Here is a 115,343-nt window from a genome sequence, read left to right on the forward strand (position 1 = left end):
CGCCATCACCGAGGCGTTGGCCGAGGCGACCAGCCGCCCGGACGCGGTCCGGCAGATCGCCTACCGCCAAGCCCGGCTCACCTTCGCGACGCCGGAGATCATGCCGGTCTACTACGCCGAGTTCAGCAATCTGCCGCAGGCCGAACAGCACAAGCTGCGCGCCATCCAGCGCCAGAACGTGCTGGAGTGGGCCAACCTGCTCGACGGCGACCAAGTCGAGGCGCGCTTCCGGGTGCACGCCGCGATCGCGCAGATCATCGACGTCGGCCGCCTGACAAAGTTCGACACCCGCCCCGAGCACGTCGCGCGGGTATGCGCGCTGATGGAAGCCGTCCTGCTCGGGTGAGTCCAGCCGGGACCCCTGTGGATCCCGGCGTCAGCTCAGCGGCCGTGTCGCATTCGGAAGATGGTTTTCGCGGCGCGCAGATGCCGTCGATGGCGGTCGAAGGTGGACAGGTTCACCGCCGCGCGGTAGCGCTTGCGGGCGATGGCCAGCGTCCGGCTGAATTCGCGCAGGCCCTGGTCACCGTGGTGATGTCCCTGCCCGTATTCGCCGACGCCACCGAACGGCAGTGCGGGTATCCCCTGGGCGGTCGAAGAATTCACGGTCACAACGCCGACCCGCAACCGTTCGGCGAACGCTTCGACGCTGTGCACGTCGCGGGTGAATACCGATACCGCGACGCCATTGCCGACCGCGTTGATCCGCTGCGCCGCCTCGTCCATATTCGCGACCTTGTTGACGATGAGCACCGGCCCGATGCCCTCGCCGGTGATCGCGACACTCTCCTCCGGTACCTCGGCGAGCACGATGGGTTCGATATAGGGCTCGCGAATCGAGTCCAGCCCGCCGACCACCGCGCGCCCGCCGCGGGCCAGTGCGTCGCGCACCTGTTTGCGCACCACGTCGACCTGTGACTCCAGAATCATCGGACCGTAGGAGGCGCGCCGGTCCGCGCCGGGCCGCAGCCGCCGCGCCTGCTCGACCACCAACTCCAGGAATCGGTCGTAGACGGAGTTGGCGACGTAGGCCCGCTGGATGCCGGTGGAGTTCTGGCCCGCATTGGCCATCGCGCCGAAGACCGCGGCCTCGGCCGCGTCGTCGAGTTTGGCGTCGACGTGAACGACCATGGTGCCCTTGCCGTTTCGCTCGACGACCACCGGTGTCATGGTCTGCGCGCACAGCGTGATCACCTCGCGCGCGCCCGAATCGGAACCGGCATAGGCGATTTTGTCCACCTTGGCCCGGCAGAGTGCGGCCATGGTGGCTTGATCACCGGTGACCACTTGCAGCACAGGCTGATTCGGCGCCAGCTTGTTCCAGCTGTCGGCCAGCCAGACCCCGACGCCGGTGGTCAGTTCGTCGGGTTTGAACACCACCGTGTTGCCCGCGGCCATCGCGTAGGCGATCGAGCCCATCGGCGTGAAGACCGGGTTGTGCCACGGCCCGAGTACGCCGACCACGCCGAGCGGCAGGTAGCCGACGGAGGCGCGCTGATTGCGGTTCAGCCAGGAGGATCCGAGCTTGCGCCGGTCCAGCACCCGGGCCGCGTTGCGCGCCGCCCAATCGAGATTCTCGACGGCGAGCATCACCTCTATCGCCGCGTCCGCCTCCGGTTTTCCGGTTTCTTCACACAGGATCTCCACCAATTCGCCTGCGCGCCTGGCAATGCTGCGTTTCCAGTCCAGCAGCCAGCGCTTGCGGCCGGTGAAACCCAGTTCCGCCCACCACTTTTCGGCGGAGCGCGCTTCGCGCACGGTGCGATTGATTTCACCGGCGCCCATCACGGCGTAGTTGCCGACGATTTCGCCGGTTCGTGGGTCATACGATGTCAGCACGTTCGGTCGGCCCGATCCTCCCGTATGCGCCGCCGTCCTGGACTGCGCGGTCTCGGCCATGGTCACCTCTTGCAGGGTCGATCCGCCGCAGACCGCTGAACGCTTGGTGAAGCAGCGCTGCCGCAAACGAGTGAGTGCGTGTTTCCCCCACCTAGCAGACTATGGTCGCCGCGACGGCCCGTAAAGACGCCGTTGCCGCCCCTACGCTGCCCCTGACGGGCCGCCACCAGCGACGATCGTGTGCACGGCGGATCGATTGCGGGAAATGTGAGTAAGGACACACTTAGGTTGCGGCTCAGTGGGGAAAGCGCGGGCCTGCCTTGTGGAATGCGTGTGCCCGGTAACATCGCGCCCGGCGGTACGGATCACCAACCGGGACGTCCTCATGCCGACCTCGTCGCCGCCCCGGCCACGCGAACGCCGCCGATCAGACACACAGTGGAGAGTTGATGCCGAGCTTGAACCAAGCGGATTCGCACGCCAGCGAGCCACCGACCGATAGCGGCGGCAACCCCGCCGTTGTCGTCGAGGACGTCCGAAAGTCCTTCGGCGATGTGCACGCGCTGCAGGGCATCAGCTTCACCGCCGAGCGGGCCAGCGTACTCGGCATTCTCGGCCCCAACGGCGCGGGTAAGACCACCATGGTCAAGGTGCTGTCCACGCTGCTGCGCCCGGATTCCGGCTCCGCGGTTGTCGCGGGCCACGATGTGCTCGAGGATCCGGCGGGCGTGCGGCGCTCGATCATGATGACCGGTCAGTACGCAGCGCTCGACGAGAACCTGTCCGGACGGGAGAACCTGGAACTGTTCGGTCGCCTGATGGGTCTGGGCAAAGCCGCCGCCCGCAAGCGCGCCGACACCCTGCTCGAGGAATTCGACCTGGTCAGCGCGGGTCGTCGTGCGGTGCGCCACTATTCGGGCGGTATGCGTCGGCGCGTCGACATCGCCTGCGGACTGGTGGTGCGCCCCGAGGTGGTGTTCCTCGACGAGCCGACCACCGGCCTGGATCCGCGCAGCCGTCAGGGTGTGTGGGATCTGGTGACCGCGCTGAAGAACCAGGGCATCACGGTGCTGCTCACCACGCAGTACCTCGAGGAAGCCGATGTGCTCAGCGACAACATCATCGTCATCGATAAGGGCACGGTGATCGCCGAGGGCACCGCCGACGAGCTCAAGGAGAAGACCGGCGGCAGCTACTGCGAGGTGGTGCCGCTGGATCCGACGCATATCGGCAAGGCCGCCATCGCGCTCGGCGATCTGGTGCCCGCCGCCGTGCTCGCCGATCTCGGTGTTGTTGCGAGCGACCCGCAAGCAGTCGCCAGCGGCGGCGGGGACCGGATTTCCATCCCCGCGCCCGATGGGGCCGCCACCCTCTCCGAGGCGCTGCGCAGGCTCGACGCCGCCGGGGTCCAGTTGGCCGATATCGCGCTGCGCCGGCCCTCGCTCGATGATGTGTTCCTGTCCATCACTGGTCATTCGGGTGGACACGCGTGAGGGAGCGTAGCGAGCGAACCGAGAACACAGCACGGCATCCGGCCGCGACGGAGCCGAGCGTCAGCGAGGCGCAGTCGTGACGGCTCCTGCTGTTGAGCGGTCCGACGCGACATCGCTCTTCGCCGAACTACCCGTGGCCCGGCTGTCCTCGTTCGCGCAGTGGCGGGCACTGACCGGACGCATCGTGCGGACCATGGCCGTCAAGGGCGAGTTGATCATCGCGATGGTCACCCCGCTGGTGTTCACCCTCGGTTTCTATCTGCCGCTGCGGTACGTGATGAAGTTCCAGGGCATCGATTACGCCCAGTTCGTCATGCCGATCATCGTGCTGCAGACCATGGCGTTCACGATGATGTCGAATGCGCAGTTGTCCGCGTACGAGGCCCTGACCGGTCTGAGCACGCGGCTGCAGACCATGCCGATCGGCATGCTGGTCCCGTTGAGCGCGCGGGTCGCCGCCGGGTTGGTTCGTTCGCTCACCTCGCTGACCGCGGCGATCTTTTTCGGCTACATGATCGGCTTCCGTTTCGTCGCTGGTCCCGGTCAGGCCGTGTTGTTCTGCGCATTCTCGATCGCGGTCGGGACCGTGCTGGCGCTGGGCGCGGACGCGCTCGGCAGTTTGACCAAGAGTCCGGAATCGCTGAGCCAGGCATTGACCTTGCCCACTTTGATCTTCGGCATGCTGTCCTGTGGGTTCGTCCCGGAAGGCAGCTTCCCGCTGTGGATCCGGCCGTTCGTGCGCAATCAGCCGATCTCCCAGTTCTCCTTCGCGATGCGCGATATGGCCCAGGACGGGGTGGGCTGGAATGTGCTGTGGGTGCCGCTGACCTGGCTGGTCGGTATGGCGATCGTCTTCACCCCGTTGGCGGTCTGGGCGAGCGTGAGGCGGTCATGAGTTCTGTCGAGGCTTTGGAGCGCGTCGAGGTGACCGGGTTCGATCCGCTGCCTCGGGTGACCCCGCCGTCCGAACGCGCGCTGTCGACCTGGGTGTCGCACAGTCTGATCCAGTGCAAGCGCCTGCTGCTGGTGTGGGCGCGCGATCCGGCGACGACGATCCAGACACTGATCTATCCAGCACTGACCCTGTTGATGTTCCGCATCGTGCTCGGTAATTCCATCACCGCGGCCACCGGTAGGCCGAGCATCTATGGTCAGGTCGCGCTGATCACCTTGGTCGCGGCGATGTCGGGTGCGGTGGTCAGCGCGCTGGGCTTCAAGGAGGAGAAGTACACCGGGCTGCTCGGGCGGTTCTGGACCATGCCGGTGCATCGGGCGGCGGGACTCACCGGCCGGTTGTTCGCCGAGGCGATCCGCGTACTCGTCACCACGCTTTTCGTGGTCGTGGTCGGTTTCACCCTCGGCTTCCGCTTCGGCCAGGGCCCGCTCGCGGCGATCGCGCTGATCGGCATTCCGGTGCTGTTCGGCGTGGGTTTCGCGGTGCTCGTCACCACGCTGGCGACGATCACCGAGGGGGTGATGCTGGTGAGCGTCATCGGCATCGTCAATACGCTGCTGATGTTCTTCAATACCGGATTCGTGCCGATCATCGCCTATCCGGTCTGGCTGCAGGATGTGGTCGCCAATCAACCGATGAGCTGTGCCATCGATGCGATGAAGGGCCTGTCCTATGGCGGCGCGGTCGCCGAACCGCTGCTGAAGACCGTCGCCTGGGTGGTCGGCCTGATAGTGCTGTTCGCCTACCCCGCGATCCGCGGCTACCAGCGCGCCGCCGAAACCGGCGCCTGATTCGGCACTGGCGAACGCCACGTTCGGTGACTCCTTCGAGTTACCCGACGTGGCGTTCGCTGCGTTCGGACGCCGCCGCGAACGGGTAGTCGAGCCAGCGGTTGCGGTTGGTCCAGCCGACCAGGTCGTAGCGCCAGCGGAAGGGCCAGGTGTGGGCGACGGTGTTGAACAGGACCGCGCCGAGGGCGGTGTAGTCGTCGTGGGCGGAGAGCAGGGCGCGCTGGCCGCGCGGTGATTCGGTGAAGAAGGCATCGAACATGGCGATGGACTGTTCGGTGGTGAGGCGGCCGAGGCCCCAGAGTCCGCGCATGCGCATCCAGTAGGTGAGGCGTGCCTGCCAGGGCCACAACTCGGCGATGGGGTCGCGGCCCTTTCGCAGTGCGGTGATCGCGGTATCGACCAGCGCGAGCGAATCCGCGACGCTGTACCCGGTGCACGGGTGCATCATGCCGCCGCGTGAGCCGAACGGAATCGCCTGGGCCGTACCCTTTTTCGGCGGCGGCTGATCCAGCGGGTAATGCGCGGCCTCGCTCGGCTCCACACCGGTGAGGGTGATCCCGTGCGCGGCCAATCGGCTCAGCGTGCGCTTGCGCAGTTCGTGCTGCGGCATGCCACCGCGCAGCCCGAGGCTGGTCTCTTCGAAGATCACCGTGCCGTCGCCGAGCGGAACCGCGTAGAGGAACGATGGCGGCTCGTCCGGTCCCGCGCCGTTCTCCGGCCGCCAATCCAGCAGCAGCCCTTCACCTTCGGTCACCATCGGCGCCGCGGTCTCGGCATCGACGAAGATGCCGTGCGCGCTGGCGGCCCGGCGCTGCCCGAGTGTCGGCAGCCCGCGGGTATCGAAAACCGTTGCGGCCCTGAGGGTCATACCGTCGGCCAGCTCCACCTCATGGGCCTCGACCCGGGCGGTCCGGTCTGCCAGCACCGTGGCGTCGTCGAGCGGCAGCGCATCGCGCAACCCGGTCTTCGACAACACGCAGTAGGGGCGATCGATCCGATGCTCGGCCGTGGTCCACACCGTCGGATTCGGGATGCGCGCGGCAATGGCGCTGGGTGGCAACCACGTCGGCAGCTCATCGATCCAGCAGGAGAAGGTCGGCGGCCAGAGCCGGTCGGGCCGCGGATCGACCGCCGCGACCCGGAACCCCGCGCGCATCGCCCGGTGCGCCAGCGCCCGACCGGTTGGTCCGAGCCCGACCACGCAGACATCGAATTCCCGGACCGCACCGTCACTCATGAAACGCATTCAATCCGCTCCGCCCGCGTCCCGGCAACACCGCCCTACTTCGGGGTGACCCAGGTGGTGATGTCGGCGTGCACGACCTCGAGCCCGTGCTTGTCGTAGATGGAAACCGGCACGATCAATTCCTGGCCCTCGGTGATCTGTGCGAAGTCCGGCACCTCGGCCAGCTGCGCCACCGCCCGCAATCCGGTCTCGGCTTTGGCCAGGTACTGCACGTTCATGGCCTTGGGAATCCAGCGATGGGTGTCGGGCACCGTCGCCTCGCTCAGCATTCCCATCGCCACCTCGGCCAGATTGCATGCCGCGATCGCGTGGAAGGTGCCCAGGTGGTTGTGGATACCGAACCACTTCGGCGAGGTCACCTCGCACAGTCCGGGTGCCAACCGCACGACGCTGGGCAGCACGGTCCCGAAGTAGGGCACCCGGGCGACCATGCCCAGCGAGAACAGGGTGTGCCCCAGCCGGTTGTCCGGCAGCTTCTTCCAGACGCGATGAGTCGCGGTCGGTTTCGTCATGCCCCTATCTTACTCAGAAGTAAGTTTCCCGGTAGTGGGAGCGCGGCATACTTCTGCGCCGTATATGGGTTCTCGACCTAGGGTGGTTGCGTGTGCTGAGGAATCGGCTTATCGGATTCGGTGTCGTTGTAGTCCTGATCGTGGTGATCATCATCGGTGTCGTCTCCGTTGGAGACGCGAAGATCTACCTGACCGGCGAGAAGGTCACCGCGCACGTCGATAGCTGCGGTTACGGCAGCCGGTCCATGGGGGCGGGGTCCAGCGGGATCATCGCGGCACCCGAGGCCCGGCGTCGCGGGGGTGGGGGATCGTCGTCGAAAACCTGCTACGGCACCTGGACGTACCGCAACGGCGGCACCGGCAAAGGTGAGCTTCGTGGCGTGGACTCGTACGCCGGCGCCAACGTCGTCGTGCGCGCGAAGGGCAATGTGGCTGTCGCGGATAGCCTTTGGAAGAATCTGTTCGCGCCGGTCGCCGGCCTCATCGCATTCATCGTCCTGATCGTGCTCGGCATCCTTTGGTGGCGGCGACGCGGTGCCGCCGACGGCGCTGACCCGTCCGGTGGTGGCGCGCCGCCCGCGGGGCATCCGCAGTGGGCCCAGCAGCCGCCCGTCGGATACCCGTCGAATGCTGCCCCCGCGCCGTATGGCGCGCCGCAGCCCGCGCCCTATGGTGGACCGCAGGGAAATCCGCAGCAATGGCAGCAGCCCGTCGGTGGCTACCCACAGCCGGGTGGCGGCTACCCCGCACCGGGCGGCTACCCCGCACCGGGCGGGTATCCGCAGGCTGGTGGCTATCCGCCGCCTGGTCAGTACCCGCCGCCCGGCAGCCCCGGCGCATATCAACCCCACGCCTGATCTGACCGCCGTCGGTCCATCGACGGTTCTCGCGGCCCCGCATATCGCCTCTGATCGTCTGCGGCCAGGTAGCATGGGCGCGCCCGGGATTCACGCCCTGACCTGCTGGCGAAGTGTTGGTGGGGGGCGGATTTGAAGTCGCCAACGCGGTCGGGCATACTGTTCGGGTTGCCTTGCACCGGGTCATGCCGTTCCGCGGCCGTGACGGGTGGTGAGGCGAGCAACACCCAATCGTGTACCTCACTGGATTCCAGTGTGGGTGCGTCCGGGACAACGTTCCAGGCCAGGTGAAGTTTCGAACCGGGGCTGAGGAATGAGCGGATGCGTTGAATGCCGATCGAAGATCGGAGCGACACGCCCGACCGCGTGGACCGGAGAACCATGACAGATGAACAGCGGCGAATGATCGGGCGTGCCCGGTCGCGGTCTCTTACTGTGTTGGATTTTGCCCGAGCGGGGGCCCTGCGTGGTTGCGCAGGCTGCCTCCTCCGGGCCTGACCCACTCGGGCTGAGACGTCTTCGTGTGTTCGGGCTGTGCAACTGAAGGTGGTACGGAAGCCCAGCTTCCGGATCACGAACGATAAGCGGAGAAAAGGACACTTAGCGTGGCGGGACAGAAGATCCGCATCAGGCTCAAGGCCTATGACCACGAAGCGATCGACGCGTCTGCACGCAAGATCGTGGAGACGGTGACCCGCACCGGGGCCCGTGTGGTCGGCCCGGTGCCGTTGCCGACCGAGAAGAACGTGTACTGCGTCATCCGTTCGCCGCACAAGTACAAGGACTCGCGCGAGCACTTCGAGATGCGTACGCACAAGCGGCTGATCGACATCCTCGACCCGACGCCGAAGACGGTTGATGCCCTCATGCGCATCGATCTCCCGGCCAGCGTCGACGTCAACATTCAGTGACGGGGACTCGAATCATGACTGATAACAAGAACAGGCCTGCGGCGGGCATCCTGGGCACCAAGCTCGGCATGACCCAGGTGTTCGACGACAAGAACCGCGTCGTCCCCGTGACCGTCATCAAGGCCGGACCCAACGTCGTCACCCAGATCCGCACCGTGGAGCGCGACGGCTACAGCGCCGTCCAGGTCGCTTTCGGCGCTATCGACCCGCGCAAGGTGAACAAGCCGGTCTCCGGCCAGTTCGCCAAGGCCGGTGTCACCCCGCGCCGCCACGTCGCCGAGATCCGCGTCGCGGACGCCTCCACCTTCGAGGTCGGCCAGGAGCTGACCGCCGAAGTGTTCGAAGAGGGCGCCTACGTCGATGTGACCGGCACCAGCAAGGGCAAGGGCTTCGCCGGCACCATGAAGCGTCACGGCTTCGCGGGTCAGGGCGCCTCCCACGGTGCGCAGGCCGTGCACCGTCGCCCGGGTTCCATCGGTGGCTGCGCCACCCCCGGCCGCGTGTTCAAGGGCATGCGCATGTCGGGCCGGATGGGTAATGACCGCGTCACCACGCAGAACCTGTCGGTTCACAAGGTGGACGTCGAGAACGGCCTGCTGCTGATCAAGGGAGCGATCCCGGGTCGTCGCGGCAACGTCGTCGTCGTCAAGAGCGCCGTGAAGGGTGGTGCGCACGCATGACCAGCGTTGAGAAGAAGACCAACCTGACCCTCCCGGTCAAGGAGCTCGGCGGCAAGACCAATGGCACTGTCGAACTCCCCGCGGAGATCTTCGATGCCACCGCGAACATCTCGCTGATGCACCAGGTGGTCATCGCGCAGCTGGCCGCGGCTCGCCAGGGCACCCATTCCACCAAGACCCGCGGTGAAGTCCGCGGTGGTGGCAAGAAGCCGTACCGGCAGAAGGGCACCGGCCGCGCCCGTCAGGGCTCGACCCGCGCGCCCCAGTTCACCGGTGGTGGCACGGTCCACGGCCCGCAGCCGCGTGACTACAGCCAGCGCACCCCCAAGAAGATGATCCGCGCGGCTCTGCGCGGCGCACTTTCGGACCGGGCGCGCAACGAGCGCATCCACGTGATCACCGAACTGGTCGCCGGGCAGGCCCCGTCGACCAAGACGGCCAAGAGCTTCCTCGCGGAGCTTTCGGACCGCAAGAAGTTCCTCGTCGTCCTCGGACGCGAAGATCTGGCGGCCTGGAAGAGCGTGCAGAACCTCGAATTCGTGCACCCGATCGCGCCGGATCAGCTCAACACCTACGACGTGCTGGAAAGCGACGAAGTGGTGTTCAGCGTCGAGGCCTTGAACGCCTTTGTGCACGGCCCCGCCGAAGCTGCACAGGAGGAGAGCAAGTGACCACCATCGCCGACCCCCGCGACATCCTGCTGGCGCCGGTCATCTCGGAGAAGTCCTACGGACTGATCGAGGAAGGTACCTACACCTTCATCGTGCACCCGGATTCCAACAAGACGCAGATCAAGATCGCCGTCGAGAAGGTTTTCGGCGTGAAGGTGACCAGCGTCAACACCGCCAACCGTCAGGGCAAGCGCAAGCGGACCCGCTTCGGTTACGGCAAGCGCAAGGACACCAAGCGCGCGCTCGTGACCATCTCGGCCGACAGCAAGCCCATCGAGATCTTCGGAGGCCCGGTCGCGTAAGCGCCTGGGAATCCAGAAAGCAGAGAAGAACTCATGGCAATCCGTAAGTACAAGCCGACTACGCCGGGCCGTCGTGGCTCCAGCGTCTCGGACTTCGCTGAGATCACTCGGTCGACTCCCGAGAAGTCGCTGATCCGCCCGCTGCACAGCAAGGGTGGTCGTAATGCGCACGGTCGCATCACGACTCGCCACCGCGGTGGCGGCCACAAGCGTGCCTACCGTCTGATCGACTTCCGTCGACTGGACAAGGACGGCATCCCGGCCAAGGTCGCGCACATCGAGTACGACCCGAACCGCACCGCCAACATCGCGCTGCTGCACTACATCGACGGCGAGAAGCGCTACATCATCGCGCCGAAGGGCATCGCGCAGGGCACCCCGATCGAGTCCGGCCCCACGGCCGACATCAAGCCGGGTAACAACCTGCCGCTGCGCAACATCCCGACCGGTACCACGATCCACAATGTGGAACTGCGTCCGGGCGGTGGCGCGAAGATGGCCCGCTCCGCCGGTGCCAGCGTGCAGCTGCTCGGTAAGGAAGGCCCCTACGCCACGCTGCGTATGCCCTCGGGTGAAATCCGCCGCGTCGACGTGCGCTGCCGCGCCACCGTCGGCGAGGTCGGCAATGCCGAACAGTCGAACATCAACTGGGGCAAGGCCGGTCGTATGCGGTGGAAGGGTCGCCGTCCCACGGTCCGTGGTGTCGTGATGAACCCGGTCGACCACCCGCACGGTGGTGGTGAAGGCAAGACCTCCGGTGGTCGCCACCCGGTCTCGCCGTGGGGCCAGAAGGAAGGCCGCACCCGCCGCCCGAACAAACCGAGCGACAAGCTCATCGTCCGCCGCCGCAAGTCCGGCAAGAACAAGCGCTGAAGGAGGAGGTAAGAAATGCCACGCAGCCTCAAGAAGGGCCCGTTCGTCGACGACCACCTCCTCGCGAAGGTGGACGTTCAGAACGAAAAGGGCACCAAGCAGGTCATCAAGACCTGGTCCCGTCGTTCAACCATCATCCCCGACTTCATCGGTCACACCTTCGCCGTCCATGACGGTCGCAAGCACGTGCCGGTGTTCGTCTCGGACAACATGGTCGGACACAAGCTGGGTGAGTTCGCGCCCACCAGGACGTTCAAGAGCCACGTCAAGGATGACCGGAAGAGCAAGCGGCGATGACCACTGAGACTCAGAATTCGACTGCGCGCGCGACCGCCAAGCACGTTCGCGTGACGCCGATGAAGGCTCGTCGTGTCGTGGACCTGGTCCGCGGCAAGCGAGTCGAGGACGCCCTCGCGATCCTGCGGTTCGCACCGCAGGCCGCGAGCGAGCCGGTCGCCAAGGTCGTGGCCAGTGCCGCGGCGAACGCCGAGAACAACCTCGGCCTGAACCCGTCGACCCTGGTGATCTCGACTGCCTACGTCGACGAAGGCGCGACCATGAAGCGGTTCCAGCCGCGTGCCCAGGGCCGTGCGTTCCGCATTCGCAAGCGCACCAGCCACATCACCATCGAGGTCGAGAGCGTGCCCACCGCCGGTGGATCCACTCGTAACCGCCGGAAGGGAGGGGCAAAGTAAATGGGACAGAAAATCAACCCCCATGGCTTCCGCCTCGGTATCACCACCGACTGGAAGTCGCGTTGGTACGCGGATAAGCAGTACGCGGACTACGTGAAGGAAGATGTCGCCATCCGTAAGCTCCTCGCCACTGGCATGGAGCGGGCAGGCATCTCCAAGGTCGAGATCGAGCGCACCCGTGACCGGGTCCGGGTGGATATCCACACCGCTCGTCCCGGCATCGTCATCGGCCGCCGCGGCGCCGAGGCCGATCGCATCCGCGCCGAGCTGGAGAAGCTCTCCGGCAAGCAGGTGCAGCTGAACATCCTCGAGGTCAAGAACCCCGAATCGGATGCGCAGCTCGTTGCCCAGGGTGTGGCCGAGCAGCTGTCCAACCGTGTGGCGTTCCGTCGCGCGATGCGTAAGGCCATCCAGTCGGCCATGCGTTCGCCGAACGTCAAGGGCATCCGCGTGCAGTGCTCGGGCCGCCTCGGTGGCGCCGAAATGTCGCGCTCGGAGTTCTACCGTGAGGGTCGTGTCCCGCTGCACACGCTGCGCGCGGACATCGACTACGGCCTCTACGAGGCCAAGACCACCTTCGGTCGGATCGGCGTGAAGGTCTGGATCTACAAGGGCGACATCGTCGGTGGCAAGCGCGAGGTCACGGCTTCGGCCGCGCCCGCCGCGGGTGACCGCCGCGAGCGTCGTGAGCGGCCGAGCCGCCCGCGTCGGTCCGGTTCCGCCGGCACGACCGCGACCAGCACTGAGGCCGGGCGTGCAGCCACCGCCACTGCGGTTGCCGACGCCCCGGCAGAAAAGCAGGAGGGCTGACGCATGTTGATGCCACGGAAGGTCAAGCACCGGAAGCAGCATCACCCGGGTCGTTCCGGAATGGCAAAGGGCGGCACCTCGGTCGCGTTCGGTGAATACGGCATCCAGGCTCTCGAGCCCGCCTACGTCACCAACCGGCAGATCGAGTCGGCTCGTATCGCGATGACCCGCCACATCAAGCGTGGCGGCAAGATCTGGATCAACATCTACCCGGATCGCCCGCTCACCAAGAAGCCTGCCGAAACCCGCATGGGTTCGGGTAAGGGTTCGCCCGAGTGGTGGATCGCGAACGTCAAGCCCGGGCGCGTGATGTTCGAAATGAGTTACCCCAACGAGGAGACCGCTCGCGAGGCCCTGCGCCGCGCGATGCACAAGCTCCCCATGAAGTGCAGGATCGTGACCAGGGAGGAGCAGTTCTGATGGCTACCGGTACACCAGCCGCAGAGCTCCGCGAGCTCAATGAAGAGGAGCTCGTCGCCCGCCTGCGCGAGTCGAAGGAAGAGCTGTTCAATCTGCGCTTCCAGATGGCGACGGGACAGCTGGACAACAACCGTCGTCTGCGCGTCGTGCGTCACGAGATCGCGCGCATCTACACGGTCATGCGTGAGCGCGAGCTCGGCCTGGCCACGGCACCCGCTGGCAAGGGAGATGCGGCATGAGTGAAGAGACAGTGACCACCGAGGTCAAGCGCGGCAGCCGCAAGGTCCGCATCGGCTACGTGGTTTCGGACAAGATGAACAAGACCATTGTGGTCGAGCTGGAAGACCGTACGCGGCACAAGCTCTACGGCAAGATCATTCGCTCCACCACCAAGGTGAAGGCGCATGACGAGAACGAGATCGCCGGCGTCGGCGACCGCGTTCAGCTGATGGAGACCCGCCCGCTGTCGGCCACCAAGCACTGGCGACTGGTCGAGGTTCTCGAAAAGGCCAAGTAGCCCGTAGCGACTGCTTGCAGGTCGCTCGAAAGGGTCAGCCTTTCGTTTCGAAAGGGCCGTCCCCCGGAATATCCGGCGGGACGGCCCTTTTCGTTTGCTCGGTAGTTCCCTCGCTGGAGTCGCCATTGATACGGGCGGATTCCCCGCGGGTTTCGCAGCGGCCGGAGTCCTGGGCCTCGGTCTGGGTGTGGGGTTGGCGCTATTGGTCCGGCTGCGGGGCGGACACAAGAGTTCGGTGGTGGAGCTCGCGGGCGCGGTCTGAATCGGTCGCGGCGGCTGCGCGCTAGGGCTTGCGTTATACGTATACATCTACTTATAGTGATTCCAGGCCGACGAGCGCAGCCGCTCGATCGGAAAACAGGAGATCAACTCACTACAGCGGGCCGAATCGGGGTCCGCTGGCGCTGAACGCATGCCTGATTGCGCATGCATTTATGAGATGGGGTAATCATGACCACCGATTCACAGACCGCGACCGAGGTCGACACCACCGAGGAGCGGTCGACGATCGAGTTCGACAAGAGCGCCTCCGGAGAACTGCACGAGGTGCTGCTGAAGGTCGGTCCGGGCGGCGTGCACCGTCAGCGCTTCCTCGGACGGCAGCTCGGCGAATCGCGCGAGTTCACCAAGGCGGGCTTCGAGGTGATCCGGGTGTACCTCAGCCGCAAGGGCAAGTACGTGGTGCACCGTCAGCGCTGCGACTGGGCCGATTTCGCGTTGGCGACGAACTGGGCCAAGGAGTGGAAGAACTGGCGCGAGATCTTCGATGTCGACGATCAGACCTGGGCCGAATACACGGTGGAGATCATCGACACGCTGGCGGAACTCGGCGAGCGGATCCCGGCCCGGATCTACCGCGGACTCGTCGACGTCACCACCGCGCATCCGCAGACCGAGGACCTTGACATCTGAGCTGGGCTCAGCACCAATACCCGAAAGGCGCTCTCCCTTATGTTCGCTCGTCTCGGCGCGATCGTCGTACACAACCCGTGGAAGGTGATCGGCCTGTGGCTGCTCATCATCGTCGCGGTGGTGGCCTCGGCGCCGCAACTCACCTCCACCACCGACCAATCCGAGTTCCTGCCATCGCATTACGAGTCGATTCAGGCAATGGAATTGCAGCAGAAGGCATTTCCGCAGCAACAGTCACCCGCGGCACTACTCGTCTTCGTCCGCTCGGACGGGGCACCGCTGTCCGCGGGTGATTCGGCGAGCGTGCAAACGATCGCGTCGAAGCTCAGCGACGCCAGAATCAAGGATGTCACCAGCATTCAGGCCGTACCGGCGTCAGAGAACCGGTTGGTGCAGATCGCCGCCGTGCAGATGACCAAGGTGACCAATGCCGGCGATACGACGCAGAGTGACGCGGTCAAGAAGCTGCGTGACGCATTGCGCGAGCAAGTGCGCGACACCGATCTGAAAGCGGGCGTCACCGGGCCGGCGGCGCAGATGCTGGATCAGACGGAGTCCGGTCAAAAAGGCATGGCCATCATCGGCATCGCGACGGTGGTGCTGATTCTGCTGCTGCTGCTGGTCATCTTCCGCAGTCCGGTGATCGCGTTGCTGCCGGTTATCGTGATCGGCGCGATCTCCAGCACCGTCGGCGGCCTGATCGCCATGGTCAGCAAGGCTTTCGACCTGAAGGTCGACAGTTCGGTGAACTCCATTCTGCTGGTGGTGCTGTTCGGCGTCGGCACCGACTACATCCTGTTCCTGATGTTCCGATACCGGGAGCGTCTGCGCGCCGGCGAGGATCCGAAGACCGCGATGGTGAGTGCGGTCACCAAGGTCGGCGAGGCCATCACCTCGGCGGCGGGCGCGGTGATCATCGCGTTCATGGCGCTGACGCTCTCCACACTCGGCATGTTCCGTGCACTCGGTCCGGCGCTGGCGATTGCCGTCGCGGTGGCTTTGGTGGCCGGACTCACGCTGGTGCCCGCCGTGGTCTCGCTGTTGGGCACCAAGGTGTTCTGGCCGTCGAAGGCATGGCGGCAGGAGCCGAAGGGTGCGCGGTTCGGCGCCATCGGGGCGGCGATGGGACGGCGCCCCGGTGCGTTCGCCGCGGTATCCGGTGGCCTGCTGATCGCATTGGGCATGCTGGCCTTCGGGTTCCATCCGACCTTCGACCTGAGCTCGGGGTCGACCTCGGACTCCTCCGAATCAACGGTCTACAGCAAGGAATTGCTCAAGGGGATGCCCGCTGGGGCGACGCAGCCGTCCGAGGTGCTGTTGCGTGCCACCGATGGTAAGCGGCTCGACGGTGACCAGCTCGCGGATTATCGTGCGGTTCTCGCCGCGGTGCCTGGTGTGAATCAGGTTGGTGCGCCGACGGTTTCGAGCGATGGCTCGGCGGCCGACTTCCAGGTGACGCTCACCGGCGCACCCGAATCCGATGCGGCGCTCGATACGGTTCGTGATCCGTTGCGGAGTGCGGCGCACTCGGCGGCACCGGCGGGTACTACCGCCGTTGTCGGTGGGATCTCCTCGGTGTATGTCGATTTCCAGGATGCGATGGTGCACGACTACAAGATCGTGTTCCCGGTGGCGGCGATTCTGATCATGATCGTGCTCGCGCTGCTGCTGCGCAGCCTGGTGGCGCCGTGGTACCTGATGGCCTCGGTCTTCCTCGGCTTCGCCGCGACGCTCGGGGCCGCGGTCCTGGTATTCCAACACTTCCAGGGCAACTCGGGCCTGATCTTCACCCTGCCGGTGATCATGTACCTGTTCGTGGTCGCCCTCGGCACCGACTACAACATCCTGATGGTCGCTCGGTTGCGTGAGGAGGCGCGAGCCGGCAATGAACCGAAACAGGCTGCGGCCCTCGCGGTTCGGCATACCGGGCCGACGGTCGCGGCGGCGGGTGTCATCCTGGCGGGTACCTTCGCCTCGATGATGTTGGCGGGCAACAATGTGCTGTCGCAGATGGGGTTCGCCATCTCGGTCGGCATCGCCATCGCCGCGTTCGTCATGGCGATGTTCTTCACCCCTGCCGCAACCGCGTTGATCGGCCATCGCGCCTGGTGGCCCGGGCATGGGGACCGGGATTCGACAGGCGGTTCGGACGACACGAAGTCGCACGGATCACGCGGGGGCCAGTACACGGACGGCTACTCCACCCCGCAGCGCGATGGCGATGAGCAGGCGTCGGTCGGCGGTTCGACCTGGGGTTCGAACACCGGCTGGCGCAGGTGAGGCCGGTCGCCGAATAACAGAGGCCGCCCACTCGGAAGATCCGAGTCGGGCGGCCTTTTCGTACTCGTGTGATGGGTGCTGTGGGGGTTGTCGCACACCTAGTGACCGCGTCACACAGTTGGCGCCTGTGTGAGGCATTCACTGGGTGTGCGCGAGCACTGGGAGCGAGCGCTGTCGGGACTGGTGCCGTCGAATCTCCGGCGGGGGAGCGGCGTGCGCGTTTCATCCGCAGCTGTACTTGCTCGCCGCACTCGAATCCGTCGGGCCATGGGGTGCGCGCCGACAGATTCGCCGTGGCTGTGACTCCAAGGCTCCGAAGTGACCGATCTGGATCGGTGGCTAACTGCTGATTGCGTAGGGGCGGCGGACCTTTCTGGCGAACTCCAGTACCTGGGCGATGGCGGTGCGGGACAGGCCGACCTCCGCGCCGATGCTGGTGGGGGTCCACGATTGATCGGCCAGCATGAGGATTTCGGCGAGTTGCTCCACCGGGATGACCGACAGGCCGCGACCCGCGATCGCTCGAGCTACCGACCACACCTCGACGTCATCGCTTTCGGAGCCGAGGGTGGGGTTCTCGATGAGCAGATCTTCGGCCGAAAGCGATTGAACGACATCGCTGATCACCTCGCTGGTGGTGCGGCGGTGCGAGCGGTCGTCGGCGACGAGCGGCCTGACTTCGGCTTCGGCGGTTTCCTCGGTGCGGCTCGGCGGATCTTGGTGATCGGTCGCGGAGCGCTCGACGATCGAGGGTTGTTGTACCGCATGTGGTGTCACGGCCGCCCGCACAATGTGCCCGTTCGTCTGCGGTTGCGCCGCAGTCCGGGTGTTGCGCTCATTCGCTCGCGGTTCCGCTGCCGTTTCCGTGCTGTGCTGGGGTGCCTGCGGCTCCATCGACATCCGCGCGCTGCGCTCGGCCGGATTCGGTGCGGCGGAGCTACGGTCGGTGTTCCGCGCTGCCGCGGATGAGTCTGTGCGCATGGCGGTTTCGACGCGACGGCTGGATTCCGCAACGCGAGTCAAGTCGGCGGGTACGCGGTTCCCGTTCGAGCCACCAGCTTCGGCCCGCAGTTCCGGCTCGACGGTCGCGACATCGAAGTTGATGCTCAGCTGCGATTCCACCGAGGGGCCAGGAGCGGTGACCACGTGCGGCTCAACTTCTGCGGCAACAGAATTCGTGCTCTCGCCATATGCATTAGCGCTGCTCGCCGACACGGTGTACAGCTCGTCGCCTGCGGTGGCACCGGTCGCGCGCCCGTCCACGGAACTCGCGCCGGTCGTCGATGCCGTGTGCGTTTCGGCGCTTGCGCCCGCGTGAGCTGTCCGGCCACCCATGTAGCTCGCGCCAGTTGCTGCCGTGTGCGTTTCGATGTCTGCGGCAGAATGAGCCGTGCGCTCGTCCGGACGGCCCGCGGCGGTATCGAACGCGAGTCGGGGGTCGACGTCGGGACCGTGAATCACGTTCTCGCCGTCCGGGTTCGCGGCTGTTGCCAACCAGTGGTTCGGCTGCGCAGTGCCTTGCGCGTGAGCAACGGCGTTGGTCGCGACTACGGGGCTGTCAGGGGTCGTCGGGGATCCGCTGAGCATCGCACCGTTGGTCGCGGTGGGTGTGTCGCCCACGGCGCCGGTAGGCCGAGAACCACCGGCGACCATTGCGTCATCCCGAGCTGTCGCGTTGCTAGCCGACGAAGGGATGCGTTGAGATGCGCTACGCAGGTGCGCTGCGCTGTTGGCGGGGATGTCGTCCATGGTGGAGGCCGGGGTGTGGGTAAACCTCGGGTCGCCGTCGACTATTGCGCCGTTCTGAGCTGCGGAGTTGGGGGCCGACGAGGGCCAAGAACCACCCTCGACCATTGCACCGTTTTGAACTGTTGTGTTCGCGGCCGACGATGGGATGCGCTCGCCAGGTTCCCTGGGAATGGTTGCGGCGCTGGGCATTCCGCTGTTGGAGGGCGTGACGCCCATAGCGTGGGTCGGCCTAGGGGCTTCGGCCATCGTGCCGTTTGGAGCAGTCGCCTTGGTGGCCGACGACGGGGCGTATTCACCTGGTGCGCTCGGAGCGGTCGTGCTCGGCGTTGCGCGCGCAGCGGTATCGCTGCCTGCGGTTACCGAGTTGGTGGCGATGTAGTCCGAGATGGGTTGGGTGGCCGGGCCGTTGAATGATCGTGCCGGATCCCGGTGATCGGGGCGGTTGTATTCGTCTACGGTTGGGATCGGTTGGGGGAGGCGGCCGTTGGTGGAGCGGGTGCTCTGGGCGTGGTAGACGAGGGTTTCCGTGCAGTCGAGTCGGGAGACGGGGACCGTGTCGGCGGGCTGGGGGGTGCCGTGCACAGCCGGCTCGGCAAGGTGGGGTTCGGTCATATCGACCGGGAAGCGGACGCCCGCTTGGTCGAGTAGGGGGTCGAAACCCGTGGCGGCGAGCAGTTCTCGGCGGTCGGCCGGATCGTCGGCGCGAAAGGTGGTGATCGGTGCGCCGCGCTCGGTGGTGACCCGGTGTCGAGTCGGCAGGTCTGGTTCGTCTTCGACCATCGGGACGCTGTCGATGAGCAGGGCATAGCGCGCGGAAACCCAGGCGTGCAACCAGATCACCACGCCGACCATGACGGGCGCGATCGCGTATTCGGCGGCCTGGCCGAAGGCGCCGGCGGCCAGGTGCGGGCCCGCGTTGAGGGCGACGGTGGTGCCGAGCAACGCGGTCTCGAAGAAGACGACCTTGCCCCGATCGAGTTCGCGCCCCCACCGTGCGGCGGTGGTCGCGGCCACCATGATGGTGATGATGGGGATCGAGATCATCGCCTCGATGCCATAGCTCAACCAATACAGCGGATCTGCCATGTTCCCGCTGGGCACCAGATTGTGCTGTACGTTCACGCCGGCCCACACCATGCCGAGCACCACGACCGCGATCAGCGCACGCGAGGACCATTCGGCCCGGCGGTACAACTGGGCAAGGCGCGCATCCTGATTCGACACCCGCCGCCGCGCCGCCAGCGCCCGCCGATGCCACCGCGCGTCCGCGTCATCGGCGCGCTGGATCGCGGCCATGGTCCGTCGATCGCGCGTCTCCGTCGAGAGCTCGTCCTCGACGGCCCGCTTCCGCTGCCCGCGCCGCTGGGCCCGAACCCATTCCGCGAGTTCACGTTCCGCATCGATCTCGGCATCCGACAACACCTGCACCAGCGCCGCGTCATCCTGCAGCGGCAACCGACCTCGCGCATTCGCGACCCGTTCGGCCAATGCGGCGACTTCGGACCTACCGCTCGACTGTTTGTCGCGCATAGCGAGCCTTCCCAGGAGCAGGTGTCATCTCGACGCAGACCTACTTGCTCGAACATATGTGTGATCGCACCGAGATTAAACCGCTACCCGCCCGAGGTCAATGCTCCCCGCCCGAAAAATCGAACAAACGCGCGAACCGAGAGGCATCAGTCGACGTGGACCCAGATAGCCATCAGCACATGGATTTCGCGCTGTCGCTCCAGGCCAGGTATGTCGCCAGTCCTTCCTGATGTCGGCAGAAGGGCATGTTCGTACGGGCGCATCGGGATTCGCATTATTGAGCGATTCGCCACTCCACGGGCTGACCCCGAGGACGACGCGCAGTTCTGCGTAGTCGGACGATGCGTGTGCGGGCAGGTTATCGATCTGTTGGTGCACATCCGGGTCGGTCTCGACGCGGTACACCTACATATGGCTCGTGCGGTCGAGACACGCGGGCAGATCGTTCGAGGTCAGGTCAGGGTGGTGTGCCAGACGATGGCGGCGGCGAGGGCGCCGGCTCCGTTGACCGACCAGTGCAGGGCGATGGGGGCGAGCAGGCTGCCGCTGCGGCGGCGCAGCCAGGTGAAGACGACGCCGGCGGCGGCGGTGGCCACGACGGCGAGCAGGATGCCGACGATCTGGGCCGCCGCGCCGCCGCCGAAGAAGCCGCTGAGTCCGCGGTTGCTGCTGGTCAGGCCGAGCGAGGAGGCGATATGCCAGAGGCCGAACAGCAGTGAACCCGCCGCGAAGACACCGCGCACGCCGTAGACGCGGTCGAGGGTGCCGTGCAGGACGCCACGGAAGGCCAGCTCCTCCGGGATCGCCGTCTGCAACGGGATCACGATCATCGACGCGATGAGCGCGCCGGAGATGGTGGCGTAGCGGTCGGCCAGGAAGAACGGCCGGGTGATCGGCAGGATCGCGCCGATCGCCACCACCGTGAGCACCAGAGCCACCGCGCCGATCGCGTAGAGCGTGCCGCGGCGCCACTGCCGCGGCGAGAGCCCGAGTTCGGACCAGCCGAGTCCGCGTCGGCGCATCAGTGCGAGCAGCACGACGGCGGCGATCGGAACGGTCAGGATGCTCGCCCACGCGGTGGTGAAGTGGGCGATCAGATTCGTGCCCGCCAGGACGACCACCACAACGGCCACGTCGAGATAAGCATGCAGTTTGTGGCGGGGCGGTGCCGTTTCGAGCGACCTGCAAGCAGTCGCTAGCGGTGCCGTTTCTTCGAGGTCCTGGTGAAGCACCCGGCCCAGTCTACGGATGCGCGCAACCGGCGCCGGGGGTTCGAGGAGCTGAGCTGCCATCATCATGGTCGTATCCGTTTTCGCATCCGGTACACCCGGCGTTAACCTGACGGGCTCCGCCAGCCGTCCGGATCCGCCCATGCCCGCAGCGAACGGGTGCTTTCGAACCGACGTGACACGCCACTGATCGGGTCGGTGAATTCGAGTGACGTGGCCAGCAATTGCAGCGGCCGTGTGAAATCGTCCACAGGTTTGTCGGTGAGCGCCGGATAGAAGTCGTCGCCCAGGATCGGAATGCCCAGGCCGTTCATATGCAACCGCAGCTGATGGGTGCGCCCGGTCAGCGGCCGCAACCGGTAGCGGCCGAGTCCGTCGCGCTGCTCCAGCAACTCGATCCAGGTCTCCGCATTGGGTTCGCCCGCGACCTCCTGGGCGGCGAGTACCTGTTTCTCCTTGATGATCCGGCTGCGCACCGTGCGCGGCAGCGGCAGCTCGGGATCGAACGGCGCGATCGCCTCGTACTCCTTGCGCACCGTGCGCTTGTGGAACATCGTCTGGTAGGCCCCGCGCCGGGCCGGATTGATCACGAAAAGCACCAGTCCCGCGGTGACGCGATCGAGCCGGTGCGCCGGAATCAGATCGGGTAGCTCGAGTTCGCGGCGTAGGCGCACCAGGGCGGTTTGCAGGATGTGCTGACCGCGCGGAATCGTCGCGAGGAAGTGCGGCTTGTCCACGACGAGCAGATCGTCGTCGCGATGGACGATGGGGATATCGAACGGCACCACGGTTTCGTTGGGTAGATCGCGATGGAACCAGACCGCGCCGCCCGGCACATATGGCGCGTCCGGCGTGATCGGACCGGCTAGGTCCACGATCCCGCCCGCGTCCAGGAGTTCGTCGATGCGCGCGGCGGAAACTCGGGGCAGCCGCTCCACCAGGTGATCACGAATGGTCGCCCAGTCACCCTGCTCCGGCAGGCGGAGCCGGGCCGGATCCAGGCCGTGCCGCTTGGGCAACGGCGGCTGCTGCCTCCTTCTCATCGGTAATGACCCTAGTCGCCGACGAAATGCCAGCTCACGGCCGGGGCCGGGGGCGGTTGGTGTAGTCGAACCGCTGCCGGGGGCGGTCGTCGGCGGTCCGAGGGTTGTTCTGCTCCAACTGAGTCACCGCCAGCCCGAGGACGTGTACATGGAGCCGGTCAGAATCCGCGCAGGCGATCCGGGGTGACTCGCAGCACAACCGAGTACTCGGCATGGAACTGTGCCTCGGTCATCGAGATGGAGACGAGTCCCTCGGCGTATTTCTCGGTGTACGCGGCGATTTCGTCGGCTGCCGCGCCGGCTTCGTCGATCCGGGCGGTACCGGTGAGAACCACGACGTCGCCACCGTGCTCGGTGCTGTTGAGGTTCAGCGATACCCGTGTATTGCGGGCGATATTGCGCACCTTGGGCTTATCGGCCTGGCTGAAGATCAGGAACTCGCCGTCGCGCCATTGGAACCACACCGGATTCGGCTGCGGTGTCCCGCTGGGGCCGACGGTGGTCAGCCAGATGACATTTTCCCGCGCCAGGCGATCGGCGACCTTGGCGCCGAATGCGGTCCCGGTATCGACGACGGGCGTAGCGGAGCGATCGGTGACTGTCATGTTGTGCACAACGCCCGCACCACCGAGTCGATTCCACCGACTACGGCTCCGCGCGTTCGTCGAGGACCATCCGGCGCGATTCCACCAGCGTCTGCCTGGCGCGGCGGCGCACCCGGCACAGATCGACACTGCAATACAGATGCACTTGCATCGCGCGGTGCGCCTGCTCCTTGGAGAATTTTCAAAAGGATGGTCAATGCGAGGACACCCCAGAGCGCGAGATGGGCTGCTTGCCAAGGGCTTAAGCCACTGTCGTCCCGTGCGCTTGAACAGGGCCTGCAACGAAAGTACCCGAGAAAATGCCCGGTCGGAGATCACGACGTCCGGATTGCGGCACGCTGGCCCACCGGCAGGCGGGCACGGCCACCGCTTCGAGCACCGCCTGGCAGCAGTGGTGAGTCGTTGGTCTGTCCGGGCGTGAGCAGCACGGCCACCCCGCGCCCGGCGCCGTCGGTGGCCAGGTGCGCCTTGGTGGTCCACCCGCCGCGGGATCGCCCGATGGCGCTTTAGGGCCGGGAGGAAGCGATTCTGTGTTGCGCGAGCGCGCAGCGCGGCTGGTGGGTGTCGCTTTCGTGGGCTCCGGTCGTTTCTGGTTGATGATGTATTCGGCGATAGTCGTGAGGGGGCTCCTCGTGCAGAGGCGGCGAAGTAGGGCGGTGACCAGAAGTGGTTGCCCCACAAGTATTTTTGGATGTGGTCGGGGAACTCTTGGCGCAGGTATCGGGCGGAGACGCCCTCGAGGCTGTTGACAGGGTGGACAGTTGCACGGTCGGCGGGTAGCGGATCAATAGGTGGGACATGGTCGGCTTCTCCGTTGAACTCGGTCAACATCGCGCCGAACTTGTCATACCCCTCTGTCATGATCTGTTTGCAGCGGGTGAGTATCGGGTCGGGGAGGGGTGGGTGGTGAAGCAGGTCGTTGTCGTCAAGCTGACTCCCACCCCGGAGCAGTATGTGGCGTTGAAAGCGACACTCGAGTTGTGTAATGCCGGGGCGAATATGGTCGCGCGGTTCGCGCACACCGCCGCCGATCGTCGCCCGTTCGCGCTGCAGAAACACGTGTACGCCGACCTCAAAGCATCCGGGTTGTCGGCGCAACCAGCGATCCGGGTGATCAAGAAGGTCGCCGATGCGTATGCGACCCGGCCAGCGAACCTGGCGGGCGGGAATTACGGCCCGCCGGGTTCGAAGCGGTATGCGAAGGTCGTTGGTAAGCCGATCAGGTTCCGTCAGGACGCGGGCCAACCATTCGACGACCGCTGCCTGTCGTGGCAGATCGATCAGTCGACGGTGTCGATCTGGACCACGACTGGGCGTCTGCGGGGTGTCGGGTTCGTGTGTGCGCCATGGCAGTTGAAACTGCTCACCGCCCGTAAGGGTGAGTCGGATTTGGTCTTCCGCGACGGTCACTTCTACCTGCACGCCACGGTCGACACCGACACTCCGGCCCCGCTGGTCCCGGCGGATGATCCCGCCGGGTGGTTGGGTGTGGATTTGGGGATCGTGAACCTGGCGGTGACCAGTGCCGATGACCCCACGAACCTCGATGCCCGGTGGTCTGGTGGTGCGGTTACCGCCCGCCGGAAGAGGAACCAAGCCTTGCGGGCCGCTTTGCAGAAGGTGGGGACCAAGTCCGCGAAACGGAAACTGAAGGCCCGGCGTAGGAAGGAAGCCCGGTACGTCACCGACGTCAATCATCAACTTTCGAAATCTGTTGTTGCCCAGGCACAACGCACCGGTCAGGGGATCGCGGTAGAAGATCTATCGGGTATCCGGGACCGGGTACGGCTCGCCAAAGCGCAGCGGCAGCAACTACATTCGTGGGCGTTCGCGCAGCTGCGTGACCAGATCACCTACAAGGCGCAGGCCGCGGGACTGCCCGTACAGGTGGTCGACCCGCGTAACACCAGCAGAACCTGTCACCGCTGCGGGCACTGCAACCGGGCGAACAGACCCAGCCAGGCAGTGTTCCGGTGCCGTCATTGTCGCTGGAGCGGCCACGCCGACCACAACGCAGCCGTCAACATCGCCGCACTCGGATATCAAAGCTATCGGGCCGCCCAATCAACCGTGCCTAAAACAGCCACCCCTCTAACAGCCAGTTAGAACGTGAGCAGCAAACCCGCGTCCTTCAGGACCGGGTAGTTGATGCAACCTTCCGCAGCACGTCGAACGCTGGAAATCAGCGTGTCCGGGCTGGTCGTTCGGCCGAAAGCCCCGCGTGGTCCGGATACCCTGGAGGGGACGTCGCAGGCGTTGTCGCGAGTCCGTGCGGTTTCCGAGCGTTCCCGAGTTATCCATGCGATGAATGGGGGATCGAATGAATACCGAACTATTGGAAGAGCTTTGGCGATCGTGGGCCGACCGGGGGTCGGGTTTCACGGCGGCGGATTGGGCGACGCAGACCAGGTTGCCCGGCTGGTCGGTGCACGCGCTGTTCGCCCATGTGGCGCCCGATCCGGCGGTGCTGCGAGCACTGCGCGCGGCTCCGGTGCCGGACGGACATACCGTGACCAGCGGCGCGGAGATGCTGCGAATCTTCAACAGCCCCGGCGGGATCGCGCACACCGCGGCCGACGATATCGAGAAGGCGGCGCGCCGTGCGGCCGAATCGCTCGGCATCGATGAGCTGTTGCGCCGGTTCGACAAGGACGGTCCGGCCGGTCTGGCCGAACTGGACGCGGTGCGCCCGACCGAGGTACTGGCGCATCCGATAGTGGGTCGGGTGACCTATCGCGCGTTCGCCGAGGTCGCCGTTGTCGATGTCACCGTGCATCTGCTCGATCTCATTGCGGCGGTGGGCGGTCCGCCGGTACCCGAACCGGCGTTGCGGTTCACCAGGGAGGTACTGGCCGCGGTGCCCGCGGCGGTCGATTTCATCGAGGCCGCGACCGGGCGGTCGAAAGTCGCTGTGCTGCCGGTCATGCGGTAGTCGGCAGCGCGATCGCGGTCGCCCGTAGTACTCGATCGGTGGCTGCCGAACGGTTCCGGTGACATCGCCGAACCTGGCCTGCGATCGGTCGATCACCCGTCGCGGCACCGGCTCGATCAGCTCGGTGCGACTCGGAAAGTAGTGCTGCAGATAGCCGATGCGCACCGCGGCCGCGGTGGCGGCGCGCATAGAGGTCTGCGCGTAGCCGACCGCCGTGAGCAGTCCTTCGGCGGGCCCCGTACTCACCACCGCCCGCGCCGCGGCGCGAAAGGCGGTGCTGTCGGCGGGGTCGCCCCGCATCGTTTTCGAATGGGATCGGATGAACCGTTCACTGGGATTCAGGTGTCGCCGAGGCGAACTCGGCGCTACGGTGTTCCGCATTCGATTCCGAAGGGCAGCGGGATCGGGGCCGGGAGGTACCAGCGTGTGCTACCTCGAAATGCGTATCCAGGGCAGGCCGAGCCATGCACATCGAACGGTTCTGGCCGAACATCGCCGCACCCGATGCGGCGCGGATCATTTGCGCGAGGGGAAGTTCCGATGTCAGTAGGGCTGACGCCGTCGATCGTACGAGAGTGTACCGCCGACAAGTACACGAAGGGGTTCGAAGTATTCGAAGAATGGCAACTACGCCGTTACAACCGGGAGAGTTACCTCGGGCATCCGCTGCGCTCGGTGCAGCTGGGAATGCGCTATCTGACGCTCCCGCATTATTTCGGCAGAGTGCCACCGGTTCGACTGTGGTTGCGGCGCTTCGGCGGGCCGCGCGTTCTACCGGATTTCGCCTGTGTCGGCGCGTTGAAGAGCGGCACCACCGATCTGGCCAGCTATCTCATGCAGCATCCGAGCATCCTGGCGCCGCTCACCAAGGAGATCGGGCACGGCTGCCCGCAATTCTGGGGGCCGTTCTTCCCGACGCAGCGGCAGAAGGCCGAGGTGGCTCGATGTACCGGCCAGGCGCTGGCGGGCTATTTCGATCCACTGCTGCACGATCTTCCGTTGATCGACAACTACAGTGCGGCCCGGCCCGACGCCAAGATCGTGATGATGTTGCGCGATCCGGTGGATCGTGCCTACTCGCATTACAAATGGGATCTGTTCCTCAGTAACAAGGACGGCCTGCGCGCCGTGCCGTACGGCCAGACCTTTGCCGACTACATCGGCTACGCGCTGGACATGTTCCCCGCCCCGCCGCCGCCGACCACGCTGCCCGCCATGCCGGTGCTCGGCACCGGCGTCTACGTGAATGCGGTGGCCCGCTGGCTGAAGGCCTTCGGCAAGGACAACGTTTATATCCTCTCCGCCGAGGACTTCTTCGCCGATATCTCGAAGTCGGTGTGCGGCATCCACGAATTCCTCGGTCTGCCCGCCGTCGAGCCGGTCCGCCATGACGTGCTGAACCGCAATCCGCTCGAAGTCCCGGAACCGGACGCCGATTCGGTGGCGCGGCTGCGCGAGTTCTACCGACCGTGGAACGAGCAGCTGTTCGAGGTCATCGAGCGCGACCTCGGCTGGAACGACCGATTCATCCTGGAGGAGGACATGTGCGGCTAGCTCTAGCTCTTGCTATGTAACTTAGCCTAACCTACCTTTTCTGCCCGGTGTGTGTGAAGATGGGTGCGATTCTGGCGAGCAACCCACGATGGGTCGAGAGGCGGGGACACATGACGGTGGAACTCGCGCCGCTGCCGGCGGCGGAGACAGGGAACCGGCCACCGAAGGCGGTGCTGAAGGCACGCAAGCAGCAGGAAGCCCTGGCGCGCAAGGAAATCCTCGCGCCGGTGCAGCGAACACTGACGCTCGCGAGCATCGTCGTGGCTATCGCGTCGGTGTGTACTGTCGTCCCCTTCGTGCTGATCGTGGCGGCCTGTCGGGAACTGCTCGAAGACCAGGCGGATACCGATCTGGTGTGGCGGCTACTGCTGGCCGCGGTGATCGTGCTCGTGGTGCGCGGCCTGCTGCAGGCGGCGGCGCTCACCTGGTCGCATCTGGTCGATGCCGGTTATCAGCTGACGGTGCGCCGACTGCTCGCCGCGAAACTGACCAAGGTGCCGCTCGGTTGGTTCGGTGAGCATGCCTCCGGCGAGGTGAAGAAGTATCTGCAGGACGATGTCGAGGCGCTGCACTATCTGATCGCGCACGCGCGGCTCGAATTCGTCGGCGCGCTGGTCGCGCCGCTGGTCACCCTCGGCTACCTGTTCACGGTCGACTGGCGGCTCACCCTGGTGCTGCTGATAACGCTGCTGGCCTACGCGATCGTGTTGAAGAACATGATGAATCAGGAAAGCCAGGACCGCCTCGCCATCTATACCCGCCGGGAACGGCGGGTCCAGGAGGCGACCATCGAGTTCGTCGACGGCATCCAAGTCGTGCGCGCGTTCGGTCAGGCGGGCAAGGCGCACAGCGAGTTCCAGGAAGCGGCGGATGAGCAGGCGCGCAGCCTGGACCGCTGGAAGACGCCGATGATCCGGTTGCAGTCGGCCTCCGACATCCTGGTCTCGCCGGTGTTCGTGATGCTCGTCATCGTGCTGGCGGGTCTGGCCGCGGTGGGGCTGGACTGGCTGGCGCCGGTGGACGTGCTGCCATTCCTGCTGGTCGGCCTCGGCGTCGGTGCCGCGCTGCTCGGCCTCGGCTACAGCAGCCAGGCGTTACGTGCGGCGGGCGAGGCGGCGGTGCTGCTGTACGAATTGCGGCAGACACCCGAATTGAGTTCCGGCTCGGGCACTTCGGTGGCGCCGCAGGGCACGGCCGAGGCCGGACTCGTTCGCTTCGAGTCGGTCGGCTTCGGCTACCGCGACGATCATCAGGTGCTGCGCGATATCGACCTCGAATTGCGGCCGGGCACCATCACCGCGCTGGTCGGCCCGAGCGGTTCGGGCAAGTCGACGCTCGCCAAGCTGCTCCCGCGCTTCTACGATGTCGGCTCCGGCCGAATCACCATCGCGGGACGCGACATTCGCGACTACGCCACCGACGAGCTGTATCGCACGGTCGGTTTCGTATTCCAGGATGTGCGGCTGATCCGCGGTTCCATTCGCGAGAATCTGCGATTGGCCAAGCAGGATGCCGACGACAGCACGCTGGAAACCGCCGCACGCGCCGCGCAGATCCACGACCGGATCATGGCGTTGCCGCGCGGCTACGACTCCGAGATAGGCGTCGATGCCAGCTTGTCCGGTGGTGAGGCGCAACGGCTTTCGATCGCCCGTGCGCTGTTGGCGGACACCCCGGTGCTCGTACTGGACGAGGCGACAGCCTTTGCCGATCCGGAGTCGGAGGCAGCGGTGCAGGATGCGCTGGCCGTCCTGGTCGCCGGGCGGACGGTGCTGGTCATCGCGCATCGCCTGCACACCATCACGGGGGTCGACCGAATTCTGGTGCTGGAGAACGGAGCCCTGGTCGAGCAGGGTGACCATCAGACCCTGCGGGATGCGGGCGGCACCTATCAACGGCTCTGGGAGATCAACGAGGCGGCGCTGAGTGATGTCGCGCTGGTGGAACGTGAGGAGGCGCGATGATTCGCAAGTTACTCGGGCTGGTTCCGGACGAGTTCGCCCCGCTGACACCGAAATTGCTGGCCGCGATCATCGCGCAGGCGCTGTGTCAGGCACTCGCCTATCTGCTGCTGGTGCCGGTGCTGGAGGCGCTGTTCGCCGATGACCTCGGACGTGCGTGGCTGTGGGCACTGGCGATGCTGGCCGCCGTCGCGGCAGTGGTCGTGCTCGGAAATGTCCACACGATGATGGGTATGCGGATCGCGGTCGGCATGCAACGCGGGTTGCAGACCAGGATCGGTGATCATTTCAACGCGCTACCGTTGGGCTGGTTCGAAACTCGCGACACCGGGCCGCTATCGCGCATCGCCGTCGAGAATGTGCGTGAGATCCAAGGCGCGCTCGCCCATTTGCTGGGCAAGACGATCACCAGTGTGGTGGTGCCACTCGGTGTCGCGGTGGGCATGCTGTTCATCGACTGGCGGATCGCGTTGGCCATGCTGCTCGCCGCCCCGGTGCTGCTGCTGGTCAACCGCCTGGCCGGCCTTGCCTATGCCCGGTCCGACGAGCAGGCGCGCGCCGCCGCGGCCGAGGCCGACTCGCGGGTGGTGGAATTCGCGCAGGCACAGCCGGTGCTGCGAGCCTTCGGTGCGGTCGGCGACAGTAATCGAGCGCTCGATGCCGCGCTGCGTCGGCAGCGGTCGGCGAATACCCGGATGACGTTCACCTCGGTGCCGGGCATCATCGTGTTCGGCCTGCTCGTGCAGGCGGTCTTCCTGGTGCTGGCCTATATCGTGGTGAGCCGGGTGACGGACGGGGCCATTTCGGTTGCCACCGCTATCGCGTTGGTCGCGGTCAGTTCTCGCTTCATCGAGCCGCTGAGCCAGGTAGCGCAGCTGGGCAACGGTGTGCGCGGGGCCACGGCCGCCATCGACCGCGTCACCGAATTTCTCGCCGAAGCTCCCCTGCCGGAATCGGATACGCCCGTTACCCCCGGTGCGCCGACCGTCGTGTTCGATAATGTCTCGTTCGGCTATCGGCCGGGCGAGCCCGTCGTTTCCGAGCTGACCTTTAGTGTGCTCGCGGGCAGCACCACCGCGATCGTGGGGCCCAGCGGTGCAGGCAAGACCACACTGCTGCGGCTGGCCGCGCGGTTCTACGATGTCGAGTCCGGCCGGGTGCAGGTCGGCGGACATGATGTGCGGGAGCAGCCGTCGGAGACGCTGTTGAATCAGGTGTCGCTGGTCTTCCAGAATGTCTATCTGTTCAACCGGTCGGTGGCGGACAACATTCGCACCGGCAGGCCGGACGCCACCGATGCCGAGGTGCGCCGGGTCGCGGAGGCTGCCCGGGTGGACGAGATCGCCGAGCGGCTGCCGGATGGCTTCGACAGCACGGTCGGCGAGGGCGGCGCCACCCTGTCCGGTGGTGAGCGGCAACGGGTTTCGATTGCCCGCGCGCTTCTCAAGGACGCCCCGATCGTGCTGCTGGACGAGGTGACCAGTGCGCTGGACCCACAGAGCGAGGCGGTCGTCGTCCGTGGTGTGCACGAAGTAACCAGGGACAAGACGGTGTTGGTCGTCGCGCACCGGCTCTCGACCATCGCACATGCCGATCAGATCCTCTTCCTGGACGGTGGCCGGATCGTCGAGCGCGGCACCCACAGTGAGCTGGTGGAGCTCGGCGGCCGCTACGCCGATTTCTGGGCCGAACGTTCGCGGGCGAGTGGCTGGCGCCTGGAACCGGCAACGGCCTAGGGGGATGGGAGTAGTGGACAGACTTCTGGTGGTCGGTGCGGGGCCGAAGGCGATGGCCGTCGCCGCGAAGGCACACGTGCTACGCGAACTCGGCCTGCCCGCACCCCGGGTGACCGTCGTGGAATCGCATGCGGTGGGCGGTAACTGGCTGGCCAGTGGCGGGTGGACCGATGGTCAGCACCGGCTCGGCACCAGCCCGGAGAAGGATGTGGGCTTTCCGTACCACTCGACCTGGGCGCGCGGGCGCAACCGCGCGATCAACGACGCGATGATGGCGTTCAGCTGGACGTCGTTCCTGGTCGAGCGTGGCACCTACGCCGAGTGGATCGACCGTGGTCGCCCGAGTCCGCACCACCATGTCTGGGCCAAATACCTGCAGTGGGTCGCCAGGAAAACGGATATCGAGTTCGTGCTCGGCACCGTGCGCAAGATTTCGGCGGCGGCGCAGGGCTGGCTGGTCTCGGTCGCCGACGCGGACGGGGTTGTCACCGAGGTCGACGCCGAGCGACTGATGATCACCGGACCGGGCCACAGCAGACGCGCGCTGGTCGACCATCCGAAAGTGCTGAGCATCGCGGACTTCTGGGATCTCGCGGGGCGCCGCCGGTTGCCGGCGTCATCGCGGGCGGCGGTCATCGGCGGCGGTGAAACCGCGGGCTCGGCGATGGACGAACTTGTCCGCCACGATGTGCTGACCGTCTCGGTCATCTCGCCCGCTGCCACCATCTATACCCGCGGCGAGAGCTACTTCGAGAACTCGCTCTACAGCGAGCCCATCAAGTGGCGGGCGCTGAGCATCGAGGAACGCCGCGATGTCGTCCGGCGGACCGACCGTGGCGTGTTCTCGGTGCGGGTCCAGGAGAACCTGTTGGGTGACAGCCGGGTCCATCATCTGCAGGGACGTGTCGTGCGAGTCGCCGAACACGGTGCGGGCGTTGCGCTCACGCTGCGTAATGAGCGGCGCCCGGACCAGGTGCACGCCTTCGATCTGGTGGTCGACGCCACCGGCGGTCAGCCACTGTGGTTTCTGGAGATGTTCGAACCGGACGCGATGGACCTGGTCGAGCTCGCGATCGGCGGGCCGATCACCCAGGCGCGGATCGAGGCATCGATCGCCCATGATCTGGCGGTGACCGGGCTCGAGGCGAAGCTCTACCTGCCGAATCTCGCGGGCCTCGCGCAGGGCCCGGGATTTCCGAATCTCAGCTGTCTGGGCGAACTTTCGGATCGAGTGCTGGCCTCGGGCTCGAGCGGTACCGAGTCGGCCGCGCAGGTCACTTCGGCACACCTCAGCGTGTAGGGTAGGCTACCCTTAGTATCTGTCGAGGGTGAGGTTCGGTTCATGCGTATCGTGTCGTTCGGCTTCCAGACCTGGGGTTGCAAAACCCTTCAGGCCCTGATCGATTCGGAGCATGAGGTGGCGCTCGCGGTCACCCATCCGAGCAGTGCGCAGTCCTACAAGGCGATCTGGTCGGATTCGGTCGAGGAGCTGGCCCGCGCACACGGCATCCCGGTGCACCTGACCGAACGGGCCGATGCGGCGACCATCGACCTGGTCAAGCGAGCCGAGCCGGACGTCATCGTGGTGAACAGCTGGTACACCTGGATGCCGCCGGAGCTGTACAACCTGCCACCGCACGGCACGCTCAATCTGCACGATTCGCTGCTGCCGAAGTTCACCGGCTTCTCGCCGGTGCTCTGGGCACTGATCAGCGGCGAATCCGAATTCGGGCTCACCGTGCACCGGATGGATGAGCAACTGGACACCGGCGACATCCTGGTGCAGCGCTCGCTGCCGATCGGGCCGACCGCTACCGGCACCGAGCTCGTCGAGGCGGGGATGGCACTGATCCCGGACGCACTGCGGGAGGCGCTGTCCGCGCTGGAGTCCGGCACCGCGGTGTGGCGGCCACAGCACAAGGCCGAGCGAACCTACTTCCACAAACGGTCCGAGCGGGACAGCCGGATCGATTGGGCTTGGTCCGCGGTCGATGTGGAGCGCTTCGTGCGTGCGCTGTCCGAACCGTATCCGCGTGCGTTCGGTTACTACCGGGGCGAGCGGGTCGAAATTCTCGCCGCGGCAGTGTCGGCCGCCTGCTACGGCGGCACCGCGGGCCGGGTGGTCGTCCAGGAGGGCGGTGCGGTCGTGGTGTGTGGTCCCGATGCGATTCGCGGACGCAACCCCGGCTTGTTGATCACCCGGGTGCGGACGGCGAACGGCGCCGAACATTCCGGAGCCGAATTCTTCGCGCGCGGCGGCTATCTCACCGATACGCCGGCGTGATCCGTGGTCCGGTAGCGAGCCTCGGGGCCGCCGACCGGAATCAAGTTCAACCCGGGGGCGAAGGAATCCATGTCGACCACAGCCGATGACACGCAACGCCTACTGCACCGCCGATCCGGTCGGCGGCTGATCGAAGCTATCCAGAAACCAACCGTGCCAGATGTGGCGGACGTGCAGCGGGCCGCGCTGTCATCGGGTCAACGGCGTGCCTGGTTCCTGCAGACCCGCGATCCCGATGACACCACGCTGAATATCGGTATCGCGTATCGGCTGACCGGCACGTTGGACACCGAACGCCTGCGCGCCGCCGTCGAGGCGGTTGCCGCGCGGCACGAGATCCTGCGCACCACATATGGACTCGGCGATACGGGCGAGCCCTACCGGATCGTCCGGAACGAGCCGCTGAGCTGGCAGGAGCACGATCTGTCCGGGCTGCCGGAATCGAGCCGGACCCGCAGGCTGGAGGTGCTGTCCCGACGCGAACTCGGTCGGCCGTTCGAGCTGGCAACCGAGGCGCCGATACGAATCACCCTGATCCGCACTGGCGCCGGTGAATTCGTCTTCGTACTCGTGGCACACACCATCGCCTGGGACGACGATTCGTGGGGCGTGTTCGCCGCCGAACTGAACGCCGCCTATCACGGTGCGGTACTGCCCGAACCGCGTGGACAGGCGGTGGCCGCCGACACCGACGCCGACGCCGCCGCGGTGGAGTACTGGCGCGATCTGCTGCGCCCGCTGCCGGAGACGCTGGAGCTACCGGGCAGGGCCTTATCCGTCGATGGCGCACGTCGGACCCGGCGGTGTTCGGTGCCGCTGTCGCGCGAACTGCTCGCCCGGGTGGACGCCTTCGCCCGCGAAAGCGTGTCCACCCCGTTCGCGGTGCTGCTCGCGGCCTTCGACGCGGTGATCCACCGATACACCGCGGCAACGGATTTCCTGGTCGCGGTCCCGGTCAGCACGCGCGGCGCCACCGCGGTGTCGGTCATCGGCTACTTCGGCAACACCCTGCTGCTGCGTGCCACACTGCGATCGGCGGACACCTTCGCGAATTTCGCGGCGGCCGTGCGCGAGCACTGTGCCGATGCGTTCGCGCATCGGGAGGTCGGTATCGATCGAGTCGTGCACGCCGTCAATCCGAATCGCAGTGGCCGCCGCGACGGTTTGGAACAGCTGGTCCGCGTCGGTTTCGGCGTCACCGAGCGCGAGCACGGGCTGGCACTCGACGGTGTCACCGCGGCCCGGCTCGAGCTCGGCAGCCCGGCGGCACCGGTCCCGCTGCGGTGCACTGTCGTGCTCGACGCGGACGGTCCGCGGGTCGAGGCCCAGTACTGGGACGACCAGCTCGCGCCCGGACTGGTCGAGCGGCTGATCGCGCACTACGTGCAGCTGCTGGACAACGCGCTCACCGAACCGGGCCACCGCATCGGTGATATCGACATATTCGGCGACGACGATCGAGCACGGCTGCTCGCCCAGTCGCACGGCGCGCTCGTCGGTACCCGGCCGACCACCATGGTCGCGCTGTTCGAGCAGCGTGTGGCGGCGGCGCCGCAGGCGCTGGCGATCGTCGCACCGCGTGGCGATGGCCCGCCCGACGTGGAGTTGAGTTACGACCAGCTCAACCGCCGCGCGAACCGCATGGCGCACTGGCTGATCGGACAGGGCATCGGCGCGGAGGATATTGTCGCGCTGCGGATTTCCACGTCGGTGGAGTTCGTCGTCGCTGCGCTCGGTGTGCTCAAGGCGGGTGCCGCGTACTTGCCGATCGACCCGGCCTACCCGGATGAGCGCATCGATCTCGTCGACCGGGATGCCCGGCCCCGGCTGCTGCTCGGCCGCGTCGAAGCGGTGGCTGCGGAGGAGTCCGCGATCGCGCTGCCCGAACATGATCCCGCCGACGCCGATCGCGTGCGCCCGTTGCGTCCCGGCAATCTCGCCTACGTCATCTACACCTCGGGATCGACCGGACGGCCCAAGGGCGTGCCGGTTTCGCACGCCGCCATCGCCGATCATCTGGAATCCTTCTGCGCGGAGTGGGGGATGACCGCCGCGGACCGGTTGCTGCAGTCGTCGTCGGTGAGCTTCGACGCCTCGCTGCTCGATATCTTCGTCACGCTGACTGTCGGTGCGCGCCTGGTGATTCCGAAACCCGGTGCGTTCGGTGACATCGCGTATGTGGCCGATTTGATCGCCCGGTGCGGGGTCACCGTGCTGCACATGGTTCCGTCGATGCTGAGTACCTTCCTGCTGCTGCCCGAGGTAAGTGAGTGGCGGGCGCTGCGGCATGTCCCGGTCGGCGGCGAGGCGTTGCCGGGCGAGGTCGCCGACCGGTTCGCGGCGGTCTTCGATGCCGAACTGCGCAATCACTACGGCCCCACCGAGGCGGTGGTCTCCGCGACCCATATGAGGGTCGAGGGCCCGCAGGGCACCCGGATCGTGCCGATCGGAACGCCGAACCGCAATGTCTACGTATATCTGCTCGACGAGCGGCTGCAGCTGGTCCCCGCCGGTGTGGTCGGCGAAATCTACCTGGGCGGTCCGCAATTGGCGCGCGGCTACCTGAATCGCTGTGGGTTGACCGCGCAACGGTTCATCGCCGACCCCTTCTGCACCGGGCAGCGGCTGTACCGTACCGGCGATCTGGCGCGCCGCACCGGTGACGGCGTGCTCGAATTCATCGGCCGCGCCGACGAACAGGTGAAGATACGCGGTTTCCGCATCGAACTGGGTGAGGTGGAAGCCGTGATCGCGAGCCATCCGGACGTCGGTCACTGTGTGGTGGTCGCGGTGTCGGATGCCGCACTCGGGATGATGTTGGCCGCGTACGTCGTCCCGGCCGGTGCCGCGGGCCCCGACCTCGACCGGGTGCGCGCGCACGCCGCGGTGAGCCTGCCCGACTACATGGTGCCCTCGGCGTTCTCCGTCATCGACGAGATTCCGCTCACCAGGCACGGCAAGCTGGACAAGAAGGCGCTACCCGAACCGGTGCCCGCCGCGGGTCGCGACCACCGGGAACCGCGCACTGCCAACGAGATGCGCGTCGCCGAGCTGTACGCGGAGATCTTCGGCCTGAGTCGAGTCGGTGCCGACGACTCGTTCTTCGAACTCGGCGGCCACTCGCTGCTGGCCAATCGGCTGGTGTCGCAGCTGCGCGCCGAGTTCGGTGTCGAGATCGACGTGCGTGTCCTGTTCGACACCCCGACCGTCGCCGGACTCGCCGCGCTGATCGAGGCCACCCCCGTTGCCCTTTCGGATGTGCTGACCGCGGCCGAACGACAGCGGGTGCTCGGTGAGTGGGCGACCGGGGTGGAACTGTCCGACGTGCCGCAACTCCCCGAGCTGATCCGCCGCGGCCGTGCGATTCCCGGCCTGCGGTCCGCGGTTCGTTGTGGCACACAGACTCTCACCTACGACGAGCTGTTCGCCCAGCTGGACGCCGGATCGGTAGTCGGCGGATCGACAGGGGTATCGGTCGACCGGCTGGTTCGCCTGTTCGGCACACTCGCGACAGCCATTCGGGATCCGGATGCCATGGTCGGCGCGGGGTCGACGACGCGGTTGCCCACTGCGGCCGCGCTGGCGGCGGCCGTCTGGGATCGTCGTGTCGTTGCCGCCGAAAGCCGTTGTCGGCGTGTGGATCCCGCGTACGGCTGGGTGGACGTGCGGCTGATCGCGGCCGAGTGGAGCGACGCACAGGTGGCGGTCGAACTGCTGGCCGCCCTGGCCGACGGTGCGACACTGATCGTCGCCACGCCGGCGCAGCAGGCGAATCCGGGCGCGCTGGTCGAGCTCATCGCGGCGCATGCGGTGACACATGTGGTCGCCACCGCGGCGAGCCTCTCTCGTATCGTGCCCGCCGACGGCGCGACGTTGCCGACCATCCGGCGCTGGGACGTCACCGGAACCGATTCGGCCCCAACGCTTCCCGGTCGGCTCGCCGCCGTCGCACCCGAATCCGTCGCCACCTTCGCCTACACCGTGCCGGCCTGCGCGGGCGCGGTGGCGCGCGGCTCGCTCGACGGGAGCGGACGTGCTCGCCCGATTCCCGGGGCCCGGATTCTGGTGCTGGACGAGTCGCGACAGCCGGTGCCGCCCAATGTGATCGGCGAGGTGTATGTCGGCGGTGCCACCCTCTCGATCGACGCATTCGCCGTGGACCGCTCGGTGGACGACCCGTTCCTGCCGGGTGGCCGGTTGTTCCGCACCGGCGACCGAGCCCGGTGGACAACCGACGGATGGCTGATATTCGGGTAGCTCGGCGATGAGTACCGCACATGCGTAGGTTGGTTAGGCTACCCTAGGTTTCATGGGTAAAGGTATAGATGGCCTCATGCTGAAGGCATGGCGCGCGGACGAATACAAGTTGACCGTCACCTCCGTCAGAACTATCACCGACAAGTATCAGCGCATCGGCTTCACCGCCGAGAATCTGCTCGATGACCACCCCGTTCACCCCACGCAGTGGATTCGGATCTGGTTCGAGGACGACGAAGGCAAGTTGCGCCAGCGCGGCTATACGCTCGTGGATCCCGATCCGGCCACGAACAGTTTCGATATCGAGTTCGCGTTGCACCACGGCCCGGCGTCACGGTGGGCCGAGAATGCGACAGTGGGCGATGTCGTCGAGGCCAGCGTCATGGGTAAGGGTGTCGGCGCATCGAAGTTCGGGGTCCCCGATCCCGCACCCTCGGAGTTCGTCATCTTCGGCGACACCGCCTCACTCCCCGCGATCAACTCGTTGCTGGATGCCATCGGTGACATTCCGGCCCGGATATGGCTGGAATGGCAATACGAATCGGACCCGACCTTGCCGGTGCACTCCGGACCGGCCACCGAAGTCACCTGGCTGCAGCGCATCGACGACGGACGACTGCTTCGTGAACAGGCCGAAGCGATCACCTGCGCGCCGGATGCGTTCGGCTTCGTCGCCTGCGATGGATACACCACCCGCGCGATCACCAAAACGCTGAAGACGAAACACGCACTGCCCAAAGAGGCGATCAAGTCGCAGGCCTACTGGCGATAAAGCCAGTAGGGCCTGCGCCCTGTCCGGTCCTATTCGCGGATCGCCGCGAAGATTCGCTGATCGAGGGGGTGCAGCGGATGGTCGGCGTCCGGCAGCACGAGCATCGGCGTGAGGCCGGACGCGGTGAGCTGGTCCAGCCATTCGCTTTCTTTCAGGAAGATCCGGTCGGTTCCGGCGCGGACGTCGGACGCGCCGGGATGTGGCCGGCCGGGCCCGGGCGACATCAGGAATTTCATCGAGGTCAGCAGTTCGCAGTGCGCACGGCAAGCCTCGATGAAGACGACCGCGCCGCCGGGGTTGAGCAGATCGTGCAGTTGGCGCAGGGTGTCCCCGATATGTTGCGCGTTGTGCAGCACGTTGGCGGCGATGACTACGTCATAGCGCGGCTGTTGACCGAGATCCGCGTTCATATCCATGATTCCGTAGCGCATCCACGGATAGTGCGCGAAGCGTTTCCGCGCCGCACTCAGGAAGAACGTCGACAGGTCGGTGAAGTGGTAATCGACCGGCAATCCGGATAGGCCCGCCACGACGTCATCGGTGGTGCCACCGACACCGGCGCCCAATTCCAGTATGCGGACCGGAGATCGGTCGCGTGCCAGCCCCGCGACCACGCCCGCGACGACCTCGCGGGCGGCGAGATTGAGATAGCGACTGATGACGTTGTCCCGGTACGCGGCTTCGGCGGTCAGCATGTCACCGTCGGGGAACAGTAGCTCCTGGACGCGCACCCGGTCCTGGGCGAGTTCGGTCAGACGGTCGTCGGCGCTGCCCAGGAAGGTGGCGAACTCGGGTGCGTAGCCGAGGTCGGCGCACACCGCATACCGGTCGGACCGGATCGGGGTCGGTACCGGGCGAATGGCGCGGTAGCCACGATCCGGATCGAAGTCCAGACAAGCGTGGGCCGTGAGCTCCCCGAGCCATCGGCGCAGCAACCACCGATGCCGCGGCGCGAATTCCAGCCGGGTGGCGATCTCGTCCACGGTGTGCACATCGCCGTCACTCAGTACCGGATCCAGTACTTGCCGCATGGCCTGCATCCCGAATAGGTCCAAATCGCCACGAGCGGAGCGAATTCGGTCGGCATCCATCTCGTCCGGTACGGCGTCCTCCGCCGCCAGCCGCGCACGCTCGGCGATGTCGGCCGGTGCTCGTTCGGTGGTGTGCACTGCCGTGCGTTCGGCGATGTCGGCCGGTGCTCGTTCGGTGGTGTGCACCGTCGCACGTTCGGCGATGTCCGCCGGTGCAGGGCGCGGCGGAGTAATCGGGTGGGCACCGAGCAGTCGCACGACGTCGTCGAGGGATGCGCCGCCCATGAGTTCGGTGACCGGAAGGTTGTGACGGAACTCCTCGTTGACACGTCGCCGAAATTCCAGCGCCTGCAAGGAATCCATGCCAATTGCTACCAGCGGACGGGTGTTGTCGATCGTCTCGATGTCATCGACTCCGATGACATCGGCGAACAATCGCACCATCCGTTGCGGCAGGTTCACCTCGGCGACGGATTCGAGGTCGTCGGCAACCGGTGTCACCAGTTGCGACAGTACCGGGGCGTAGCCGTAGCCACCCAGCACGGAGTGTCCGCGAGCCCAGTCGAACGCCGCGACGATCCCGTTTTCGCGGAGTCCGCTCAGTCCCAGCGAGATCGCATCCGCGGAACGCATGGGAAGGTAACCCACTGCGGCCAGCTTTGCCGCGCCAGATTCGGTCCGGTCTTGGTAGACCGACCATTGCCCCCATTGCACTGAGACGCAATCGAGCCCCTGGGCACGAAGCCGGTGGGCGATCGCGTCGAGCATTCGATTGGCTGCCGCGTAGACGATCTTGCCACGGCCGCCGAGTGTCGCCGCCAGCGAGGAGCACAGAACCACGTGGCAATCGTCGGCGCGAGCGAGCGCATCCAGCACATTCGAAATGCCGATGACCTTTCCCCGCAACCCCTGGTGGACTTTCTCGGGGGTGATTTCCGACAGTTCGACGTCCGCGATATCCGAATAGTCTGCTGCGGCATGGATGATCAGGTTCGCGGGTGCGTCCCGATGTTCGTTCGCCAACTGCCGCACGGCGGCAGCATCGCCCACGTCGCAGGCCATGACGCGGATCTCGGCGGAGCCGGTCTCGCGAATCTGCCGTAGGCGTTCGGTGACCGCGGCGGTCTCGCCCGATCTGCTCACCAACGTGATCCGTTGCGCGCCGTGGTGCGCGAAGTGGTCGCAGAACTCCAGGCCGAGGCTGCCCGTGCCGCCCACGATGACAACATTGTCGGGAGTGGTGGCCCAGGGGCGCATGGCGGTCGGCGCGGCTTCGGCAAGGCGCTTGGCATAGAGAGTGTCGCTGCGTAGTGCCAGCTCCGGTTCGTCGGCCGTGTGCAGCGCCGTGATGATCGCGGGCGCAGTGTCCGGACCCGCCTGTTCGGGAGACAGATCCACGTGCCGGAATGCGATGCCGGGGTGTTCGGTACCGATGCAGCGGAATCCGGCGCCGGCCGCGGAGTGCACAGGATGCGGGGGTGCGTCTTCGGCCAGCACCGCCTCACCGCCGACCGTTATGAGCCAGCACTCGGCGACATTGTCGGCGAGCCCCGGCCACCACCGCCGCACACCGAAGAACTCCGCGGTCTCGTCAGCTGCCGTGTGACCATCCATATCCGGCAGACCCGGTAGGAGCACCACGATCGTGTCGATATCGCCATGGGCGCCATCGGTTCCCACATCGATCAGCCGTGCCTGTGCGCCGTAGCTCGGCGCTTCGGTGCACAACGCGGCGGCGAGTTCCGCACAGTTGCCGGTGTGATCGATGATGCCGATGCTGCGCGGCGGCACCATCGATCGCCGCACCAGCCGTACCCATTCCTCCAATACGAACTGGGGGGAAGCCGTATCCGTCCTCGGTTCGGCGACGGCGGCCTCGACGGGCCGATCGACCTGCCGAGCCGGGCCGGAGTTATACGGCAACCACAGCTTCACCTCGTTCATCTGGACATTCGGGAAGTCCGGCAACGGTAATCGAACGGCCCCTTCGGATTTCGTGCGCAGGCATTCCCATGGATACTGCAGGTCGTTCACCGCGAGGACCGCGAGGTTCCGGGTGAACTCACGCAGATCGGTGGCGGTCCGGGTAGCGGTACCGATCACTCTGACGTCGCGCCCATCAGCGACGACACCCAGGTTCTCCTGCACCGACAGCTGCAGCGTCGGGTGTTCGGCGAGCTCGACGAATGTATCGACCTCCTGCGCGACGGCCGCGGCGATGGCCTTATCGAACCGAACGGTGTTGCGGAGGTTCCAGAACCAGTACTCGCCGACCGGCAGGTCCGCGACGATCGCGCCGCCCAGAGTGGCACCGATGCAATCGACATCGGTATCGAGGAAGTGCTGGTTGGCCAGTCGGTTCTGCATCGCGTCGCGGATGTCGTCACGAAACTCGTTGACCAGTGCGGTATGCGCCGGATACCGGACGCGGATCAGTCTGGCGAACCTGCCGTGTTCGGCGAGGGTATCCACGATGTCCTGTACCGTGCCGCGCTCACCTGAGATGCCCGTCATATGCGGCGAGTTGACAACCGACACCTGCGCCCATCCCGACCGTCGCGCGAGCAGTTCCTCGCACTCGTCGCGATCGGCGGCGACCACCGCCATCGCATAGTCGTCGGATGCGATCGTATCGACGGCGTGCGCTCGGGTGCCGACAACCAGAATCGTGTCGGCCAGGGTCATTTTGCCCGACACATATGCCGCGGCGATCTCGCCCTGGCTGTGTCCGACGGCGGCGCGGGGCTCGATGCCCACCGACCGCCACAGTGCGGCCAGCCCGGCCATCTGCATGAACAGTGCGGGCTGGACGATTCGGGCACTGTCATCGGCCGGAACATTGTCGTCCAGAACGTATTTCAACGGCGACTCGCCGAACAGTTCGCGGAAGATATCGTCACAGCGGTCTACCTCGGCACGGAACGCGGGTGCGGACTCGTAGTAGAGCCGGCCCATTCCCGGGCGCTGACCGCCCTGACCGGGAAACACATATGCGAGCCGCCGGGCCGTGGCAGGGGCGGTCGTGCACACCACCGAAGAGTGCGCGCCGCCGTCGGCGACAGCTCGCAAGGCGGTGATGAGTTCGGCCCGGTCGGTCACCATCGACAGTGCGCGATTTCGGCGCGCAACCCGGGTGCGGAACAGCATTTCCGAGATCTGCCACGGCGCAATGCCGGGACGATTCACCACGTAGGCGAGAAGCGCGGCAGCCTCCTTGCGCAGTAGGCCGGGTGTATCCGCCGACAGGAGTACCGGAACGGTGCCGTCGGGCAGTTGGTAGCTAGAAATTGTCGCTCTCCTCACGAACGGGCATCGCAATGATTGCGTGGGCGTTGGATCCTCCTGCGCCGAACGAGGAAACGGCACCGTAGCGGACGCCGTTGGCCGGTTCCCAGGGCTGCATTTTCGTGGCCAGCCGCAGCGTCGACCGGTCCCAATCCACCTTCGTGGTGGGATTGTCGGCGAACAGGCTCGGCGGAATGTAACCGCGCTCGCCCGCGAGTAGCAGCTTGATCAGGCCCAACATCCCCGCGGCTGCCTGCGCGTGCCCGGCATTCGATTTCACCGAGCCCAGTAGTGGGTCGGCTCCCGCGCAGCCGTAGGTGTTCTGCAGTGCGGTGAGCTCGGCCACGTCACCGGCCCGGGTAGCAGTGCCGTGCCCTTCGATCATCCCGACCGCGGCCGGGTCGATTCCGGCCATCTCGACGGTCTTGCGAATCAGCCTTTCCTGCGCGTGTGCGCGGGGCACGAGAATCGGCCTGCCCTTGCCATTGTGGTTCGTGGCCGTGGCGAGAACACGGCCATATATCCGATGTCCCAGCCGCCGGGCGCGCGACTCGCGTTCGATCAGGACGACGACCGCGCCCTCACCCCATAACGTGCCGTCGGTGTCATCGGCATATGACCGGCAGTGCCCGTCGGTCGAGAGAGCGTTGTTCTTCGAGAACTCGTAAAACGCGAGTGGTGACCCCATTACGCACACCGCGCCGGCGAGCGCCCACTCGCATTCACCGGAACGCACGGACGCGGTAGCCAGGTGCAGCGCGCTCAAAGACGATGCGCACGCGGAGTCGACACACATCGAAGGGCCGACCAGACCCAGACTGTGCGAGATCCGACCGGCAACCCCGAGTTGTGCCAGGCCGACGGCCCGGTATCCGCTGTGCTCGTTGGCCTCGGCGGCGCGCGGGCCGTACTCCATCGGCGACGCGCCGATGAAGCAGCCGGCATCCTCGCCATCGATCGCGCCGGGATTGATCCCGGAGTTTTCCAGCGCTTTCCAGGCCACTCGCATTCCCACCCGCTGCTGGGGGTCCATCGCGATGGCTTCGCGCGGTGCGAGACCGAAGAAGGCCGGGTCGAATGCCGCTGCGCCGTCGAGGAATCCGCCGGCGTCGCAGACCTTTCCCCAGCCGTCGAGGCGGGCAAGGGACAGCAGATCGTCGATCGGCCAACCGCGATCCCGCGGAAACGGGCCGATCAATTCCCTCGAATCCGCCAGTGCGGACCAGAACGAACTGGGGGTGTCGATTCCGCCGGGCGCCTCGACGGCTATTCCGGAAATTACGACGTGATCGCGGTCCGGCCGATCCCCGGGATTCATGCTGTCCGTCCGTGTTGTGCACTCGGTGTCAGCAACTGCGCGATAGCGTCGACCTGATCGTTCAGATAGAAATGCCCGCCCTCGAACATCGTGACGTCGACATCGTCGCTGTGCTTACGCCAGCCATTGAGGTCCGCCATCGTGACGATCGGATCGCTGTCACCGCAGATCGCATGAATTCTCGCCGCTATCTTGACATTTTCGGCGCCGGAATAGGCATCGGCCGCCCGGTGGTCACTCTTGATGACCGGCAGCGCCATCCGCATGACCTCCAGGTTCGTGAAGACGTCACGACTGGTTCCCTCGAGCATCGCGAGGTGGTCGAGAAGCTGCTCATCCTCCTGTGGGGTCGGTCTCCTGTTTGCGGCGCGACAGGGGGCAACCGCCGCCGAGATCGTGAGCTGCCGGACGTCGATTCCCGCCGCTTCGGCGAGCTGGACGAACTCGAACGAAACAAGCGCGCCCATGCTGTGGCCGAATGTTGTGATCGGCACCCCGCGGTTGAAGATCGAATCCCGGAATTCGTCGAACGCACCCGCGGCGACTTCGGGGAGAGAGGTCAACGCCGGCTCGTGCGCTCGGTCTTGGCGCCCCGGGTACTGAAAGACGATGACGTCGTAATTCGCGCTGAACGCCTTGGAAAACGCACGGTATGCCGATGCGCCGGCGCCAGCGTGCGGAAAGATCAATAATGGGCGGTGATCTGGTGAATTCGGCTTGTGGAACTGCCTGATCCACCGTGGTCTGTGCTGCATTTTGCTACTCCACATATCGATTGCTTCCGTTCGGCGACCCGGTCGCAGGTGGAGCGTTCGCCCCGCCGAGCGGTTGACGCCGGCGCGCTTCGGCTGCCTGTGCGGCCCCGAGGCTGCTTTGCACGCTGATCCCGCATGCCGAGCCCCGGGGCCTCGGCTCCGACTACGCGGCCGCTTTTGCGAGCGCGGGCTCCAGTTGCTTCAGGATGTAGGGCAACGACAGTGCCGTCGGCTGATTGAGGCCGCTGCCGGAGGCGAGGTCGATGAAGCTGATACTCCCCTTCTGGACCGAGGGCAGCGTGTTGTATCCCGGGAGTTCCTTCAGCGATTCTCCGGTTGCCACCAGGAGATTCGAGTCGAGATCACCCAGCCGCTCGGGTGACAGCGACAGTCGGCCCCCCGCGGCGGCCCCCTCGTCGACGATATGTTTGGGCAGGCTCATACCGAGCTTGGTGAACAGTTCAGTGGCTCCGTCGTTGGGGTCGGCCAGCACCATCAATTGGCTGGGGCCGGCAAGCCAGCAGGTGAGAAAGGTCTTGCCGGACAGGCTCGGATAGCGTTTCGCGACATCATTGATCTGCCCGTACACGCCGTCGATGACCGTTGTCGCCTTGTCTTCTCGACCGAGCACCTTGCCGACCGTCCGAAGCTGATCGGTCCACTTGTCGACCTGTGCGCTGCCCAGTGCCGGGATGGTCGGTGCGAGCTTGGACAGCTTGTCGTACAGGGCCTGGTCGGTGGTGTACCCCTGCGCCAGAATCAGATCGGGCTCGAGCGCCGCCACCTGCTCGGCGATGTCGCCGGTCGATGTCAGTGCCTTGGCGCTCGACAGCGAATCGGGCTGCCATGGCAAGCGCTGGCCACCCATGAACTGGCTGATGTTGTCGAGGTAGCCGACCGGTGTGACGCCCAGTGCCAGCGTCGCCTCCAGCCACTGCGTGTCGAGTGCCACGATGCGTTTCGGCGTGCCGGTGATCACCGTCTCGCCCAGTCGATGGGTCACCGTGACCCGGGCGTCGGCGGCGGGCGCATCGTCGGTATCGGAGCCGCATCCGACAGCGAAGGAAGCGATGACGGCGAGCGCGGCGAGCAACCACCACCGTCGCGGTGGTCGGGTTGTGCGGTCGTGGGTCGGTCGCTCGGTCGAGCTACTCATTGGTTCCTCGCTCTCATCGGCACCTAGCTCCAGTGGGCTGCCCGGTTGTCACCGGGCAGTCGACGTGGTTCCCTAGAGATAGGTAAGCCTGGCCTAATCTAACATCGAGTTGCGCCCCTGATAAGTGGGCGCCTCAGACCGGTTGGCGCCCTTGGCATCTCGTATGCCGAGGCCGTTTCGGATCACGAAAGGGCGGGTGCGTCCGGTGGGATCTTCGCGAGCGCCCACCGATCTAAGTTTGTATAGGCTAACCTTAATTCGCTAAGTTAGGCGAGCCTGGTTCAAATCAGGTTCTTGGTCACAGGTAGGTGAGGTAGGGCCCATGCTCGATGGATTTGTTCCCTGGCCCGAGGAGTTCGCCTCCCGGTACCGCGAGCTCGGATACTGGCGCGGAGAGTCGCTCGCCGCCACACTTCGCCGATACGGCGCGACGTACGGCGATGCCGTCGCCGTGGTGGATTCCGTTCGCAGCTGGACATATTCGGAGCTGGATGCCGAGGTGGACCGCTACGCGGCCGGCCTGCACACGCTGGGCATCCGGGCGCGGGATCGGGTCGTGGTCCAGCTACCCAACCGAGTCGAATACGTGGTCGTCATGTACGCGCTGCTGCGCGTCGGCGCGATCCCGGTGTTCGCGTTGCCCGCGCATCGGGCCGCCGAGATCACGCATTTCGTCGAAAGCACCGACGCGGTCGCCTATGTGACGGCCGACTTCATCGATGGTTTCGACCATCGCGAACTCGCCCGTACGGTCGCCGAGCGGACCGAGCAGTTGCGGCACGTGATCGTCCTCGGCGATGCCGCCGAGTTCGTGCCGTTGGAAACGTTGCGCCAGCAGCCGATCCAGCATCCCGAACCCGACCCGGCCGACGTCGCGATCCTGCTGCTCTCGGGTGGTACCACGGGGCTGCCGAAGTTCGTCGCGCGTACTCACGACGACTGGGCCTACAGCGGACGCGCCGTCGCCGACTCGTGCTCATACGACACCACGACCCGCCATATGGTCTGCCTGCCGCTCGGCCACAACTGGACTCTCACGCACGGGCTACTCGCCACCTTCCACGCCGGCGGCACGTTGATCCTCGCCGAAAGTCCGGATCCGGGAATCACTTTCGACCTGATCGAACGCCACGGTGTCACCGACACCGGATTGGTGCCCGGCGTCGCCCTGGTGTGGGTCGAACTCGCCGCCGACGCCGCCGCCGACCTGTCGAGCCTGCGCCGCGTCGTCATCGGTGGCTCGAAACTTCCCCTCGAACTCGCCCGCCGCGTCGAGCCCGCGCTGGGATGTCAACTGCACCAGGCATTCGGAATGGCAGAGGGCCTGTGTGGATTCCAGGATTCCGGCGATGATCTCGAGACGCGCACGATTGCCCAGGGCAGGCCGGTCTCGCCGGACGACGAGTTGCTGGTCGTGGACCAGAGCGGGAGCACGGTTCCTGAAGGGGACATCGGTGAACTGCTGACCCGGGGGCCCTACACGATCCGCGGCTACTTCCGCGGCGGCGCCCACAACCGAACCTCCTTCACCGACAACGGTTTCTATCGAACCGGCGATCTGATCCGCCTGCTCCCGAATGGACAGGTCGTATTCGAGGGCCGGGTCAAGGACCAGATCAACCGCGGCGGGGAGAAGATCGCGGCAGAGGAGGTCGAGAATCATCTGCTCGCCCACCCGGCGGTGCGCGATGTCGCGCTGATCGGTGTTCCGGACGAAGTGCTCGGCGAGCGCAGTTGCGCGGTTGTGGTGCCGCACGACGCCGCACCCGCGCAACCGGAGATCGCCCGATTCCTCACCGAGCGCGGGGTAGCCGCGTACAAGATCCCGGACCTGATCCGCGTCGCGGATACGCTGCCGCGCACCGCCATCGGCAAGGTCGACAAGAAGAAGCTACGCCAGGCGGAGGTGGCACGGTGACAACCGGATTTCCCGAGGTCCGGCCCGCGCCTGAGGACCGGTACCGGCCGTTCGCGCTGACCGATACGCAACTGGCATACGTGCTCGGGCGCGATGACGCGTTCCGATTCAGCGGTGTCGCGGCCCACGGATACTACGAATACGAAGGCGCCATCGATATCGATCGGTTCGCGGCGGCCTGGCGCTCGCTGATCGATCGGCACGAGGCGCTGCGCCTGGTCATCGATATCGATCGACGCGAACAGCGGGTACTGGAATCGGTTCCGCCGTTCCAGCCGGTAATACACGATCTGCGGGGGCTCACCGCGAGCGCTCGTACCGCCCGGCTCGCGGAGTTGCGCGACACCTACTCGCATCTGGTGCCGGAACCCGGGACCTGGCCGCTGTTCCACGTCGCGGTGAGTCGGCTCGACGATGAGGTCAGCCGTATCCACATCGGCTTCGACGGACTGTGTTTCGACTATCTCAGCTGGCGACTGCTGCTGGCGGAGCTGAGTCTGCGCTACCGGGATCCGGCAGCCGAACTTCCCGAACTGTCGCTGACCTTCCGCGACTATGTGCGTGCCCTCGCCGAACTAGAGCACTCCGAAATCTATCGCCGGGCCCAGCGGTACTGGATCGACCGGGTGCCGAGCTTCCCCGCAGCGCCGCGGTTGCCCGCGAATCGCTCTACCGAGAATTCGACGACCCGCTTCACCCGCCGCGAGGCCGGTCTGCCGCCCGCGCAGTGGCGGCAGCTGACCAAATACGCACGGGCACACGGGCTCACGACCTCGGCCTTGATGATGGCCGCGTTCGCCGAGGTCTTGGCGGTGTGGTCGGGCGAGCGCAGCTTCGCGCTGAATATCCCCAGCATGAACCGGATTCCGCTGCACGAGCAGGTCGAGTCGGTGGTGGGGGAGTTCGCATCGATTTCGGCGCTCGCGGTGGACCACGACAGCGCCGCGACCTTCGCGGCGCGGGCGAAACGGATTCAGGCGACCCTGTGGGACGACCTCGAGCACAGCCACTACAGCGGTCTGCGCTTCATGCGTGAGCTCACCCGTCACGACGGCATCGCCGATCGCGCGCAGCTGCCGATCGTGCTCACCAGCACCCTGGGGTGGTCCGACGGTGCGCGGACTCCGTTCGACGGTCAGGTCCGCGAGGTGTACGCGCTGTCACAGACCCCGCAGGTCAGCCTCGACGTACAGATCCATGAAGCCGACGGTGAGCTGTACTACAACTGGGACACAGTCGATTCGGCGTTCGCGCCCGGCGTGATCGATGCCATGTTCACCGCGTTCCGCGAGTTACTCGAACGCCTCGCGGAATCCACCGAACTGTGGCAGCAGACCGACCTGTCGCTGGTGCCGCTCGCGGCCGCCGAACTGACCGGACGACCGGTCGATACGGCGGCGGCCCTGGTGCCGGAGCTGTTCATCGAGCGTGCGCGCCGTCAGGCCGAACATCCGGCACTGATCGACGGTTCGGTGACGATCAGCTACGGCGCCCTGCTCGAACAGGCCGGTCGCATCGCGAACCGATTGCGCGAGACCTCCGGCGCCGCCACCGGTCAGCCGATCGTCGCCATCCTGCTGGACAAGGGCTGGCGCCAGTTCGCCGCGGTGTACGGCGTGCTGCTGTCGGGTGCGGCATATCTGCCGATCGACACCGCCCTTCCGCCGCAACGTATCCGCGGCATTCTCCAGCGCTCGGGTGCGATCGCCGCGTTGACCGGTGCCGCGACGCCCGCCGCGGTGCGGGCGGTGGCCGAGGATCTGCCGCAGCTCGCACTGGTCGATATCGACGGCGCGGCGGTGCGGGCGTCGAGTCCGCTCGTGCCCGAGGTCGCGATCGATCGGCATGATCTCGCCTACGTGCTGTACACCTCGGGATCCACCGGGGAGCCGAAGGGTGTGATGATCGAGCACGGCGGCGTGGCGAACTGCGTCGTCGATACGATGACCAGCTTCGAGATCGGCTCGGCGGACCGATCTCTCGCGGTGTCGGCACTGCACCACGACATGTCCGGATTCGACGTATTCGTCGCGCTGTGTGCCGGGGCGACGATCGTCGTGCCCGCCGCCGACCGGCAGCGCGATCCGCGGCACTGGCGCAGCCTCGCCGCCGAACATGCGGTGTCGGTGTGGTGTTCGGTGCCCGCCATGCTGGAAATGCTGCATGCCGAAGGCGGAACGCCACTCACCTCATTGAGGTTGGCCATGGTCGGCGGCGATTGGGTCGTCCCCGCGCTGGTGGACCAGCTGCGCGAACATTGCCCGAATGCGCGCCTGGTCGGCATCGGCGGCCCGACCGAGACCACGCTGTGGAACATCTGGTACGTGGTCGGCGATGTCGATCCCACCTGGCGCTCGATTCCGTATGGGCGGCCGATCGCGAACACCCGCTACCTCCTGCTCGACCAGGCGATGCGCCCCGTGCCTGCGGGTGTCGTCGGTGAAATCTATTGCGGTGGGCCGGGAATCGCGCGCGGATATCTCGATGATCCGGTGCGCACCGGGCAATCCTTCGTCACGTTGCCGGAAACCGGTGAAAGACTGTACCGCACAGGCGATTTCGGCCGTTTGCTGCCGAGCGGCGATATCGAGTTCGCCGGTCGAAGGGACCGGCAGGTCAAGATCCGCGGCCACCGCATCGAACTCGGCGATGTCGAGGCCGCGCTGGCGTCGCTGCCCCAGGTCGACGCCGCGGTGGTGACGCCGGTGCCGACCGCGGACGGCCGCGGTTCGCGGGCGCTGGTCGCGCACGTCGTGGCGCACAACGGAGCCGACGTCGAGGAACTCGACCGCGATATCGCGGCGGCGTTGCCCGCGCATATGGCCCCCGGCACGGTGCGGCTGATCGAGTCGCTACCGCTGACCCCGAACGGGAAGGTCGACCATCGCGCGTTGGTCGCGGCGGCGGCCGAGGCCGCCGGTCGGGCCGAGCGGCGAGTGCAGCCGACGACGCCGCTGGAAGCCGTGCTCGGGCAGGTGTGGCGCGACGTCCTGCAGGTTCCCGAGGTCGGTGTCGAGGACAACTTCTATGCGCTCGGCGGCGATTCCGTTGTCGCGGTGGATGTCACCCGCGAGCTGCGTGAGGTATTGGCCGATCCGACCATCGAGCTGCATTTGCTGCTCGGCGCGCCGACGCTCGGCGAACTCGCGCGCGGCCTGCTGGCCCGCGAGCAATCGCCGGGGCGATTGGACGAGATCGCCCGGATGTACCTGGAGATTCTCGAACTCGGCGACGAACAGGTCGAGTCCGAGCTCACCGGTAATGCGGACCGGACTGTTGCGGAAGGGAACTGACATGTACGAGACACAATCCGAAACCGAGGCCGCGCCCGGCTGGACGATCGACGACGTGCGTGGTGCCGCCGCGAAAGCGCTCGGTCACGCCACCTGGGGCCTGCCCGACGACGCCGATCTGTTCGAGCACGGCCTGGATTCACTGCGGATGATGCGGCTGGCCGGCGCCCTGCGCGCCGGGGGATACGACCTGCCGCTGCGGGTGCTGGCCGAAACGCCAACCGTCGCAGCCTGGTTCGAGATCATCAGCGAGTCGGGTGAGCAGCGGTGACATCGATCGACGAACCCAATGTCACGGCCGGTCAGTCCGAGTTACTACGGCTGCTCATCGGCGGATGGGTGAGCAGCAGTATCGGTGCGGCCGTCGATCTGGGCATTGCCGATCTGCTGCGCGCGGGGCCGATGGACGTCGATGCGATCGCGGCGGCCGCCGGGGTCGCACCGGAATCGCTGACTCGCCTGTTGCGGATGCTGCGCGCTCTCGGCATCATCACGCGCGACGACGCGGATCGATATGCGTTGAGCGAGGTCGGTGCGCTGCTGCGCGCCGACCATCCGCAGTCCATGCGCAACCTGGTCCGCCTGTACCAGGAGCAGTATTTCGCCGATGCCTGGAACGAGCTGGTGCCCGCGCTGCGCGTGGGCGAGCAGCCGTTCACCAAAGCGCACGGCGAGTCCGTATTCGATTATCTGGGTAGCCGACCGGACGCGCTCGCGGTCTACGGCTCCGGGATCGCGGTCGGCAGCATGTTCGTCGCCGATCTGCCCACGGTGTACGACTTCAGCGGGAAGTGCGTCGTGGATGTCGGCGGGGGCGACGGGACTCTGCTGGATGTCATTCTGTCGGCGGTGCCCGATGCGACCGGTAGGTTGATCGAGCGACCGGCCGCGGTCGCGGCGGCGGCGGATCGGTTGCGGGGATTCATAGCCCAGCAACGTTGCGAGGTGCTGGCCGGTGACTTCTTCGATGTGCTGCCCGCGGGCGGCGATGTCGCAGTGCTGTGTCGAATCCTGCACAACTGGGACGACGACCGGGCGCGCACGATCCTGGCGAACTGCCGGGCCGCGATGCGTCCTGGCTCGACGCTGCTGATCGTCGAGCGGGTCGTATCCGATCTGCGGCCCACTCCGGTCGCCACCGCGTTCGACATGCATATGTTCGTGATGACCAGTGGCCGGGAACGAACCGATGAAGAGTATCGGACGTTGTTGGCGGCCAGCGGATTCGAGCTCGTTTCGATCAAGGGCCTGCCCTTGGAGATGAGTTTGGTCGAAGCTCATGCGCGCTGATCGGGTCGAGGTCGCCGAGCCCAGTGCGGCGCAGATACAAGCCGGTGTCATCGTCGACGAACTCATCAGGTGCGGTGTCCGCGAGGTGGTGCTCTGCCCGGGATCTCGAAACGCCCCACTGGCTTTCGCGCTGCATCGGGCCGACGCCGATCGGCGCCTGCGGCTGCATGTGCGGATCGATGAGCGCAGTGCGGCCTACCTCGCGCTCGGGCTGGCCGCGGGCAGTCGCACCGTCGTCCCGGTGGTGACCACCTCCGGTACGGCGGTCGCCAACCTGCTCCCGGGTGTCCTCGAGGCGAGCTACGCGGGCGTCCCGCTCATGGTGATCAGCGCGAACAGGCCGGGGGAGCTACAGGGCACCGGAGCGAGCCAAACCATCGTCCAGCCCGACATATTCGGTCCCGCGGTCCGTGCCACGACGGTGCTGGCCCAGGCGGACCACCGATATCCACCCGGCGGCGACCGGCTGCCGCGGCACAACGCGCGGTGGCGGGCGAGTATCGCCAGGCTGACCGCCACCGGCCTCGGCCTGCGCGACGGCAATCCCGGACCGGTGCATCTGGACGTTCCGTTCGCCGATCCGCTGGTCGGATCGGGTGCCTGCGAGCCGCCGCCCGGTCGACGCGGCGGTGGTCCGTGGACGGTCGTCGAGCCGACCACCATCGACGCGCCGGTGCACGTCGATCTCAGCCTGGACACCCTCGTCGTGGCGGGACACGGTGCGCCGACACTGCCCGAGCTGGCCGGTGTTCCCACGGTCGCCGAACCGTCGGCCCCACCGCCGGAGTGTGCGGTGCACCCGCTCGTACTGCGTGAGCTGCATCCCGAGCAGGTGGTCGTGGTCGGGCGGCCGACGCTGCACCGGTCCGTCACGCAACTGCTCGCGTCACCATCGGTCCGGGTCATCGTGGTGACCCCGGACCGGTCGTGGACCGACGTGGCGGGCACGGCACACGCGGTCGGGCGCACCATACGGGCGACCGGGACACCGCACCGGGTGTGGGTCGATGTCTGTCGCGCGGCCAGCAGCGTCGCGCGGTCCAGGGTGCACCGCGCGCTCGACGAGACCGACCAGGTGACCGGAATGCACGTGGCCAGGGCCGTCACCCGGGCGCTCGGTGCCGCGGACACCTTCGTCATCGGCTCGTCCAACCCGGTGCGCGATGTGGCGATGACGTGGCAACGTCGCGCGGGCGTTCGAGTTGTGTCGAATCGAGGAGTCGCCGGGATCGACGGGCTGGTGTCGCTGTCGATGGGTGTGGCGCTCGCAGGCGGGCGCCGCACGGTCGCGCTGCTCGGTGATCTCACCTTCGCGCACGACAGCGGCGGTCTGCTGGTCGGTCCGTCGGAACCCGTTCCGCGCGACCTGTCGATCGTGGTCGCCAACGACAACGGCGGCGGGATCTTCGGTGTGCTCGAACAGGGGGCACCGGAGCATGCCGATGTCTTCGAGCGAGTGTTCGGCACACCGCACGGAACGGATATCGCCATGCTGTGTGCCGCGCACGGTGTTCCGCACGTCGCCGCGGATATCGCCGAATTGGGCGAGGTACTCGGCGCCGGCGCTCGAGCCGTTGGTGGACTGCGCGTCGTCGAGGTGCGAACGGTACGGGACGGATTGCGCGGGCTGCACGCCGATATCCGATCGGGCATCGAGCTCGACCTCTTCGGTGACTCGATGGCTGTCGTAGCCGACAAACAGTGACGGCCGAATAACCAGTCACATATTAGGCTAGGCTACGCTAATTTTTGGAAGGCTCGGTCGAGCAGACCAGTCTGTGGACCGATCAGCTGAGGAGCATGCAGATGACGGACGCCGTGCGCGAACGCCGAAAGCAATTGCTGCAACGGAGGTTGTCCGAGGTCGGCTTGGCCCGGATGGAACCGGTGTCGAATCCGCCGCGGTCCGAAGCCGAGCGCAACCGACTGTCTCCTGGACAACGCCGCATGTGGTTTCTGCAGACCCGCGATCCGGACGGCACCGCCCTCAATATCTGCGTCGGCTACCGTCTCGTCGGTGCGCTGGACGCGGCGCGCCTGCGCACCGCCATCGCGACCGTCGTTGCGCGACACGAGATCCTGCGCACGACCTATCGCGTCGACGGCGGCGAGCCGCACCAGGTTTTCCATCCGGATGCCGAATTCAGCTGGCGCGAACACGATCTCACCGCGCTGCCGGATGATATCCGCGATCGGGAACTCGAGAATCTCGCGCGACGTGCGTCCGATCGCAGCTTCGACCTGGCCGATGACCTGCCCTTGCGGGCGAGCCTGGTGCGATGCGGTCCGGCCGAGCACGCGTTGATTCTCGTTGCGCACCACATCGCTTGGGACGACGACTCGTGGCGGGTCTTCTTCACCGAGGTGAATGCGACCTACCGCGATGCCGGAGCACTGTCCGAACTCCGGGCGCAATACGCCGATCTGCCCGCGGCGGACCCGGCCGAGGACACCGAGATCGAATTCTGGCGCCGGACGCTGACCCCGCTGCCGGAACGGCCGGAGCTACCGGGCGGGCAACCGCATTCCGGGACCACCGCACGGGAGTCCGGCCGATCTGCCCGCCTGCTGTCGCCGGAGCTGACGCATCGCGTAAACGAGTATGCGCGAAAGCATTCGGTGTCTTCGTTCACGGTCCTGCTGTCCGCGTTCGGTGCGCTGATCCGGCGATACACGGCGGCCTCGGACTTCCTCGTCGCCGTGCCGATCACCGATCGGCGCGGGCAGGATGCGGAGCGGCTGGTCGGATATTTCGGCAATACGCTGCTCGTCAGGTTCTCCGGCGATCCCGCCGACAGCTTCGACGCGCTGGTCGACTCGACAGGTGCGGCATGGCAGGCGGCGTTCGCCCATCGCGGTGTCGGTATCGATCGCGTGATCCGCGAATGCAACCCGAACCGGACGCCCGGCAGCGACGGCATGGCCGAGCTGGTCGCGCTGAGCTTCGGTGTCCGCGGCGACGAGAACGGGCTCTCGCTCGCCGGAATCGAGGTCACCGCACTGGATCTGGGCGGTCTGGCGGCGCAGGAGCCGTTGGGCTTCATGGTCGTCGAGCGCGCGAGCGGCGCGACGGTGGAGGCGAATTTCCAATCCGATGTGCTCGATCGCGCGCTGGTGGAGGAGATGCTGGCCGGCTATGTCCGGTTGCTGGACGGCGCGCTCGGCGATCCCGGACGGCGGGTCGCCGCGATCGATATCCTCGGCGAGTCGGTACGAGCGCAGATCGCCGATGTGTCATACGGCGCCGACGTGGCCGCGGGGCCGAACACACTGGCCGCCATGTTCGAAGCGACTGCCGCGGTGTACCCCGACCATCCCGCGATCAGCTCCGACGCGGGCACGCTGAACTACGCCGAGCTGGATCGGCGCGCGAATCGCTTGGCGCACTGGTTCATCGGGCGCGGCGTCGGTACCGAGGACATCGTCGCGCTGAAGTTGCCGAACAGCGCCCAGTTCGTGGTCGCCGCGCTGGCGGTGTTGAAAGCCGGAGCCGCCTATCTCCCGATCGATCCCGCCTATCCGGACGATCGCATCGAATATCTCATCGCCGATGCGCAACCACAGATCACTCTCGACCTGACCGCACTGGCCGAGGCCGAGGCCGCTGCGGGGACGCTCCCGGCGACGAATCCCACGGACGCAGCACGAATCCGGCCGCTGCGATCGTCGAATCTGGCGTATGTCATCTACACCTCGGGATCGACCGGGCAGCCCAAGGGCGTACCGGTATCGCATGGTGCGATTGCCGAACATCTCACCGGATTCGACGCCCAGTTCGGCATGACCGCCGACGACCGCCTGCTGCAATCGTCATCGGTGAGCTTCGACGCGTCGCTGCTCGAGGTCTTCGTCACGCTCACGCTGGGCGCGCACCTGATCATCGGCAAGCCGGATACGTTCACCGACATCCCCTATCTGAGCGACATGATCGCCCGGTACGACGTCACCGTGCTGCATATGGTGCCCTCGCTGCTGAGCACGCTGTTGCAGCTACCGGAGCTGCGCGAATGGCATACGCTGCGCTTCGTTCCGGTCGGCGGCGAGGCGCTGCCGGGTGAGGTGGCCGACCGGCTCGTCACCGAATTCGGTGTGCGCCTGCGCAATCACTACGGCCCGACCGAGGCGGTGGTCTCGTCCACACACTACGAGGTGGACACGCCGCAGGGGCATCGAGTCGTGCCGATCGGACGCCCCAACCTCGGCGTCTCGGTCCATTTGCTCGACAGCGCACTGGAATTGGTGCCGTTCGGGACGATCGGTGAGGTGTACCTGGGCGGAGACCAGCTCGCCCGTGGCTATCTGGACCGGCCGGGCCTGAGCGTCGCGCGATTCGTCGCCGATCCGTTCCGGCCCGGCGGGCGGCTGTGCCGCACCGGCGATCTGGCGCGGCGCAATCGGGACGGCCTGCTCGAGTTCGTCGGCCGGGCCGACGACCAGATGAAAATCCGCGGCTACCGCATCGAGGCCGGTGAGGTCGAAGCCGCGCTGTCGGCCCATCCGGACGTGGCACACGCCGTCGTGATCGTCACCGAACACGCCGCGGTCGGCCGGATGCTCACGGCGTATCTCGTCGGGGAATCGGCGGGTTCGCCGATCGACTTCGCCGAGGTGCGCGCACATATCGCGGCGAAACTCCCGGCGTATATGGTGCCCGCCGCCTTTGCGGAGATCGATCGGATTCCGATCACCGCGCACGGCAAGCTCGATCGTCGGGCGCTGCCTGCTCCGGTGCTGGTCGGTGCGCGGCGGCACCGGGCGCCCAGCGCCGGCGTCGAGGCGCGGATGGCCGCGGTATTCGAGCGGATCTTCGAACTCGACAGTGTCGGTGCCGACGACTCGTTCTTCGAACTGGGTGGCCACTCCCTGCTCGCGGTCCGGCTGATCGCGGAAATCCGCGCCGAATTCGGCGTCGAACTCGAGGTTCGTGCCGCGTTCGATACTCCAACGGTTGCCGAATTGGCTGCCCAGGTGGACGAGCAGCATCGTGGTGAATCCGGCATGGACACCGGAACCGAACGGCCCGACACGCTGGGGCCGATTGCGCCGACCGTCGACGCGGGCAAACCGGAACTCGTCGCAGGCCAACGCCCCGAACACATTCCGCTGTCTTATCCCCAGCTGATGATGTGGTTGCCGAGCCAGCTCGACCATGACGAACCGGTCGGCAACCTGCCCTACGTGGTTCGGCTCGACGGCCCGGTCGACACCGGCGTACTCGCGGCCGCAATCGGTGATGTGATCGCGCGGCACGAGGCATTGCGAACCACGTTCCCGAATCGGGACGGCGTGCCCTACCAGCGCATCCTCCCCAGCGCGCCGATTGACGTGCCCGTCATCGCGGTGGTCGACGAACAGCGACTGAGCGATCGTCTCTCCTCGGAATTCAGATATCGCTTCGCCGTGGATTCGGAGTTGCTCATCCGCCCGCGGATATTCGTGCTGGATGAGACGCGGCATATGTTGTCGCTGCTGATGCATCACCTGGTCACCGATCATGTGTCGTTCGGTGTATTCCTCACCGATCTGATCCATGCCTACCGAGCACGGATCCAGACCGGCCACCCGGACCGGGCGCCGCTGCGGATTCAATACGCCGACTACGCGCTGTGGCAGCGCGCGGCCTTCGACGAGAAGGGAATTCCGTACGGCCAGACCGAGATCGAGTACTGGCGGGCCGCGTTGGCAGGGCTTCCCGCCGAGATCACGGTGCCACTCGACCGGCCCCGGCCCGCCACCCTCTCGGCAAATAGCAAGGGCGTGTCGTTCACCGTGCCCGCGTCATTGTGGACGCGCCTGCGGGCACTGGCCGCGGAAACGGGAGTGACCGAGTACATGGTGTGCCAGGCGGCGCTGGTCACCGTGCTGCACAAGCTCGGCGCCGGTGACGACATCGCCATCGGCACCCCGGTCGCGGGGCGGGTCGATGCGGCGACCAACGACCTCGTCGGCATGTTCGCGAACGTCGTGGTCGTGCGCACCGGGCTGGCAGGCAACCCGACATTGCGTTCGGTCCTGATGCGCGGCCGGGACGCGGCCCTCGGCGCGTTCAGCCACCAAGAGGTTCCCATCGAGCGGGTCATGGACGCGCTCGGTCCGGTCCGGTTGCGTTCGCGCAACCCCCTGTACCAGGTCGTGCTGCATTTCCGGGCCCAGGACTGGGCGCAGCGAGCGCTGGATCTGACCCCCTCGGGAGGTACCCGGCTGGTCCCCGAGCCGTTGGGCTTCGACGACTCGCTCCTCGATTTCATCGACAATTCTTTTCTCGACGTCAATGTTGGTTTCACCGTTCGCGCTGACGGCAGAGTCGATGCGAAGGTCGTCTATCACGCCGATCTCTACGACAAGGCGACAGCCGAACTGGTCGCCGACGGGCTGCTGGCGGTTTTGGCGGCATTTGCCAGCACACCGGATATCGCGGTCGGCGATGTCGAGGTGCTCGCCGCGGCCGAGCGGCAACGGGTCCTCGCCGAATGGAGCACCGGGTCCGAGACCGGCCAGGTGCACAGCATCCCCGAGATCGTCGCGGCGATCGAGAACACCCCCGCTGACCGGGTAGCGGTGTATTGCGGAACCCAGACCGTTACCTATGGCGAACTGTGCCTGCGCATCCATTCGGCGGGCGGGGGACGGACTGCCGGGCGACCGGACGGGGCGGATACCGCATGGTCTCTGCTCGATCCGGCGATCGATCTCATCGGAAGTCTCGCACGCGCTTCGTTTGTTTCAGTGCCGGTCGGCGACGCGTCCCTTGCGCTGAGTCGCCGAGCACTGGAGTCGCGTATCGGCTCCCGGATCGACGGCGAGCGTGGTACCCAGCTGGTGGCGCTCGGATCGGACAGCCTCGACATCGTGGTCGAATTGCTAGCGGCGATGGCCGCGGAGGCGACCATCGTCCTGGCTACCCCCGCCGAATGCGAGGACTCGGACGCCCTGGCGCGACTCATCACCGATTACGAACCAACCCTGGTGGTGGCGGATCCGCACATTCTCTCGACGATCACCCATGGCGGGCTGACCGCGACACCGTCGGTGCGCACCTGGGTCGTCGCCGCTCCGGCGTGGCCGGTGCAGTTGCCGGGTCTGCTCTCGGCGTTGGCCCCCGAGTCCCGGGCGTGGTTCCGCTACGGCTTCGCCGAGGCCGGTGGCGCAGCGGTATACGGTCCCGTGACCGCCGTGTCCAAGGGGCGACCGGCGCCGGGCACGCGTCTGTTGGTGTTGGACGATCGGCTGCGGCCGGTGCCACACGGAGTAATCGGGGATATCTACGTCGGCGGGTCCTCACTTGCTATCGGCTACCTGAATGACCGGTCGGCGACCGCCGTACGGTTCGTCGCCGATCCGTATGCCACGCATCCCGGCGCTTGGTTGTTCCGTACCGGAAAGCGCGGGCGGTGGGATGTCACCGGTTCGCTGGTTCTGGAGACCGCGCCACTGACGGTGGCCGCTTCTTCGTTCCCGGCGGACACCGACACGACACCGGTAACCGAAACCGAGCGGACACTCATCGCGATTCTCGAAGAACTGTTGGAGCTCACCGAGATCGGCCGGCACGACGGATTCTTCGAGCTCGGTGGCGACAGCGTGATGTCGATTCAATGGGCCGCCAAGGCGAACCAGGTCGGCCTGCCGCTGACACCGCCGATGGTGTTCGAGCACATCACCATCGCCGAGTTGGCCGCCGCGGTGGACGAGGCGCCACAGGACGAGGAACAGTCCGTCGCCGGTGACCGTGCGCATCAGCCGATGACGGTATCCGGATTGAGTGACGACGCGTTGGCCGCGGTGACCGCGGCATGGAAGGTACAGCGATGACTACGACACCCGAGATCGAGGATGTGCTCGCGCTGAGCCCGCTGCAGGAGGGTTTCTTCTCACTTGCGCAGTTGGCCGACGGCGGGGCGGATATGTACGCCATGCAGTTCGTCAACGAGATCATCGGACCGGTGGATGCCGCGCTGTTGCGCCGCAGCATCGAAGCTCTGCTGGAACGGCACCCCAATCTGCGAGTGTCGTTCTGGGATCGCGATATTCCCAAGCCGGTGCAGATCGTGCCGACCCGGGTCGAGCTGCCCTGGTTCGAGTGCCGTGCCGAACTGGCGGAGTTCGATGCCATCTGCGCGGAGCAGCGGCGCCACCGATTCGATCTGACACGCGGACCGGCGGTCCGCGTGGTCCTCGTGACCTTGCCGGACGGCAGACGCCGGATGATCTTCACCGCACACCACATCCTGATGGACGGCTGGTCGATCGGCGTGTTCTGCCGCGAACTCGTCGCCGTGTACGAGGCGGGCGGGCGCACCGCGGCACTGCCGGAGATTCGGCCCTACCGTGACTACATCGGTTGGCTGGCCGCGCAGGACACCGATGCCGCCGTGCGCGCCTGGGCCGACTATCTCGGCGGCTCGAGTGGTCCGCTGATGCTGGCAGAAGGCGCTGTCTCCGGCGGTGCGCCGAAGCGGAATCGGTTGCGTCTGAACGCCACCGAGACGGCGGGGCTCACGCGCTGGGTGCGCGCGGGCGGACTCACCCTCAACACCGCGGTGCAGTTCGCGTGGGCGGTTGTCCTCGCGCGCCTTACCGGTCGCCGCGATGTCATCTTCGGCACCATTGTCGCCGGACGTCCCGAGACGTTCGAGGGCATCGATTCCATGGTCGGGCTGTTTATCAACACTGTGCCGATCGCCGTGCGGCTGGATCCGGCGATGTCCGTCGCGCAGCACTGCACACGGCTGCAACGGGAATCGGTGACGATGCGCGATATCGGTTACCTGAGCCTCTCGACGATCCATCGCGCGGTCAGCGTCGGCGCACTCTTCGACACCCTGCTCGTTTTCGAGAATGCGCCTCTCGGCACCGCCACGGAAACTGTCACCACCGCCAATGGCGTCAGTTTCGTACCGGTCACGATGGAGAGCTTGACCCACTATCCGTTGACGGTCGTGTGCTACCTGCTGGACGGGACGCTCGAGATCGTTGTGGAGGCGGTGCCCGGGGCACTGCCGCACCTGTCCGCGGCCGAGGTCGGGGAACGGCTGGTAACAGTGCTGCGGCAACTTGCGGTCAGCGCGGACTCGGGCCCCTATGCGCTGGATGTGCTGTTGCCGAACGAGCGGGCCCGACTGATCGACCCCGCTCCGGTCGTGAGCATGCCGTCGAATCCGACTGTGCCGCAACTGTTTGCCGCACAGGTCGCGGCGACTCCGAATGCACCCGCGCTCACCACCGCCACCGAGACATACACCTATGCGGAGCTCGACGAGGCTGTTTCCGGCCTCGCCGGTGCGCTGACCGCTCGTGGGATCGGCGCCGAAAGCGTTGTCGTACTGGCCATTTCCCGCTCGGCCCAGTCCATCGTTGCGATTCTGGCGGTGCTGGCGGCGGGCGGTGCGTATGTGCCGGTGGATGTCACGGCCCCGACCGCCCGGATCAATTCGATGCTGCGGCAGTCCGACCCGGCTCTCATCGTCACGGTGCGCGAGAGCCGCTCGGTGCTCGACGGGCTGACCCATGCGATTCCGATCATGTGCCTCGATGACGCGATCGGGGCAACGGACAGCCCCCGCGTGGAGGTCCATCCGGACCAATCCGCATACGTGATCTTCACATCCGGGTCGACCGGCGAACCCAAGGGCGTGGTCGGAACCCATGCGGCGCTGGTGAGCTACTTCGCCGACCATCGCGAGCGGGTGTACCGACCCGCGGTGGCACGGGTCGGACGCAAACTGCGGATCGCGCATGCCTGGTCGATGAGTTTCGACGCGTCGTGGCAGCCGTTGGTCGGACTGCTGGACGGTCACACCGTGCACTTGTTCGACTTCGACGAGATGCGCGATGCCCGGCGGTTGGTCGAGGGTATCGCCACGCACGACCTGGACATGATTGATACCTCACCGTCGATGTACGCGCAGCTTTCCGCGGCGGGTATGGATCGGGCCGGGCTTTCGGTGCTCGCGTTGGGCGGCGAAGCCATCGACGAGCGGCTGTGGGCCGAGCTTCAGGCGCTACCGGATACCGATGTCTTCAACTGCTACGGGCCGACCGAAACGACAGTGGAGGCCGTGGTCGCCTCGGTGACCGGTGAACGGCCGAGTCCCACCATCGGTTCGGCGACGGCGGGGATGGCCGCATATGTCCTCGATCCCTTGCTGCTGCCCGTTCCGGCAGGTGTCGTCGGCGAGCTGTATCTGTCCGGCGGGCAGGTGACGCGGGGCTACGTCGGCAAACCGGGCATGACCTCGAGCCGCTTCGTCGCCGACCCGTACGTGCCCGGTGCAAGGATGTACCGCACCGGAGATCTGGTCCGGCGCAAGGCGAATGGCGATCTCGCCTATCTCGGCCGCGCCGACGATCAGGTGAAGATTCGTGGCCATCGCATCGAAATCGGCGAAATCGAAACAGCGTTGCGCCGACTTCCCGGGGTCGAGGCCGCCGCCGTTGTCGTGGTTCGCCGCGAGAGTGGCCCTGTCCTGGTCGGTTTCGTCACCGGCGAGGGTGCCGTCACCGATGTGCGCGACGCGCTCGCTGATCATCTTCCTGCCTATATGATGCCCGCCCGGATTGTGGCGCTACCCGCCTTGCCGCTGACGCCCAACGGCAAGCTGGACACCCGTGGGCTGACCGAGCGTGCTCATGAAGCGCTTGGCGCCGTGGGTGTTTCGGCGCCCGAGACAGAAACCGAGCGCGTGCTGTGCGCGGTTTTCGCGGAATTGCTCGATGGTGTGACACCCGGGATCGACGACGACTTCTTCGCTCTCGGCGTGGACAGCATTGTTGCCATCTCACTGGTGAACACCATGCGCCGGCGCGGTCTGACCATCTCGCCGAGGATGGTCCTGTCGAACCCGACAGTGCGCAGGCTGGCAGCGGCGATCGAGCGGGCAGCGGAAACGGATCGAGCGCCCCACGATGGCGACTACGGAGATGTCGCGCCGTTGCCCCTCGTCTCCTGGATGTACGAGCAGGGCACCTTCCGGAGGTTTGCCCAGTCGGCATTGATCGCGGTGCCCGCCGACTTGGATCGCGCGAGTCTGGAGGCGGTACTGCAAGCGGTATTGGATGCGCACGACATGCTGCGCTCGCAGCTGAACGAGGTTCCCGGCGGCTACCGGCTCGCGACCCGGGAGCCGGGCTCCGTTCGCGCCGAGGCGATGCTGTCCAGTGTCGAGGTGTCGGGCGAGCTGGGCGACGCCGTCACCGCGAACGTGCAGTCGACACTCGACGGAATCGATCCGTTCACCGGCCAGAATGTGCGGGCGATCCGATTCGTGTGCGGTGATCGTGACGACGTACTGCTGCTCACCATTCATCACCTGGCAATCGACATCGTGTCATGGCAGATCCTGTTCGCAGACCTGGCCGAGGCCGCGCAACAGCTCCGGTCCGGTGCCACACCGAAGGTGATGGGCGAATTCACCGGGTATCGGCGCTGGGCCGAGCTGTTGCACCAACGGGCGGCGACCTCGGAGGTCGGTACCCAACGTGACTACTGGGCCCGGCAACTGGCGGCCCCGGATCCGGTGCTGGGCCGACGTCTTCCGGATCCCGCGACCGACACATGGTCCACGCTGCGGTTGACCGCCGTGCATACACCGGTTTCCACGACTCGGCGGATTCTGGGCCTGACGAGCAAGGATGAGGGTATTCGCGAGTTCCTGCTCGCCGCGTTGACCATCACGTTGGCCACGTGGCGCGCTCGACATGGCCAGAGCCCCACCTCGGGAGCACTGGTCGCCCTGTATGGGCACGGCCGCGAGGACGACATCGCCGACGGCGCCGACACCTCACGAACTGTCGGTTGGTTCACCACCCTCTTTCCGGCCCGGTTCGGCGTCGGCTTCGATGTCGACGTGGCACGGGCCGAATCGGATCCCGCCGCCGCGCTGGCCGTACTGGAGTCCGTCTCCACTCATATCGCAGCCATTCCGCACAGCGGCATGGACTTCGGCCTGCTCTGCGATGTCGAGCGCGTTCCTGAGCTGAGGGATCGAGATCCGCAGGTGGAGTTCAACTACCTCGGCCGGCTCGACCTCACCACGGACCGCGGCTCGGACAGTGCGCACTGGGCGCGGGTCGGCGATCTCGAGTTGACCGCGCGGTTGCCGCTGGTGCCCGAGCCCGACTTTCCGCTGCGCTTCGCGCTGGGTGTGAGTGCCGCGATCGGTCCGACCGAGGAAGGCACCCAGCTGGTCACCTACTGGCGCTGGAGTGATGCGCTGTTCACCGAGTCGCAGGCGCAGCAGTTGGCCGATATCTGGCAGCGCGCGGTGGCCGCTCTGGCACGCGCATGTGGGTAGTTAGGGAGAGCACTTTGTCGGAATCATCAGCGGGACCGGGCGCAGCGAGGACGGACGACGCGATCATCGTCGAGTCGGTCGAGAAGTCCTTCGGTGCGGTGAAAGCCTTGCGGGGCATCACCTTCAGCGCGCAGGCGGGCAGTGTGCTCGGTGTGCTCGGCCCGAACGGAGCCGGCAAGACCACTACCGTCTCGATCCTGTCCACCCTCACCCGACCCGATGCCGGTCACGCGTCGGTCGCCGGATACGACGTGGTCCGCGACGCCGCGCAGGTACGGTCCTCGATCATGCTCACCGGCCAATACGCCGCGCTGGACGAGATGCTCACCGGCCGGGAGAACCTGGTGCTGTTCGGCCGCCTGATGGGTTTGCGCCGCAGGGCCGCAGGGGAGCGGGCCGAGGAGTTGCTCGAACAGTTCGCGCTGACCGAGGCCGCGGACCGGCGGGTCGGCCAGTATTCCGGCGGCATGCGTCGGCGCATCGATATCGCCTGCGGACTGGTGCGCCCGCCGCAGGTGGTATTCCTCGACGAGCCGACCACCGGCCTGGACCCCGTCAGCAGGCAGAGCCTGTGGTCGCTGGTGCGATCACTGAAGGCGCAGGGGGTGACGATCCTACTCACCACGCAGTACCTCGAGGAGGCGGATGCGTTGAGCGACAACATCATCGTCATCGACCAGGGCACGGTGATCGCCGAGGGAACCGCCGATCAACTCAAGGCTCGCTCGGGATCCAGCTACTGCGAGGTGGTTCCGGTCGATGCCGGCGATGTGCCCGCCGTGCTCGCGGCCCTGTCCGATCTGGGTGTGGTCACCGTCGCCGAATCGCAGGACCGGGTGTCGCTCCCGGCGCCCGACGGTGCGGTCACACTGTCCGAGGCGCTGCACCGGATCAACAACGCGGGAATCGAATTGATCGATATCGCGCTGCGCCGGCCCTCCCTCGACGAGGTCTTCATCGAGCTGACCAAGCCCGGCGTCGGTGCCGCGTCATGAGTAGCCCCGGCGCGGTCAGCAATCGCGAAGCAGCGACGAAAGCGCCAGGAGCACTGAATATTCCGGGCTGGATGCAGTGGACTGCGTTGAGCGGGCGCAGTATTCGCGCCGGCCTTCGGGAAGGCGATGTGGTGCTGGCGTTCTCGGCGCCGCTGGTGTTCTACGTGTGCTTCTATGTGCCGTTGCGTCGTTCCATGGAGGTCTCGGGCATCGACTACGCGCAGTACCTGCTGCCGTTGATCGTGGTGTATGCCATGTTCTTCGGGTCGATGTTCGCAGGCGATCGGGCCGCCCGTGAGGTTGCCGGTGGGATGGCTACCAGGCTCCGGTCGATGCCGCTGCGGTCGTGGGTTCCGGTGGCGGCCCGGATGTCGGCGAATCTGATGCGCGCGGTGGCCGCGCTCGTCGGCGCGCTGGTGATCGGCACGGTTTTCGGGTTCCGTTTCCATGCCGCGGGTGCGGCATTGGTGTTTCTGGTGGTCGCGCTGGCGTTCGGTGCGGCCCTGGTGATCTGCACCGACACCCTCGGCACGGTCACCCGCAATCCGGATCTCAGCGGCACCGTGCTGTTCGGTCCGCAACTACTGCTGATCATGATCTCGACGGGTTTCGTTCCGGTGCAGGGCTTTCCGGGCTGGATTCAGCCGTTCGTGCGCAATCAGCCGGTCTCCCAGGTGACCGATGCGCTGCGTGGTCTGGCCGACGGCCGGTTCACCGCGCAGTTGGGCGTTGCCGCGATCTGGATCGGGGCCCTGCTGGTGGGCGGTGCGGTCCTGGCGACGCGCGTGGAAGGACGACGGTTGTGATTGTGGAAGAGGTTGTGCGAGTGGATGCTTCCGGCACGCATGAGCCGCGGCCGGGGGGATCCCTGCTGGCCCAGAGCCTGATCGAGACCGGCCGGTTGTTGCGCCGATGGTCGCGGCAGCCGGAGGTGATCACGAGCACGCTGGCGCTGCCGATTCTGCTGCTGCTCATGTACGACTTGGTGCTCGGAAAGTCGCTGGGGGCGACCGGTGGTGCTGACCCCATCTATGGATTCGTGCCGATGGTCGCGGTGTCCGGAGCCATGTACGGTGCCACGGGCACGGGCATATCGCTGTACGGGGAGCGGGAAAGCGGTCTGCTGCGCCGGTTCTGGGTATTGCCGATCCATCGTTGCGCCGCACTGGTCGGTCGGCTGCTGGCCGAATGTGGCCGCGCGGCCGCCGCGACGGTGGTGGTGGTCGTGGTCGGGATGCTGCTCGGCCTGCGCTTCCAGCAGGGCTGGGGTGGGGCGCTGGGCGTGCTGATCGTGCCGGTCATCGTGATCGTCGGCTTCACCCCGCTGGTGATCCTGCTCGGCGTGAGCAGTCTCGGCGACAAGGTTGTTCAGCTGTTCGCGATAGTGGTTCTGGTCGGTATGTTCTTCAACTCGGGTTTCGTTCTGGTGCAGAACTATCCGGGCTGGCTGCAGCCGGTCGTGCGCGCCCAGCCGATGAGCTGTGCCATCGAGGCCATGCGCAACTTCACCCTCGGTGGGCCGCTGCTGGTCCCGATGACGCAGACGCTGGCCTGGTCGGTCGGCCTGGTCGCGGTCTTCGGTGCGCTCGCCGTTCGCGGCTATCGGAAGGCCGCCGAGAGCTGACCGGTCGGCGCCAGTTGGTGCGCGGTGCCGTGGAGTTCTACGGTCTGGGACTATGAAATCCCTGCCGATCGCGATGATGGTGGTGATCGGCGTGTTCGTCGCTGTGATCACCATCGGCCGGTGGTGGCTGGTCAACGACACCATCACCGATCGACTCCTCAATCGCGCGCTCAGCTGGAATCTGCCGGGACTGTTGCTGTTGGGGTTCGTCGGTCGACTCGGCTCGTTCGACCTCGCGATGAACCTCTTTACGATCTTCGGCTGCATGACCGTAGCCAACGTCTTCGGTGTCGCCACGCTGCTCGATGGTGCGGACGTGCACACGGCAGCACGGCGCCAGCGCAGATATGACACGATCGCGGCCGCGGTGGGATTCATCCTGCTGGCGAGCATCGTCGCGGACAGTGCCGGCCTATCGCTCGACTGGGGTCCAGCGATATGGTCGCTCACCACGGTGCCGACCGCCTTGTGCGGGCTGCACTTCACGCGTGCCTGCATTCGTGAACTCCGCGCCACCAAGCCCACCGCGAAGGAACGGCTGACCTACTCGGCCCTGCTCGTGGCCGGCGGGTACATCTTCGTTGCCACACCGGTCGGTGCAGTGTGGACGGCTATGGGAACCCGTCCCGACGATTTCGGGCTCGGGTGGACGATCGGGGCGGCGGCGACGCTGGTTATCCTCACCGCTTTGATCGCGATCCCCCTCGTGAACGCGCTACTGGCGCGAGCCGAGTTGGACCGGGCGGGTCGATGCTGCCGCCGTCTGCGGCCACTGTGGCGAGTTCTCACCGCCGCGGTTCCCGAAGTCGTGCTGGATCCGGGATATCCGGGCAGCGGCGAATCCACGTCGCGGCTGTATCGCATGACGGTCGAAATCCGCGACGCCCTTGTGCAACTCGAGCAGTTCGCACCGGAGGCGAGCGAATCGCATGTGGATATGCGCGAATTCGCGTTGCGTATCGCACAAGCCGCACAGGCAAAGACCGACGGCAGGTCTCCGGTGGCGGCCGTCACACGGCGCGGCGCAACCACCTCAGTGGTGCGGGATCGCGCCGACGAACTCCGCTACTTGTCGGATCTGGCGCGCGCCTGGCCGCGGGCCAGCGTTTGATAGTTGCATCGGCTAACTATATAGTTTGCGGATGTAACTATCAGCAAGGGGCCCTGCCGTGTCGATTTCCTCCGCCGATCTCGATCTGGACGACGTCCAGACCATCCGTCGCCGCATGCGCTACGACCGAGATCATCCGCGCTACAAGTGGATCGTCCTGACCAACACCACTATCGGTGTGCTGCTCAGTGCGATCAACGCCTCGATCGTGCTGATCTCGCTGCCCGCCATCTTCCGCGGTATCGGCCTGAATCCGCTGGAGGCGGGCAACGTCGGCTACCTGCTCTGGATGCTGATGGGATATCTGCTGGTCACCGCGGTGCTGGTGGTGATGTTCGGGCGGCTCGGCGATATCTTCGGTCGAGTCCGGATCTACAACCTCGGCTTCGCGGTATTCGCGGCGACCGCGGTGCTGCTGTCCTTCGACCCGTTCCAGGGCAGCGCGGGCGCGATGTGGATCATCTTCTGGCGGGTGATCCAGGGCGTCGGTGGTGCCATGCTGATGGCCAACTCCACCGCCATCCTCACCGACGCGTTCCCGGCGAAGCAGCGCGGCACCGCACTCGGCATCAATAGTGTGGCGGCGGTCGCGGGCTCGTTCCTCGGCCTGATCATCGGTGGCGTGCTGTCGGAATGGGATTGGCGCGCGGTCTTCTGGGTGAGTGTGCCGATCGGCATCCTCGGCGCCATCTGGTCCTACCGCTCCTTGCACGAGGTCGGTCAGCGGACGTTGGGCAAGGTCGACTGGGCGGGCACGATAACCTTCGGATTCGGCCTGACCGCACTGCTGACCGGCATCACCTACGGTATCCAGCCCTACAGCGAGCACCCCACCGGCTGGTCCAATCCCTGGGTGCTCGGCGCGGTATTCGGCGGGATCGCCCTGCTCGGGGTGTTCTGTGTGGTGGAGACCAAGGTCGCCGAGCCGATGTTCCACCTGACGCTGTTCCGCAACCGCGCCTTCGGCCTCGGCAACTTCGCCAACCTGCTGGTCTCGATCGGGCGCGGCGGTATGCAGTTCATGCTGATCATCTGGCTGCAGGGTATCTGGCTGCCGCTGCACGGCTACGACTACGAATCGACGCCGCTGTGGGCCGGCATCTACCTGCTGCCGCTGACCGCGGGTTTCCTTGCCGCCGGGCCGATTTCGGGCTGGCTGTCGGACCGCTACGGTTCGCGGCTGTTCACCGTCGGCGGTGCGGCACTGGCGGGCCTCACTTTCCTACTGCTGCTGATCATCCCCGTCGACTTCGATTTCTGGATGTTCGCCGCGATCGTCATGCTCAATGGCATCGGCTGCGGATTGTTCTTCTCCCCGAACACCGCCGCCATCATGTCGAGCGTGCCCGCGGCACAGCGCGGCGCCGCCTCCGGTATGCGCGGCACGCTGTTCAACGGTGGCAATGCGCTGTCGATGGGAATCTTCTTCTCGCTCATTGTCATCGGTCTCGCCGCCAGCCTGCCGTCGGCGCTGGCCAGCGGCCTGCGCGCCCAGGGCGTATCCGCGGGGGCGGCCGCGCAGGTCGCCGATCTGCCGCCGGTAGCGAGCATGTTCGCCGCCTTCCTCGGCTACAACCCGATCCAGGAATTGCTCGGCCCCACCGGCGAATTGGCGAAGCCGGGCGTCAATGCCGACACCCTCACGGGACAAGAGTTCTTCCCGCATCTGCTCACCGGGCCGTTCCACACCGGCCTGATCGTGGTGTTCGTAGCGGCCGCGATCATGATGTTCCTGGCCGCGGTCGCCTCGTACTTCGCCGGTGACAAGTACACCGAGGAGCACGAGGCCGAACTTGCCGAGGCCGACGAACTCGTCGCCGCGCGCTGAACTATTTCGCCGCGTTCGCGAAGGCGGGCTCGAGTTTCTTCAGCAGATAGGGCTCCGACAGTGCGGTCGGCTGGGTGATCGCGCTGAACTCCTGGAGTGTCAAGAAGACGACCGCACCCTTGCGCACGGCAGGCAGATCGGCGTAACCCGGGAACTGCCGGTACTTTTCGTCCATGCCGGGGGAGTAGCCCGCCAGCAGCAGATCGGCGGCGAGTTCGTCGATCCGCTCCGGCGGCAGTGCGAGGGTGTCCTGGTCGGCGTGCAGGCTCTGCGGGATGCTCAGGCCCAGTCGGGTGAAGACCTTGCCGAGCCCATCGTCCGGATCGGTCAGCACGATCAGCTGTGCCGGGCCGGCCAGCCAGGCGCAGACGAACGTCTTGCCGGTCAGCCGTGGATTCGCCTGGGCGATGGAAGCCACCTTCGCATCCACATCGGCGATCACGTGGGTCGCCGCATCCTCTTTGCGCAGCACCCTGCCGAGCGCGATCACCTGGTCCTGCCAGACCGCTGCTTCGGTGCGTGCGGGCAGGGTCGGGGCGACGGCGGACAGTTGGTCATAGCTCTGCCGGTCGGCGAGGAAGCTGTCCACCAGGATGAGATCCGGTGCCAGCGCGGCGACCTGCTCGGTGATATTGCCGGAGGTATTCAGCGCCCGCGCCGATTCGAGCGAGGCCGGCTCCCAGGGAGCCGCGCGCTTGGACACCGAAGCGACATCATCGATGTACCCGACCGGCGTCACCCCGAGTGCCAGCGCCGTGTCCAGCCACTGATTTCCCAGGGTGACAACCTTTTTCGGTGTCGCACTGATGGTTGTGCTGCCGAAGGCGTGGGTGACGGTAACCGGTTCGCTGGGCGCAGGTGCATGCCTGGTCGGCAGCGTGCATGCGGCCGCGAGCAGGCCGGCGACAACCGCGATCATCGCCGTCCGAATAGAGTTCATCGCCGCCCTCCCGTCGGGGCGCCGCAGGTGAATCGACGCGCATCAACAGGGCCAGCCTAGGCTGCCACGGCCGTGCGCCCTGGTGTCGCCACGCGGGCCCCTGCGCGCTGGTCTCCGGTGGGGCCGACACGCCTGCGGGCCGCGATCGGCAGGAACGGCTCGAAGTCTGCTGTCACGTCATCTATTGCTGACCTATTGAACGTGCCGCTATATAGCGGTACGTTATGTGTGTCAATAACGATCGTCTCGTACGGGAGGCATCGACGTCGAGTCCGTGACCACGCGGGCTATCGAACGACTGACGCGTACCGAAATGAGGTAATTCCGATGAATCGAACCAATTCCGCCGGACACGTCCGGCCCTTGCTCGCCCGCGTAGCCATGGTTTCCGCAATCGCCCTGGCCCCTCTCGCCGCCCTCGCCGCCCCCGCCCTCGCCGAGCCCGCTGCCCCGAATGGACTCCCGCTCGTGCAGGCGGATCAGCAGGCAGACGAGATCCATGGCCGCCCTGGCCATGGCGGTTGGGGCAACGGCGGTTGGGGCAACGGCGGTTGGGGCAACGGCGGTTGGGGCAACGGCGGCTGGGCCCGTCCCGGCTACCCCAGCTTCCCGTCTCCGGGTTACCCGGGGGGTTACCCGGGCCAATTCCCGCGACCCTCGACCGGCAGCGCTTTCTGACCCGTCGACAGAGCAGCCCGCGCAGTCCCGCTGGCTGCTCTGTCAATGCCGAGACGGCTCGAGTCGAGTTGGGCTGGGTACGCTTCGGACATGATGATCGGACCGTCCGGCCACCTGCCGCACGAGATGACCGAGGAGCAGTATCTTCAGCTGCCCGAGGACATGGCTCGAGGGATCGAGGTCGTGCACGGACATGTCATCGTCTGCGAGTCGCCGGTACCCGAGCACAATCGAGTGGCTCGCAGATTGGCCGGTGCCATGGAGCAGCTGCCGAGCACCGAGCCGTGTATCCGGGCTGAGACCGATATCGACGTCGTGCTCTGGCGGGTCCCGAAATTCACGTTCCGACGGCCGGATGTCACGGTATACAAGTGCCTTCCGGAGCGAGGTGCGAAGCCGGAGGCCGGGGACGCGCTGATCGTTGTCGAGGTCTCTTCGCCATCCACTGCGGCCGAAGACCTGCTCGATAAGAAGGCCCAGTATGCCCGCGCTGGAATTCCGTTGTATCTCGTCGTAGCCCTCGATACCAAGTACGACATCGAAGAAGTTCGGGAGTTCCGCCTCGACGCGCACGCCGCCGAATACCGCCTGCACAGATTGCACCGGGACGGTTTTCTCCGGCTCGAGCACGTCGTGCTCGGTGAGATCAGCTTTGCCGACTTGGTCCGGTAATCGGTCGGAAGCCCGGCGGGGTTGCCGGGCTTCCCACACACGCGGTCAGAGGGTGATGCGTTCGGTTTCCGGCATGAAGAGCTTGTCGCCTTCTTTCACCCCGAAGGTGGTGTAGAACTCGGCGATATTGCGGACTACCTGGTTGCAGCGGAATTCGTTGGCGGAGTGGACGTCCTGCAGTTGGCTGATGGTGGCTTCCTCGGTTTGCTTTTCGCGCCAGCTGCGGGCGTAGGAGAAGAACATCTGCTGGTAATCGGGGTCGATGCCCTCGCGCTTTGCGGCAATGCGGTAGGCGGCCAGGGCAATCTGCAGGCCGCGCAGGTCTGCGAGGTTCTCACCGACAGTGAGTGCGCCGTCGACGTGGTACTTGGGGTCGAGGCCCTCGGGGACCAGTACGTCGAACTGTGCGATGAGCGCCTTGGTCTTGGCTTCGAAGGCGGCCAGATCCTCGGGGGTCCACCAGTCGCGCCGGTTGCCGTCGGCATCGTATTTCGAGCCCTGGTCGTCGAAGCCGTGGCCGATCTCGTGGCCGATGGTCGCACCGACCGCGCCGTAATTGACCGCGGTCGTCGCGTCCTTGTCGAAGAACGGCGACTGCAGATAGGCGGCGGGGAAAGTGATCTGGTTATTGGTGGGCGAGTAGTAGGCGTTCACCGTCTGCGGCGACATGCCCCATTCGGATTTGTCGACGGGAGTGCCCAGCCGGTTGAACGCCTTCTTGGACTCGAAAGCACTGACGGCGCGCAGGGATTCGATCAACTTGCCTGTGGTGATCTTCAACCCGGAGTAGTCGTCCCACTTGTCCGGATATCCGATCCTGGCCTCGATCTTGTTGAGCTTGACGATCGAGGCGTCCCTGGTCGGTTGGGTCATCCAGGACGAATTGGTGAAGTTTTCCTGGTAGGCGGCCATCAGATCGGCCACCATCTCCTTCGCCCGGTCCTTGGCCGAGGGCGGAAAGTGCTTGTCCACATAGAGTTTCCCGAGTTGGTCGCCGAGATTCTCGTTGACGATGCCGACGGCGGACTTCCAGAGTTCCGGCCGCTCCTCGATCCCGCTGAGCACCTTGCCGACGAAGGCGAAGCGTGCGTCGCGGATCACCTTGGGCAGAAACCGGCCGTACTCCGCGATCACATTGACGCGCAGGTACTCGCGCCACTGCGCGATATCGGTATCGGCCCACAGCTGCGCCGCCGCGGTCACGAACGAAGGCTGCGCGACCACGATCTTGTCGAACAGTGTGCGCGGCCGGTCGGTATTGCCCGCCATCCACGGATCCCAGTCGAATTGCGGTCCGAGCGCGACCAATTCGGCCCAGCTCTTGACGTTGTAAGTGGCGTCGGTATTGCGATTGCGCACGCTGTCCCAGTGCGCGGCTGCGATCTTGGTCTCCAGATCGACCATGCGCTGCGCGATACCGGCGGCGTCGACGAGCCCCGCGCCGGCGGCCATCTTCTCCAGATACGTCTTGTACCCCGCGAGCTGCGTCGCGTATTGCGGCTTGCGGTAGTACTGCTCGCTCAGCCCGATTCCGGACTGACTGATGGTCGGGATGTAGGCGTTGGAGTCCTTGCGATCGATGCCGATCCCGATGCCGATCAGCCCGGAGATCGGCAACTCCGCCATCGCCTTGGCCAGATCCGCCTTGGTCGCCGCGCCGTCGATCTTGGCGAAAAGATCGGCCAGCGGTGTCATGCCGAGCTTCTCGAACGTCTCCTCATCCAGCCGCGCGTCGTAGAGATCGCGAATCTGCTGCGCCTCCGAACCCGCCTTCGGATCCTTGATGCCCTCGATGATCGCCCGCAACTGATCCAGCGTCCGATCGGAGGCATCGCTGATCGCACCGACCGCGGCCTTGTCCGGCGGCAGCTGGTATTCGCGCAGCCACGTGCCGTTGACGTGGCGGTACAGGTCGTCCTGCGGCCGGATCGCCGGATCGGCGCCGCCCATATCGACACTGGTCAACTGCACCTTCGGTGCGTCGCTCGAGCACGAAACCAACGCGACGGCGGCCGGCACGGCCCCGAGCGCGACCAGGAAGGCGCGGCGGTCCAACTGACCGGGACGACCGGTTGATGTCACGAGGATTCCTCTCCCGATGCGGTCCGGCCGCATCCTCATCAGGCGCGATATTGCTGGCCCGAGGCTACCTGTCGCGGGCGCTGCCAGCCCGTCGGATCAGAGCGAGACCCGCTGGTCCTGGGCCAGGAACAGCTTGTCACCCGCCTGGACGTCGAATGTCGGATAGAACTCGTCGATATTGCGGACCACCTGATTGCAGCGGAATTCGTTGGGCGCGTGCACATCCATGGCCAGCCGCAATTCCTGCTGCTGCGGAGTCGACTTATCGCGCCAGATGCGCGCCCAGGACAGGAACATGGTCCGGTGATCCGGGTCGTCCTTGCCATCGCGCTTGTCCGCGATGCCGAGCGCGGCCAGCGCGATCCCGAGACCGCGCAGGTCGGCGAGGTTCTCCCCGACGGTCAGCGCGCCGTCGACGTGCTTACTCGGATCCAGGCCCGCCGGGACCAGCGCGTTGTACTGCTCGATGAGCTGCTTGGTCTTGACCTCGAACGCGGCCCGGTCCGCGGGGGTCCACCAGTCGCGCAGATTGCCGTCACCGTCGTACCGCGATCCCTGGTCGTCGAATCCGTGCCCGATCTCGTGCCCGATGATCGCTCCGATCGCGCCGTAATTGACCGCGGCCGCGGCGTCCTTGTCGAAGAACGGCGGCTGCAGAATCGCAGCCGGAAAGGAGATCGAGTTGGCACTCGGGTCGTACATCGCGTTCACCATTTGCGGCGGCATGACCCATTCGGACTTGTCGACCGGGATGCCCAGTCGCGCGAAACCGCGTTTGGCCTCGAAAGTCTCGGCGGCGCGCACGGATTCGAGCAATTTGCCACGCGTGATGGTCAATCCGGAGTAATCGATCCACTTGTCCGGATAGCCGATCTTCGTGACGATCTTGTCGAGTTTCGCGATGGCGGCCTGCCTGGTCGGCGGCGACATCCAGGTCGAATCGGTGAAGTCGGCCCGGTAGGCGGAAATGAGGTCGGCGACCATCGCCAAGGCGCGCTCTTTGGCCGAGGGCGGAAAGTGCTCGCGCACATAGAGTTTCCCGAGCTGCTGGCCGAGATTCGCATTGACAGTGGCGATCCCGTCCTTCCACGGCTCCTGCCGCTGCGTCAACCCCCGCAATGTCTTGCCGACGAAATCGAATTCGGCATCGGCAATGGCCTTGGGTAGCAGCGACGCGAAATGCTTGACCACCGCGAGTCGCAGATATTCCTGCCAGGCCGCGATATCGACCTCCGCCCAGAGTTGTCCGGCCGCTGTCACGAACGACGGCTGCCCGACCACCACCTTGTCGAACAGCGCGTGCGGCCGGTCGGTATTGCCCGCCAGCCACGGATCCCAGTCGAATTGCGGTGCGAGCGCGGTCAATTCGGCCCAGCTCATGGGGTTGTAGGCGGCATCGGGATTGCGCAGCCGAACGTCATCCCAGAAAGCGGCCGCGATCCGGGTCTCCAGATCGAAGACGCGCTGGGCGGTTCCGGCCGGATCGGTAAAGCCCGCACCCGCGGCGACCCGTTCCAGATAGGTCTTGTAGGCCGCACGCTGCTCGGCGTATTGGGGCTTGCGGTAATACTGCTCGCCCATATGGGGATCGATGCCGGACTGCGAGACGGTGGCGACGTAGGCGGCGGAATTCTTCTGATCCACCTCGACGGCCAAATCGATGAGTCCGCCGATCGGTAGCGCGCCCATCACCCGGGCGAGGTCGGCTTTGTGCGCCGCCCCGTCGATCGCGGTGAACAGATCGGCCAACGGTGTCGTGCCGAGCTTTTCGATCGTGTCGATATCGAGCCGAGCGTCGTACAGATCGCGGATCTGCTGCTCGGTCGACCCGGCCTTCGGCTCGCGAATGCCCGCGACGATCTCCCGCAGCTGCCGCTCGACCCGGTCGCTGACCTCGTCGAACGTGCTGTAGGACGACTTGTCCGGCGGCAGTTGATAGTCGCGCAGCCAGCCACCGTTGACGTACCGGAACAGGTCGTCCTGCGGTCGAATCGCGTGGTCCTCGCCCCGCATATCGACCCCGGTGAGTGTGACCGACCGATTGCGCGAGCAGGCGACCAACGCGGTGGTGGCCGGAATCACTCCGAGTGCGATCAGGAAGGCGCGGCGACGGAGTCGGGCGGAACGAGCAGACGAACTCAAGAGAACCTCTTTCCAGCGGTGATGTGGAATCTGTATAGGTCTTCTGGTGATCTTGCTCGAACCGAGGGTAATAACGTGGCAGGCCGCGAGCACTGATCCGCACGGGTTTCACAGCCGAAGTTCAGGTGCCGCGAACCGACCCGATTCGGTACACCTAGCGGTGTTCTGTATGGTTAACGGGTTGCCTGCGGGAGCTATGCCCGCAATCCGGCCGTGAACCCCCAGTGGTTGGGTCATCGAGATCCACGAAACCGCTGGCAGGCGCGCGTTCGGGTGGTGACACGACCATGCCCGTCGGGTCGGCAATCCGGCGTGCGTATACATCCAGGTCAAGGAGGCTGAAGTGATTCAGCAGGAGTCGCGACTGCGCGTCGCCGACAACACGGGTGCGAAGGAAATCCTCTGCATCCGGGTTCTCGGTGGTTCGTCGCGTCGCTATGCCGGCATCGGCGACATCATCGTCGCCACTGTCAAGGACGCTGTCCCCGGCGGCAACGTCAAGAAGGGCGAGGTCGTCAAGGCCGTCATCGTGCGCACCGTCAAGGAGCGTCGTCGCCCGGACGGTTCGTACATCAAGTTCGATGAGAACGCGGCCGTGCTGATCAAGCCGGACAACGACCCGCGTGGCACTCGTATCTTCGGCCCGGTCGGCCGCGAGCTGCGCGAGAAGAAGTTCATGAAGATCGTTTCGCTGGCCCCGGAGGTGCTCTGACATGAAGGTGCACAAGGGCGACACCGTGCTCGTCATCTCGGGTAAGGACAAGGGCGCGAAGGGCAAGGTCATCCAGGCCTACCCGGATCGCAACCGGATCCTGGTCGAGGGCGTGAACCGGATCAAGAAGCACGTTGCCAACTCCGCCAACCAGCGTGGCGCCTCGTCGGGCGGCATCGTGACCCAGGAAGCTCCGATCCACGTGTCCAACGTGATGGTCGTCGACTCCGACGGCAAGCCGACTCGCGTCGGCTACCGGACGGACGAGGAGAGCGGCAAGCGGGTCCGGATCTCCCGTAAGAACGGGAAGGACATCTGACATGACCACCTCTGAGCAGACCCAGCCGCGCCTGAAGGCGCGCTACCGGGCCGAGATCAAGGACGCGCTGAACAGCGAGTTCAACTACGCCAACGTGATGCAGATCCCGGGCGTGGTGAAGGTTGTCGTGAACATGGGTGTCGGTGACGCCGCGCGCGACGCCAAACTCATCAACGGCGCCGTCAAGGATCTGGAACTGATCACCGGTCAGAAGCCCGAGATCCGCAAGGCCACCAAGTCGATCGCGCAGTTCAAGCTGCGTGAGGGCATGCCGATCGGCGCGAAGGTCACCCTGCGCGGCGACCGCATGTGGGAGTTCCTGGATCGCCTGGTCTCCATCGCGCTGCCCCGTATCCGCGACTTCCGCGGCCTGTCGCCGAAGCAGTTCGACGGCAACGGCAACTACACGTTCGGCCTGAGCGAGCAGTCGATGTTCCACGAGATCGACGTGGACTCCATCGACCGCCCGCGCGGTATGGACATCACCGTGGTGACCACTGCGACCAACAACGAAGAAGGCCGTGCCCTGCTCAAGCACCTCGGCTTCCCGTTCAAGGAGAACTGAGCACATGGCTAAGAAAGCACTGGTCAACAAGGCCAACGCCAAGCCGAAGTTCGCGGTCCGGGCTTACACCCGCTGCCAGCGCTGCGGCCGCCCGCACGCGGTCTACCGCAAATTCGGCCTCTGCCGCGTGTGCCTGCGCGAAATGGCGCACCGCGGCGAGCTTCCGGGTGTGCACAAGAGCTCCTGGTGAGCTCGCGCTCCCTGTGAGCGCACCGCATAACTGAACAAGGGCACGGCCTCCCTGGAGGCCGTGCCCTTGCGCGTTTCAACTGCGTTGAGCCGGTTCAGAATTCGAGTTCAGTCCAGGGGATGTGGATGCCGAATGGGAAATCGATGTCGATCGCCGCGGAATCCTTCGGTGACCATTTGCCGGTCAGCAGGTAATTGACCGGATACAGGGGGTGCACTCCCGGTGGGAGGTCGCCGGGGGTCTTCTCCAGAGCAAAGGCGCGAACCATGGCGATCGCGCTCGCCTCGCGTTCCAGTGTTACTTCCCAATACCAGGGAATGCCAGCCTTGGCGTAGCGTGCCCTTTTCTCGTCCATATCGGTCTGGGTGTTCGAGGGGGATAGCACCTCGCCGACAAGCAGAACGTCCTTGGCTCGGATGTCCTGATACGGGGCATCGAGGCAGCGATAGGCCAGAAAATCAGGTGTGACGAAGTCTGACTTTCCAGATTCACCGAAGAACACGTTGGTTTCGAAGTCGACGCGCCAGCAGTGCTGTGGCTGCTCCGCCATCCCTGCACGCGCGCATCGCTTGAGCGCACTGGTCAGTGCGAACGTGAACGCTTGGTGTTCGGCGGGCCCACGTCGTAGCCATACGACCCGCCCGTTCCATAGTTCGATCTGCCCGGCGATTTCAGCGGGTAGTTGCTCGAGCTCCTCCCACGTCATGTACTCGGGAAGGTCGGGCCGTTCGATGCGCGGAAGCGACATGACCCGATCCTAGTCTCGACTGCAGTGCCTGCCCTGAGGTTCGCTAGACGGAATTGAGGTCTGGGATCTCACCAACCGTTGCCGATGATGGTTGGGAAATGTGGGTGGCGTCGAGCGAGTCGAGTGGGGCCGATTTGGGCCTCAGCTGGGGGTTGTCTACACTAGGGCGGTTGCTTGGGCACATCTGTGTCTGCACGCCTTGATGCAGTGATTGCGTCGACGTGCGGACGGCCCGGGTACCGAGAACTCGTAATGAGAACTCAATCCGGTCGGCAAATGTCGGCCGGACCGCCGAATTGCTATAGGCCCACGGCCGGCGTGCCTTTGTGTACGCCGGTGTTGTATGGGAACCGTGGCGAGAAAGGTGTCAAGGTCGAACTATGACCATGACTGATCCGATCGCAGACTTTCTGACGCGTCTGCGCAACGCCAACTCGGCGTACCACGATCAGGTGAAGGCTCCGCACTCGAAGCTCAAGGCGAATATCGCCGAGATCCTCAAGCGCGAGGGCTACATCGCCGACTACCGGACCGAGGACGCACCCGTGGGTAAGACCCTGGTCGTCGACCTCAAGTACGGCCAGAGCCGTGAGCGCAGCCTGCAGGGCCTGCGTCGCGTCTCGAAGCCGGGTCTGCGTGTGTACGCGAAGTCCACCAACCTGCCCAAGGTCCTGGGCGGCCTCGGCGTGGCGATCATCTCCACGTCGACCGGTCTGCTCACCGATCGCCAGGCGGCCAAGCAAGGTGTAGGCGGGGAAGTCCTCGCCTACGTCTGGTAACGGGAGGTAGGACAATGTCGCGTATTGGCAAGAAGGCCATCGCAATTCCCGCGGGCGTCGAGGTCGCCATCGACGGCCAGAACGTGTCGGTGAAGGGCCCGAAGGGCACCCTGACCCACGTCGTCGCCGAGCCGATCACCATCACCAAGGGTGAGGACGGTCAGCTCGAGGTCGCCCGGCCGGACGATCAGCGCGAGAGCCGTGCGCTGCACGGCCTGACCCGCACCCTGGTCGCCAACATGATCGAAGGCGTCACCAAGGGCTACGAGAAGAAGATGGAAATCTTCGGCGTCGGTTACCGCGTGGCGGCCAAGGGCTCGAACCTGGAGTTCGCCCTGGGCTACAGCCACCCGGTCCCGATCGAGGCTCCGGAGGGCATCACCTTCGCGGTGGAGACACCCACCAAGTTCTCCGTGTCCGGTATCGACAAGCAGAAGGTCGGCCAGATCTCCGCTGTCATTCACGGACTGCGTAAGCCCGACCCGTACAAGGGCAAGGGCATCCGCTACGCCGGCGAGGTCGTTCGCCGCAAGGTCGGAAAGACGGGTAAGTGATCATGGCGCAAACCGAAAATCAGAAGGCCAAGCGCGTTCCGCGTGGCAAGGACGTGTCGACCGCGCGCCGTCTGTCGAAGACCCGCCGTCACTTCCGTCTGCGCAAGAAGGTCGTCGGCACCACCGAGCGTCCGCGTCTGGTGGTCAACCGCTCCTCGCGTCACCTGCACGCACAGCTCATCGACGATTCGATCGGCAAGACCATCGCCGCCGCGTCCTCGATCGAGGCCGATGTGCGCGCGCTGGACGGCGACAAGTCGGCCAAGGGCAAGAAGGTCGGCGAACTGATCGCCGAGCGTGCCAAGGCCGCTGGTATCGATGCCGTCGTATTCGACCGTGGTGGTCACGATTACCACGGCCGCATCGCGGCGCTGGCCGATGCCGCTCGCGAAGGTGGGTTGAAGTTCTGATGACTGCAAACAATTATGGAAGGAACGTCTGATGCCGGGACGTCAAAGGCGTGACGGCGGCAGCGGACCCGCCGGACAGCAGAATGGTGCCGCCGGTGGCGGCGACAGCCGCGACGGCCGTGGCGGTGGTCGCGATCGCCGTGGCGGTGGTGACCGTCGTGACCAGCAGGCCGACAAGAACCAGCTCGAGCGCGTCGTCGCGATCAACCGTGTCTCCAAGGTCGTGAAGGGTGGTCGTCGCTTCAGCTTCACCGCCCTCGTGATCGTCGGTGACGGCAACGGTCTGGTCGGCGTCGGCTACGGCAAGGCCAAGGAAGTTCCCGCGGCCATCCAGAAGGGTGTCGAGGAGGCTCGCAAGGGCTTCTTCCGCGTCCCGATGATCGGCTCGACCATCACCCACCCGGTTCAGGGTGAGGCGGCGGCCGGTGTGGTCATGCTGCGTCCGGCCTCGCCCGGTACCGGTGTGATCGCCGGTGGTGCGGCGCGCGCGGTGCTGGAATGCGCTGGTATCCATGACATTCTGGCGAAGTCGCTCGGTAGCGATAACGCCATCAACGTCGTGCACGCGACGGTTGCGGCGCTCAAGATGCTGCAGCGTCCGGAAGAGGTCGCGGCCCGTCGTGGTCTGCCGCTCGAGGACGTCGCCCCCGCGGGCATGCTGCGCGCACGCGCTCAGGCAGCGGGAGGTGCCAGGTAATGGCAGATCTCAAGGTGACCCAGATCAAGTCGTCGATCGGCGCCAAGGTGAACCAGCGGGAGAGCCTTCGTACGCTCGGCCTGCGGAAGATCCGCCAGACCGTGGTTCGCGAGGACAATCCGCAGAACCGTGGGCTGATCAATGTCGTGCGCCACCTCGTAACAGTTGAGGAGGTCTGACATGACCATCAAGTTGCATCACCTGCGTCCGGCCCCGGGCGCCAAGACCGAGAAGACCCGCGTGGGTCGCGGTGAAGGCTCCAAGGGCAAGACCGCGGGCCGCGGTACCAAGGGCACCAAGGCTCGTAAGAACGTCCCGGCCGCCTTCGAGGGTGGGCAGATGCCGATTCACATGCGGCTGCCCAAGCTCAAGGGCTTCACGAACCGGTTCCGCACGGAATACCAGGTCGTGAACGTCGGCTCGATCGCCAAGCTGTTCCCTGAGGGCGGCGCGGTCGGCAAGGCGGAGCTGGTGGCCGCCGGCGCGGTTCGCAAGAACCAGCTGGTCAAGGTTCTCGGCGATGGCGAGATCGGCGTCGCGGTCCAGGTGACCGTCGACAAGGTGACCGGCGCCGCCAAGGAGAAGATCACCGCGGCCGGTGGCACTGTCACCGAGCTGGGCTGACGGTACTCTGCAGATAGTGGCACCGGACGAGTGAAGAGCTCGTCCGGTGCCACTGTTAGAGTTCAATTGTTGTCTGCCAAGCCTCGTCATGGGTTTTCTATATCCGTGGCATGACCATGTCGTTCGCCAGGAGGATCTGTGCTTTCCGCCTTCGTATCGGCCTTCCGGACTCCGGACTTACGGCGGAAGATTCTCTTCACGCTGGGGTTGATCGCGCTGTACCGCTTGGGTGCGTCGCTGCCGTCCCCCGGTGTCGATTACAAAAGCGTCCAGGAATGTATCGACCTGGTCTCCGGTGGTGATTCGGCCGGTATCTATCAGCTGATCAACCTGTTCTCTGGTGGTGCGCTACTGCAGCTGTCGGTCTTCGCGATCGGCATCATGCCCTACATCACCGCGAGCATCATTATCCAGCTGCTCACCGTCGTCATCCCGCGATTCGAAGAACTGCGCAAAGAAGGCCAATCGGGCCAGAACAAGATGACGCAGTACACCCGGTATCTCTCGATCGCGCTGGCGATCCTGCAGGCCACCGGTCTCGTCGCGCTCGCGGCCCGCGGTCAGCTGCTACAGGGCTGCCAGAAGGACATCCTGGCTGATACCAGCATCTTCGGCATGATCATCATCGTGCTGGTGATGACCGCCGGTGCCGCACTGGTCATGTGGTTCGGCGAGCAGATCACCGAGCGCGGCGTCGGTAACGGTATGTCGCTGCTGATCTTCTCCGGTATCGCCGCGCGCATCCCGAACGAGGGCAACAACATCCTGCAGAACCGCGGCGGACTGGTCTTCGGTCTCGTCTGTGTCGCCGCGTTCGCTATCGTCACCGCGGTCATCTTCGTCGAGCAGGGCCAGCGCCGGATTCCGGTGCAGTACGCCAAGCGCGTGGTCGGCCGCAAGATGTACGGCGGGTCCTCGACCTATCTGCCGCTGAAGGTCAACCAGGCGGGCGTCATCCCCGTGATCTTCGCCTCATCGCTGCTGTACCTGCCGAACCTGGTCGCGCAGCTGACATCCTCGAAGGGCGCCACCGACCAGAGTTGGTGGCAGGAGACCATCCAGAAATACTTGGTGAACCCCGGCAACCCGGTGTACATCGCGATCTACTTCGGTTTGATCGTGTTCTTCACCTACTTCTATGTCGCGATCACCTTCAATCCGGAGGAGCGCGCCGACGAGATGAAGAAGTTCGGTGGTTTCATCCCGGGGTACCGCCCGGGTAGGCCGACCGCCGATTACCTCAATTTCGTACTGAGCCGCATCACCCTCCCCGGCTCGATCTACCTCGGTCTCGTGGCCGTCCTGCCGAATCTGTTCCTCGATATCGGCGCCTCCGGTGGCACCCAGAACCTTCCGTTCGGTGGCACCTCGGTGCTGATCATGGTGAGCGTCGGCTTGGACACCGTGAAGCAGATCGAAAGCCAGCTGATGAATCGAAATTACGAAGGGTTCCTCAAGTGAGACTTGTACTGCTCGGACCGCCGGGAGCCGGCAAAGGTACCCAGGCCGATCTCCTGTCGGACAAGCTGGGCGTCCCGCACATCTCCACCGGGGACCTGTTCCGTACCAATATCTCCGCCCAGACCCCGCTGGGGCGCGAGGCGCAGAAGTACATCGATGCCGGCGATCTCGTGCCGAGCGATGTGACCAACCGCATGGTCGAGGCCCGGGTCGCCGAGCCGGATGCCGCGAATGGTTTTGTGCTGGACGGCTACCCGCGCACGGTCGATCAGGCCGACGCGCTGGAGAAGATCCTCGCGGATATGGACAAGAAGCTCGACGCGGTGCTGTGCTTCGTCGTGCCCGAGGACACCGTGGTCGGGCGGATGATGGCGCGTGGTCGTGCCGATGACAACGAGGGTGTGATCCGCAACCGGCTGCGGGTGTACCGCGAGGAGACCGAGCCGCTGCTGGAGCACTACGACGGTCTGGTCGTCTCGGTCGACGGCGTCGGCGAGATCGACGAGGTCAACGCCCGCGCCCTGCGCGCGCTGGGACACTGATGTCGCTCGCGGCCTGGGACACTGACTTGCTCGGAATGGAGCACTGAGGCCGGATGGTCTTCAACCGCAAGAAGAAGGTCGTGCCGTTCCGTACGGCAGGCGAACTGGATGCGATGGCGGCAGCCGGCGCGATCGTCGGCAGCGCGCTGGTCGCGGTGCGGGCGGCCGCCAAGCCCGGGGTGTCCACCCTGGAGTTGGACGAGGTCGCCGAGCAGGTCATCCGTGACGCGGGCGCGGTGCCGTCCTTCAAGGGCTATCACGGATTTCCGGGTTCGATCTGCGCATCGGTGAATGACCGCGTGGTGCACGGGATTCCGACGGCGCAGGAAATGCTGACCGAGGGTGATCTGGTCTCGATCGACTGCGGCGCGATTCTCGATGGCTGGCACGGTGATTCGGCCTGGACCTTCGGTGTCGGTTCGATCATCGACGCCGATCAGCTGCTCAGTGCGGCCACCAAGATGTCGATGGAGGCGGGGATCGCGGCCATGCTGCCCGGTAATCGGCTGACTGATATCTCCCATGCCATCGAAATGGGTACGCGCGCGGCCGAAACCGAACACGGTCGGTCCTATGGCATCGTCGATGGTTACGGCGGGCACGCCATCGGCCGGGAGATGCATATGGATCCGTTCCTGGCCAACGAGGGTGCGCCGGGTAAAGGGCCGAAGCTCGTTGTCGGATCGGTGCTCGCGATCGAGCCGATGCTGACCTTGGGCACGACGCAGACCAAGGTGCTCGACGATGACTGGACCGTGGTGACGCTCGACGGTAGTCGTGCCGCGCACTGGGAACATTCGGTCGCGGTTACCGAGGACGGGCCGCGGATTCTTACGCTGCGTCCGGAGTAGGCGGCGGTACCTGACACTGGTCGGTACCGAACCATTCTCGGTACCGAACATTCTGTGGTGCCGGACATTGGGTGGCACTGTACATTTCACGGTGCCTACGTTTGGTGGTGCCGTACATTTGCGGGCACTGTACATTTTCGCGACACCTACGGTTTGCGATGCCGTACGTTTGCGGCACCGGACGTCTCGTGGTGACGAACATTTCGCGGCACCGCGTATTGTTTGGCGCCGAACGTTTATCGGTACCGAATAGCGTTCGCGCGAACGACTTTCGCACCTACCCAGGCCCTGGGGTCGGCGGACGCCAGGTTGCACGTGTGCCGGGCGGATCGGTCACGATATCCGACTCCGGGCTCGGTGACGCTGCGCGGCGAGGAGCCGAGCCGCACCGACGCCCGTAGGTCGTAAACGTGTGGTGGACAACAGATTCGGACACAATGCGTCCGCCGCCTGCCCTGACGTTACCCAGCTCGCGCTGGATCGGTGACGTCGTTCCTTGCACCCGCGCCCGTGCGTCTTGCCGCACCTCGGGGGTCGTGTAGGGGATCGACCGCTACAACAATGGCGATGGTTTCTCCTCTGATTCGTGCTGAACTTCAACGTTGAAAGAAGCGTATGTCCGGGGGAGGGGTGCGCACGTGAGTAGATAGCTACTCGAATTCCCTTGGGGGATTGCGTAGTTCTGCGGCGAACCGCGGTCGGCCGGTCGGCCCGGTCGGCTCTCCGCACAGCTCAGGGCCGGTGCGGCGGGATGCGCGGCGTTGCGAGTAGGTAGCGGCTTCCGTTAGACATCCGCACGGCTCGGTCGTGCGTACCCGAGGTTCCGGTCCACCGGTTCAGGATTGCATTCATATCGGGATCAACCGGGTACAGCTACAAAAGGTTGGGTACGCATCGCGCAACTGGCTCGGGTCCGCCGAGCCAGGAATCGTATCGGGTCGAGCAGGCGACCGACGGGGCCGACTCCGACGGCGGAGTGGATTCGGCTCAATCCTGCTGCGGCGACAGTGTATCGGTGCGGCGGCGGACCGTTCGGATGACTTCGGTCCGAAGCGGGAAGTCGAATTCGCCCTCGGCGGTTTCCGGTCGACTGTGCAGATAGGTACTTATCCGATCGAGCAGTTCGGCCCGCTGCTGTGCCGATATCACCACGGTGTTCGAATGCGTACCGATTGTCGTGGTGAGGGATTCGGCGGTCCGTCGTTGGGTGTGCGCGAACTCGGACTGTTCGAATTCGGCGAACAATGGATGTGACGGCAGCTTGTTATCCCCGGCCGATGGAAGCGACGTGCCCGATCGCACGACCCGTTGGAGCTCGGCGACCCATTCGACGCGGCCGTCGTCCTTGTTCCAGAGTGCCGCGAAGACGCCGTTCGTGCGCAGCACCCGCGCGATTTCGGGGAAGGCACGAGCCTGGTCGAACCAATGGAATGCCTGCCCGGCCAGCACCGCGTCCACCGATCCGTCTTGCAGCGGAATCGCCTCTGCCGCACCGGAAAATGCCCGCACATCGGGGAACCGTGCGACCAGCTCGGCACGCATCGCGTCATCGGGTTCGACGGCGATCACCTCGGCGCCGATGGCCAACAGCCCCTCGGTGAGCTTGCCGGTGCCGGCGCCCAGATCGAGTACGACGGGCGCTTTCCGGTCGCCGATCGGTGCCAACGCCCAGTGAATGCCGGCCGCCGGATAGTCCGGCCGATGCTCCGCGTAGACCTCGGCCTGCGCGCCGAACGAGCTCGCCCGCTCCGCCCAGCGTGCTGCCCGGTCGATTGCCTGATCAGTCGAATTCTCGGATTCCGGCACGGCACGACGGTACCCGGCATTCGAGTGCGGGTGCGGATGATTTACCCGTTGTCGGCTTCCTCGGGTCCGCCGATGGGAAATAGGATCGGGCTGAGCAGGTACTGCGAACGGCCCGGTGCTGCCGCGTTTTTCAGCCGGGGCAGGATCGCGGCGCGCATATCGTCGATCAGGCCGAGCAGTTCCTCATGGTCGAGCCAGAGCGCGTGCTGGCGATAGCCGACGAGATCCGCGGCCGGATCGGCGGTTTCGCGGTCGAGGTAGGCATTGAATTCGGCGAGCAGAATGGCCGTCGCGGCGGCGAAGACGCGGCGGTGGTCCTCGATCGAGGCCGATGCGGCCCGATCGGCGTCGATGACCGCGCGCTCACGGCGCAGCTGGTAGCGGCGTTCTACCGCGCCGCGTACCCGCTGTTCCTCGACGACCTCGAGAATGCCACCCGTCGTGAGCAATTCGACGTGGCGGTACACCGTGGCCTTCGAGACGTCCGGCATCCGAGCGCACAGCTGTGCGGTCGTGCGCGTTTGCCCACCCGACATGGCGTGCACGATGCGCAGTCGCACCGGATGTGCGAGCAGCTCCATGGAGTCCATAGCCCCCATGTTCTCATCTGTGATACCTTTCTCAAAGTTGAGAATGATCAGAGGGCTCCCCGGGGAGGGCAATATGGAACGCAACGAGTCGCTGCGGACGATCGAAGCCGAGGCGTGGCAAGCGCCGGATTACGTGAATCCGGCCGCATTCGACGAGCGGGAGGTCACCGTCGGGTCCGGCGATTTCGCGGTTCCCGGCACGCTGAGCATGCCGCGGGGCGACGGTCCGTATCCCGCGGTGGTGCTGCTCGCTGGTGGCGGTCCGTTCGATCGCGACGGCACGGTTGGGCCCAACCGGATCTATCGAGATATCTCCTGGGGCTTGGCGAGTCGCGGGATCGCGGTGCTGCGCTTCGACAAGGTGACCTTCGCGCACGCCGAGAAAGTCGCGGCGACAATGGAATTCACGATGCGCGACGAGTATCTGCCGCATGCCCGCGCTGGTATCGAGATGCTCTGTGCGGCACCGACTGTCGATTCCGGACGGGTCTTCGTGGTCGGGCACAGCATGGGCGGCAAAGTCGCGCCGCGGGTGGCCGAGGCCGTGCCCGCGCTGGCGGGCATGGTCCTACTCGCCGCCGATACGCAGCCGATGCAGTGGGCCATGGTGCGGGTGCTGCGGCACCTCGCCGAGATCGATCCCGCGTCCGTCGCGGCGTTCCCGCCCATCGAGACCATCATCGAACAGGCGAAACTGGTTGACAGCCAAGATCTTTCGGACGCCACCCCGGCCGCGGATCTGCCGTTCGGCATGAGCGCCGCGTACTGGCTGGACCTGCGCGCCTACGATCCGGTCGCGGTCGCGGCGACGCTGGACAAGCCCATGCTGATTCTGCAGGGCGAGCGTGACTATCAAGTGACAGTCGCCGACGACCTGGCCGGATGGCAGGTGGGTCTCGATGACCGTCCGGATGTCACCATTCGGACGTACCCGGTAGACGACCACCTGTTCTTTCCGGGTACCGGTCCGTCCATGCCAGCGGATTACCAACGGCTGCAGCATGTGGACGCCGCGGTAATCGCGGATATCGCCGAATGGGTGCGGTCGCATTGACGGGGGTGTGGCGCGGCCGCATCTGCGGGTCGCGGCTCGGCGACAGAGATTCACGCAACGGATGCACGACCGTTCCGAAAACCCACTGGGAACTGCAGGGCTAGCTACCGTCGCCGCGGAAGAACAGCACGTTGTCGCCGTAGTCGGCGAGTGGAATCGCCAATGCGGCCTGCCGGATGCCGCTGGCGGGCAGGTGGGTGAGTTTCGCGAACATGTCGGTATTGCCGAAGGCGGCGCGGACCTGGGTTTCGGATGCGTAGTCCGCGCCGTAATCGGCCAGTGCGGCGAAGTCCAACGGCGCCAGCGGTGCGTCGAGCGGGGCTTGGCCACTCGGGCGACCGAGGGCGGCGTATTGGGTGGCCGCACCGTCCTCGTAGCGGCACAGCTCGTAGGCCATCTTTTCGTTCGCCGTCACGCTGATCACCGGCCAGCGTGCGGAAAGGTGCTGCGCCAGTGGATGTCTACCGACCGGAGCCATCTCCCAATTCAGGCTCATGACGACAACCGAACCGCCGTAGGTTTGTTCGATCAACACCACGTCGTCGCCGAGCGAGGGCGCCGAGTTCAATTCGGGATCGAAGGTATGCCAGTGGGTTTCGTGTGCGCCGCGGACCGCCGTGCGATCGACCTGCCGTGCGCTATCGGCGGCGTAGGCCGCGATGATCGCCGCGCGGACCTGGGCGACGGCATCACGAGAACTGCAGCGCACGCTCAAAGCGCCGAAGGTCGCGCCGATTTCGACCGGTCGTGACGGCGGATCGGGTAACGCGCCGGCGGCCAGCGGCTTCAGGCCGACCAGTGCGAGCTTCCAGTTGATCTCCTCGATCGTCGAGAGATCGCCCGAGGTTTGGTACAGGATCTGCTGCTGCGTCAGGTGTCCCGCGCGCTGCAGCGTGCGGCATTCGAGTTTGGTGAGCGCGGTGAAGGTCTTGTTGGTGAGGTCGATGTCCTCGATCCGGGTTTCCCGCAGCCGGGCCGTCATCTCGGGCGAGGTGAGCGCCGCGTAGCGCTCGCGGTACATCGCGATGGCAGGCTTGCGCTGCCGGCCGACCATCAGCGTGCGCAGCAGCATATTCAGACTGGCGAGGTACTTACCGGCCTGATCCGGATTCGCCGCGAACAGCGCGCTGCGGATCCGCACCGCGTCCTCGCTCGCGGCCACCGCGGCGCCCGGGTCGAGACGGCACAGCCACACGCCACACTTCGACAGTCCGTCGGCGCACACCGCGGCCACCTGCGCATGGTTGCGCGCCACCTGGCGATACGTATGGCAGGCATTGCGGATGGTGCTGGCCGCCAACTCCCGGTGCCCGATGTGGCGGGCCGCCTGCTCGAATACCCGCAGTGCCTCTTGCACTTCACCAGCGAACTGCGCGGTGACCCGTCCGGCGGCCAGCCAGTGCAGCCGGATGCCGACCGACTCCTGCGATGGCGCGAGCGCCTCGGCCGTCCGGTCGCGTCCGGTGCCGTTCTTGGTGGCGACCAAACCCTTGGCGAGTTCGCAGAGCGATGTGGCCAACTGCAACTCGTTCTCGACCGTTCGGTCGACGGCTGCCCGGCGATCCTCGGCGACCCGACGCTCGAGTGCACTCAGATCCATCGCGACCTCAACTCCCGCTTCACCTTCCGCGTACGGTCGTCGAGCGGCCGCATTCTGCTCGACCGAGTTTGCCATACAAACCGCCGGAATGAGCAGGCAATCCACCGGCGACCGCCGCCGCCACGATCGACCGGTTGACAGGTTCTGGAAGGCCGCTGCTGGGCACCCGTGCTGTTCTTCGCAGTTCGGAGCGGTGGTCGAGCAAACAAATGCGGTGCGAAGTTGTCAGGGGTGGTTGCACTCAGCTTTCGAGCAGCAGTGTCACGGGTCCGTCGTTGACCAGTTCGACATGCATGTGCGCGCCGAATCGTCCGGTGGCGACCGTCGCGCCGAGCGCACGCAGCGCCTGGGCGAACGCGTCGACCAGTGGCTCGGCGACCGAGCCCGGCGCGGCCGCGGACCAGGACGGGCGACGACCCTTGGCGGTGTCGGCATACAGCGTGAACTGACTGACCACCAGAATCGGCGCGTCCAGATCCGCCGCCGACCGTTCACCCTCGAGAATCCGCAGCCGCCACATCTTGTCCGCCAACGCTTTCGTGGTCGACTCCGTATCGTTATGTGTCACCCCGACCAGGGCGACCAGTCCCTGCGGGTTCGGATCGATCCTGCCGACGGTCTCGCCGTCGACGGTCACCTGAGCGGCGGACACACGCTGCACCAGTACTCGCATCCCCCGATCCTCGCACCCCGGTAATCGCCCGCTGCGCGCTGTAACTACCAGGGCACTTTCCGTTCATGTCCGTGCTACTGACGAGTCGCCGAGCGCTGTCATCGTCGAATTACAGGATCCGATGGTGACGATGCGGGGGACCGCAGGAACTCGAGGAGTTGGCGCGATGTCGGACAAGTTGAGACATGACGCGGACCTGTTCGAGAAGGCCGCGGAGCGGACCAGCGCGGTTCGGGATCGGGTCAACGCCGTGCTGAGCACGTTGGATTCGGCGCTCGCCGGACGTGGCGCACCCTGGGGCGACGATAAGCTCGGCGCACAATTCGCCGAGGGGCCACAAGGTTATAAAGTGGCGCGCCAGCAGATGACCGCGAATATCAAGACCACCGCGACGAATTTCGACAACTTCTACACCGGTCAGACCAAGACCGCCAAGGAGTTGCGGCGCATGGACCAGTCCAACGGCGACGGTTTCCAGTAGTCCGGGGGCGGGGGTATGGCAAACGAATTCGCCAAGGCCGAGATGGCCGCGGTACTCGATGAAGTCCAGCAGCAGTTTCGGGCGATCGCGCAGGTGCAGCAGCAGCGGGCCGAACTGATCGCCAGTGCGACAGTGCGCAAACGGGTCACCGTCACCGTCAATGCCGACGGCACCATTGTCGAAACCAAATTCGCCTCCGACATAGACGAATTGAGCTACGGCGAAATCGCCAAGGCCGTGACGGAAGCGGCGCAGAAAGCCACCGCCGAGGTCACGCGCAAGGCGCAGGAGCTGATGATGCCCCTGCACGATCGCCGCGCGCGACTGCCCAAACTCTCGGATCTGGTCGAGGGCATGCCCGACCTGAGCACCGAAATGCCGATGGCGCCGAAGGTTTCGCTCGCGCCGCCGAATGCCGACGAACGGCGCGCCGCCGCGGCGCAGGACAGCGCCCCGATGGAATTCAGCGATGTCGAGGTCGTTTCTCGGCAGTCGGGCGCGGACCGCGGGGTTACTGATTCCAGCTGGTGACCCAGGGGTGAGCGCGGATGGCTGAGCTGCCCGGATATCTCAAATGGTTGGAATGGGTCGCCGGCTCGGACTGGCCGGCGGGCGATCCGGATGGCATGTGGGGCGTGGCCGATGACTGGCGTGCGGCCGCGGCCGGCCTGCGAGACATCCTGCCCGATATCAGGGACGCGAAAACGGCGTCACTGAAGGCGTATCAGGACGGCGACGGTATCGAGAAGATCCTGGAGAACTTCGACAGCTATATCGAAGGACCGCAGTCACTCGAGAATCTGGCCAAGGACTTCGAGAAGCTGGCCGAATCGGCGACCGGGGTCGGTACCGAGATCGAATACGGCCAGTTGATGCTGATCACCTCGCTGGCATTGCTCGCGGCCGAGATCGCGATCGCATGGATCTTTCCGCCGACCGCGCCCGCCGAAGAGGCCTTGGCGATCGCGGGCACTCGGGTGGCGATTCGGATTATCGCCAAGCGGATCATGGACAAGATCGTCGATATCGTCGCCAAATTCCTCGGGCGGCGACTGGCGAATTTCCTGATCCGCCATATCGCCATCGATACCGCACTCGGCACGGTCCAGGACTGGGGCATTCAGCAGTACCAAGTGAGTTCGGGGCATCGCAAGGAGGTCAACTGGGAGCAGGTCGCCATCACCGCGGTCAGTTCGGCGGCGGGCGCGGGCGTCGCCAGCCCGCTGGGGGAACGGCTCGGCAAGAAACTGGCCGAGGCCGAGATGAGGGCCTGGTTGCGCGGGCTGATCACCGGCACGACCGCGGGCACGGTGGGCGCGCTCGCCGGGTTCGGCGGCAGTGTGGCCACCCAGTTCGGCATCACCTGGGCCAAGGGTGGTGAACAGGGCGGCTGGGATAAGGCCGTCGACGGTCTGAAGAAGACCGAGTTCGACCTGCGCATGCTGACGGCGGGTGCGACGAACGGCGCGATGTCCGGCGCGAACCGGGCGTTGGCCGAGCAGTTCTATCAGAGCCGACATCCGGAGTGGTATCGGCCGACCGGCTCGCCGGTGGACCCGGATAGCTTGACCCGCATCGGATTTCGTCCCGATGCGGATCCGGTCGGTGCCGGTGACGGCGGCACCAACGGTGCGCATGCGGGTGATGGGTCAGGGACCGGCCGGGTCGGTGAAGGTGCGCCGAACGCGGGCCATACAGGGGAGTCGGCCAACGGTCGCGCCGGTGACGGCACAGCGGATGGTGCGGCCGGGGATGGTTCGACCGCGCATGTGTCTGATGACGGTTCGGGGACGGCCGGTGTCGACGGGGCGAATAGTCATGGTGCGGGCGATGATTCGGCGCATGCGCATGGGGCCGCCGACGGTGTGTCGAAGGCGGGGGCCGCCGATGATGGTTCGGCGGTGCGTGCTGGGGATGATGGTTCGGCGGTGCGTGCTGGTGATGATGGTTTGGCTGTGCGTGCTGGTGATGATGGTTTGGCTGTGCGTGCTGGTGATGATGGTTCGGCTGTGCGTGCTGGTGATGATGGTTCGGCTGCGCGTGTGGGTGATGATGGTTCGGCTACGCGTGTAGGTGACGATGGTTCGGCGGCGCGTGCAGGCGATGGCGGTTCGGTGCACGCACAGAACGCAGGCGATGGGACCACGAATGGTCACGCGTCGGCAGATGGTGTCGTTCGGTCTGCGGGCGAATCGGATCACACTGCGGTGCCGACGAATTCGACGGCCGATGAGCCGAATGGCGGTTCGGGCGAGCGTGCGGCCTCCGTCGACCACACCGGAACGGCGTCGTCGGAAACGAATCAGTCCGGGCCGGCTCGGGCCGATGCTGGAACGCGGGCCGAACTGCCTCCCGCCGGTGCGCACCCCACCGCGACAGCCGACGGATCGCACGTCTCCAGCAACAATTCGGCCGTTCCGGGCGCCGCCGCAGCATCGAGCCCCGCCCAGACCGGTGCCGTCCCACCCCACACCGGAACCTCTCCGGCTCACTCCAGCGCCGACGCCCGCAGCGGCGCACCGACATCCACACCTCGCACGAGTGCCGCCGAGATCCGCCCACAGCCATCCAGCGCCGACGCACAACGCGGCGAACCTGCGCGTCCGCAGTCGAGCCCCGAATCGCGCACCGGGGAACCACGTTCGACGCCAACGTCCAGCACGGACGCACGCGCCGCCACCGACAGCCGCGCCGCCACCGACAGCCGCGCCGCCACCGACAGCCGCACCGGCGCTGACCGATTCCGTCCGACCATCGGAGACAGTTCCGAAGCCCGCGCCGACGCAAGCCGCGCATCAACCGAAAGTCGCGCGGGCGCAGCGGAATCCGCCCCGCATTTGATCGGCGCCGAACCCATCGCCGCCCCACGAGCCGAAGCCGCCCCGATCCGCCCCGAGACACACGCCGACACCAGCGCCACTACCCGTACGGACACTGAAACCGGGGATCACCCTGACACCGATCCGCGCGTGCGTTCCGATGATGAAGGTGCCCTGCGCCCAGACGGTGAGAGCGCACTCCGCCCCGAAGGCGAGAGCCCGATGCGAACGAAGGGCCAGCCTCCCGTACGTTCCGACGGTGCGGACGCAGGGCGTCCCGATGGCGAGGGTGCCCCGCGCCGAGACCGTGAGAGCGCAGTCCGCCCCGAAGGCGAGAGCTCGACGCGTGCGGAGGGCGAGCCCGCCGTACGTTCCGACGGCGCGGCCCCAGTGCGGCCCGACAGCGAGCGTGTCCTTCGCCCCGAGGCCGACGGCGCCGTGCACCCCGAAAGTGAAGGCGCGGTGCGCCCTCAGGACGAGAGTCCGGTGCGTCCGGACGGTGAGCGGGGTGTGCGTCCCGATGGCGAGAGTGTCGGTCGGCCTGAGAACGACAATGCTGTTCGCCGTGATGATGCGGGCCCGGTGCGGCCTGATGGTGCTGTGCGCCCCGACAGCGAGCGTGGTCTCCGCCCTGAGAGTGAGGGCGCTGTGCGCTCTGAGGGGGAGAGTCCGGTGCGCTCGGATGGTGAGCGGGGTGTGCGGCCCGGAGGCGAGGGTGTGGGGCGGCCCGACAATGACAGTGCCGTGCGCCATGAGGGGGAGAGTCCGGTGCGCGTGGATGGTGAGCGGGCGGTGCGTCCCGGGGGTGAGGGCGCAGTGGGCCATGAGGGCGAGAGCCGGGTGCGTTTCGGCGGCGAGCGTGCACTCCGTGCCGAGAGGGAAGGGGCCGTGCGTTCTGAGGGCGAGAGTCTGGTGCGCTCGGATGGTGAGCGGGGTGTCCGTCCCGAGGGTGAGAGCGTTGTGCGGTCGGATGGCGAGAGTCCGGTGCGGTCGGATGGCGAGCGTGCAGTGCGGGCCGAGGGTGACGGTGGCCGTCGAGTCGACGGGGACAGTGTTGTGCGGCCTGAGGGCGATACCGTGGCGCGCCCGGATGATGACGGTTCCGTTCGCGTCGACGGTGAAGGGCCAGGACGTCCCGAGTCCTCTGGTGAACAGCGTGCGACGGATTCGACTGCGGGCGAGCACGGACCGGCGCATCGGACCGAGGGGGCCGATGCCGCTGAGTCGTCCGAGACGCATCGCGCGGACAGTGCGGGCCCGGGGCAGTCGAGGCGATCCGAAGAGATCGAAGCCCGTCGTGCGGCGGCCCGTGATCGTGCCGAATCCATCGATCCCGCAGTGGCTTTCGTGCCCATTGCTGGGCCCGAATCGGCGCATCGCACAGGCGAAGTGTCCGCCGATAGGAACGCCGCACGCGAGAGCGCGGATGCTGCGCACCGGCAGAGGAGGGATGATGCCCCGCTGCGGATTCCGGAGCGGAATCGTGGTCGCTGTGCCGAGTTGTCGCTGCGGCTGATCAAAGCGCTTACCGGGAGTTCGTCGATCAGGTTGCCGGAGCGGGTGATCGGTCTGGACGGTATGACGGCCGCGGAGGTACAGGATGCCGCGGGTGGGCAACTGCGGGGGTATGACGGTCATGGGGAGATCGCGCGGCTGTTGCTGTCCATGCCGGAGGGGTCCTCGGCATTGGTCGTCGACGAATACAACGCTCCGGTTGATAATTATCAGGTCGGCGCGCATGCGTACGTACTCGTGCACGAGAGCGGCGGCATCGTGGTGCGCGATCCGGGTGCGGGGCGGGTCGAGGGGTTTCCGCCGACGGTGCCGCGCGAAGTCCGTGGCACGTATGCGATTACGTTCGATGCCGCGGGAAATCCGCTGCATCCCCTCGGCGCCGAGCCGGGCGGCCAGCACTCGACTGATCCGGCGGTGCGCATCGGTCGGTCACTGGACGCACAACCCGATCAGGTCCGGGATCTGCTGCGGCAGACCGAGACCGGACGCGAGATCATGGCCGGGTTCGACAACGGTCCCGTGCGCGACAGATACGAGTCGGGTGCCGAGGACGGCCGGGTCGGTGCGTTCCGACGTCGCGAGCTGACCGCGATCGCCTACACCTCCGGTAACGACCATGTGCAGCAGGCGCTCACGCTGGCGCATGAATCCTTGCACGCCGAACGCTTTGTCGAGGGCCGCACCGGCGACGTCCGGTCGATGTCGCGCGAGGAATATGTCCGGACCATGGTCGACGAGGAAGCGGCCGCCACCGGGCGACGATTCCAATTGGCCCAGGAATTCCGGGATCTCGGCCACGACATCAAGGTACATCCGCTCGAGCAGACCTATACCGACGCCCGCGATCGTGCCGCGGCCGAACTGGCGGCGACCGACTCGACGTTGCGCCCAGCCGAGATCCGGCAGGCCGCACACGAGGTCGGCGTCGACGCCCTGCGTCAGCAACTCGCCGCCCACGAGTGGGGAAATGGCAAGAATTACACCGACTTCTACGGCAGCGTCTGGGACCGGGCGCATATGGCCGTGCCCGAAGGGGCATCACTCACGCGCATGCACGAACTCGATTCGCCGGAGCAGATCGCGGAAATGCGAGCCGCGGCCATCGAACGCGAAGCGGCGCTGCGGCATCTGGGGGAGATCTCGGAGGAGGTGACCAGACGGGCCGCGGCCCTCGACTTCGATCCGACGCTCGCCCGCGAACCGATGCAGCGACAGATCACCGACCGGCTGCAGCGGATCACGAACGAGCTTGCCGGACCGGATGTTCCGCGACAGCGTCGAGCGCAACTGCGCACGGAAGCGCACGAGCTGCGCAGGCTCGCCGATCTCGCGGATCAACGCCAGCACGCCCAGGCGACCTATGACCACCGCGCCGACCAACTGGCCTCGACGGCCTTCGCGGAGGTACTCGGCGAGCACCTGCGCGAGCACCCGGATGCCCGCATGCTCAACGAGCACATCGTCCATATCCCCGGCGAGTCCGATCGACTGATCATCGCCTCCGGTACCGATGATCACCTGCGGGTGCTGGCCGAGGCACGGCTCACCCCCGAGATTCGCGACCTGCTGGTGCGACCGGATATCGTCCGCGAGCATCTGAATGTCGATACCGACCAGATCGGCCGCATCCAGGTCGAGGCGATCGACGAGCCCGCACCGCGCCAATTCGACCGCGCCGCCGACCTCACCCCGCTCGACCGCGCAGGCGAGGCCGCGCGAGAGCGCATCGCGCGCATCCGAGAACAGTTGGTGGACACCGAAATCGGCCGCTGGGCCGATGAGGTGCTCACCCGGCATGACGTCGAGATCGTGCACGAATCCGGCGCCGACGACCGCTACTACCCGAGCCGTCGCGTCCTCGCGCTGGACGTCGGCGCCTCCGACGCGGCTCAGATGGCCGCGCTCGTACACGGTGCCATCCATGTCGAATTGGCCCATGTCCGCGAGACGCCGGGTGGTGCGCACGAGCGTATGCGGCTGCCGCGCGAGGACTACGTCGCGCGGATGCTCGATGAGGAAACCAGGGCACATGCCTTGGAAATCATTGCGGCAAAGCAACTCCGAGCGGCCGGACATGATCTCGCGGAGACCCCACTCGAGCGTACCTACACCGACGCCTACGACGCGGCCCGCGCCCACGCACACGACGAGCATCCGGAAACCCCCGCCGCCGAACTGGATCGGATCGCCAACCAGGCAGGTCTCGACGCGATCCGGCCCGAGGTGACCGCCCATCGTCTCGAGCACTCAGCCGAAACCCATGCCGAGTTCTACGGCAATGCTTGGGATGACGCGCACGGCATCCGCTCGTTCGACGATATCGTCAGAGCCGCAATCGATTCCGGCGAGCGCTCGGTCACGGTGCTCAGCCGGGGCAGCACGGTCGATTCGGCCAGGAAGGTCGAGCTGGTCCGCTTCAACAATGGCACCGAGCTGATCCGCAAGACCGTCATGAATCCGCGCCACGCCGTCGCCGAACGGCTGGCCTCGCTGCTCGGCCGCACCATCGGCGCGAATGTGCCCGAGGTGTTCCATGCCAAAGCCAATGTCGTCTATATGGAGAAGATCGCGGGACACGTTGCGGCCGAACGGCATCCGCAGTTCGTCGATGTGCACGAACTCGGCTATGCCGATACGGTCGCCGGCCGTGCGCTCGGTCTGCTGGACACGCTGATCCGGATCCCCGACCGCGATGCGCAGGGTTGGATGATCGGCCCGCAGCGTGAGGTGCTCGGCATCGATCACAGTCGCGGTTTCGAAGAGAGTGCGGCCGCACGAGATGCGTTGAGCCCGTTCGCCGAACATTTCCTGCGCCGCAATGGCGACACCGTCGAGTTCATCGACCACCACCTGCCGCGTGCGGTCGTCGACGCGATCACCGAACGCGTCGCCGCGCTGCGACCGGAGTTCGAGCAGCATGGTCGCGCCGCGTGGCACGACACCGTCATGTCCCGGCTCGCCGAAATTCGCGCGCACGCAAGTGAGCTGCGGCCTGTGCACGGTGCGGACGATATCGCGCTGCGCCCGGAGGAGCCGAGCAGGCACGAGGCGGATATCGACGACCGCCCGAACGCCTACACCAACCGGTACGGGGGCGACAATCAGCACGGCATCCACGGCCGAGTCGATGCCGACGGCGTCCTGCGCGCGACGGTCCGGGTCGGCGACGGCACCCCGACCGGGCGCGAGATGTTCCGGGACATGATGCGGGTGCTCGGCCATCGGGTGACCGAGATCCGCGCCGAATGGAATGCCGACGACCGGGTCCGGGACAACCTCGACACCTTCAACGCCGGTATGCAGGATCTGTACCTCACCCCGGAAGAGGCGGCGCGCGACACCTTTACCGGCAAGCTGGCCGTCGAACTCGGTTTCACCGAGGTCACCTTCGATCACGATGCCATGCGCGGCCGACCGGGCGAATACGAGAAGGTCGTCGCGCACTTCAGCAGGCCGGAAACCCCCGAATCGGTGCAGCGGCCAGCAACGCCGGGCGACAACTCGGACTCGCCGGAGTTCGGGCCCGCGGCGAATGAGCCGACCGGCGCCTGGCAGTCTCGACCCCGCGATCTGACCGGCGGCCCGGTGTGGGAAGTATTGGGGCGCACCGATGTAGGCCGAGAGGCGGCGGACACGCTACGTGCGGCAGGCGCGGGTGTGCGATTCGGTGCGGCGAGCGAGTCCGGCGCCCGGGATACATTCAATGGCCGGACCATGGATGTCTCCGTCGACACCCACGATCGCGGCCAGCGCGAACAGGCCGAGGCGCTGGTGCGCGCCGCCGTGCTCGCCGACGCCGTGCTTTCGGGTCGGGTGCCGGTGGATCCCGCCGGGATCCGCGCCACCGACCGCTCCGACTACGTTGCGGCACAGCTGCGTACGGAGGCCGAGGCACTCGGCAGGCAGGCCGAATTCGGCCGCGAGCTACGCGCGGCCGGGTATCCGGAGTCGACGCCGATACACGATCTCGCGGATTCGGCATACACCCGGGAGCTGCATACGCAGTACCTGGATGCCTACGCCGCCGCCGTGCGGTCCGCGGATCCGGCGCTGGGGACCGAAGAACTGCGCCGAATCGGCCGCGAAGCGGGTATCGAGGCCCTGTTGTCGGGCGAGATGTTCGACTCGCCGATGTATCCGAGCGATGGCGCGAGCCTGCGCGACATCCACAGCGGCACCTGGGATGCCCACCAGCATCCGGATGGCATCCCGGAGCACGAGCCGTCCGCGCCGGCGCAAGCACGGGAACTGCGGCGTCTGGTCCGCGAACACGCCGCGCTCACCAGGGAACTGCGTGCGGCCGAAAGCGATTGGGAGCGTGCCGTTCGACGGCTGGGTTCCTTCGACCCCGATACCAGCAGAGCCGATCGCGATCTCCTGGAGCGTGGTCGAGAGGCGGTGGCGGAGAACAAGATCCGCCGCTACGGCGCTGATACGAGCCGCACCGATCAACTTCGCGCACTCTCGGAAGCGACGCGGCGGCACGCCCAGGTCGAGGCGCAGCGCAACCGGCTCGTCGACGAGATCGCCGCACGCGTCGGTCGCGATGTCCTCGACGCGGAAGTCCGTGCGGGCGACGGTAACTGGTTGCACGACCGGGTGGCGGTCCTGCCGGGCGAGCCGCTACGGGTGCTCGTGGTCGACGCGCGCGGCGATCACGGCGCGATATCGCGAGCGGCGGGCGATCGCGGTAGCGATCTGCACCGCGCGGTCCGCTATGGCGAGGCCGTCGCGGAACGGCTGCGGGTGAGCGTCGACGATTCCGGGGCTGTGCGGGTGCGCCGGGAATCGGTCGATCTGCGTGCCGCCTGGGTCGAGGACGGCCCCGCGGCAGTCCGTCGGGCGGCCGCCGAGGGCGTGGTCGCACCGCGCCCACCGGACGAACCTGCCGGGGCGCCAACGCATCTCGATGAGTCGATGGCCGATGTCACGCAGGCGGCACTGGGCAGGTTGGAGCGCGTCCTGCGCGGCAACGACCTCGGACAATGGGCCGCGGAAGTCCTTGCGCGCCACGAGGTCCAGATCCGTTTCGGTCTCGACGTGGATTCCGATGGCACGCCGCACCGCGACGCAGGCTACGACCCGGCCACGAACACCGTGCTGCTCGGCCTGGAAGAGACGCCCGTGCAGCACGCCGCGGCGGCGATCCGAGCGGCCTACCTGGCCGAACAACTCGGCGCGCCGCACGGTGCGCTCGAGCGGTTCACCCTCGGTCGCGACGAGTACGTCGATGTGATGCTGGACCGGGAGGCCATGGCCCACGCCAGAGCCTTCGAATTCGATCGATGGCGCCAATTCGGCGCCGAATCCTCCCCGGCCCCGAAGACGCCGTTGTCAGAGGTCTACAAGGACGCATTCGAACAGGCGCAGCAACAAGGTGAGCGGGCCTACCGCGCTAACCGCGCGCTCACGGACACCATGATCAATGCCGCTGCCCACCAGGCCGCCGCCCGCGAGGTGCGCAACCGGCTGCTCGAGTTGGGTCCGCGCGTCGACGGCGGTGACCTCGCCGCGTTCTATCGCGCGCAGTGGGACAGTGCGCACGGGATCACCCCCGAGCACGGCGAAGCCCCACCAGCGCGGCGCACCGACTCGGAGGCCATTCGGGACCAGCGGGCCCGTCAGTACGCCGCCGAGATCGAATCTCTTCGCCTGCTGCGTGATTCGGGCCGATTCGTCCCGGTCGGTCCCGCCGAACGCGCATATGCCGACGCCTACGACCGGGCCTACCAGCGGGCCGAGCGTGCTGCGGCGCGCTCGACGGATTCGACGGCGATCCGGCCGGAGCGAGCGGGTTACGAAGCCGGGCGTGAGGCACTGCGCAAGTACCTCGACAAGACCGGACTGGACGAGGCCGAGGTCGCTTTCGATGTCGCGCGTCATGCCGACGACAACGTCGACACCTATCGGCCGTGGGACACCGACGCGTCGACTCCCGAGGCCGGGCGGCCCGCCGACACGGATGCGCCGACGCGGCAGCTCACCGATAACGAGGCCGCCGACCTGGTGCGTCGCGCCCTCGATCACGAACTCACCGAGGATCCCGGTGGCACGCGCCTGACCGATCGGGTCGCCGAGTTCCCCGGCGACAAACCGGTGGGGCGTGGACGGCTGGTGGTCGTCGCACCGGAGGGACAGCACATCGATGCGCTGCGTGAGCTGGCGGCGGCGCGACCGGAGTACGCCACAGTGCTGTGGGACGGGACGCAGCGGATCGAATATCTGCAGGTAGGTCCGGGATCCGACGGTCTGCACGAGGTCAGGTCGATCCCGGACCAGGTGGCCGAGGGGCCGTATCGTCGCCCGAGCGAGTTCGAGGCGGCGGCCGAGATGCTGGCGCACTATCTGCGTTTCCGCGCCGCGGGGCAGACCGCTCTCGGCTTCGACGCCTGGGTTCGCCAACTCGGCCCGGATGCGTTCAACACCCGCGAGAACGCGTCGCCGGCACTCGAGGGCCGATTGCGGCCCGACTTCATTGCCCGTGGCTATGCCATGGCCGAGGCCGACCCGTCGATGACGGAGTCGCATCCCGCCGAGGTGGCTCGCCGACTCATGACTCGTCAGATTCCGATGCCGGTCGCCGCCGACACGACCGGCGAGGTTCGGGCCCGGAACTGGCCGCAGTTCACCCAGGTCGCGGTCAACACACGCACGTGGGGTTTCCCGATCACGCTGCAATCCGACGGTAACGGCGGTTGGCGGGTCGCACCGCCGGGCGGGGACGGCCGCGACGCCGATGTGCTCGGCAGACAGTTCCATGGCATGTCGGATACCGATTCGGCGCGGCTGGCGGACCGGATCAGCAAGATCCTGCTCGACGGTTCGGCGGACCTGAACGAACACGCCCCGAAGGGCCTGCTACGCAGGATCACCGACCGGCTGCCGTTCGGTTCCCGCTCGGACCAGGGCGATTCCGGGAGTCGGCCGATCGATCGGCCACGCTCGGCGGATGATTCGTTCGACGCGCCGGAGTTCCCGCCCGCGCATCCGGACGAGGGTGCGCAGCACCGGGAGGCCGAGCAGCGCCGCCAGGACGTGCTGGATCGGCTGGCGGCCGAGAACGCGGCGGCCGTACGCGAACGCGACGAGGCAAGGGCCGCAGGGGATCCTGAGCGGATCGCGGCGGCCGAGGCGCGCGTCGCGCGGCTCGATGAGGCGATGGCGGTGGCACTGCAACGCGCTGTGCTGCTGCGCGCGGATGCGATTCCGGTGACCGATCGAGTCGGTGTGGTGCCCGGCGAACCCGCGCGGATATTCGTGATCGGCTGGGGCGATGGCGATCCGGTCCGGGTGCTGGACGCCGCCGCTGCCGAGCATCCGCGACTGGCCGAATTGCGGGCAGCGCCCGGCACCGTCGTGCGCGAGTTGCGGATCGGAGCGCAGGGCGAGACGCGGGTGCTGCGCATCGATAGCGAAGCGGCGCAGCGGGATTCGACTCGATCGGGCGAGGAGCAGGCGCGGCCTGGTGCGCAGATCGAGCGGCGGCCAGGTGCGGAAGTCGAGCATCGCCCCGTCGCTGAGGCCGGTGGCGGCGGGAAGAAGCCGCCGTCCGAGCCGCCGGTTCCCGTCGGATCCCCGGACGATCCGGCACGGAACGCCGACTCCGACAACGGAGCCGGTGATCCGGACGGACCGCGCCGGGTCGTCATCGACGCTAACGGCGACGAGGTATCGCTGCGGCTGACCCCAGAAGGCGAAAACCATTGGCGCGTCGAAGCACCCGAAAAAGGCGGCCCACCCGCTCGCCCCGCGGATTCCGCAGCGGCGCAGCGGAAGTCGCCGTTGCGGCGGGCCTGGGAACGCATTCGGGAGAAGCTGCGGGTGCGCGGCTACGTCGGCGATTACCCCAAGTATCCGTCGGGATCGGGCGAGGACCGCAAGGGCCAGACCGCGCTGAAAGACGCTGTCGAGCATGCGCCGGAGCTGTTCGAACACCATCCCACCCAGCCGACACCGCATCCGCCGCAGACATCGGCGCACGAGGTCGTCGCCCGTCCCGCGCCGGAGAGTTCGGGTGAAGCCCTCAACATGGCCCGAATCGCGAAGGAGGGCTGGACGGCGTGGCGCAACCGCGAGCATCTCCCGATCCTGAACAAGCTCTCCGGGCGAATCCGTGATGTGGCAGGCGATTTCGTGGTGCCGCGCACGCCCGATGGCGAGGAATACCGGTTCTGGGTGAGCGATGCCGACCCGGATCTGGTGCGGCAGACCGTCACTGAACTGCTCGAGGTCGAGGCGATCGCGCCGGAGGAGGCGAAGGCGGTGCTCGAGGAGGCCCTCGCCGTCGCCGACCCGCAACAGCGGCAGCGCATCATCGACGACCTGGAGAACTTCGGCCTGATCTCCTATGGCGAGGCCAGCGCCCTCGAAGCGGAACCGCCACCCGCACAACCGGATCCGGGCGCCGAACTCGACGGTCCGCCGCCGCACGACGAGTCGGTGACCGATGCGGCGCATCGGCTCGGCTTCGATCTGCCCGATGAGAGCCCGGAGACCATCCACCGGGTGCTCGCGGAGCAGGAATTCCGGGCCATGCGCGAGGCGGCCGCGATCGCCGGACTCGCCGAGGCTTCCGATCGATTCAACGAGGAGGTCAACCGTCCCTACGTCCCGGACGATCTGGCCGGGTCGGGGCCCGAACTGGACGGCCGCAGGTCACCGGCCGGCGAACTCGAGGATCCCGACGCCCGTGCTCGGCTCGATGAGGACGACGAGTACTACTTCGACGAGGACGACGAGGCGGGCCATGAGCCGACGACACGCTGGGGCGTCCAAGACGCCGAGGGCCGTCCGGTGCCGCTGGCCGACCGGGTCAGCATCTTCGACGACAACCCGATGGGACGCTTCCTCAAGGAGCTGATCAGCGCCTTCGACGGCCACCCCGGCCTGCAGAACTACACCCCGGTCGGCAATGGTTCCGACCCGCTGCGCGAGTGGGGCGATATCGGGTCCGGCCAAGAGTTGGGCCGCGACCAGGGTCCGCGGGTGTTCTTCGAGCACGCGTTGCGCCGCGATCAACTGCGCGACGAGGTATCGACCTGGGCGCAGATGTTCGGCCTCGACCTCAACGATGTGAACACCCGGAACCTGGATGCCACGCTGCGCCGATTGTGGGCCGAGCACGACGCGCGTGTCGCCCGGGTCGCCGAATTCGCCGCGGCCGCCGAACCGCATCTGCACGCCGAACCGCAGGAACCCGTCGGCGAGGTCCACGGCGACCAGGTCGCCCGGGTCCCCGTCGGTGATGGCGGGCCGGACCGGCTGGTGGTCATCGACGGGCCGCTGAACCGGGCGGACGCGCTGGCCAGGGCCCTCGCCGATGATCCAGCGCTGGCCGAAGCGCTCAACCGCGGCGAGGTCGAACTGGACTACCGGGCCGCTCGCGAGGACCGCCTTGGACAGATCCATCTCGACCCGGTCGAAACGCCCGAGGTGTATCACCACCGGGAGACCATCGACGGCCGGGAACTGGTCGTGACGATGGTGCGCGATAACGACGGTCACTGGCGTGCGGTTCAGGCCCCGGTCGACGCGCCGACCGTCCACGAGTCCGCGGATGCCGCCGCGCCGCCGCGCACTCGACTCGAGGTCGTTCGCGAACTCGTCGATGTGGCAAGGGAACTCGGGCTCGGGCCGGAGGCGCTGCATCCGGATCGGGTGGCGCAGACGATCGCGGAGTTGCAGCTGGCCAATGCGCTGCGTGCCGGTCAGGTCGAGGCGCTGGCCGACTTCGCGCGCACGATGGATCAGATCTCGAACTTCAACGATATCGGCGATGCGCGCGGCCAACTCGCGCACCGGCTCGACATCCCCGAGGCGGAGCTGACACCGGAGCGCACGGCCGAGGCGCTCACCGATGAGTCGTGGCGAAATGCCCGGCGCGAGCAGCAATTCAAGGATCTGGCCGACTATGCCAAGGCGCTGCGCGAGGTCGATCTCGACGCGGTCAATGCCGCCCGCGATCGATTGGCGACCCGCCTCGGACTGGAGAACTCCGAGCCGCTGCAGCCGCCGAAGGTCAAGGTGGCCGACGACGGTCAGATCATTCGCTCATTGGACGCGAACGGCTTGGATCCGGCGAAATTGCGCAAGGTGATCGCCGGGCTCGAAGGCGACGGTAAGCACGATCAGGTGGCCGGTGCGCTCACCGAATACCTGCGGGCGCTGATCGATATCGATCCGTACTCCGATGTGCCGCGCGGTGATCTCAGTGCTGATCCGCGGGCCGCGGGCGAACCGCCGATCCACGAGCTGGGCGCGGTGCGGGCGTTGCGCGAAATCATCGCCGAGGCAATGCAATCCGGAAACCCGCTCGATCTCGGACGGGTACTCGCCGAGCATCCCGGCCGCGACGGGAACTACCCGCCGGGCCAGGAGAGCTCCAACCGGCACGGTCGGCCCGAGCCCAGTCGCGATTGGGCCCGGCTGGTCGGTGTCGACATCGCGGGTGCGGACGACGCGACCTTCCGCAAGGTCTACGAGGCGTATCGCGATGGGAAGATCGAAAAGCACGAGGGCCTGAATCCCGCCGAACTGACCGCGGAGATCGGCCGCATCCGTGCCGAGATCCGCGCACGGGCCGAGCAGATCCGGGCGCTGGCCGCGCTGTACGACGAGTACTCATCGGCGCCTGCGGAGTTGACGCCGGGTGGGTCCGAGCCCAGGACCGGTGGGCCGCCGGAGTCGGGTGGGTCGGATGATGGTGGGTCCGCTGGTGCGCCGCTGATGTCGGATGGATTCGGCGGAGCGCCGCAACTCGGTGGGTCGGATGACGGCGTGCCCACCACCACGCCCCCTCCGCCAAGTGGTTCCGAGTATGAGGCCGGTGGATCGCCGAAGCTCGGTGACCCGCACGATGATGGATCCGCTACGCCTCGGCCCCCGGGTGATGCCGATCCCGTAGCCGGACAACCGCCGAAGCCGGGTGGACCCGACGACGGTGCGCCCCGTACCCCAGCCAGCGAAGCCCCTGCGTCGCAACCGGATTCGTCCGAACGGCCGGATACTCGGTCGGAGTGGAAGCGGCGCATGGACGCCGAACAGGACGAGTGGAATGCGCGGATGCACGCGGAGCTCGACGAGTGGGTCGCCCGGATGCGCGGCGAGGAGGTGCCGCCGAGCAATTCGACCGATCCGCGCTCCCGGATCGACGAGGGGCTGCGACGCGAATCCGCGGCCGCCGAGGAAGGGTTCCGGCGGCGCGACGAGGAGAGCGAGGCCGAGCATCAGGAGGTGATGGATCACCTCGACGAGTTGGCCCGTCGGCTGGAGGAAGGCCCCGGCGAACCGGAACCGCGTGAAGATGCTGTGCCGGAAGGTGAAGCCAAGCATGCGGAGTTGATGGATCACCTCGATGAGGTGGGGCGTCGGCTCGCGGAACTTCGGCAGTCGGACGAGGGGTCGGAAGAGGACGGACCCGAGTCCGCGGCACCGCCATCGGGCTCGCCGCACGACCCGTCCGACAGCCCGGCATCCGGTGCGAAGCCGATTCCGGTGTCCGACGAAGGGGACGGTCCGCGGCCGCGCGATCCGAATATGGCGGGGGGAGCGGAGAAGTCGCCGCCCGATGCGCCGGAACATCCACTGCAGGCGGAGTCGCGCCCGATCGCCGACGAATGGTCCAAGCGCAGTCCCCGACAGGTGGCCAAGATTCTTGCGCGGCGGCATTCGATCGAGGTGGAGGGTTTCCGGCGCAAGGGCATCGATCCGGAGGTGGTGCGCGAAATCGCACGCGCCGTCGACGAGATGCTGACCAAGCATCCGGAGATGAAGCTCGCGGGCATCCGTATCGAACCCAGAGACTCGAGTCACCCTGAGGGCGGTGTCGCCTACACCAGCACCAGTCCCCGCGTCGGGGCGGATGCTCCACTGGCCGAACGCCTCCGGCAGGTGACCCCGTCGATCATCTTCCTCGAGGAATCCGCGCGTGGGCAGTCGTGGGGCCACGACCGGGACACGCTGGAGTCGAAGACCAGCCGCGACGGAACGCGGATCATCGGCCCGGACCGCCCCGTGTACGGCGTGATGGTGCACGAACTCGGCCACGTGCTGGATTACGCCGGGCAGGGCCGCGCCCAGCAGCGAGCGCTGGACGCGCTGCGCGACCACTACCTCGCCACCCGACCCGACCCCACCCAGGCCGATTTCCGCGCCTGGGTCGACCAACTCACCCGCTACAGCTTCGACGGCGACAACCTGGACCCCGGCGAAGCCCTCTCCGACGCCTTCCGCGAGGTCGAGCGCTACGGCGACAACGCCTCCGAACCCGCCCAGGTCCTCTACCGCCTCCTGGTCGAGGAAGCCCGAGCAGGGGCGTCCAGCGCGGTCAAGTACGTCAACCGAGCGCTCCCGGTCCCCGTCGAACTGTGGCCGGTCGGCTCCGATGTCGAACAGCACCAACACAATTCGCAACAGCCACTTGCACCCGCCCCGGCCCACCCAGACCAGCCGGCCCCCGGCGACCATGCGGCGAACCCGCGCACCGATGACGAGCCGGTATCGCAACACACACCGGATTCCCCCGAGCCGCAGCCCATCCCGCCCCGTCCCACCGAGCCGGCACCCGGCGCCCGTCCAGAAACAGCGACACCGCACTCCGATGCCGAACCGGTGCCCGAAGCCGGTGGCGGCTCCAAGAAGCCCCCCACCGAACCCCCCACCCCGCCATCATCCGACCCAGACGAACCCCCACCCTCCGGCCAAAACGAGCCGGTAGCAGCTGAACCAAATGCCCCGCTGGCAACCGATCCGATCGAGCCGGAGGCGGCAAGTCGGAACGAGCATGACGAGGCTGTGCGGGCGCATGCTGATGCGGTTGCGCGGCGGGATGCGCTTGCGGCTCAGGTGCGGGAACTGGCGGATCGGTTGCCTGCGCAGGAGGATCCGGATGCTTGGGCGCCGCGGCGGATTCGGGCGACACTTGCCGAATTCGCTGGTAGGCGTTTGATTTCGGATGCGGATCGGGCCGTCATCGGTGAACTCGCTCGGCTCGCACCGGAGTTCGTGCGGGTGGATGCCGAGGTAGGTGAGCTCGCGGCGCGGATCGGGTTGGTCGACGAGTACGACCGGTTGTTGCAGGAGCGTCAGGATCTGGTGCGCGAGCGGGAGTTCGTGCGGGCCAAGGCGAATGAGCGCGCGGCCAATATGGGGCTGGACGATTCGACCGAATGGGTGCGCCGGGATCCGGATTCGCGAGACGAGGCGATCCAGGGGTTGCACACTCGCGCGCGTACCGATGTCGTCGAGGTCGAGGGCGGCCTCGAAGAGGCGAACCGCCAGGTACGCAGTCCGGTCGAAGGGGAAGAGCAGGGGCGTCGCGAGGCGGCGCTGCGCAAACTGATCGCGGCGACCGAGGATTTCGAATCCCTCGACGACCAGATCCGCCGGATCGACCAGCGGCTGTCCGAACTCGAGGACCAAGGCGTCGCACGGCACCGGCCACCCTCGGAGGAAGGTGCCGCCGAGATCGACCGGATGGCGCGTGAACGCGCCGAGGAACTGCGCCAGATCAAGCCCCGCCGCGGTATGCGCGACGATCTCGCCGTCCGTCTCGGCGTCGTCGACGAATCGGGACACCCGGATGAGGCCGCGCTGCAACCGGATCGGCTACCGGACACCATCGCCGAACTCCGCGATCAGGCTGCGGAAACCACACTCTACGAGGACGAACACCGCGCACGAATGCGCGAGATCGACGCGCTGGCCGACGCCGCCGACGATGTGAACCAGGCGCACAACCGGATCGGTCGCCTACAGGACGAAATGGCAGGGGCCGCAGGCGTATGGCGTCAGCAGGTCGAGGCCGAGGGCGGCCGGATGGTGACCGACCGGGTCGGCATCGTGGAGGGGGAGCGCCCGCGCATCCTCGTATTCGGTCCGCGTAGCGACCCCGCGTCGCCGCGCGCGGATCATGATCGGGCACTGGCCGATGCGCTGCGCCGTGACCCCGCGGTGGCGCAGGCGATGGTGCGCCCCGAGACCCGTGTCGAATACCGCCAGGTGCTGGCCGATCGCGAGGGCAATACCCGCACGGTGCACCTGCCGCCGCCGCAGATCCGCCGCCTGAGCACCGGCTGGCACAACGGCAGGCGCATCGACATGACGTCCTGGATCGACGCCGAAGGTGTTGTGCACCATGTCGATCCGACCCGACCGGACTGGGTGGGCAATCGAGACGGCGGGACCGTGCCGAAGAAGTTCACCCCGAAGGATCCGCCGGACGGGGTCAGCGGCTGGGCGATGGAGGATGTCGTCAACGACATCACCTTGCCGACCGATCACGTCCCGCCGGGCGAGGTTCCGGAGAGCACGCTGCCGGTGCATATGCCGCAGGCGCCGTCGCGCTACGACACTTCCGGGGTGCCGCCGGGGATGGGCGTATTCGAACAGCATTGGGGCGGTGACGCTTACAACATCACCCGACTCATCCTGATGGCCGCGCAGACCCCGCAGCATCCCGCGGTGAAAGCTTGGATCCAGCGTCATCCGGAGATCGGCGAGTGGGTGCGGGCCCGCCCGTGGCTGCAGAAGATTCCGCCGTTCGGCACCGTGTTCCGCAACTACGACTGGTTCGCGGGGCCGGAGCGCAATATTCAGCCGATGCACCGATCGTGGGACCCGGCTGAACACGGAAACCCCGCCGACCGGGTGGAGATTTCCGAAGGGCTGCAACACGAATGGGATCGAGACGCTGCCAACTGGCGTCGCGTACAAGATTGGGCCGATGCCGAATACGACCGGTTCCTCGCCGATGACAGCGATGTCGACCGGATCGTCGATGGACTCGATGCCCATCGGCGGGCCCAGCAGGCGGCCGCGGCGCGCGAGGTGATCGGAGCCGTACAGGATCGGCTGGTCACGTCGGACCGAGGCATCGATCCGACGCGGGATATCGATGCGCAACTGCGGCGGATCCAGGACGGAATCGACCGCGTCGCAGCCGATGTCGCCGATCGCTTCGTCGTCGACGACCCGGTCGCGGTGCGCGACACCATCAATGACGTTCGGGAACTGCTGCACGCCGGTGCCGACCCTGATGCCATCGCCGCAATTCTGGCTCAGCACATGCGCCACGACGTGCCGGATTTCACCCGTGCCGAGATCGCGCAGATCAAGAACCACCTGATGGTCGACGAGCATCTGGTGCGCGACTACACCGATCCCAACGGCGCCTACGTCCGTCGCCCGATGGGTCGCCTCGCCGATGTCGCCGAGGCGTGGCACCGCCTGATGGCGGGCGAACCGCTACCCGCCGATCTCGTACTGCTCCAGGACGCCCGCGCCGAGTCGGATTTCCTGCGCGCCAACCCCGGCGCCACCTGGCGGGCCGCCAACACCCACGCCATCGGCCTCGGCTTCCACTGGGACGCGAACCGCCCGCCGCGCACCGACTGGCGCGCGGGCATCCCCTATGCGGTGGACATACTTGCCCCGGACCCGGCCTGGTCGCCACCCACCGAGGGCGGCGGCCCGGAACTGCCGCCTCCGCCTGGTGTTCCGCCTCCGCCGGATACGCCGGGCTCCGGTGGCGGTGAGCGTCGCCCCGTCCCAAACTCCGAGGCTGAAACGCCGCGTGGGACCGAGCTTCCGGAATCCGACCGGTCCGGAGCGGAATCCGAACTGCACCCGGAAGGCGATGCGCCGGGACGCGTTCCCGATGCGGCAGCGCGGCAGGCCGAGATCGAACGTATCGCGGACGAGTGGGCGAAGGCTTTTGTGGCGCGTGAAGAGGCACATGCCGCGCTGGATGAAGCGGTGTCCGATTCGAGTCCGGAGCGGGCCGATGAACAACGAGCGGCGGTGCAACGCCTCGATGATGCCGATGCTGAACTGACCCGACTGAACGAAGAGCTGAGCCGTGCGGTCGCCGTCGATATCGCGCATTCCGCAGCGGCACATGATGATTCGACGCCGCCTCGCGGCGACCGCGACGAGTCCGCGCGTCAGGCCGATTCGGCGATTACCCCTGAGACCAGCGGCGACGGCGTGCAGGATCCGCCGACCCCGCGGCCCGCGGACGAGTCCAGTGATCCATTGCAACGCATCGAGGAGACGCGGCAGGAGGCCGGGCTCGATGAACAGCGTCGGATCGACGCCTTGCATGACGAGGCGTTGCGGGAGAACGGGCGTCGTCAAGAGAATGCTTCCGAGGCGCTGGATGAGCCGGAACCTCCTGTGCGGCAAGATAAGTCGCAGCAGGCTGACGAGCCGGTCATGGATTCTGGCGTAGCGCGCGATGATTCGATGATCGAGAGCTCCGATCGGCCATCGGAACAGAACGGCGGCGAGCCGGGGGACGTGCGAGTTCGGCCGCTCGATGCACCTGAAGAAGAGCACCGGCCACCGGTGTTCGGGGCGGGTGACGATGGGGGAACGCAAGATCCGCCGCAGGCGCCGCCGAGTCCGGCGCAACCGGAGCCCAGTGCACCGGGCTCACGGGGTTGGCCGCAGGACGGGCCGTCGTGGACGCACGAACCGGTCACACCGGAATTACGTAATGCGCTGCCCGGCTCGGCCGCTCGGATAGCCGAGACCACTGCCGCGCGACAGGCCACCGAACCCGGTATCGCCGAGGGGGCCCGGCGACTCGGATTGAACCCGGATGGGTTGAGCGCGCACGAAATACAACTTCGGGTCAACGATTTGGTCGATGCGGCGGAGGCCCGGGTCGCGGCGCTGCGGGACCGCGAAGGCATTCCGAGTGCCGAAATGGTGCAGTACTTCGCCGATCTCCGTGCGGCTGAACGGGATGCCGCTGCGGTCAGGGACGCCGCCGGCGCGTACCAGGACCAGCTGCGGCGCTACATCGAGGCTGTCACCGACGAGACCGTCGCCCGGCAGCGCGCTGCCGTGCTCGCGGCCCGGGATGTACTGGCCGGGGAACAGTTCCACATGGTCGCCGAGGGCGTCGGGATCGGGCCCGATGGGCGGCGGGTGCTCGTCGCGTCGCCATCGTCGGCGCCGGAGCAGGTCATGTCCGCCGAGGTGCGCCGTCAGTTGGCAGATCAGGGCGTTCAGGTCGACTACCGCCATGTCGTGGTGGACGAATCGGGCGTCATCACCGTCACCCCGATCCGCCCGCCGGATGAGGGGGGCGCACCGGTCCGCCCGTCCGATCCGCCGGAGACGCCGGGCTCGGGTTCTGTTCCGCCGGAGGGGCGGGGTTTGGGTTCTGTTCCGCCGGAGGGTTCGGGTTCGGCCTCTGTTCCGCCGGAGGGGCGGACGAGTTCTGTAGATTCGGAACCGCGGTCCCAGTTGCCCGGCTCGATGCTGCGCTCCCATATCCCGCATCCGCCAAGGCAGTACGACGAATACGAGCTGCCCGATCCGCCGACCCGATCCCCATTCGATCCGACGTGGCCGTTGCCGAACCATCCGCCGGAACCTCAGCCGCCGCACCCCCCGAAGCCGCCACATCCGCCCAAGCCGCCGAAACCCCCACATCCACCGAAGCCGCCGGTGCCACCGAAGCCTGTCCCGCCGAAGCCGCCGCCGGTGCCTCCGATCCCGCCGAAGCCGGTTCCGCCCAAGCCTCCGCTTCCGCCGAAGCCGCCCGTGCCGCCGAAACCTCCTGTGCCACCGACGCCTCCGGTTCCGCCTAGGCCGCCCGTCCCTCCTGTGCCTCCGGTTCCGCCGGTGCCGCCGGAGGTTCCGCATCCGCCGATACCGCCGTATCCGCCGTCGCCTCCGGTGCTGCCGTCGCCTCCGGAGGTTCCGTATCCGCCGTCGCCTCCGGTGCTGCCGTCGCCTCCGGAGGTTCCGTATCCGCCGTCGCCTCCGGTGCTGCCGTCGCCTCCGGAGGTTCCGCATCCGCCGGTGCCCCCGGTTCCGCCAGTGCCCTCCATTTCGCCGACGCTGCCGGAGTTGCCGCACCTGCCCACGCCCCCGGTCCAGCCGACCTACCCAACACCGCCGGTCACGCCGGACCCACCGACGTTCCCGCCGCACGACCCGTCGACACCACCGTCTCCGCACGACCCGGCCCACCTGCCGCAGACGCCAAAGCCGTTCGCGCCTGTGCGCCCGGTGTTTCCGGATCCGTGGAATCCTGGGACGGCTATCCCTCCGTCGGCGGTTCCGCCTGCCGACCAGCCCATGCCGCCGTCAGCACCTGGGCACCCGGAGCCGCCGAACCCACCCGGCGCGGGCACACCTCCGTCGGGGGTTCCACCCACAGACCAATCGCCACCGTCACTCTCAGGGCCTCCGTCGAACCCGCCCGGCACCGCCGTACCTCCGTCGGCGATTCCACCAGGCAATCAAGAGATGCCACCGGCAGTGCCTGGCCACCCGGTGCCTCCAGATCCGTGGAACCCACCCGGCGCGACCACACCTCCGTCGCCACCCGGCCAGCTTGCTGCACCGCTGTCTCCCGGATGGCCGGATTCGACGCAAACCTCACCAACTGCGACCCAGCACCCGTCGACAACCCCGCCGATGATGCCCCCGCCACCTGCCGCACCACCGGCCGATCGAAATCAGCCGACCACCAACGTCTCTCGACGTCGTGGTGTCCAAAAAGGCGACGGTGCAAGTCTTTTCGTGCAGCCGTTTTCCGGGTTCGGTGTCCCGGCGAATTTCGATCCGGCGACCGGTGCGCTGCGGGCGATCGGCGGCGGGATCGGTCCGCAGGGTGGGGTGTACGGCGATTTGGGTGAGGTGCCCGTGGTGTTCTATCGCGATGTCGCCGGACTCGCGCTGCGTGTCGGTGATTACACGATCAATCTCGATGCCCCGCTCGTCGCCATCGAATGGGAGCCGATCGAGCAGCGGCAGACACTGTTCACCGTGACTGCCTCCGGCGAGGTCGTCTGCCAGCTGCGATACCGATCGCTACCACCGGAACTCGACCTCGGCCGGCTGATCGCCGACGTCTGCGCCGCCCCGGCCCGCCGCACCCAGATCTTCACCCGCTGACGTCGTGCGCCCAGTACCTTCAGGATCGGTTAAGCCGTCGGTTTTCGTGGAATGCGCGCCGAATCGCTGTGCCAGGATAGGAGCGGTAACAGCTCGGCACAGAGCGCTTGCTCGCCCACCGGTCGGTGGCGCGGTGCGCGGATGAGGGAGATTGCGGCGACGTGACCAGACCTGACGGTGATGCCTCCGACAACCAGGCGAACGAGGAGCCGACTCCGCAGCACGAGCGGTCCGGCGCGGCCGTACCCGACGCGTCCGGCGACGCGCAGTTCATGGCCGAGTTCATGAAGGCCTTCGAAGCCAACGATGGCGATCCGGCCGAGCACCCTGGCGATCCCGCTGAGGCCGAGGACGACGACGCCCCCGACATCGGCTTCACCCTCGACCAGCAACCACCCCTCGATGTCGCGGAACAGGCCAAACAACTCATCCACCGAATCGCCCGCGCACTCGCCGCGGGCGGCCCGTCGGGCTGGCGTCGTCTCGAGGCCGTCTTCGCCATGTCCACGACCGCCGAATCGGCGCTGGTGACCTTCGCCGATGACGAACAGCGCGAGGCGCGGGTGCAACCCGCCGATGACGTGGTCGGGTTGGTGCGCGAGCAGCGGCAC

Annotated in this window: 79 protein-coding genes and 1 pseudogene (2 of these 80 running past the window's edge); 60 read left to right on the forward strand and 20 right to left on the reverse strand. The window is 66.5% G+C overall.

What is annotated here, in order from left to right; translation table 11 throughout:
- Positions 1–346 carry the final stretch of a TetR/AcrR family transcriptional regulator gene (locus tag OG874_RS39845; RefSeq protein WP_330252198.1) on the forward strand. 920 nt of this gene lie to the left of the window's left edge, so only the last 346 of its 1,266 coding nucleotides appear in the window; its start codon lies beyond the left edge, outside the window; it ends in the stop codon at positions 344–346.
- A 35-nt stretch (positions 347–381) separates the two neighbouring features.
- Here OG874_RS39845 and OG874_RS39850 read toward each other — a convergent pair whose 3' ends face one another.
- Entirely contained in the window at positions 382–1,899 is a 1,518-nt protein-coding gene (locus tag OG874_RS39850) for an aldehyde dehydrogenase family protein (protein ID WP_330257618.1), read from the reverse strand.
- A gap of 389 nt (positions 1,900–2,288) precedes the next feature.
- Here OG874_RS39850 and OG874_RS39855 point away from each other — a divergent pair, with 389 nt between their 5' ends.
- The 3 genes from OG874_RS39855 (at position 2,289) to OG874_RS39865 (ending at position 5,078) form a co-directional block, all read left to right on the forward strand.
- Complete coding sequence (locus OG874_RS39855) at positions 2,289–3,332, forward strand: ATP-binding cassette domain-containing protein (RefSeq protein WP_330252199.1); 1,044 nt, start codon at positions 2,289–2,291, stop codon at positions 3,330–3,332.
- 76 nt (positions 3,333–3,408) lie between these two features.
- On the forward strand, positions 3,409–4,227 hold the full coding sequence (locus OG874_RS39860; protein WP_330252200.1) for an ABC transporter permease: 819 nt from the start codon (positions 3,409–3,411) through the stop codon (positions 4,225–4,227).
- A complete protein-coding gene (locus OG874_RS39865) occupies positions 4,224–5,078 on the forward strand; it encodes an ABC transporter permease (RefSeq protein ID WP_330252201.1) in 855 nt (284 codons plus the stop codon). The genes OG874_RS39860 and OG874_RS39865 overlap by 4 nt, the downstream gene beginning before the upstream one ends.
- Positions 5,079–5,118: 40 nt before the next feature.
- Here OG874_RS39865 and OG874_RS39870 read toward each other — a convergent pair whose 3' ends face one another.
- Positions 5,119–6,315, reverse strand: coding sequence for a lycopene cyclase family protein (locus tag OG874_RS39870; protein WP_330252202.1), 1,197 nt, complete (start codon positions 6,313–6,315; stop codon positions 5,119–5,121).
- A 44-nt stretch (positions 6,316–6,359) separates the two neighbouring features.
- Positions 6,360–6,836 (reverse strand): hotdog fold domain-containing protein, encoded by a 477-nt coding sequence (locus OG874_RS39875; protein ID WP_330252203.1) that lies wholly within the window; start codon positions 6,834–6,836, stop codon positions 6,360–6,362.
- A 92-nt stretch (positions 6,837–6,928) separates the two neighbouring features.
- Here OG874_RS39875 and OG874_RS39880 point away from each other — a divergent pair, with 92 nt between their 5' ends.
- The 15 genes from OG874_RS39880 (at position 6,929) to OG874_RS39950 (ending at position 16,764) form a co-directional block, all read left to right on the forward strand.
- The gene (locus OG874_RS39880; protein ID WP_330252204.1) at positions 6,929–7,693 is read left to right on the forward strand and encodes a hypothetical protein; all 765 of its coding nucleotides are present in this window, start codon (positions 6,929–6,931) and stop codon (positions 7,691–7,693) included.
- Between the two features lie 605 nt (positions 7,694–8,298).
- Entirely contained in the window at positions 8,299–8,604 is a 306-nt protein-coding gene (rpsJ, locus tag OG874_RS39885) for a 30S ribosomal protein S10 (protein ID WP_003938093.1), read from the forward strand.
- 14 nt (positions 8,605–8,618) lie between these two features.
- Entirely contained in the window at positions 8,619–9,284 is a 666-nt protein-coding gene (gene rplC, locus OG874_RS39890) for a 50S ribosomal protein L3 (RefSeq protein WP_328409146.1), read from the forward strand.
- Positions 9,281–9,955 (forward strand): 50S ribosomal protein L4, encoded by a 675-nt coding sequence (gene rplD, locus OG874_RS39895; protein ID WP_330252205.1) that lies wholly within the window; start codon positions 9,281–9,283, stop codon positions 9,953–9,955. The genes rplC and rplD overlap by 4 nt, the downstream gene beginning before the upstream one ends.
- Complete coding sequence (rplW, locus tag OG874_RS39900) at positions 9,952–10,257, forward strand: 50S ribosomal protein L23 (RefSeq protein ID WP_040686547.1); 306 nt, start codon at positions 9,952–9,954, stop codon at positions 10,255–10,257. Before rplD ends, rplW begins: the two co-directional genes overlap by 4 nt.
- A gap of 33 nt (positions 10,258–10,290) precedes the next feature.
- Complete coding sequence (gene rplB, locus OG874_RS39905) at positions 10,291–11,130, forward strand: 50S ribosomal protein L2 (RefSeq protein ID WP_330252206.1); 840 nt, start codon at positions 10,291–10,293, stop codon at positions 11,128–11,130.
- A 15-nt stretch (positions 11,131–11,145) separates the two neighbouring features.
- A complete protein-coding gene (gene rpsS, locus OG874_RS39910) occupies positions 11,146–11,427 on the forward strand; it encodes a 30S ribosomal protein S19 (protein WP_019045020.1) in 282 nt (93 codons plus the stop codon).
- Positions 11,424–11,825, forward strand: a complete 402-nt coding sequence (rplV, locus tag OG874_RS39915) for a 50S ribosomal protein L22 (protein WP_330252207.1) — start codon at positions 11,424–11,426, stop codon at positions 11,823–11,825. The genes rpsS and rplV overlap by 4 nt, the downstream gene beginning before the upstream one ends.
- Entirely contained in the window at positions 11,826–12,635 is an 810-nt protein-coding gene (gene rpsC / locus OG874_RS39920; protein WP_330252208.1) for a 30S ribosomal protein S3, read from the forward strand.
- A 3-nt stretch (positions 12,636–12,638) separates the two neighbouring features.
- The gene (gene rplP / locus OG874_RS39925; RefSeq protein ID WP_067519522.1) at positions 12,639–13,055 is read left to right on the forward strand and encodes a 50S ribosomal protein L16; all 417 of its coding nucleotides are present in this window, start codon (positions 12,639–12,641) and stop codon (positions 13,053–13,055) included.
- Complete coding sequence (gene rpmC, locus OG874_RS39930; protein ID WP_071926410.1) at positions 13,055–13,294, forward strand: 50S ribosomal protein L29; 240 nt, start codon at positions 13,055–13,057, stop codon at positions 13,292–13,294. Before rplP ends, rpmC begins: the two co-directional genes overlap by 1 nt.
- A complete protein-coding gene (rpsQ, locus tag OG874_RS39935; protein ID WP_330252209.1) occupies positions 13,291–13,572 on the forward strand; it encodes a 30S ribosomal protein S17 in 282 nt (93 codons plus the stop codon). Before rpmC ends, rpsQ begins: the two co-directional genes overlap by 4 nt.
- A 94-nt stretch (positions 13,573–13,666) precedes the next feature.
- On the forward strand, positions 13,667–13,834 hold the full coding sequence (locus tag OG874_RS39940) for a hypothetical protein (protein WP_330252210.1): 168 nt from the start codon (positions 13,667–13,669) through the stop codon (positions 13,832–13,834).
- 188 nt (positions 13,835–14,022) lie between these two features.
- The gene (locus tag OG874_RS39945; RefSeq protein ID WP_330252211.1) at positions 14,023–14,484 is read left to right on the forward strand and encodes an EXLDI protein; all 462 of its coding nucleotides are present in this window, start codon (positions 14,023–14,025) and stop codon (positions 14,482–14,484) included.
- 39 nt (positions 14,485–14,523) lie between these two features.
- Positions 14,524–16,764 (forward strand): MMPL family transporter, encoded by a 2,241-nt coding sequence (locus tag OG874_RS39950; RefSeq protein ID WP_330252212.1) that lies wholly within the window; start codon positions 14,524–14,526, stop codon positions 16,762–16,764.
- 339 nt (positions 16,765–17,103) lie between these two features.
- Here OG874_RS39950 and OG874_RS39955 read toward each other — a convergent pair whose 3' ends face one another.
- From OG874_RS39955 to OG874_RS44995, 5 genes and pseudogenes are all read right to left on the reverse strand, one after another.
- Positions 17,104–20,043: a hypothetical protein gene (locus tag OG874_RS39955; protein WP_330252213.1), complete on the reverse strand. Its 2,940-nt coding sequence runs from the start codon at positions 20,041–20,043 to the stop codon at positions 17,104–17,106.
- Between the two features lie 452 nt (positions 20,044–20,495).
- Entirely contained in the window at positions 20,496–21,275 is a 780-nt protein-coding gene (locus tag OG874_RS39960) for a lysostaphin resistance A-like protein (RefSeq protein ID WP_442943209.1), read from the reverse strand.
- Positions 21,276–21,376: 101 nt separating this feature from the next.
- On the reverse strand, positions 21,377–22,315 hold the full coding sequence (locus OG874_RS39965; RefSeq protein ID WP_330252214.1) for an RluA family pseudouridine synthase: 939 nt from the start codon (positions 22,313–22,315) through the stop codon (positions 21,377–21,379).
- Positions 22,316–22,473: 158 nt separating this feature from the next.
- Positions 22,474–22,920, reverse strand: a complete 447-nt coding sequence (locus OG874_RS39970; RefSeq protein WP_330252215.1) for a TIGR03667 family PPOX class F420-dependent oxidoreductase — start codon at positions 22,918–22,920, stop codon at positions 22,474–22,476.
- 684 nt (positions 22,921–23,604) lie between these two features.
- Positions 23,605–23,781: pseudogene (locus OG874_RS44995) on the reverse strand (transposase); the annotation flags it as partial.
- A gap of 45 nt (positions 23,782–23,826) precedes the next feature.
- On the opposite strand from OG874_RS44995, the gene OG874_RS39980 reads away from it, so the two are divergent.
- From OG874_RS39980 to OG874_RS40020, 9 genes are all read left to right on the forward strand, one after another.
- Positions 23,827–25,026 (forward strand): RNA-guided endonuclease InsQ/TnpB family protein, encoded by a 1,200-nt coding sequence (locus OG874_RS39980; protein WP_330257620.1) that lies wholly within the window; start codon positions 23,827–23,829, stop codon positions 25,024–25,026.
- A gap of 214 nt (positions 25,027–25,240) precedes the next feature.
- On the forward strand, positions 25,241–25,852 hold the full coding sequence (locus tag OG874_RS39985; protein ID WP_330252216.1) for a maleylpyruvate isomerase N-terminal domain-containing protein: 612 nt from the start codon (positions 25,241–25,243) through the stop codon (positions 25,850–25,852).
- Between the two features lie 540 nt (positions 25,853–26,392).
- Positions 26,393–27,406, forward strand: coding sequence for a sulfotransferase family protein (locus OG874_RS39990; RefSeq protein WP_330252217.1), 1,014 nt, complete (start codon positions 26,393–26,395; stop codon positions 27,404–27,406).
- A gap of 110 nt (positions 27,407–27,516) precedes the next feature.
- The gene (locus OG874_RS39995; protein ID WP_330252218.1) at positions 27,517–29,370 is read left to right on the forward strand and encodes an ABC transporter ATP-binding protein; all 1,854 of its coding nucleotides are present in this window, start codon (positions 27,517–27,519) and stop codon (positions 29,368–29,370) included.
- Complete coding sequence (locus OG874_RS40000) at positions 29,367–31,103, forward strand: ABC transporter ATP-binding protein (protein WP_330252219.1); 1,737 nt, start codon at positions 29,367–29,369, stop codon at positions 31,101–31,103. Before OG874_RS39995 ends, OG874_RS40000 begins: the two co-directional genes overlap by 4 nt.
- Positions 31,104–31,107: 4 nt before the next feature.
- Positions 31,108–32,403, forward strand: coding sequence for a SidA/IucD/PvdA family monooxygenase (locus OG874_RS40005; protein ID WP_330252220.1), 1,296 nt, complete (start codon positions 31,108–31,110; stop codon positions 32,401–32,403).
- A 42-nt stretch (positions 32,404–32,445) separates the two neighbouring features.
- Complete coding sequence (locus OG874_RS40010) at positions 32,446–33,387, forward strand: methionyl-tRNA formyltransferase (protein ID WP_330252221.1); 942 nt, start codon at positions 32,446–32,448, stop codon at positions 33,385–33,387.
- A 69-nt stretch (positions 33,388–33,456) separates the two neighbouring features.
- Positions 33,457–37,644 carry a non-ribosomal peptide synthetase gene (locus OG874_RS40015; protein WP_330252222.1) on the forward strand — a complete coding sequence of 1,396 codons (4,188 nt, stop codon included), beginning with the start codon at positions 33,457–33,459 and terminating at the stop codon, positions 37,642–37,644.
- 52 nt (positions 37,645–37,696) lie between these two features.
- A complete protein-coding gene (locus tag OG874_RS40020) occupies positions 37,697–38,416 on the forward strand; it encodes a siderophore-interacting protein (protein ID WP_330252223.1) in 720 nt (239 codons plus the stop codon).
- Between the two features lie 29 nt (positions 38,417–38,445).
- Here OG874_RS40020 and nbtC read toward each other — a convergent pair whose 3' ends face one another.
- From nbtC to OG874_RS40045, 4 genes are all read right to left on the reverse strand, one after another.
- Positions 38,446–42,693 (reverse strand): nocobactin polyketide synthase NbtC, encoded by a 4,248-nt coding sequence (gene nbtC / locus OG874_RS40030; protein WP_442943474.1) that lies wholly within the window; start codon positions 42,691–42,693, stop codon positions 38,446–38,448.
- Positions 42,694–42,727: 34 nt separating this feature from the next.
- Positions 42,728–44,050 carry a beta-ketoacyl [acyl carrier protein] synthase domain-containing protein gene (locus OG874_RS40035; protein WP_330252224.1) on the reverse strand — a complete coding sequence of 441 codons (1,323 nt, stop codon included), beginning with the start codon at positions 44,048–44,050 and terminating at the stop codon, positions 42,728–42,730.
- Entirely contained in the window at positions 44,047–44,805 is a 759-nt protein-coding gene (locus OG874_RS40040) for a thioesterase II family protein (protein WP_330252225.1), read from the reverse strand. The genes OG874_RS40035 and OG874_RS40040 overlap by 4 nt, the downstream gene beginning before the upstream one ends.
- Positions 44,806–44,968: 163 nt before the next feature.
- Positions 44,969–45,961 carry an ABC transporter substrate-binding protein gene (locus OG874_RS40045; protein WP_330252226.1) on the reverse strand — a complete coding sequence of 331 codons (993 nt, stop codon included), beginning with the start codon at positions 45,959–45,961 and terminating at the stop codon, positions 44,969–44,971.
- 322 nt (positions 45,962–46,283) lie between these two features.
- Here OG874_RS40045 and OG874_RS40050 point away from each other — a divergent pair, with 322 nt between their 5' ends.
- The 12 genes from OG874_RS40050 to OG874_RS40105 all read left to right on the forward strand — a co-directional run bounded on the left by OG874_RS40050 (position 46,284) and on the right by OG874_RS40105 (position 70,313).
- The gene (locus OG874_RS40050; protein WP_330252227.1) at positions 46,284–47,879 is read left to right on the forward strand and encodes a (2,3-dihydroxybenzoyl)adenylate synthase; all 1,596 of its coding nucleotides are present in this window, start codon (positions 46,284–46,286) and stop codon (positions 47,877–47,879) included.
- On the forward strand, positions 47,876–51,172 hold the full coding sequence (locus tag OG874_RS40055) for a non-ribosomal peptide synthetase (RefSeq protein WP_330252228.1): 3,297 nt from the start codon (positions 47,876–47,878) through the stop codon (positions 51,170–51,172). Before OG874_RS40050 ends, OG874_RS40055 begins: the two co-directional genes overlap by 4 nt.
- 1 nt (position 51,173) lies before the next feature.
- On the forward strand, positions 51,174–51,443 hold the full coding sequence (locus OG874_RS40060) for a phosphopantetheine-binding protein (RefSeq protein WP_330252229.1): 270 nt from the start codon (positions 51,174–51,176) through the stop codon (positions 51,441–51,443).
- A complete protein-coding gene (locus tag OG874_RS40065) occupies positions 51,440–52,462 on the forward strand; it encodes a methyltransferase (protein WP_330252230.1) in 1,023 nt (340 codons plus the stop codon). Before OG874_RS40060 ends, OG874_RS40065 begins: the two co-directional genes overlap by 4 nt.
- Positions 52,452–54,167 (forward strand): 2-succinyl-5-enolpyruvyl-6-hydroxy-3-cyclohexene-1-carboxylic-acid synthase, encoded by a 1,716-nt coding sequence (gene menD, locus OG874_RS40070; RefSeq protein WP_330252231.1) that lies wholly within the window; start codon positions 52,452–52,454, stop codon positions 54,165–54,167. Before OG874_RS40065 ends, menD begins: the two co-directional genes overlap by 11 nt.
- Positions 54,168–54,268: 101 nt before the next feature.
- On the forward strand, positions 54,269–60,274 hold the full coding sequence (locus OG874_RS40075; protein ID WP_330252232.1) for an amino acid adenylation domain-containing protein: 6,006 nt from the start codon (positions 54,269–54,271) through the stop codon (positions 60,272–60,274).
- On the forward strand, positions 60,271–64,755 hold the full coding sequence (locus OG874_RS40080) for an amino acid adenylation domain-containing protein (protein ID WP_330252233.1): 4,485 nt from the start codon (positions 60,271–60,273) through the stop codon (positions 64,753–64,755). Before OG874_RS40075 ends, OG874_RS40080 begins: the two co-directional genes overlap by 4 nt.
- A gap of 14 nt (positions 64,756–64,769) precedes the next feature.
- Entirely contained in the window at positions 64,770–65,750 is a 981-nt protein-coding gene (locus OG874_RS40085; RefSeq protein ID WP_330252234.1) for an ATP-binding cassette domain-containing protein, read from the forward strand.
- Positions 65,747–66,556, forward strand: coding sequence for an ABC transporter permease (locus OG874_RS40090; RefSeq protein WP_330252235.1), 810 nt, complete (start codon positions 65,747–65,749; stop codon positions 66,554–66,556). The genes OG874_RS40085 and OG874_RS40090 overlap by 4 nt, the downstream gene beginning before the upstream one ends.
- 20 nt (positions 66,557–66,576) lie before the next feature.
- Positions 66,577–67,374 (forward strand): ABC transporter permease, encoded by a 798-nt coding sequence (locus tag OG874_RS40095; RefSeq protein WP_330252236.1) that lies wholly within the window; start codon positions 66,577–66,579, stop codon positions 67,372–67,374.
- A gap of 52 nt (positions 67,375–67,426) precedes the next feature.
- Complete coding sequence (locus OG874_RS40100; RefSeq protein ID WP_330252237.1) at positions 67,427–68,485, forward strand: MAB_1171c family putative transporter; 1,059 nt, start codon at positions 67,427–67,429, stop codon at positions 68,483–68,485.
- A 115-nt stretch (positions 68,486–68,600) separates the two neighbouring features.
- Positions 68,601–70,313, forward strand: coding sequence for an MFS transporter (locus tag OG874_RS40105; RefSeq protein WP_330257622.1), 1,713 nt, complete (start codon positions 68,601–68,603; stop codon positions 70,311–70,313).
- Position 70,314: 1 nt separating this feature from the next.
- On the opposite strand, the gene OG874_RS40110 is transcribed toward OG874_RS40105, so the two are convergent.
- On the reverse strand, positions 70,315–71,253 hold the full coding sequence (locus OG874_RS40110; RefSeq protein WP_330252238.1) for an ABC transporter substrate-binding protein: 939 nt from the start codon (positions 71,251–71,253) through the stop codon (positions 70,315–70,317).
- Positions 71,254–71,580: 327 nt separating this feature from the next.
- Between OG874_RS40110 and OG874_RS40115 the strand changes: the two genes are divergently transcribed.
- Positions 71,581–71,931: a hypothetical protein gene (locus OG874_RS40115; protein ID WP_330252239.1), complete on the forward strand. Its 351-nt coding sequence runs from the start codon at positions 71,581–71,583 to the stop codon at positions 71,929–71,931.
- Between the two features lie 90 nt (positions 71,932–72,021).
- The gene (locus OG874_RS40120; protein ID WP_330252240.1) at positions 72,022–72,603 is read left to right on the forward strand and encodes a Uma2 family endonuclease; all 582 of its coding nucleotides are present in this window, start codon (positions 72,022–72,024) and stop codon (positions 72,601–72,603) included.
- Between the two features lie 45 nt (positions 72,604–72,648).
- Here OG874_RS40120 and OG874_RS40125 read toward each other — a convergent pair whose 3' ends face one another.
- Positions 72,649–74,685, reverse strand: a complete 2,037-nt coding sequence (locus tag OG874_RS40125; protein WP_330252241.1) for a M13 family metallopeptidase — start codon at positions 74,683–74,685, stop codon at positions 72,649–72,651.
- Between the two features lie 96 nt (positions 74,686–74,781).
- Positions 74,782–76,827, reverse strand: coding sequence for a M13 family metallopeptidase (locus OG874_RS40130; protein ID WP_330252242.1), 2,046 nt, complete (start codon positions 76,825–76,827; stop codon positions 74,782–74,784).
- A gap of 343 nt (positions 76,828–77,170) precedes the next feature.
- Here OG874_RS40130 and rplN point away from each other — a divergent pair, with 343 nt between their 5' ends.
- From rplN to OG874_RS40150, 4 genes are read left to right on the forward strand one after another with little or no spacing between them, the layout of a single operon-like run.
- Positions 77,171–77,539: a 50S ribosomal protein L14 gene (gene rplN, locus OG874_RS40135; RefSeq protein WP_194817848.1), complete on the forward strand. Its 369-nt coding sequence runs from the start codon at positions 77,171–77,173 to the stop codon at positions 77,537–77,539.
- A gap of 1 nt (position 77,540) precedes the next feature.
- Positions 77,541–77,858 carry a 50S ribosomal protein L24 gene (gene rplX / locus OG874_RS40140; RefSeq protein ID WP_330252243.1) on the forward strand — a complete coding sequence of 106 codons (318 nt, stop codon included), beginning with the start codon at positions 77,541–77,543 and terminating at the stop codon, positions 77,856–77,858.
- A 1-nt stretch (position 77,859) separates the two neighbouring features.
- Entirely contained in the window at positions 77,860–78,423 is a 564-nt protein-coding gene (gene rplE / locus OG874_RS40145; RefSeq protein ID WP_107654148.1) for a 50S ribosomal protein L5, read from the forward strand.
- Between the two features lie 4 nt (positions 78,424–78,427).
- Positions 78,428–78,613 (forward strand): type Z 30S ribosomal protein S14, encoded by a 186-nt coding sequence (locus tag OG874_RS40150; RefSeq protein WP_014981705.1) that lies wholly within the window; start codon positions 78,428–78,430, stop codon positions 78,611–78,613.
- Positions 78,614–78,707: 94 nt separating this feature from the next.
- Here OG874_RS40150 and OG874_RS40155 read toward each other — a convergent pair whose 3' ends face one another.
- Positions 78,708–79,361, reverse strand: coding sequence for a Uma2 family endonuclease (locus OG874_RS40155; RefSeq protein WP_330252244.1), 654 nt, complete (start codon positions 79,359–79,361; stop codon positions 78,708–78,710).
- A 380-nt stretch (positions 79,362–79,741) separates the two neighbouring features.
- Here OG874_RS40155 and rpsH point away from each other — a divergent pair, with 380 nt between their 5' ends.
- The 9 genes from rpsH (at position 79,742) to map (ending at position 85,279) form a co-directional block, all read left to right on the forward strand.
- On the forward strand, positions 79,742–80,140 hold the full coding sequence (rpsH, locus tag OG874_RS40160; protein WP_327095437.1) for a 30S ribosomal protein S8: 399 nt from the start codon (positions 79,742–79,744) through the stop codon (positions 80,138–80,140).
- A 14-nt stretch (positions 80,141–80,154) separates the two neighbouring features.
- Complete coding sequence (gene rplF / locus OG874_RS40165) at positions 80,155–80,694, forward strand: 50S ribosomal protein L6 (RefSeq protein ID WP_330252245.1); 540 nt, start codon at positions 80,155–80,157, stop codon at positions 80,692–80,694.
- 2 nt (positions 80,695–80,696) lie between these two features.
- Entirely contained in the window at positions 80,697–81,104 is a 408-nt protein-coding gene (rplR, locus tag OG874_RS40170; protein ID WP_330252246.1) for a 50S ribosomal protein L18, read from the forward strand.
- A gap of 31 nt (positions 81,105–81,135) precedes the next feature.
- Positions 81,136–81,801, forward strand: coding sequence for a 30S ribosomal protein S5 (gene rpsE / locus OG874_RS40175; RefSeq protein WP_330252247.1), 666 nt, complete (start codon positions 81,136–81,138; stop codon positions 81,799–81,801).
- Positions 81,801–81,980, forward strand: a complete 180-nt coding sequence (gene rpmD, locus OG874_RS40180) for a 50S ribosomal protein L30 (protein WP_216911421.1) — start codon at positions 81,801–81,803, stop codon at positions 81,978–81,980. The genes rpsE and rpmD overlap by 1 nt, the downstream gene beginning before the upstream one ends.
- Before the next feature lies 1 nt (position 81,981).
- On the forward strand, positions 81,982–82,425 hold the full coding sequence (gene rplO / locus OG874_RS40185; RefSeq protein ID WP_330252248.1) for a 50S ribosomal protein L15: 444 nt from the start codon (positions 81,982–81,984) through the stop codon (positions 82,423–82,425).
- 138 nt (positions 82,426–82,563) lie between these two features.
- Positions 82,564–83,886, forward strand: a complete 1,323-nt coding sequence (gene secY / locus OG874_RS40190; protein ID WP_330252249.1) for a preprotein translocase subunit SecY — start codon at positions 82,564–82,566, stop codon at positions 83,884–83,886.
- Positions 83,883–84,428 (forward strand): adenylate kinase, encoded by a 546-nt coding sequence (locus tag OG874_RS40195; protein ID WP_330252250.1) that lies wholly within the window; start codon positions 83,883–83,885, stop codon positions 84,426–84,428. Before secY ends, OG874_RS40195 begins: the two co-directional genes overlap by 4 nt.
- A 53-nt stretch (positions 84,429–84,481) precedes the next feature.
- Positions 84,482–85,279 (forward strand): type I methionyl aminopeptidase, encoded by a 798-nt coding sequence (gene map / locus OG874_RS40200; RefSeq protein WP_330252251.1) that lies wholly within the window; start codon positions 84,482–84,484, stop codon positions 85,277–85,279.
- Between the two features lie 987 nt (positions 85,280–86,266).
- Here map and OG874_RS40205 read toward each other — a convergent pair.
- Together OG874_RS40205 and OG874_RS40210 are read right to left on the reverse strand one after the other, a co-directional pair.
- The gene (locus tag OG874_RS40205) at positions 86,267–87,085 is read right to left on the reverse strand and encodes a class I SAM-dependent methyltransferase (protein ID WP_330252252.1); all 819 of its coding nucleotides are present in this window, start codon (positions 87,083–87,085) and stop codon (positions 86,267–86,269) included.
- Positions 87,086–87,126: 41 nt separating this feature from the next.
- Positions 87,127–87,675: a helix-turn-helix domain-containing protein gene (locus OG874_RS40210; RefSeq protein WP_330252253.1), complete on the reverse strand. Its 549-nt coding sequence runs from the start codon at positions 87,673–87,675 to the stop codon at positions 87,127–87,129.
- A gap of 73 nt (positions 87,676–87,748) precedes the next feature.
- Here OG874_RS40210 and OG874_RS40215 point away from each other — a divergent pair, with 73 nt between their 5' ends.
- Entirely contained in the window at positions 87,749–88,729 is a 981-nt protein-coding gene (locus tag OG874_RS40215; RefSeq protein WP_330252254.1) for an alpha/beta hydrolase family protein, read from the forward strand.
- A 100-nt stretch (positions 88,730–88,829) separates the two neighbouring features.
- Here OG874_RS40215 and OG874_RS40220 read toward each other — a convergent pair whose 3' ends face one another.
- Together OG874_RS40220 and dtd are read right to left on the reverse strand one after the other, a co-directional pair.
- Positions 88,830–90,329 carry a hypothetical protein gene (locus tag OG874_RS40220; RefSeq protein ID WP_330252255.1) on the reverse strand — a complete coding sequence of 500 codons (1,500 nt, stop codon included), beginning with the start codon at positions 90,327–90,329 and terminating at the stop codon, positions 88,830–88,832.
- 241 nt (positions 90,330–90,570) lie between these two features.
- Positions 90,571–91,002, reverse strand: coding sequence for a D-aminoacyl-tRNA deacylase (gene dtd, locus OG874_RS40225; RefSeq protein ID WP_330252256.1), 432 nt, complete (start codon positions 91,000–91,002; stop codon positions 90,571–90,573).
- Positions 91,003–91,168: 166 nt separating this feature from the next.
- Here dtd and OG874_RS40230 point away from each other — a divergent pair, with 166 nt between their 5' ends.
- The 4 genes from OG874_RS40230 to OG874_RS40245 all read left to right on the forward strand — a co-directional run.
- Positions 91,169–91,483, forward strand: coding sequence for a hypothetical protein (locus OG874_RS40230; protein WP_330252257.1), 315 nt, complete (start codon positions 91,169–91,171; stop codon positions 91,481–91,483).
- A gap of 15 nt (positions 91,484–91,498) precedes the next feature.
- Positions 91,499–92,014, forward strand: a complete 516-nt coding sequence (locus OG874_RS40235; protein ID WP_330252258.1) for a YbaB/EbfC family nucleoid-associated protein — start codon at positions 91,499–91,501, stop codon at positions 92,012–92,014.
- A gap of 17 nt (positions 92,015–92,031) precedes the next feature.
- Positions 92,032–114,732 (forward strand): WXG100-like domain-containing protein, encoded by a 22,701-nt coding sequence (locus tag OG874_RS40240; RefSeq protein ID WP_330252259.1) that lies wholly within the window; start codon positions 92,032–92,034, stop codon positions 114,730–114,732.
- Positions 114,733–114,893: 161 nt separating this feature from the next.
- Positions 114,894–115,343, forward strand: partial view of a hypothetical protein gene (locus OG874_RS40245; RefSeq protein WP_330252260.1) — the beginning only. The gene runs 1,188 nt beyond the window's last position; 450 of the gene's 1,638 nt are visible here — the first part of the coding sequence; its start codon is at positions 114,894–114,896; the stop codon falls past the right edge of the window.

Origin of the sequence: Nocardia sp. NBC_00565 (genome assembly GCF_036345915.1) — a bacterium.
Classification (GTDB): domain Bacteria; phylum Actinomycetota; class Actinomycetes; order Mycobacteriales; family Mycobacteriaceae; genus Nocardia.

Coding starts and splice junctions, on each gene's coding strand:
- OG874_RS39995 (WP_330252218.1), top strand. CDS start 27,517: ATGACGGTGGAACTCGCGCCGCTGCCGGCGGCGGAGACAGGGAACCGG.
- rpsS (WP_019045020.1), top strand. CDS start 11,146: ATGCCACGCAGCCTCAAGAAGGGCCCGTTCGTCGACGACCACCTCCTC.
- rplF (WP_330252245.1), top strand. CDS start 80,155: ATGTCGCGTATTGGCAAGAAGGCCATCGCAATTCCCGCGGGCGTCGAG.
- rpsQ (WP_330252209.1), top strand. CDS start 13,291: ATGAGTGAAGAGACAGTGACCACCGAGGTCAAGCGCGGCAGCCGCAAG.
- OG874_RS39865 (WP_330252201.1), top strand. CDS start 4,224: ATGAGTTCTGTCGAGGCTTTGGAGCGCGTCGAGGTGACCGGGTTCGAT.
- OG874_RS39945 (WP_330252211.1), top strand. CDS start 14,023: ATGACCACCGATTCACAGACCGCGACCGAGGTCGACACCACCGAGGAG.
- OG874_RS40150 (WP_014981705.1), top strand. CDS start 78,428: ATGGCTAAGAAAGCACTGGTCAACAAGGCCAACGCCAAGCCGAAGTTC.
- OG874_RS39870 (WP_330252202.1), bottom strand. CDS start 6,315: ATGAGTGACGGTGCGGTCCGGGAATTCGATGTCTGCGTGGTCGGGCTC.
- OG874_RS40000 (WP_330252219.1), top strand. CDS start 29,367: ATGATTCGCAAGTTACTCGGGCTGGTTCCGGACGAGTTCGCCCCGCTG.
- OG874_RS40235 (WP_330252258.1), top strand. CDS start 91,499: ATGGCAAACGAATTCGCCAAGGCCGAGATGGCCGCGGTACTCGATGAA.
- OG874_RS40020 (WP_330252223.1), top strand. CDS start 37,697: ATGGGTAAAGGTATAGATGGCCTCATGCTGAAGGCATGGCGCGCGGAC.
- menD (WP_330252231.1), top strand. CDS start 52,452: ATGCGCGCTGATCGGGTCGAGGTCGCCGAGCCCAGTGCGGCGCAGATA.
- rpmC (WP_071926410.1), top strand. CDS start 13,055: ATGGCTACCGGTACACCAGCCGCAGAGCTCCGCGAGCTCAATGAAGAG.
- rplO (WP_330252248.1), top strand. CDS start 81,982: ATGACCATCAAGTTGCATCACCTGCGTCCGGCCCCGGGCGCCAAGACC.
- OG874_RS40040 (WP_330252225.1), bottom strand. CDS start 44,805: ATGCAGCACAGACCACGGTGGATCAGGCAGTTCCACAAGCCGAATTCA.
- OG874_RS40230 (WP_330252257.1), top strand. CDS start 91,169: ATGTCGGACAAGTTGAGACATGACGCGGACCTGTTCGAGAAGGCCGCG.
- OG874_RS40110 (WP_330252238.1), bottom strand. CDS start 71,253: ATGAACTCTATTCGGACGGCGATGATCGCGGTTGTCGCCGGCCTGCTC.
- rpsH (WP_327095437.1), top strand. CDS start 79,742: ATGACCATGACTGATCCGATCGCAGACTTTCTGACGCGTCTGCGCAAC.
- rpsC (WP_330252208.1), top strand. CDS start 11,826: ATGGGACAGAAAATCAACCCCCATGGCTTCCGCCTCGGTATCACCACC.
- OG874_RS39950 (WP_330252212.1), top strand. CDS start 14,524: ATGTTCGCTCGTCTCGGCGCGATCGTCGTACACAACCCGTGGAAGGTG.
- map (WP_330252251.1), top strand. CDS start 84,482: ATGGTCTTCAACCGCAAGAAGAAGGTCGTGCCGTTCCGTACGGCAGGC.
- OG874_RS40045 (WP_330252226.1), bottom strand. CDS start 45,961: ATGAGTAGCTCGACCGAGCGACCGACCCACGACCGCACAACCCGACCA.
- OG874_RS40100 (WP_330252237.1), top strand. CDS start 67,427: ATGAAATCCCTGCCGATCGCGATGATGGTGGTGATCGGCGTGTTCGTC.
- rplE (WP_107654148.1), top strand. CDS start 77,860: ATGACCACCTCTGAGCAGACCCAGCCGCGCCTGAAGGCGCGCTACCGG.
- OG874_RS40090 (WP_330252235.1), top strand. CDS start 65,747: ATGAGTAGCCCCGGCGCGGTCAGCAATCGCGAAGCAGCGACGAAAGCG.
- OG874_RS39985 (WP_330252216.1), top strand. CDS start 25,241: ATGAATACCGAACTATTGGAAGAGCTTTGGCGATCGTGGGCCGACCGG.
- OG874_RS40080 (WP_330252233.1), top strand. CDS start 60,271: ATGACTACGACACCCGAGATCGAGGATGTGCTCGCGCTGAGCCCGCTG.
- OG874_RS39965 (WP_330252214.1), bottom strand. CDS start 22,315: ATGAGAAGGAGGCAGCAGCCGCCGTTGCCCAAGCGGCACGGCCTGGAT.
- OG874_RS40050 (WP_330252227.1), top strand. CDS start 46,284: ATGCTCGATGGATTTGTTCCCTGGCCCGAGGAGTTCGCCTCCCGGTAC.
- OG874_RS40155 (WP_330252244.1), bottom strand. CDS start 79,361: ATGTCGCTTCCGCGCATCGAACGGCCCGACCTTCCCGAGTACATGACG.
- OG874_RS39990 (WP_330252217.1), top strand. CDS start 26,393: ATGTCAGTAGGGCTGACGCCGTCGATCGTACGAGAGTGTACCGCCGAC.
- rplD (WP_330252205.1), top strand. CDS start 9,281: ATGACCAGCGTTGAGAAGAAGACCAACCTGACCCTCCCGGTCAAGGAG.
- OG874_RS40005 (WP_330252220.1), top strand. CDS start 31,108: ATGGGAGTAGTGGACAGACTTCTGGTGGTCGGTGCGGGGCCGAAGGCG.
- rplX (WP_330252243.1), top strand. CDS start 77,541: ATGAAGGTGCACAAGGGCGACACCGTGCTCGTCATCTCGGGTAAGGAC.
- OG874_RS40120 (WP_330252240.1), top strand. CDS start 72,022: ATGATGATCGGACCGTCCGGCCACCTGCCGCACGAGATGACCGAGGAG.
- rpmD (WP_216911421.1), top strand. CDS start 81,801: ATGGCAGATCTCAAGGTGACCCAGATCAAGTCGTCGATCGGCGCCAAG.
- OG874_RS39875 (WP_330252203.1), bottom strand. CDS start 6,836: ATGACGAAACCGACCGCGACTCATCGCGTCTGGAAGAAGCTGCCGGAC.
- rplB (WP_330252206.1), top strand. CDS start 10,291: ATGGCAATCCGTAAGTACAAGCCGACTACGCCGGGCCGTCGTGGCTCC.
- OG874_RS39850 (WP_330257618.1), bottom strand. CDS start 1,899: ATGGCCGAGACCGCGCAGTCCAGGACGGCGGCGCATACGGGAGGATCG.
- rplP (WP_067519522.1), top strand. CDS start 12,639: ATGTTGATGCCACGGAAGGTCAAGCACCGGAAGCAGCATCACCCGGGT.
- OG874_RS40035 (WP_330252224.1), bottom strand. CDS start 44,050: ATGAATCCCGGGGATCGGCCGGACCGCGATCACGTCGTAATTTCCGGA.
- OG874_RS40010 (WP_330252221.1), top strand. CDS start 32,446: ATGCGTATCGTGTCGTTCGGCTTCCAGACCTGGGGTTGCAAAACCCTT.
- OG874_RS40015 (WP_330252222.1), top strand. CDS start 33,457: ATGTCGACCACAGCCGATGACACGCAACGCCTACTGCACCGCCGATCC.
- OG874_RS40075 (WP_330252232.1), top strand. CDS start 54,269: ATGACGGACGCCGTGCGCGAACGCCGAAAGCAATTGCTGCAACGGAGG.
- OG874_RS40240 (WP_330252259.1), top strand. CDS start 92,032: ATGGCTGAGCTGCCCGGATATCTCAAATGGTTGGAATGGGTCGCCGGC.
- OG874_RS39970 (WP_330252215.1), bottom strand. CDS start 22,920: ATGACAGTCACCGATCGCTCCGCTACGCCCGTCGTCGATACCGGGACC.
- dtd (WP_330252256.1), bottom strand. CDS start 91,002: ATGCGAGTACTGGTGCAGCGTGTGTCCGCCGCTCAGGTGACCGTCGAC.
- OG874_RS40115 (WP_330252239.1), top strand. CDS start 71,581: ATGAATCGAACCAATTCCGCCGGACACGTCCGGCCCTTGCTCGCCCGC.
- OG874_RS40105 (WP_330257622.1), top strand. CDS start 68,601: ATGCGCTACGACCGAGATCATCCGCGCTACAAGTGGATCGTCCTGACC.
- OG874_RS39855 (WP_330252199.1), top strand. CDS start 2,289: ATGCCGAGCTTGAACCAAGCGGATTCGCACGCCAGCGAGCCACCGACC.
- OG874_RS40210 (WP_330252253.1), bottom strand. CDS start 87,675: ATGGACTCCATGGAGCTGCTCGCACATCCGGTGCGACTGCGCATCGTG.
- rpsE (WP_330252247.1), top strand. CDS start 81,136: ATGCCGGGACGTCAAAGGCGTGACGGCGGCAGCGGACCCGCCGGACAG.
- rplV (WP_330252207.1), top strand. CDS start 11,424: ATGACCACTGAGACTCAGAATTCGACTGCGCGCGCGACCGCCAAGCAC.
- rplC (WP_328409146.1), top strand. CDS start 8,619: ATGACTGATAACAAGAACAGGCCTGCGGCGGGCATCCTGGGCACCAAG.
- OG874_RS40060 (WP_330252229.1), top strand. CDS start 51,174: ATGTACGAGACACAATCCGAAACCGAGGCCGCGCCCGGCTGGACGATC.
- OG874_RS40215 (WP_330252254.1), top strand. CDS start 87,749: ATGGAACGCAACGAGTCGCTGCGGACGATCGAAGCCGAGGCGTGGCAA.
- rplR (WP_330252246.1), top strand. CDS start 80,697: ATGGCGCAAACCGAAAATCAGAAGGCCAAGCGCGTTCCGCGTGGCAAG.
- OG874_RS39955 (WP_330252213.1), bottom strand. CDS start 20,043: ATGCGCGACAAACAGTCGAGCGGTAGGTCCGAAGTCGCCGCATTGGCC.
- OG874_RS40220 (WP_330252255.1), bottom strand. CDS start 90,329: ATGGATCTGAGTGCACTCGAGCGTCGGGTCGCCGAGGATCGCCGGGCA.